The sequence below is a fragment of the Bradyrhizobium sp. LLZ17 genome, assembly GCF_041200145.1.
In the GTDB taxonomy this organism is placed as follows: domain Bacteria; phylum Pseudomonadota; class Alphaproteobacteria; order Rhizobiales; family Xanthobacteraceae; genus Bradyrhizobium.
Genome location: NZ_CP165734.1, coordinates 1 through 115343 on the forward strand (window position 1 = coordinate 1; position 115343 = coordinate 115343).

At 61.3% G+C, this 115343-nt stretch carries 94 protein-coding genes and 10 pseudogenes (1 of these 104 running past the window's edge); 56 read left to right on the plus strand and 48 right to left on the minus strand.

Annotated features, from left to right (window positions below):
* Positions 1-177 precede the first annotated feature (177 nt).
* Positions 178-478: pseudogene (locus AB8Z38_RS00005) on the minus strand (cytochrome c).
* Positions 479-629: 151 nt separating this feature from the next.
* On the opposite strand from AB8Z38_RS00005, the pseudogene AB8Z38_RS00010 reads away from it, so the two are divergent.
* Both AB8Z38_RS00010 and AB8Z38_RS00015 read left to right on the plus strand, forming a co-directional pair.
* A pseudogene (locus tag AB8Z38_RS00010) lies at positions 630-1347 on the plus strand (helix-turn-helix domain-containing protein).
* 516 nt (positions 1348-1863) lie between these two features.
* Positions 1864-2614, plus strand: a pseudogene (locus AB8Z38_RS00015) (Crp/Fnr family transcriptional regulator).
* Positions 2615-2624: 10 nt separating this feature from the next.
* Here AB8Z38_RS00015 and AB8Z38_RS00020 read toward each other — a convergent pair.
* From AB8Z38_RS00020 to AB8Z38_RS00040, 5 genes and pseudogenes are all read right to left on the minus strand, one after another.
* A complete protein-coding gene (locus AB8Z38_RS00020; RefSeq protein ID WP_369722468.1) occupies positions 2625-3401 on the minus strand; it encodes a cyclase family protein in 777 nt (258 codons plus the stop codon).
* Between the two features lie 111 nt (positions 3402-3512).
* Positions 3513-4793: pseudogene (locus AB8Z38_RS00025) on the minus strand (TRAP transporter large permease); the annotation flags it as partial.
* A gap of 16 nt (positions 4794-4809) precedes the next feature.
* Positions 4810-5325, minus strand: a complete 516-nt coding sequence (locus tag AB8Z38_RS00030) for a TRAP transporter small permease (protein WP_369722471.1) — start codon at positions 5323-5325, stop codon at positions 4810-4812.
* 80 nt (positions 5326-5405) lie between these two features.
* Positions 5406-6398, minus strand: a complete 993-nt coding sequence (gene dctP, locus AB8Z38_RS00035) for a TRAP transporter substrate-binding protein DctP (protein ID WP_369722472.1) — start codon at positions 6396-6398, stop codon at positions 5406-5408.
* A 53-nt stretch (positions 6399-6451) separates the two neighbouring features.
* Entirely contained in the window at positions 6452-7195 is a 744-nt protein-coding gene (locus tag AB8Z38_RS00040; protein WP_369722473.1) for a GntR family transcriptional regulator, read from the minus strand.
* A 364-nt stretch (positions 7196-7559) separates the two neighbouring features.
* Between AB8Z38_RS00040 and AB8Z38_RS00045 the strand changes: the two genes are divergently transcribed.
* Positions 7560-8366 (plus strand): SDR family NAD(P)-dependent oxidoreductase, encoded by an 807-nt coding sequence (locus AB8Z38_RS00045; protein WP_369722474.1) that lies wholly within the window; start codon positions 7560-7562, stop codon positions 8364-8366.
* Positions 8367-8378: 12 nt separating this feature from the next.
* On the opposite strand, the gene AB8Z38_RS00050 is transcribed toward AB8Z38_RS00045, so the two are convergent.
* Together AB8Z38_RS00050 and AB8Z38_RS00055 are read right to left on the minus strand one after the other, a co-directional pair.
* A complete protein-coding gene (locus AB8Z38_RS00050; RefSeq protein WP_369722482.1) occupies positions 8379-8534 on the minus strand; it encodes a hypothetical protein in 156 nt (51 codons plus the stop codon).
* Positions 8480-9076 carry a molybdate ABC transporter substrate-binding protein gene (locus AB8Z38_RS00055; RefSeq protein WP_369722483.1) on the minus strand — a complete coding sequence of 199 codons (597 nt, stop codon included), beginning with the start codon at positions 9074-9076 and terminating at the stop codon, positions 8480-8482. The genes AB8Z38_RS00050 and AB8Z38_RS00055 overlap by 55 nt, the downstream gene beginning before the upstream one ends.
* A gap of 235 nt (positions 9077-9311) precedes the next feature.
* On the opposite strand from AB8Z38_RS00055, the pseudogene AB8Z38_RS00060 reads away from it, so the two are divergent.
* Positions 9312-11403: pseudogene (locus tag AB8Z38_RS00060) on the plus strand (molybdopterin oxidoreductase family protein).
* Between the two features lie 126 nt (positions 11404-11529).
* Positions 11530-12312 carry an enoyl-CoA hydratase/isomerase family protein gene (locus AB8Z38_RS00065; RefSeq protein WP_369722478.1) on the plus strand — a complete coding sequence of 261 codons (783 nt, stop codon included), beginning with the start codon at positions 11530-11532 and terminating at the stop codon, positions 12310-12312.
* A gap of 174 nt (positions 12313-12486) precedes the next feature.
* On the opposite strand, the gene AB8Z38_RS00070 is transcribed toward AB8Z38_RS00065, so the two are convergent.
* Both AB8Z38_RS00070 and AB8Z38_RS00075 read right to left on the minus strand, forming a co-directional pair.
* On the minus strand, positions 12487-12915 hold the full coding sequence (locus tag AB8Z38_RS00070) for a heme-binding protein (RefSeq protein ID WP_369722484.1): 429 nt from the start codon (positions 12913-12915) through the stop codon (positions 12487-12489).
* Entirely contained in the window at positions 12908-15916 is a 3009-nt protein-coding gene (locus AB8Z38_RS00075; RefSeq protein WP_369722485.1) for an FAD-binding and (Fe-S)-binding domain-containing protein, read from the minus strand. The genes AB8Z38_RS00070 and AB8Z38_RS00075 overlap by 8 nt, the downstream gene beginning before the upstream one ends.
* Positions 15917-16148: 232 nt before the next feature.
* Between AB8Z38_RS00075 and AB8Z38_RS00080 the strand changes: the two genes are divergently transcribed.
* The 6 genes from AB8Z38_RS00080 to AB8Z38_RS00105 all read left to right on the plus strand — a co-directional run bounded on the left by AB8Z38_RS00080 (position 16149) and on the right by AB8Z38_RS00105 (position 22479).
* Positions 16149-17348, plus strand: a complete 1200-nt coding sequence (locus tag AB8Z38_RS00080; RefSeq protein WP_369722480.1) for an alanine--glyoxylate aminotransferase family protein — start codon at positions 16149-16151, stop codon at positions 17346-17348.
* A gap of 31 nt (positions 17349-17379) precedes the next feature.
* Positions 17380-18177 carry an enoyl-CoA hydratase/isomerase family protein gene (locus AB8Z38_RS00085; protein ID WP_369722487.1) on the plus strand — a complete coding sequence of 266 codons (798 nt, stop codon included), beginning with the start codon at positions 17380-17382 and terminating at the stop codon, positions 18175-18177.
* Positions 18178-18365: 188 nt separating this feature from the next.
* On the plus strand, positions 18366-19307 hold the full coding sequence (locus AB8Z38_RS00090) for a Bug family tripartite tricarboxylate transporter substrate binding protein (protein ID WP_369726708.1): 942 nt from the start codon (positions 18366-18368) through the stop codon (positions 19305-19307).
* A 70-nt stretch (positions 19308-19377) separates the two neighbouring features.
* Positions 19378-19920, plus strand: coding sequence for a tripartite tricarboxylate transporter TctB family protein (locus AB8Z38_RS00095; RefSeq protein ID WP_369722488.1), 543 nt, complete (start codon positions 19378-19380; stop codon positions 19918-19920).
* 11 nt (positions 19921-19931) lie between these two features.
* Positions 19932-21449, plus strand: coding sequence for a tripartite tricarboxylate transporter permease (locus AB8Z38_RS00100; RefSeq protein ID WP_369722489.1), 1518 nt, complete (start codon positions 19932-19934; stop codon positions 21447-21449).
* Between the two features lie 154 nt (positions 21450-21603).
* On the plus strand, positions 21604-22479 hold the full coding sequence (locus AB8Z38_RS00105; protein WP_369722490.1) for an outer membrane protein: 876 nt from the start codon (positions 21604-21606) through the stop codon (positions 22477-22479).
* A gap of 97 nt (positions 22480-22576) precedes the next feature.
* Here AB8Z38_RS00105 and AB8Z38_RS00110 read toward each other — a convergent pair.
* From AB8Z38_RS00110 to AB8Z38_RS00130, 5 genes and pseudogenes are all read right to left on the minus strand, one after another.
* A pseudogene (locus AB8Z38_RS00110) lies at positions 22577-22776 on the minus strand (CoA transferase); the annotation flags it as partial.
* 221 nt (positions 22777-22997) lie between these two features.
* Positions 22998-24245: a glycosyltransferase family 87 protein gene (locus AB8Z38_RS00115; RefSeq protein ID WP_369722491.1), complete on the minus strand. Its 1248-nt coding sequence runs from the start codon at positions 24243-24245 to the stop codon at positions 22998-23000.
* 194 nt (positions 24246-24439) lie between these two features.
* Positions 24440-25402, minus strand: a complete 963-nt coding sequence (locus tag AB8Z38_RS00120) for a UDP-glucuronic acid decarboxylase family protein (RefSeq protein ID WP_369722492.1) — start codon at positions 25400-25402, stop codon at positions 24440-24442.
* Between the two features lie 205 nt (positions 25403-25607).
* Positions 25608-25982: a hypothetical protein gene (locus AB8Z38_RS00125; protein WP_369722493.1), complete on the minus strand. Its 375-nt coding sequence runs from the start codon at positions 25980-25982 to the stop codon at positions 25608-25610.
* 602 nt (positions 25983-26584) lie between these two features.
* Positions 26585-27778: a CaiB/BaiF CoA transferase family protein gene (locus tag AB8Z38_RS00130; protein WP_369722494.1), complete on the minus strand. Its 1194-nt coding sequence runs from the start codon at positions 27776-27778 to the stop codon at positions 26585-26587.
* A 341-nt stretch (positions 27779-28119) separates the two neighbouring features.
* Here AB8Z38_RS00130 and AB8Z38_RS00135 point away from each other — a divergent pair, with 341 nt between their 5' ends.
* Positions 28120-29841, plus strand: coding sequence for an NF038122 family metalloprotease (locus AB8Z38_RS00135; RefSeq protein ID WP_369722495.1), 1722 nt, complete (start codon positions 28120-28122; stop codon positions 29839-29841).
* Between the two features lie 136 nt (positions 29842-29977).
* Here AB8Z38_RS00135 and AB8Z38_RS00140 read toward each other — a convergent pair whose 3' ends face one another.
* The 4 genes from AB8Z38_RS00140 to AB8Z38_RS00155 all read right to left on the minus strand — a co-directional run bounded on the left by AB8Z38_RS00140 (position 29978) and on the right by AB8Z38_RS00155 (position 32736).
* A complete protein-coding gene (locus AB8Z38_RS00140) occupies positions 29978-30271 on the minus strand; it encodes a hypothetical protein (RefSeq protein ID WP_369722496.1) in 294 nt (97 codons plus the stop codon).
* Complete coding sequence (locus AB8Z38_RS00145) at positions 30271-31926, minus strand: IS66 family transposase (protein ID WP_369722497.1); 1656 nt, start codon at positions 31924-31926, stop codon at positions 30271-30273. Before AB8Z38_RS00145 ends, AB8Z38_RS00140 begins: the two co-directional genes overlap by 1 nt.
* Before the next feature lie 73 nt (positions 31927-31999).
* Entirely contained in the window at positions 32000-32347 is a 348-nt protein-coding gene (gene tnpB, locus AB8Z38_RS00150) for an IS66 family insertion sequence element accessory protein TnpB (RefSeq protein WP_148756538.1), read from the minus strand.
* Positions 32344-32736 carry a transposase gene (locus tag AB8Z38_RS00155; protein ID WP_369722498.1) on the minus strand — a complete coding sequence of 131 codons (393 nt, stop codon included), beginning with the start codon at positions 32734-32736 and terminating at the stop codon, positions 32344-32346. Before AB8Z38_RS00155 ends, tnpB begins: the two co-directional genes overlap by 4 nt.
* Positions 32737-33494: 758 nt before the next feature.
* On the opposite strand from AB8Z38_RS00155, the gene AB8Z38_RS00160 reads away from it, so the two are divergent.
* Genes AB8Z38_RS00160 through AB8Z38_RS00180 form a run of 5 tightly spaced genes read left to right on the plus strand, consistent with a single transcriptional unit; the run spans position 33495 to position 36822 of the window.
* Positions 33495-34112 (plus strand): hypothetical protein, encoded by a 618-nt coding sequence (locus tag AB8Z38_RS00160; RefSeq protein ID WP_369722499.1) that lies wholly within the window; start codon positions 33495-33497, stop codon positions 34110-34112.
* Positions 34102-34842, plus strand: coding sequence for a hypothetical protein (locus AB8Z38_RS00165; RefSeq protein WP_369722500.1), 741 nt, complete (start codon positions 34102-34104; stop codon positions 34840-34842). The genes AB8Z38_RS00160 and AB8Z38_RS00165 overlap by 11 nt, the downstream gene beginning before the upstream one ends.
* Positions 34815-35288: a hypothetical protein gene (locus tag AB8Z38_RS00170; protein ID WP_369722501.1), complete on the plus strand. Its 474-nt coding sequence runs from the start codon at positions 34815-34817 to the stop codon at positions 35286-35288. Before AB8Z38_RS00165 ends, AB8Z38_RS00170 begins: the two co-directional genes overlap by 28 nt.
* Positions 35264-35728 carry an acyltransferase gene (locus tag AB8Z38_RS00175; RefSeq protein WP_369722502.1) on the plus strand — a complete coding sequence of 155 codons (465 nt, stop codon included), beginning with the start codon at positions 35264-35266 and terminating at the stop codon, positions 35726-35728. The genes AB8Z38_RS00170 and AB8Z38_RS00175 overlap by 25 nt, the downstream gene beginning before the upstream one ends.
* Complete coding sequence (locus AB8Z38_RS00180) at positions 35725-36822, plus strand: DegT/DnrJ/EryC1/StrS family aminotransferase (RefSeq protein WP_369722503.1); 1098 nt, start codon at positions 35725-35727, stop codon at positions 36820-36822. The genes AB8Z38_RS00175 and AB8Z38_RS00180 overlap by 4 nt, the downstream gene beginning before the upstream one ends.
* 104 nt (positions 36823-36926) lie before the next feature.
* Here AB8Z38_RS00180 and AB8Z38_RS00185 read toward each other — a convergent pair whose 3' ends face one another.
* The gene (locus tag AB8Z38_RS00185; protein WP_369722504.1) at positions 36927-37226 is read right to left on the minus strand and encodes a hypothetical protein; all 300 of its coding nucleotides are present in this window, start codon (positions 37224-37226) and stop codon (positions 36927-36929) included.
* A 214-nt stretch (positions 37227-37440) separates the two neighbouring features.
* Here AB8Z38_RS00185 and AB8Z38_RS00190 point away from each other — a divergent pair.
* Positions 37441-37667, plus strand: a pseudogene (locus tag AB8Z38_RS00190) (transposase domain-containing protein); the annotation flags it as partial.
* A 42-nt stretch (positions 37668-37709) separates the two neighbouring features.
* Here the strand turns inward: AB8Z38_RS00190 and AB8Z38_RS00195 are convergent.
* Complete coding sequence (locus AB8Z38_RS00195; RefSeq protein ID WP_369722505.1) at positions 37710-39752, minus strand: acyltransferase family protein; 2043 nt, start codon at positions 39750-39752, stop codon at positions 37710-37712.
* Positions 39753-39801: 49 nt separating this feature from the next.
* On the opposite strand from AB8Z38_RS00195, the gene AB8Z38_RS00200 reads away from it, so the two are divergent.
* From AB8Z38_RS00200 to AB8Z38_RS00280, 17 genes are all read left to right on the plus strand, one after another.
* Positions 39802-41823: an ABC transporter ATP-binding protein gene (locus AB8Z38_RS00200; RefSeq protein WP_369722506.1), complete on the plus strand. Its 2022-nt coding sequence runs from the start codon at positions 39802-39804 to the stop codon at positions 41821-41823.
* A 452-nt stretch (positions 41824-42275) separates the two neighbouring features.
* A complete protein-coding gene (locus tag AB8Z38_RS00205) occupies positions 42276-43343 on the plus strand; it encodes a phytanoyl-CoA dioxygenase family protein (protein WP_369722507.1) in 1068 nt (355 codons plus the stop codon).
* A 399-nt stretch (positions 43344-43742) separates the two neighbouring features.
* Entirely contained in the window at positions 43743-44756 is a 1014-nt protein-coding gene (locus AB8Z38_RS00210; RefSeq protein ID WP_369722508.1) for a Gfo/Idh/MocA family protein, read from the plus strand.
* A gap of 11 nt (positions 44757-44767) precedes the next feature.
* Positions 44768-45718 (plus strand): Gfo/Idh/MocA family protein, encoded by a 951-nt coding sequence (locus AB8Z38_RS00215; protein ID WP_369722509.1) that lies wholly within the window; start codon positions 44768-44770, stop codon positions 45716-45718.
* On the plus strand, positions 45719-47161 hold the full coding sequence (locus AB8Z38_RS00220; RefSeq protein ID WP_369722511.1) for a hypothetical protein: 1443 nt from the start codon (positions 45719-45721) through the stop codon (positions 47159-47161).
* On the plus strand, positions 47158-47775 hold the full coding sequence (gene hisH / locus AB8Z38_RS00225) for an imidazole glycerol phosphate synthase subunit HisH (protein WP_369722513.1): 618 nt from the start codon (positions 47158-47160) through the stop codon (positions 47773-47775). Before AB8Z38_RS00220 ends, hisH (AB8Z38_RS00225) begins: the two co-directional genes overlap by 4 nt.
* Positions 47769-48530, plus strand: coding sequence for an AglZ/HisF2 family acetamidino modification protein (locus tag AB8Z38_RS00230; protein WP_369722514.1), 762 nt, complete (start codon positions 47769-47771; stop codon positions 48528-48530). Before hisH (AB8Z38_RS00225) ends, AB8Z38_RS00230 begins: the two co-directional genes overlap by 7 nt.
* 139 nt (positions 48531-48669) lie before the next feature.
* Positions 48670-49776: an N-acetyl sugar amidotransferase gene (locus AB8Z38_RS00235; protein ID WP_369722515.1), complete on the plus strand. Its 1107-nt coding sequence runs from the start codon at positions 48670-48672 to the stop codon at positions 49774-49776.
* A gap of 105 nt (positions 49777-49881) precedes the next feature.
* Positions 49882-51093: a glycosyltransferase family 4 protein gene (locus AB8Z38_RS00240; protein WP_369722517.1), complete on the plus strand. Its 1212-nt coding sequence runs from the start codon at positions 49882-49884 to the stop codon at positions 51091-51093.
* Between the two features lie 236 nt (positions 51094-51329).
* Positions 51330-52646 carry an N-acetyl sugar amidotransferase gene (locus tag AB8Z38_RS00245; RefSeq protein ID WP_369722519.1) on the plus strand — a complete coding sequence of 439 codons (1317 nt, stop codon included), beginning with the start codon at positions 51330-51332 and terminating at the stop codon, positions 52644-52646.
* Between the two features lie 25 nt (positions 52647-52671).
* Positions 52672-53433, plus strand: a complete 762-nt coding sequence (hisF, locus tag AB8Z38_RS00250) for an imidazole glycerol phosphate synthase subunit HisF (protein ID WP_369722520.1) — start codon at positions 52672-52674, stop codon at positions 53431-53433.
* Positions 53433-54077, plus strand: coding sequence for an imidazole glycerol phosphate synthase subunit HisH (gene hisH / locus AB8Z38_RS00255; RefSeq protein ID WP_369722521.1), 645 nt, complete (start codon positions 53433-53435; stop codon positions 54075-54077). Before hisF ends, hisH (AB8Z38_RS00255) begins: the two co-directional genes overlap by 1 nt.
* Before the next feature lie 15 nt (positions 54078-54092).
* Positions 54093-54794, plus strand: a complete 702-nt coding sequence (locus tag AB8Z38_RS00260) for a cytidylyltransferase domain-containing protein (RefSeq protein ID WP_369722522.1) — start codon at positions 54093-54095, stop codon at positions 54792-54794.
* Complete coding sequence (gene neuB, locus AB8Z38_RS00265; protein WP_369722524.1) at positions 54791-55822, plus strand: N-acetylneuraminate synthase; 1032 nt, start codon at positions 54791-54793, stop codon at positions 55820-55822. Before AB8Z38_RS00260 ends, neuB begins: the two co-directional genes overlap by 4 nt.
* Positions 55819-56955, plus strand: a complete 1137-nt coding sequence (gene neuC / locus AB8Z38_RS00270; RefSeq protein ID WP_369722526.1) for a UDP-N-acetylglucosamine 2-epimerase — start codon at positions 55819-55821, stop codon at positions 56953-56955. The genes neuB and neuC overlap by 4 nt, the downstream gene beginning before the upstream one ends.
* Positions 56945-57568, plus strand: a complete 624-nt coding sequence (locus AB8Z38_RS00275) for an acetyltransferase (protein ID WP_369722527.1) — start codon at positions 56945-56947, stop codon at positions 57566-57568. The genes neuC and AB8Z38_RS00275 overlap by 11 nt, the downstream gene beginning before the upstream one ends.
* A 10-nt stretch (positions 57569-57578) precedes the next feature.
* The gene (locus AB8Z38_RS00280; RefSeq protein ID WP_369722529.1) at positions 57579-59051 is read left to right on the plus strand and encodes an aminotransferase class I/II-fold pyridoxal phosphate-dependent enzyme; all 1473 of its coding nucleotides are present in this window, start codon (positions 57579-57581) and stop codon (positions 59049-59051) included.
* A gap of 366 nt (positions 59052-59417) precedes the next feature.
* On the opposite strand, the pseudogene AB8Z38_RS00285 reads toward AB8Z38_RS00280, so the two are convergent.
* Positions 59418-60375 (minus strand): annotated as a pseudogene (locus AB8Z38_RS00285) (IS481 family transposase).
* A 390-nt stretch (positions 60376-60765) separates the two neighbouring features.
* Between AB8Z38_RS00285 and AB8Z38_RS00290 the strand changes: the two are divergent.
* Genes AB8Z38_RS00290 through AB8Z38_RS00300 form a run of 3 tightly spaced genes read left to right on the plus strand, consistent with a single transcriptional unit; the run spans position 60766 to position 64846 of the window.
* The gene (locus tag AB8Z38_RS00290) at positions 60766-62679 is read left to right on the plus strand and encodes an SDR family NAD(P)-dependent oxidoreductase (RefSeq protein WP_369722530.1); all 1914 of its coding nucleotides are present in this window, start codon (positions 60766-60768) and stop codon (positions 62677-62679) included.
* 2 nt (positions 62680-62681) lie between these two features.
* Positions 62682-63902, plus strand: coding sequence for a glycosyltransferase family 4 protein (locus tag AB8Z38_RS00295; RefSeq protein ID WP_369722531.1), 1221 nt, complete (start codon positions 62682-62684; stop codon positions 63900-63902).
* On the plus strand, positions 63899-64846 hold the full coding sequence (locus tag AB8Z38_RS00300) for an NAD-dependent epimerase/dehydratase family protein (RefSeq protein ID WP_369722532.1): 948 nt from the start codon (positions 63899-63901) through the stop codon (positions 64844-64846). The genes AB8Z38_RS00295 and AB8Z38_RS00300 overlap by 4 nt, the downstream gene beginning before the upstream one ends.
* A 190-nt stretch (positions 64847-65036) precedes the next feature.
* Here the strand turns inward: AB8Z38_RS00300 and AB8Z38_RS00305 are convergent, their stop codons facing one another.
* Both AB8Z38_RS00305 and AB8Z38_RS00310 read right to left on the minus strand, forming a co-directional pair.
* Complete coding sequence (locus tag AB8Z38_RS00305; protein ID WP_369722533.1) at positions 65037-66356, minus strand: hypothetical protein; 1320 nt, start codon at positions 66354-66356, stop codon at positions 65037-65039.
* Entirely contained in the window at positions 66353-68056 is a 1704-nt protein-coding gene (locus AB8Z38_RS00310) for an oligosaccharide flippase family protein (protein WP_369722534.1), read from the minus strand. Before AB8Z38_RS00310 ends, AB8Z38_RS00305 begins: the two co-directional genes overlap by 4 nt.
* Positions 68057-68381: 325 nt before the next feature.
* Here AB8Z38_RS00310 and AB8Z38_RS00315 point away from each other — a divergent pair, with 325 nt between their 5' ends.
* On the plus strand, positions 68382-68606 hold the full coding sequence (locus AB8Z38_RS00315; protein WP_369722535.1) for a hypothetical protein: 225 nt from the start codon (positions 68382-68384) through the stop codon (positions 68604-68606).
* Positions 68607-70377: 1771 nt separating this feature from the next.
* Complete coding sequence (locus AB8Z38_RS00320; protein WP_369722536.1) at positions 70378-71439, plus strand: Gfo/Idh/MocA family protein; 1062 nt, start codon at positions 70378-70380, stop codon at positions 71437-71439.
* Between the two features lie 77 nt (positions 71440-71516).
* Here AB8Z38_RS00320 and AB8Z38_RS00325 read toward each other — a convergent pair whose 3' ends face one another.
* From AB8Z38_RS00325 to AB8Z38_RS00335, 3 genes are read right to left on the minus strand one after another with little or no spacing between them, the layout of a single operon-like run.
* Positions 71517-72095 (minus strand): hypothetical protein, encoded by a 579-nt coding sequence (locus AB8Z38_RS00325; RefSeq protein WP_369722537.1) that lies wholly within the window; start codon positions 72093-72095, stop codon positions 71517-71519.
* Positions 72092-73273 carry an ERF family protein gene (locus tag AB8Z38_RS00330; RefSeq protein WP_369722538.1) on the minus strand — a complete coding sequence of 394 codons (1182 nt, stop codon included), beginning with the start codon at positions 73271-73273 and terminating at the stop codon, positions 72092-72094. Before AB8Z38_RS00330 ends, AB8Z38_RS00325 begins: the two co-directional genes overlap by 4 nt.
* A complete protein-coding gene (locus AB8Z38_RS00335) occupies positions 73257-74117 on the minus strand; it encodes a YqaJ viral recombinase family protein (RefSeq protein ID WP_369722539.1) in 861 nt (286 codons plus the stop codon). The genes AB8Z38_RS00330 and AB8Z38_RS00335 overlap by 17 nt, the downstream gene beginning before the upstream one ends.
* 370 nt (positions 74118-74487) lie before the next feature.
* Here AB8Z38_RS00335 and AB8Z38_RS00340 point away from each other — a divergent pair, with 370 nt between their 5' ends.
* Positions 74488-75069, plus strand: coding sequence for a D-glycero-alpha-D-manno-heptose-1,7-bisphosphate 7-phosphatase (locus AB8Z38_RS00340; RefSeq protein ID WP_369722540.1), 582 nt, complete (start codon positions 74488-74490; stop codon positions 75067-75069).
* Positions 75070-76241: 1172 nt separating this feature from the next.
* Here the strand turns inward: AB8Z38_RS00340 and AB8Z38_RS00345 are convergent.
* The 3 genes from AB8Z38_RS00345 to AB8Z38_RS00355 form a co-directional block, all read right to left on the minus strand.
* The gene (locus AB8Z38_RS00345; RefSeq protein WP_369722541.1) at positions 76242-76796 is read right to left on the minus strand and encodes a MarR family winged helix-turn-helix transcriptional regulator; all 555 of its coding nucleotides are present in this window, start codon (positions 76794-76796) and stop codon (positions 76242-76244) included.
* 350 nt (positions 76797-77146) lie between these two features.
* A protein-coding gene (locus tag AB8Z38_RS00350) for an IS3 family transposase (RefSeq protein WP_369722007.1) occupies positions 77147-78279 on the minus strand; the annotation gives its coding sequence in 2 pieces (ribosomal slippage) (positions 77147-78024 and positions 78024-78279; 1134 coding nt in all).
* 111 nt (positions 78280-78390) lie between these two features.
* Complete coding sequence (locus AB8Z38_RS00355; RefSeq protein WP_369722542.1) at positions 78391-79023, minus strand: DNA-binding protein; 633 nt, start codon at positions 79021-79023, stop codon at positions 78391-78393.
* Between the two features lie 103 nt (positions 79024-79126).
* Between AB8Z38_RS00355 and AB8Z38_RS00360 the strand changes: the two genes are divergently transcribed.
* Positions 79127-79969 carry an outer membrane protein gene (locus AB8Z38_RS00360; protein ID WP_369722543.1) on the plus strand — a complete coding sequence of 281 codons (843 nt, stop codon included), beginning with the start codon at positions 79127-79129 and terminating at the stop codon, positions 79967-79969.
* A 319-nt stretch (positions 79970-80288) separates the two neighbouring features.
* Entirely contained in the window at positions 80289-80618 is a 330-nt protein-coding gene (locus AB8Z38_RS00365; RefSeq protein WP_369722544.1) for a hypothetical protein, read from the plus strand.
* A 1483-nt stretch (positions 80619-82101) separates the two neighbouring features.
* Here the strand turns inward: AB8Z38_RS00365 and AB8Z38_RS00370 are convergent.
* The 9 genes from AB8Z38_RS00370 to AB8Z38_RS00410 form a co-directional block, all read right to left on the minus strand.
* A complete protein-coding gene (locus AB8Z38_RS00370) occupies positions 82102-82680 on the minus strand; it encodes a hypothetical protein (protein ID WP_369722547.1) in 579 nt (192 codons plus the stop codon).
* Positions 82677-83804: an ERF family protein gene (locus AB8Z38_RS00375; protein WP_369722548.1), complete on the minus strand. Its 1128-nt coding sequence runs from the start codon at positions 83802-83804 to the stop codon at positions 82677-82679. The genes AB8Z38_RS00370 and AB8Z38_RS00375 overlap by 4 nt, the downstream gene beginning before the upstream one ends.
* A 21-nt stretch (positions 83805-83825) precedes the next feature.
* The gene (locus AB8Z38_RS00380) at positions 83826-84053 is read right to left on the minus strand and encodes a hypothetical protein (RefSeq protein WP_369722549.1); all 228 of its coding nucleotides are present in this window, start codon (positions 84051-84053) and stop codon (positions 83826-83828) included.
* A 67-nt stretch (positions 84054-84120) separates the two neighbouring features.
* Entirely contained in the window at positions 84121-84939 is an 819-nt protein-coding gene (locus tag AB8Z38_RS00385) for a YqaJ viral recombinase family protein (protein WP_369726709.1), read from the minus strand.
* A 246-nt stretch (positions 84940-85185) separates the two neighbouring features.
* Positions 85186-85407, minus strand: coding sequence for a hypothetical protein (locus tag AB8Z38_RS00390; protein ID WP_369722550.1), 222 nt, complete (start codon positions 85405-85407; stop codon positions 85186-85188).
* Positions 85408-85600: 193 nt separating this feature from the next.
* On the minus strand, positions 85601-87031 hold the full coding sequence (gene terL / locus AB8Z38_RS00395) for a phage terminase large subunit (protein ID WP_369722551.1): 1431 nt from the start codon (positions 87029-87031) through the stop codon (positions 85601-85603).
* Positions 87028-87441, minus strand: a complete 414-nt coding sequence (locus tag AB8Z38_RS00400; protein ID WP_369722552.1) for a DUF5681 domain-containing protein — start codon at positions 87439-87441, stop codon at positions 87028-87030. The genes terL and AB8Z38_RS00400 overlap by 4 nt, the downstream gene beginning before the upstream one ends.
* A complete protein-coding gene (locus AB8Z38_RS00405; protein WP_369722553.1) occupies positions 87434-88849 on the minus strand; it encodes a site-specific DNA-methyltransferase in 1416 nt (471 codons plus the stop codon). Before AB8Z38_RS00405 ends, AB8Z38_RS00400 begins: the two co-directional genes overlap by 8 nt.
* Before the next feature lie 278 nt (positions 88850-89127).
* Positions 89128-90351 (minus strand): phenylacetate--CoA ligase family protein, encoded by a 1224-nt coding sequence (locus AB8Z38_RS00410; protein WP_369722554.1) that lies wholly within the window; start codon positions 90349-90351, stop codon positions 89128-89130.
* Between the two features lie 86 nt (positions 90352-90437).
* Between AB8Z38_RS00410 and AB8Z38_RS00415 the strand changes: the two genes are divergently transcribed.
* Complete coding sequence (locus AB8Z38_RS00415) at positions 90438-91592, plus strand: AGE family epimerase/isomerase (RefSeq protein WP_369722556.1); 1155 nt, start codon at positions 90438-90440, stop codon at positions 91590-91592.
* A gap of 60 nt (positions 91593-91652) precedes the next feature.
* Here AB8Z38_RS00415 and AB8Z38_RS00420 read toward each other — a convergent pair whose 3' ends face one another.
* The 6 genes and pseudogenes from AB8Z38_RS00420 to AB8Z38_RS00445 form a co-directional block, all read right to left on the minus strand.
* Complete coding sequence (locus AB8Z38_RS00420; RefSeq protein ID WP_369722557.1) at positions 91653-92492, minus strand: ABC transporter ATP-binding protein; 840 nt, start codon at positions 92490-92492, stop codon at positions 91653-91655.
* Positions 92493-92645: 153 nt separating this feature from the next.
* Entirely contained in the window at positions 92646-93929 is a 1284-nt protein-coding gene (locus tag AB8Z38_RS00425; protein ID WP_369722558.1) for an ABC transporter substrate-binding protein, read from the minus strand.
* A gap of 47 nt (positions 93930-93976) precedes the next feature.
* Positions 93977-95050 (minus strand): branched-chain amino acid ABC transporter permease, encoded by a 1074-nt coding sequence (locus tag AB8Z38_RS00430; protein ID WP_369722559.1) that lies wholly within the window; start codon positions 95048-95050, stop codon positions 93977-93979.
* 3 nt (positions 95051-95053) lie between these two features.
* Positions 95054-95947, minus strand: coding sequence for a branched-chain amino acid ABC transporter permease (locus tag AB8Z38_RS00435; RefSeq protein WP_369722560.1), 894 nt, complete (start codon positions 95945-95947; stop codon positions 95054-95056).
* A gap of 223 nt (positions 95948-96170) precedes the next feature.
* Positions 96171-98101, minus strand: a pseudogene (locus AB8Z38_RS00440) (long-chain fatty acid--CoA ligase).
* Entirely contained in the window at positions 98098-98919 is an 822-nt protein-coding gene (locus AB8Z38_RS00445; protein ID WP_369722561.1) for an ABC transporter ATP-binding protein, read from the minus strand. Before AB8Z38_RS00445 ends, AB8Z38_RS00440 begins: the two are co-directional and overlap by 4 nt.
* Positions 98920-99257: 338 nt before the next feature.
* On the opposite strand from AB8Z38_RS00445, the gene AB8Z38_RS00450 reads away from it, so the two are divergent.
* On the plus strand, positions 99258-99932 hold the full coding sequence (locus AB8Z38_RS00450) for a Crp/Fnr family transcriptional regulator (protein ID WP_369722562.1): 675 nt from the start codon (positions 99258-99260) through the stop codon (positions 99930-99932).
* A 140-nt stretch (positions 99933-100072) separates the two neighbouring features.
* On the opposite strand, the gene AB8Z38_RS00455 is transcribed toward AB8Z38_RS00450, so the two are convergent.
* Positions 100073-100912 carry a uroporphyrinogen-III synthase gene (locus tag AB8Z38_RS00455; protein WP_369722563.1) on the minus strand — a complete coding sequence of 280 codons (840 nt, stop codon included), beginning with the start codon at positions 100910-100912 and terminating at the stop codon, positions 100073-100075.
* Between the two features lie 157 nt (positions 100913-101069).
* Between AB8Z38_RS00455 and purU the strand changes: the two genes are divergently transcribed.
* Entirely contained in the window at positions 101070-101933 is an 864-nt protein-coding gene (purU, locus tag AB8Z38_RS00460; RefSeq protein ID WP_369722564.1) for a formyltetrahydrofolate deformylase, read from the plus strand.
* A gap of 117 nt (positions 101934-102050) precedes the next feature.
* Here purU and AB8Z38_RS00465 read toward each other — a convergent pair whose 3' ends face one another.
* Positions 102051-102344, minus strand: a complete 294-nt coding sequence (locus AB8Z38_RS00465; RefSeq protein WP_369722565.1) for a hypothetical protein — start codon at positions 102342-102344, stop codon at positions 102051-102053.
* A gap of 544 nt (positions 102345-102888) precedes the next feature.
* Here AB8Z38_RS00465 and AB8Z38_RS00470 point away from each other — a divergent pair.
* The 6 genes from AB8Z38_RS00470 (at position 102889) to AB8Z38_RS00495 (ending at position 108775) form a co-directional block, all read left to right on the plus strand.
* Positions 102889-104067 carry an ABC transporter substrate-binding protein gene (locus AB8Z38_RS00470; RefSeq protein WP_369722567.1) on the plus strand — a complete coding sequence of 393 codons (1179 nt, stop codon included), beginning with the start codon at positions 102889-102891 and terminating at the stop codon, positions 104065-104067.
* 202 nt (positions 104068-104269) lie between these two features.
* Positions 104270-105139: a branched-chain amino acid ABC transporter permease gene (locus AB8Z38_RS00475; protein WP_369722568.1), complete on the plus strand. Its 870-nt coding sequence runs from the start codon at positions 104270-104272 to the stop codon at positions 105137-105139.
* Positions 105140-105147: 8 nt separating this feature from the next.
* Entirely contained in the window at positions 105148-106176 is a 1029-nt protein-coding gene (locus AB8Z38_RS00480) for a branched-chain amino acid ABC transporter permease (protein ID WP_369722569.1), read from the plus strand.
* The gene (locus AB8Z38_RS00485; RefSeq protein ID WP_369722570.1) at positions 106173-106928 is read left to right on the plus strand and encodes an ABC transporter ATP-binding protein; all 756 of its coding nucleotides are present in this window, start codon (positions 106173-106175) and stop codon (positions 106926-106928) included. Before AB8Z38_RS00480 ends, AB8Z38_RS00485 begins: the two co-directional genes overlap by 4 nt.
* Positions 106921-107637, plus strand: a complete 717-nt coding sequence (locus AB8Z38_RS00490) for an ABC transporter ATP-binding protein (RefSeq protein ID WP_369722572.1) — start codon at positions 106921-106923, stop codon at positions 107635-107637. Before AB8Z38_RS00485 ends, AB8Z38_RS00490 begins: the two co-directional genes overlap by 8 nt.
* A 19-nt stretch (positions 107638-107656) precedes the next feature.
* Complete coding sequence (locus AB8Z38_RS00495) at positions 107657-108775, plus strand: cobalamin-independent methionine synthase II family protein (protein WP_369722573.1); 1119 nt, start codon at positions 107657-107659, stop codon at positions 108773-108775.
* Between the two features lie 175 nt (positions 108776-108950).
* On the opposite strand, the gene AB8Z38_RS00500 is transcribed toward AB8Z38_RS00495, so the two are convergent.
* Positions 108951-110669, minus strand: a complete 1719-nt coding sequence (locus AB8Z38_RS00500; RefSeq protein ID WP_369722574.1) for a caspase family protein — start codon at positions 110667-110669, stop codon at positions 108951-108953.
* A 172-nt stretch (positions 110670-110841) separates the two neighbouring features.
* Between AB8Z38_RS00500 and AB8Z38_RS00505 the strand changes: the two genes are divergently transcribed.
* From AB8Z38_RS00505 to AB8Z38_RS00520, 4 genes and pseudogenes are all read left to right on the plus strand, one after another.
* Positions 110842-112197 (plus strand): hypothetical protein, encoded by a 1356-nt coding sequence (locus AB8Z38_RS00505; RefSeq protein WP_369726710.1) that lies wholly within the window; start codon positions 110842-110844, stop codon positions 112195-112197.
* A 61-nt stretch (positions 112198-112258) separates the two neighbouring features.
* Positions 112259-113454 (plus strand): annotated as a pseudogene (gene metK / locus AB8Z38_RS00510) (methionine adenosyltransferase).
* Positions 113455-113658: 204 nt separating this feature from the next.
* Positions 113659-115080, plus strand: a complete 1422-nt coding sequence (gene ahcY / locus AB8Z38_RS00515) for an adenosylhomocysteinase (RefSeq protein WP_369722575.1) — start codon at positions 113659-113661, stop codon at positions 115078-115080.
* Positions 115081-115239: 159 nt separating this feature from the next.
* Positions 115240-115343, plus strand: partial view of a flavin-containing monooxygenase gene (locus AB8Z38_RS00520; protein WP_369722576.1) — the 5' end (the start) only. 1357 nt of this gene lie beyond the right edge of the window; the window shows 104 of its 1461 coding nt (coding positions 1-104); it begins with the start codon at positions 115240-115242; its stop codon lies beyond the right edge, outside the window.

Sequence of the window (115343 nt, forward strand, 5' to 3'; positions counted from 1 at the left end):
TGAGGCGCGGGTCGAGATCGGACTGTCGGCGAGGATCTCGTCAACAAGAACGCTTGATCGCCTCGCGCCTCGAAGGTAGCGGAAGATCGACAAGATGGAGCCGGCAGCGGTCGCGGCTTGATGTAGCAGATCGCGAAGGAGCTGATCGGCTGGACCGTGCAGGCGGTGTGACGCCTTCTATTCCAGCGTCTTCAGGTAGGACAACAGGTCGTGGATCTGGTCCGGATTGAGCTCGAACGCCGGCATCGGCATGGCCGGTGTAGATGCCTTCGGCCAGCGCCTCCTCGATCGGATAGCGCCGGTGCAGGGTGCGCGGTAGGTGCGAGCCCAGGCGGACTTGCGGAAACGCGGTCGATCGCACAGCGGGTGTGGTCCGCGCGAAGGCCTTGCCGCGTTGTTCGGCGGTCGGGGCGGCGGCGAACGCGGGCGTGATCAGAAGCGGGGAAATCAGGCCGTGACGGGGAGCGCGTTTCGGCATGGAAGGACACCCCATAAGGCTGTGGAGGCAGAATAAGGTGGGGAGCTGCGCCAAAATTTGATCTGGGTCAATCGGCTTTCGTGCGGTGCAGTAAAATGCAGACCGCGCGGTGGACAGCCCCGATCGAGGCAGCCGGCGCTTGGAGCGGTGGATGAAGGCTTCCGTGGTGACGATCGAGCCGAACGGGCATTTCTGCAGCGATTGTGCGGTCCGCGCATCGGCAGTTTGCTCGTCGCTGAATGCGGTTGAGCTCAGGGAATTCGAGCATCTCGGCCGCCATGTCCATTTCGGCAGCGGCGAGACGGTGGGGGGGGAGGAGGATATCGCGACGTCGTTCTTCAGCAAGCAACTGGGCGTAAACGGCTGTACAAGCTGCTGCCCGACGGCCGTCGCCAGATCGTCGGCTTTGCCTTGCCGAGCGATTTCCTGGGGATCGGGAGGTCGGCACAATTTTTCGGCCGATGCGATCGGCGCGGTGACCGTACACAGTTTGCGAAGGCGCCCTTCGGCCGTTTCATCGAGGGCCGGCCGCATCTCCTCAGGCGCATCAACGGGCTCGCCATTCGCGAGTTAGCCCAGGCCGGTGCCCACGATCAGCCGTTCCTGCTCGGCCGCCGTTCGGCCCATGAGAAGGTCGCAGCCTTTCTCCTCGGCTGGCGTGAGCGGTTGTTCTCGCTCAAGGGTCCCTCGGACACGGTGTGGCTTCCGGTGAACAGGCCGGCAGGATATCGCCGATTATCTCGGCCTGACCATCGAAACCGTCAGCCGCACCTTGACCAGGCTGGAGCGCCGCGGCGCGATCGAGATAAGGCACGGTGGCCTCCGGCCTGCTCGATCTCGCCAGGGTCGAAGCCTTGGCCGCCGCCTGACGGCCGTTCCAAAACGCTTCCCGATTTTGATCGATCAATGACGTCGGCCGGACGAAGTGATGCGAATACTGCCCGGAACAAAGTTTGGGAGGGGCGAACTGCGCATGCCGACCGAAGCGCTGCTCGTGATGAAAGCCGTCGTGGCCGTCTTTGTCGCATTCGCGCTGCGAAAGCTCTTGTGGCCTGCGGCGGGCCTACAGACCAGCGGCAGCGCAAGCGAGCCACGGTTCGGGTGCCAAGCGCAGAGCTTCCTGAAGAATAGTCCGGTTTGGACATGCCAAGCGCGGGCGCTGGGCCTGTCGCCTATACGGCAGCGCCTCAACGCAATCGCGGCTTGCCAGCCCTGCAACTCTGCATCGTCCGAAATGCATCGCCGCAGCTTGCGGGTGCGGCGTCTCGGCGCATTCGCGGCTTTAGCGGCACTTGCCTAAAACCGTGTCTGTGCTTTCCGGTTTAAAAGCCCGGCAACGTTGACTACGCAGGAACTCCACTGCCTCGCAGTCTTAGAGTCCCGGCGTGCCTCAGGATTAAGACCGGCGATCCCCGACAGCCGTCGGGCAACAAATTATCGGTGCTGCGCAAGCATCCGATATTCGCAGATCTGGAACCGGAGGCGCTCGACCAGCTCTGCCGCTACGCCAAGCAGAGCACGGTCAAACGCGGCGCGACGATCGCCGCAAAAGGCGATCCGCAACCCAATCCTGGCGCTTCGCGCCGTGAGGTAGTCGCGGGCACCGTGAAGATATCCTCGTCCCTCGCCCGACGGCCGAAACGCCATTCCCTAATCTGATCGGCCCCGGCGGAGATCTTTGGTGAGATCGCGGTCCTCGATGGTGCGCCGCGCTCGGCGGGACGCGACCGCCAACACCATTGCGAGCTCTACATCATCGACCGTCGCGACTTCCTGCCGTTCGTGAAGAGCCAGCCGGCGCTGGCGATGAAATTCATCTTTGCCGACTTTGCTCCCGGCTGCGCTGGACCAGCCAGCAGGTCGAGCAGGTAATCCCTGCAGAATCTGCCGGGCCGTTTGCGAGCGCGCTGCTCGGTCTCACCGAAGAGCGCAAATTCGACCCGGCAGCGGCACGCTCGCCATCACGCAGCAGGAGATCAGCCGAAATGGTGGGGATGACGCGCGAGAGCATCAACAAGCAATTGCGCGCGTAGTCCGGCCGCAACTGGGCAGGTTCGTCTCGAGCATGGTGCCATCGTTGTGCTCGACACCGAGGCATTGCGCGAGCTCGTCGAAAGCGGCCTCGACGGCAACTGACCGCGCGCACCTAATCGTCGATGATCGCGACCGCGCGGGTCCAGCCCGCGGAGGCGCGCGCGATTTTCACCGGGAAGCACGAGACCATAAAGCCCGTCGAGGGCAGCTTGTCCAGATCGTGCAGCTTCTCGAGGTGGCAATAGCCGATGTGCCGTCCCGCCTTGTGGCCCTCCCAGATCAGGCCCGCATCTTTCGTTTCGGCATATTTCCTTGCCGTGAAGACGAACGGTGCGTCCCAGCTCCAGCCATCGGTTCCGGTCAACCGTACGCCGCGGTCGAGCAGGTACATGGTCGCCTCATATCCCATGCCGCAGCCGGAATTGACGTAGTCCGGCCGGCCGAATTTCGCCCCGGCACTGGTGTTGACGACAACGATCTCGAGCGGCGAGAGCGTGTGGCCGATGCGCTTGAGTTCTTTTTCGACGTCGTCGGCGGTGGCGACGTAACCATCCGGCAGATGCCGGAAGTCGAGCTTCACGCCGGGCTGGAAACACCAGTCCAGCGGCACCTCGTCGATGGTCCACGATCGCTCGCCGCGATTCATAGTCGGATGAAAATGCCAGGGCGCGTCGAGATGCGTGCCGTTATGCGTCGACAGCGACACCTGTTCAACGGCCCAGCCCTGACCGTCCGGCAGATCCTCCGCCTTGAGACCGTCGAAGAACTGCAGCATGCGCGGCAGTCCCTGCTGATGGTCGATATACTGGATCGTCGGGTGATTGCCCGGCGGATCGGCCGGCACGTCGTTCTGCAACGGCACGGAGATGTCGATCAGCTTCCGCGACATGGACTGTTTCCTCGGGGCGTTTCCTCGAAATGTTCCATCATGTTCGGAGCATCTTGAGGGCGCCGCGCCGGCGACGTCAAGTGACGCGCCGGCGCAAGGAGTTTTAGCGCAAATGCGGCGCGGCAGCCAGAGCGAGATCTCGGGCAGGTAGGTCACGAGCATCAGCACGAACAGCATGACGCCGTAGAACGGCCAGATCTTGCGCATCACCTCTTCGAGCGAGACCTTGCCCACCGCGCAGCCGACGAACAGGATGGCGCCGACCGGCGGATGGCACAGGCCGATGCCGAGATTGAGCAGCATGATCATGCCGAAGTGCACGGGATCGACGCCGAAGTTCTGCATCACCGGCAGGAGGATCGGCGTCGCAATGAGGATCGACGGCGCCATGTCGAGCAGTGTCCCGAGCAGCAGCAGCAACACGTTGAGCAGCAGCAGGATGACGTATTTGTTGCTGGAGATCGACAGGAAGAACGCCGTCATCTTCGCCGGCATCTGCGTCAGCGCCATGATGTAGCCGACAGCGGACGCGCAGGCGATCAGCGTCATCACCATCGCGACGGTACGCAAGGTCCGATGCAGGAGCACCGGCAGGTCGCGCCATTTGTAATCGCGATAGACGAACATGGTGACGAAGAATGCCCAGATGCAGGCGACAGCGCCGGCCTCGATCGCGGTGAAGATGCCGCCCAAAATGCCGCCGAGAATGATCACCAGCGTGATCAGGCCCCAGGCCGCGTCGATCGTGATCTTGATCGCTTCCTTGGCCGGCACAGTGCGGCCCTGCGGATGACCTTCGCGATAGGCGATCGCGACGCACAGTACGATCAGCGAGAAGCCGAGCAAGAGGCCGGGGAAAACGCCCGCCATGAACAGCGCGCTGATCGAGATGGTGCCGCCGGTCGCGAGCGAATACAGCACCGCGTTGTGGCTCGGCGGCACCAGCAGGGCCTGCACCGAGGACGAGATGGTGAGATTGGTCGCGAACACGCGCGGATAGCCGTTCTTCTCCATCTGCGGGATCATCACCGAGCCGATCGCCGAGGTGTCGGCCACCGCCGAACCGGAGATGCCGCTGAGGAACGTCGTCGCCAGCACGTTGACGATGGAGAGACCGCCGCGCAACCGCGTCAGGCCGACCAGCACGTCGGCAAAGGCGACCAGCCGCCGCGCCATGCCGCCTTCGGCCATGATGGCGCCGGCGAGCACGAAGAACGGAATCGTCAGCATCGCAACCTTGCTGACGCCATCCGAGATCTTCAGCATCAAGGCTTCCAGCGGAATGCCGACCGAGAGCGCGCCGGCGATCGCCGCCATCGCCAGTGAATAGGCGATCGGCATGCCGATCAGGAAGCACGCGATCATCGTGCCGAGGAGGATGAAAATGTCCATTGCGATGACTCCCGGCTCACTCGAAGGGGGCGGTTTCGGAATGCTTGCCGATCGGGTCGGGCGGCACGCCGAGGAAAATCCGTTCGATCACGAACAGGAGCAGGCAGGCACCGCCGATCGGGATCGGCAAATAGGTGACGCCGACCGACAGCGACGGGAAGTCGGGGATGGTGTTGTACCAGGTGACCTCGACGAGACGTTCGCCCCAGATCACCATGAACAGCGCGATCAGCGCCATGAGCAGCTGAACCAGGATCTCTGTGGCCCGTTGCAGCGGGGGAGGGAGTTTGTTGGCGAAATAGGCGACGCTCATGTGCAGGTTGAGCCGGTAGCCGGCGGCGGCGCCGATGAAGGTCAGCACGATCGTCAGCAGCACCGCCGTCGGCTCGGGCCAGGAAGCCGCACTGTTGAGCACATAGCGCGTGAACACCGCCCACGGGATTACTGCGGAGATCGCGACCAGTGCGGTGCAGCCGACGATCACGCACAAGAGGTAGAGATAGTCCATCGCTCGGCGAAACAGTGCGGCCATCCGCGTTTCCTGCTCTGTCAGTGGTTCAGATTGTCGGGGCCAAAGCGCGACGAGCCGTCATCGCGCTTTGGCTTTGTCGTTCAGAGCGCCTGGATGCGCTGGATCATGGCCTGGTATTTCGGGCCATACTTGTCCCAGACAGGTTTGACCGCATCCTGGAATGGCTTCTTGTCGGCGATCTCCACGATCTCGCAGCCGGCGGCCTTGGCCTTCTCCATCGCCGTCGTTTCGTACTTCTTCCAGAGCTCGCGCTCCTCGAGCTGGGCTTCGCGCGCGAACTTCTTGATCAGCGCCTGATCGTCAGCCGACAGCGCGGTCCAGGACCGCTTGGAGAAGCAGAGGATCTCGGGAATGATCAGGTGCTCGGTCAGCGAGTAATATTTCGCCGCGGTGTAGTGGTTGCTGAAGACGTAGCTCGGCGGATTGTTCTCGGCTCCGTCGATCACGCCGGTCTGGAGCGAGGAGAACACCTGATCATAGCCCATGGCGATGCCGTTGCCGCCGAGCGCGTTGACCATGTCGATGAAGATCGGATTGCCGATGACGCGAAGCTTCAGCCCCTTGACGTCCGCGATCGATTTGATCGGATGCTTGGTGTTGTAGAAGCTGCGCGCGCCGGAATCCATCCAGCACAGGCCGACCAGATTGGCATTGGGGCTCGCCGTGATCTTCTCCAGCAGCTCCTGGCCGACGTCGCCATCCATCATCTTCCAGGATTGCGCCACGTTCTTGAACAGGAACGGCATGTTGACGACGTTGATGTCGTCGACGATCGGACCGACCGCGCCGGCGCTGACGCGCAGCATCTGGATGGCGCCGATCTGGGTCTGCTCGATCGTCTCCTTCTCGGCGCCAAGCTGCGCGGAGGGATAGGTCTGGATCGAGAGGCGGCCTTGGGTCGCTTCAGCCAGCTTCTTGCCCATGCTCTCGACGGCGGCGACCGTCGGATAACCGACCGGCTGCACGTCTGCGGCCTTGAACACGGCCTTGGTCTGGGCGTGGCCGGACGAGATCGGAGCCAGTGTTGCTGCTCCAAGTCCGGCGCTCAATTTGATGAAATCACGACGTCTCATTGTAGTCCTCCCTCATTGCTTTTGGTGTGTGTCGTTGTCGGGCCGTGGTCCGGTCATTCGGTGCTGGCGAAAAACTCCGGATTGGTGTGTTGCGTCTCAGAGATATCGAGCAGCAGCCGATCGAGATGCCGCTCCATGGCGATGCCCGCGCGTTGCGGATCGTGGGCCTCGATCGCCGCGAGGATCGGCTCGTGCTCGGCGATCACCTCGGTCATGCGCCCGGCCACCGGCAGGGTCAATTGGCGATAGCGATCAACGTGAACCTTCACATGCTGGATCAACGTCCAGATTCCCGGATGTCGCGCGATATCGGCGATGACGGCATGAAAAAGCTCGTCGGCCTGGTGGAATGCGACACGGTCGCCGGCCGCATCCGCCTCGCGCTGGCGTTCGACGATCGACCGCAATTGCAGGATCTGGCTTGCGGTGGCGCGTTCGGCGGCAAGCCGCGCGGTGGTCTCTTCCAGCGCCTTGCGGATGATGATGGCTTCGGGCAAGGCGGCGAGCGGAATGCGAGAGACGAAGATGCCCGATTGCGGGAAGACGTCGAGGAGGCCTTCGTCGGACAGTTTGAGGATCGCCTCGCGCACCGGCGTTCGGCTGACGCCATAGGTGACGGCGATCTCGGCTTCCGACACCACTTCACCCGGCCGGCGTCGCATCGACACCAGTTCGTTCCGCAGTTCGGTGTAAATCCGCGACGACGCCGTCGCCCGCTGCGGTGGCTTGCCGCGGCGTGGACTGATGGCGGCCGGCGTGGGCGCGGCCTGGGCTTTCCTCGTGGTGCGCGCGGGCATGCTTATGGTTATCGTTGAAAGTGATATATTAGTATACGAGAAAATCTCGGAGAAGATCAACTGGTTAAATCTGCTCGATGGTGCGCTGCGGCAGGATTGGCCAAGTCACGACGCGTGATGAGAGACCAGCCCTCGTCGCGTTCGGCGGATAGCTCCGCGTTCATGCGTTCCTCCTTGAATCCATTCCCCACCGCCTTCCTAGGGTCGCGCGGAGCGGCGAGTCCAAGTTGAAGGGGGTATCGATTGATGCTGATTTTGAATTGATCATCGGCCGCGACGGCACCAGCACGTCACTTGCTCCGTCTTCGCAGGCGAGGATGAGTGCGCTACCACGCAAGTTCGAAACCATGGGAAGGATGACAACGTGACCGACTATCGCAAGCTCTTCGATCTCACCGGCAAGAGCGCGGTCGTGCTCGGCGCCGCATCGGGCATCGGCAAATCGTCGGCGGAAGCGCTGGCCGGGCTCGGTGCCCGCGTCGTCTGCGCCGATCGTGCGCGCGACGCGGCCGAAGCGACCGCGGCCGGCATTCGCGAGAACGGCGGCTGGGCAGAAGCGGCTGCGTGCGACGCTGCGAGTGCCGCCGATGTCACGGCGCTGGCCGCAACCGTGATGCAGAAATTTTCCCGGCTCGACATCGCCGTGACGACGCCGGGGCTCAACATTCGCAAGACCATCCTCGACTACACCGAGGAGGATCTCGACCGCGTCGTCACGCTCAACGTCAAGGGCACCGTCTGGTTCTTCCAGGCCTTCGGCCGCATCATGGTCGAACAGAAGGGCGGCAGCATCATCGCCTGCTCCTCGGTGCGCGCAGTGACCATCGAGCCCGGGCTTGCGGTGTACGGCTCGACCAAGGCCGCGATCGGCCTGTTGGTGAAGGGCTTCGCCTCCGAGGTCGGCCGCTCCGGCGTCCGCGTCAACGCGATCGCGCCGAGCATCGCCGAGACGGCGCTGACCGGCCCGTTCAAGCAGCGCCCCGACATCTACAGTCTCTATGCCGGCCACACCGTGTTCAACCGCTGGAGCAGCGCCGACGAGGTCGCCACCGCCGTCGCCTATCTCGCCTCGGATGCCGCGAGCTATGTCAGCGGCAGCACGCTGTTCGTCGACGGCGGCTGGACCGCCGTCGATGGCCCGCCGACCGGGCTCACCCAGATGAGCAAGTAGGGCGATCCGGCTCTAGCCGGCGAAGCCCACGCGCTGGCGCAGCCCTCTCTGATCTGCGCCGGCCAGCAGCGCGACCAGCGCGGCCGCCTGCTTCGGATGCGCGGCGCGCTCGGTTATCCCGGCCGTGTACATCGTGACGAGTTCGTATCCGGGCGGCAGCGGCCCCAACAGTGCGATGCCCTCGGTGGCGACGATTTCGGTTGCTTGCGTGCAGCCGATCGGCCTTGCGCAGCGGATGCCGCCAGCTCCCGCATCGCGGCTGCGCCGTCCGAAAAGATCTTGAGCCGCGAAGCCAGCTCATAGGCGATGCCGAGCTGATCCAGGACTCTTGCAACGTGCCTGCCCGCGGTCGAAGCCTTGATATCAGGGACGAAGATCGCATCTGCGGCTCGCAGCACGTCGCGCAGATCGGATTCGGTCCTGACCGTCAGCCTGGGATCATTGCTGCGAACCGCCAGCGCGGTTTCGACCCGGCCGACATTCGCGATCGAGGCGGCCACGACCAGCTTCTCCTCGGCGAGCCTTGCGATCAGCGCTTGCGTCAGGATCATGAGATCGGCGGGCTCGCCCGCGCGCAACTTGTCCGCCATGGCGCCGACCGCGCTGAACTCGCCGTCGATCGCGAACCCGGTCTGGGCCCGGAAGGCCTCGGTGAGACCGCGGACGAGGCCTTGCGCTGCGCCGCCGCTGAGGATGTTCACCGTGTCCACGATGCGGCCTCCCTGATGTCGTTCTTGTCGCTCGGCACTGTAGCCACGCGGCGCGCGGGCTGTCGACGCCTCACGCTGTCAATCGGGGCTGGAATATCGGGCCGCTTGCGGTGTGGTTGTGCGGTGTTCGCGACCGCGGCAGGAACCGGCGGAGCGCGCGGCTTGAGCAAATCGCATGGGCATTGCCGGATAAATGCGCTCGGCCGGCTGGTATTTTGGTGTTACGAATCTGGCCATGAACCAGCACGCCAACATCGAGATCCGCCACTCCACCTGTCCGCATGATTGCCCCCTCGGCATGCGCCCTCGATATCGAGGTGGTCGAAGGCCGCAGCATCGGCCGCGTCCGTGGTTCGAAGCAGCAGACCTACACGGCCGGCGTGGTCTGCGCCAAGGTCGCCCGCTACGCTGAGCGTATCCATCACCCCGAACGGCTGATCTATCCGATGCGCCGCACCGGCCCGAAAGGCTCCGGCCAGTTCGCGCGCATCTCGTGGGACGAGGCGCTGGACGAGATCGGCCATCGTTTCAACCAGGCCGAGCGCGAGTTCGGCGCGGATCTGATCTGGCCCTATTACTACGCCGGCACGATGGGCCTGGTGATGCGCGATGGTCTCAATCGCCTCGCGCATGTGAAGAAATACTCGCGCTTCTATTCGACCATATGCGCCAACGTCGCGCGCGTCGGCTTTGCGATCGGCACCGGCAAGATCGCCGGCGTCGATCCGCGCGAGATGGCGGTCTCCGACCTCGTCGTGATCTGGGGCACCAACCCCGTCAACACGCAGGTCAACGTGATGACGCACGCCGCGCGTGCCCGCAAGGAGCGTGGCGCGAAAATCGCGGCGGTCGACATCTACGACAACGAGACCATGAAGCAGGCCGACATCAAGATCCTCCTGCGTCCCGGCACCGACGGCGCGTTCGCCTGCGGCGTCATGCATGTCCTGTTTCGCGACGGCTATGCCGATCGCGCCTATATGGACACATACACCGATTGCCCGGCCGAGCTCGAGGCGCATCTGAAGACGCGCACGCCGGAATGGGCCTCGGCGATATCTGGCGTGCCTGTGTCCGAGATCGAGGCCTTTGCCAGGCTGGTCGGCCAGACCAAACGGACCTTCTTCCGCCTCGGCTACGGTTTCACCCGCTCGCGCAACGGCGCGGCGCAGATGCATGCCGCGAACTGCATCCCCGCGGTGACCGGCGCCTGGCAATACGAAGGCGGCGGCGCCTTCTTCAACAATTACGCGCTGTGGCACTTCAACGAATCCATCATCGAAGGCCACGACGCGATCGACAAGAGCACGCGCGCGCTCGACCAGTCGCAGATCGGCCGCATCCTCACCGGCGATGCCGAGGCCTTGCACGGCAAGGGTCCGGTCAAGGCAATGCTGATCCAGAACACCAATCCGATGACGGTCGCGCCGGAGCAGGCGCTGGTGCGGCAGGGGTTTGCGCGCGAGGACCTGTTCGTCGCGGTGCATGAGCAATTCATGACCGAGACCGCGCAGATGGCCGACATCGTGCTGCCGGCGACCATGTTCATGGAGCACGACGATCTCTATTACGGTGGCGGCCACCAGCACATCTCGGTCGGCCCCAAGCTGATCGACCCGCCCGGCGAATGCCGCTCCAACCATCAGGTCCTGCAAGCGCTGGCGCCGCGGCTTGGCGCCATGCATCGGGGCTTCGAGATGACGCCGCGCGAATTGATCGACGCGACGCTGAAGCTGAGCAACCATGGCGACATCGCCAGCCTCGAGGCCGACCTCTGGCGCGACCTGCAACCGGATTTCCGCACCGCGCACTACCTCGACGGCTTCGCGCACGCCGACAAGAAATTCCATTTCAAGGCCGATTGGGCAAATCCGCCGTTCGGCTTGATGATGGGCGAGTTCGAAAAGATGCCGTCGCTGCCGGACCATTGGGCCGTGATCGAGCACGCCGACCAGGCCCATCCGTTCCGGCTTGCGACCAGCCCCTCGCGCAGCTTCCTCAACACCACCTTCAACGAGACGCCGTCCTCGCAGGCGCGCGAGGGCAAGGCGAGCGTGATGATCCATCCGATGGATGCTGCCGCGCTCGAGATCGCCGAGGGCGACGCCGTGACGCTCGGCAACATGCGTGGCGAGACCACGCTGATCGCACGGCTGTTCGAGGGCGTGCGGCGCGGGGTGCTGATCGCCGAATCCGTTCATCCGAACAAGGACCATATCGGTGGTCGCGGCATCAACATGCTGACCGGCGCCGAGGCCGTCGCGCCGATCGGCGGAGCCGCGTTCCACGACAACAAGGTCTGGATCAGGAAAGCGGTCGCGGCCTGAGCGCGCGCTTCGATCGCACCAAATTTGTGTCGAGGCGCTAAAGCGGCGTCTCGCCGCAGATTGCCCTTGCACCTCGCGCCGGAGCTGCCGCAAATGACGGCAAAACGGCAGCAAGGAAGCGACGTCATGACCGACACAGCGAGCGTCATCACCGAGAAGCGCGGGCAGGCGTTCTGGATCACCATCAACCGGCCCGAGAAGCGCAACGCGCTGAACGGCGACGTGATCGCCGGCATCAGCAAGGGCTATCGCGACGCGCACGAGGACAAGGACGTCCGAGTCATCGTGCTGACGGGCGCGGGCGACAAGGCGTTCTGCGCCGGCGCGGATCTGCAGAACTCCGGCGCGGCATTCGCGATGGATCATTCCAAACCAAACGTTGACTATGCCGACCTGCTGCGGTTGTCGCAGAACGCGACCAAGCCCGCGATCGCCCGGGTCGGCGGCGTCTGCATGGCCGGCGGCATGGGGCTGCTCTGCATGACCGACATGGCGCTCGCCGCCGATCACGTCGTGTTCGGACTGCCGGAGGTGAAGGTCGGCGTGTTTCCGATGCAGGTGCTGAGCCTGTTGCAGGCGATCGCGCCGCGACGGCTGGTCAATGAATGGGCGCTCACGGGCGAGCCGTTCGATGCAACAGCTGCGCAGGCCGCAGGCCTTCTGAATTACGTCGTGCCCAAGGCCGAGCTCGATGCCAAGGTCGACTGGCTGATCAGCCGCATCGTCGACAAGTCACCGACCGCGATCCGCCGCGGCAAATACGCGATGCGCGCCATCGCCGCGATGTCCTTCGACGAGAGCATCGCCTACACCGAAAGCCAGATCGCGCTGCTGGCGATGACGGAGGACGCCAAGGAGGGGCTGAAAGCGTTCAGCGAGAAGCGCAAGCCGGTCTGGACGGGTAGGTGAGGACTCGCTCTCTCCATCGTCATTGCGAGCGCAGCGAAGCAATCCAGAATCTTTCCGCGGGGGCAGTCTGGATTACTTCGCTTCGCTCGCAATGACGGGAGCAAGGAGCCAGTCGGCGCCTCCACGCGCAAACCCCGGATTTCGCTACGCTCCATCCGGGCTACGGAAGAGACCTCAGCCCGCGTTGGCCTTCAACCCCGCTGCCTGGATACCCGCAACCGCACACGCTTCGTCATTGTCGGAGGTGTCGCCGGAGACTCCGACGGCGCCGAGCAGGGTCGCGCCGTCCTGGATCAGCACGCCGCCGGGGACCGGCACCAGCGCGCCCTTTGCAATCGTGTTCACGGCGTCGATGAAATAGGCCTGCTCCTGCGCCCGCTGGTACAGCGCGCGCGAGCCCATGCCCATGGCGAGCGCGCCATAGGCCTTGCCGTGGGCGATCTCGGCGCGCATGAGGCTGGTGCCGTCTTGTGCGGCGGCGAGCTTGAGCACGCCGCGCGTGTCCAGAATAGTGACGACGAGCGGTTTGAGCTTCAACTCCGTGGCCTTTGCGAAGGCGGCATCGAGGATCTTGCGGGCGGTGTCGAGGGTCAGTTCAGCCATGGCTGGGTTCCTTTGCAACGGGAGTGGTGGAGTGGGTTTTGGCGCGATCGAGGCTCATCGCCAGCACGCGGGCGACGTGAAGGGCTTCGCGTTGCGCGCCGTCCTGGATCTGGTGCCGGCACGAGGTGCCGTCGGCAACGACCAGCGTCGCCGGGTCCGCGCCGCGCACGGCCGGTAGCAGCGACAGTTCGGCCATCTCGATCGAGGCATCGTAGGTCTCGGCACCATAGCCGAAGGCGCCGGCCATCCCGCAGCAGCTGGACTCGATGGTTTCGACCTTCAGGCCGGGCACGAGACGCAGCACCTGCTCGACCGGCTTGAACGCGCCAAAAGATTTTTGATGGCAATGGCCGTGTACCAAGGCCTTGTCGGCGACAGCTCCGAGCGGCAGTTGCAGCCGGCCGGCCTCGGCCTCCCGCATCAGCAACTCCTCGAAGGTCAGCGCATGGGCGCCGACCGCCTTGGCGTCGTCGTCCTTGCGCAGTGAAGCGAGCTCGTCGCGCAGCGTCAGTAAACAGCTCGGCTCCAGGCCGACGATCGGCACGCCGCGCGCGGCGAAGGGCGCGAAGGCGGCGACCAGCCGGTCAAGTTCGGCTCTGGCTTGGTCGACGAGACCGGCCGACAGGAATGTGCGGCCGCAGCAGAGCGGCCGGCCGCCGCTTGACGGCTTCGGCAGATGCACGCGATAGCCGCCCGCCGCGAGCACGCGCAGAGCAGCGTCGAGGTTCTCGCGCTCGTAGATGCGGTTGAAAGTGTCGGCGAACAGCACGACCTCGCGCCCGGCCTCCGGACCGACGGCATCCGCGGACGGCGCGAACACGTCGCTGCGGAAAGCGGGCAGCGCGCGGCGCGCGCTGATGCCGGCAAAGCGCTCGAACAGCTTCCGCAAAAGCGGGCTGCGGTTGCGCAAATTGGCCAGCGGCGCGAAGCGCGACGCGAGGCCTGCATAGCGCGGGAGATAGCCGACCATGCGGTCGCGCAGTGTCAGGCCATGGGAAGCCACGCGCGCGGCGAGCACCTCGATCTTCATCTTGGCCATGTCGACGCCAACAGGGCATTCATGGCGGCAGGCCTTGCAGGAGACGCAGAGTTTCAGCGTCTCCATCATCTCATCCGAAGACAAAGCATCCGGGCCGAGCTGACCGGAGATCGCCAGCCGCAGTGTGTTGGCACGGCCTCGCGTGACATCCTTCTCGTTGCGCGTCGCGCGATAGGACGGGCACATCACGCCGCCCTCGAGCTTGCGGCAGGCGCCGTTGTTGTTGCACATCTCGACCGCGCCCTGGAAGCCGGCGCCGGCGCCGGGATATGCGGACCAGTCGAGCTTGGTGTTCAGCTCGCCGACGCGATAGTCCGGCCGATAGCGGAACAGCGAGCGGTCGTCCATTTTGGGCGCATCGACGATCTTGCCGGGGTTGAGGACGCGGTCGGGATCGAAGCGCTGCTTCACTTCCCTGAAGTCGGCGACCAGACGCTCGCCGAACATCGCTTCATGGAATTCCGAGCGCACCAGGCCGTCGCCATGCTCGCCCGAATGCGAGCCCTTGTACTCGCGCACCATCGCGAAGGTTTCCTCGGCGATGGCCCGCATCGCCTTGACGTCCTTCTCCAGCTTCAAATTCAGCACGGGACGGACATGAAGGCAGCCCTCGGAGGCATGAGCATACATCGTGCCGCTGGTGCCATGCTTTGCGAACACCTCATTCAAGCGCGCGGTGTAGTCGGCGAGATGCGGCAGCGGCACCGCGCAGTCCTCGACAAAGGAGACCGGCTTGCCTGCCTGCTTCATCGACATCATGACGTTGAGGCCCGCGGCGCGGAAATCGGCGATGCCGCTCTGCAGCGCGGGCTGGGTGATCTCCACCACACCGCCCCATTTGCGCTTGTCGTTGCTCCAGCCGAAGCCGAGATCGCCCATCAATTCGCCCAGCTGCTTCAGGCGCGCGAGATTGTCCGCCTGGTCTTCCTCGGCGAACTCGACCACCAGCACGGCGTCCGGATCGCCCTTGATGGCGGTGGAGATGATCGGCCGGAACATCGCGATGTCGCGGCCGAGCGCGAGCATGGTGCGGTCGACCAGTTCGACAGCGATCGGCTTCAGCTTGACCAGATGCTGGGCCGCGTCCATCGCCTGGTAGAAGCTGCCGAAATGGCAGATGCCGAGCGCCTTGTTGCGGATCACCGGCCACAGCTTCAGCTCGACCTTGGTGGTGAAGGCCAGCGTCCCTTCGGAGCCGACCAGCAGATGCGCCATGTTGTTCGGCGCGTTGCGCGGCACCAGCGCGTCGAGATTGTAGCCGCCGACGCGGCGCTGCACCTTGGGAAAGCGCGCCGCGATCTCGTCGGCCTCGCGGGCGCCGAGATCGAGCATGTCGCGGAACAGCGCGCGGGCGCCGTTGCCCGCATCGACATCGGAAAGGTCGCGCGAGACCTCGCCATAGTGCGCGAGCGTGCCGTCGGCGAGCGCCGCCTCCATCGACAGGGTGTTGTCGCGCATGGTGCCGTAGCGCAAGCTGCGGCCACCGCAGGAATTGTTGCCGGCCATGCCGCCGATGGTGGCCCGCGACGCCGTGGAGACGTCGACCGGAAACGACAGGCCGTGCTTCCTGAGCTGGCGGTTGAGGTCGTCGAGCACGATGCCGGGCTCGACCACGCAAGTGCGGTTGTCGACGTCGAGCGACAGCATGCGGGTCAGGTGCTTCGAGAGGTCGACGACGAGGCCGTCATTGACGGTCTGGCCGCATTGCGAGGTGCCGCCGCCCCGCGGGGTGACCTTCAATCCCTCGTCCCGGGCGATCGCCAGCACTCGCAGCGCCTCGTCCATGGTCCTGGGCACCACCACGCCCGCCGGCATGATCTGGTAGAACGAGGCGTCAGTGGCATAGCGGCCGCGGCTGAAAGGGTCGAACAGGACGTCGCCGGTGATCTGTCGGGCCAGACGTGCCGCGATGCCGTCCGTTTTGGCCGATTCCTGTGATTTCCCGGGCACTTCCGCCGCCATGGTCCGCTCTTGCCTGTTCGCCGTCCCCGTCTTGCCTACGGTCACGGTCCTTGGCAAGGCGAGCCCTGCTTCTTGTGCATTGACGGACCCCGCCCGGCGAGGGACAAGCCCGGCGAATAGTGATATTCGAGCGGCTCGCGCAGCCCCCTTCAGGCCAGAAGGCTCGAAGTCAAGCTGGGCTCAAAGCCAAGACACACTCGAAAGACAGACTCAAAGACCGGGAAGGACGCCGATGACCGTGCACACTGGAAGGCATTTTCTCCAGATTCCAGGACCGACCAACGTGCCCGACCGGGTGCTGCGGGCGATGGATATGCCGACGCTGGATCATCGTGGTGCGGAGTTCGCGGAGCTTGGTTTCGCCGCGCTTGCCGCGATGCAGCGCGTGTTCCGCACCAAGCAGCCCGTGATTATCTTCCCGTCGTCCGGCACCGGCGCCTGGGAAGCAGCAATGGTCAACGTGCTCGCCCCCGGCGACAAGGTCTTGATGTGCGAGACCGGCCAGTTCGCCGTGCTGTGGCGCGGCATCGCCGACAAGTTCAAGCTCGACGTCGACTTCATTCCGAGTGACTGGCGCCATGGCGCCGACCTCGCCGAGATCGAGCAGCGCCTTGCCACCGACAAGCAGCACAAGATCAAGGCGGTCTGCGTCGTTCACAACGAGACATCGACCGGCTGCGTGACGCCGCCGCTCGAAGTGCGCAAGCTGCTCGACCGCGTCAAGCATCCGGCGCTGCTGATGGTCGACACCATCTCCGGCCTCGGCTCGATGGAATACGAGCACGATGCCTGGGGCATCGACGTTTCGGTCGCGGGCTCCCAGAAGGGCCTGATGCTGCCGCCCGGGCTCGGCTTCAACGCCGTCTCGGAGAAGGCGCTCGCCGTCGCCAAAGCCAATCCGGGCATGCGCTCCTATTGGGACTGGCAGGAAGTCATCAGCTTCAACAAGCTCGGCACCTTCCCCTATACACCCGCCACCAATTTGCTGATGGGCCTGCGCGAGGCCGTCAAGATGCTGGAGGAGGAAGGCCTCGAGAACGTGTGGGCCCGTCACAAGCGTCACAGCGCAGCGACGCGGGCCGCGGTCAAGGTCTGGGGCCTGGAGACGCAGTGCGCCGATCCGGCTGCGCATTCGCCGGCGTTGACCGGCGTCCGCGTGCCCGACGGCCACGACGCCGATCACTTCCGCAAGGTGGTGCTGGAGAATTTCGACATGTCGCTCGGCACCGGCCTGAACAAGGTCAAGGGCAAGGTGTTCCGCGTCGGCCATATCGGGCATTTCAACGATCTGATGCTGATGGGCACGCTCGCCGGTGTCGAGATGGGCCTGGACCTTGCCAAGATCCCGCACCGGAGCGGCGGCGTGTTGGCGGCCATGGACGTCCTGAAGGGACGCGACACGGTGCCGATGGCCAAGGCCCAGGTGGCCTGATCTATCCAACTGAAAAAGAAGTGAGCGCGCGATGAACGCACCGACGACGACCAACGAAGACCTGCTCTACTCCGTCACGGACGGCATCGCGCGGATCACCTTCAACCGCCCGCAGGCACGCAACGCGCTGACCTTCGCCATGTATGAGCGCATGGCGGAGATCTGCCAGGAGATCAACGCCGACCGATCGATCAAGGCGCTGATCCTGACCGGCGCCGGCGACAAGGCATTTGCCTCCGGCACCGACATTTCTCAGTTTCGTGCGTTCAAGACCGCGCAGGATGCGCTCGACTACGAGGCGCGGATCGACCGCGTGCTTGGAACCCTGGAGCACTGCCGCGTGCCCGTGATCGCGGCGATCGCCGGTGCCTGCACCGGCGGCGGCGCCGGCATCGCCGCCTGCTGCGACCTCCGCATCGGCACCGAAACAACCCGCATCGGCTTCCCGATCGCGCGCACGCTCGGCAACTGCCTGTCGATGTCGAACATCAGCCGCGTCGTCTCGCTGGTGGGACCTGCCCGCACCAAGGATTTGATCTTCAAGGCCCGCCTGGTCGAGGCGCCGGAAGCGCTCGCGCTCGGCCTGCTCAACGAGGTCGTGCCCGACGTCGAGGCGCTGCAGCGCCGTGCCGACGAGACCGCAAAGCTCGTCGCAAGCCATGCGCCGCTCACTTTGGAGGCGACCAAGGAAGCGGTGCGCCGCATCCGCCGCACGCTGTCGCGCGAGGAGGGCGAGGATCTGATCCTCAAAGCCTATATGAGCGAAGATTTTCGCGAAGGCATGGATGCCTTCCTCAACAAGCGTACGCCGAACTGGAAGGGCAAGTAGCCACCGCTCCGGCCCCGGCTTCGTCAGCCGAAAGTCATATGCGGCGGAACGCCCGCCTCCTTGAACTCGCCAGCACTACCCCGCACAATGCGCAGATGAATTCCCGGCAATACAACGCCAATAATAACAAGGGGACGAAGCGCGTGCGAATTCCAGTGAAAGCCGTCAGCGCGGCGGCGGCGCTGTTGATGTGTGCACCGGCGGTCGCCGGCTGGGAGCCGACCAAGCCCGTCGAGATCGTGGTGGCAGCGGGCGCGGGCGGCGCCTCCGATCAGATGGCGCGGATGATGCAAGCCGCAATCCAGAAGAACAATCTGATGAAGCAGCCGATCGTGGTCTCGCTCAAGGGCGGCGCCTCGGGGGCGGAAGCGCTGATGTACATGAAATCCAGCGAGGGCGATCCGAACAAGGTGCTGATCGCCTATTCGCTGATCTACATGCTGCCGCTGTCGGCCAAGATCCCGTTCAACTGGCGTGAGCTCACCCCGGTCTCGGTGATTGCGCTCGACCAGTTCGTGCTGTGGGACAACAGCGCCGGCCCCAAGACCGTGAAGGAATTCGTCGAGGCCGCCAAGGCGGCAGCCGCGCCGTTTAAGATGGGCGGCACCGGCTCCAAGCGCGAGGATCACGTGCTGACCGTCTTCCTCGAGCAGAAGACCGGCGCGAAATTCTCCTATCTGCCCTACAAGTCCGGCGGCGAGGCCGCGACCCAGCTCGTCGGCAACCACACCGAATCCAACGTCAACAATCCGAGCGAGAATCTCGAAGTCTGGCGCGCCGGCCAGGTGCGTCCGCTCTGCGTGTTCGACAAAGAGCGCATCTCCTACACCGGCAAGGTGACGGACACGCAGTCCTGGGCCGACATCCCGACCTGCAAGGAGGAGGGCGTCGACGTGCAATATCTGATGCTGCGCGCAACCTTCCTGCCCGGCAAGGTCACGGCTGAGCAGCAGGCGTTCTATGTCGAGCTGTTCCACAAGGTGACGCAGACCGCGGAGTACAAGGACTACATGGAAAAGCAGGCGTTGAAGCCGATCTTCCTTACCGGCAAGGACATGGTGCAATTCCTGGAAGAGGACGATGCAGTCAACAGGTCGCTGATGACGGAAGCCGGATTCGTCGCGAAGTAACCGTCGCTCTTCTCCCTCTCCCCATTCTTACGGGGAGAGGTGAACACGCTCCAGCTTTGCAGCAGAGCTCATGTCCCAAACCGATCTTGAAATCGTCGTCGAGGATCCGACCGCGCCTGAAGACGACTCGCCCGTTATGGCGCGTTCCGGCACGATGGAAATCATCGTCTGCCTCCTGCTGCTCGGGCTGGCCGCAATCCTCGGCTACGACAATTGGCGTACCGGCGTCTCCTGGGATTCGACCGGGCCCGAGCCCGGCTATTTCCCGTTCTATCTCTGCATCATTCTCGGCGGCGCCAGCCTCTATGGCCTGATCGCGGCATTGCTGGCGCGTGGTGCGGCGCGCCAGACTTTCGTCACGCGCGCGCAGGCGCGGCGTGTGATGGCGGTGTTCGTGCCGACGCTGCTGTTCTGCCTGGTAACGCAGCTCCTCGGCCTTTACGTCGCGAGCTTCCTCCTGATCGCGGCCTTCATGCGCCTGGTCGGCAAGATCGCGACCTGGAAGTCGCTGCTCACCGCGTTCCTGTTCACGGCGGTCATGTTCGTCACCTTCGACATTGCCTTCGACGTCATCATGCCGAAAGGGCCGCTTGAAGCGGCCTTCGGCTACTAGAGCGGATCGCGATGGAAGCCTTTGGCTTGTTGCTTCACGGTTTCGCGGTCCTGCTGACGTGGAAGACGCTCGCGCTGATGATGGTCGGGCTGGTGCTCGGCATCTTCGTCGGCGTGCTGCCGGGGCTGGGCGGCCCCAACGGGGTGGCGATCCTGCTGCCGCTGACCTTCACGATGGATCCGACCTCGGCGATCGTGATGCTGTCCTGCATCTATTGGGGCGCGCTGTTTGGCGGTGCCATCACCTCGATCCTGTTCAACATTCCCGGCGAAGCCTGGTCGGTTGCGACCACCTTTGACGGTTACCCGATGGCGCAGCAGGGCAGGGCGGCCGAGGCGCTGACGGCTGCCTTCACCTCCTCGTTCATCGGCTCGCTGGTCGCCGTGCTGCTGATCACCTTCCTGGCGCCGATGATCTCGTCCTTTGCGCTGAAGTTCGGCCCGCCCGAGTTCTTTGCCGTCTATCTCCTGACCTTCTGTTCCTTCGTCGGTCTCGGGCGTGAGGCGAAGCACAAGACGGTCATCTCGATGTCGCTGAGACTCCTGCTCGCGAGCGTCGGCATGGATACCGTGTCCGGTCAGCTGCGCATGACCTTCGGCTCGACCGAGCTGCTTCGCGGCATCAACTTCCTCGTTGCCGTCATCGGCCTGTTCGGCATCAGCGAGATCCTGCTGACGATGGAGGAGCGCCTGGCGCTGCGCGGCCACGCGGCGAGCATCTCGCTGCGGATCGTGCTGAATGTGTGGAAGGACCTGCCGAAATATTGGCTGACGCTGCTCCGCTCCTCCTTCATCGGCTGCTGGCTCGGCATCACCCCCGGCGGCGCCATCGCGGCGTCCTTCATGGGGTACAACCTCGCCAAGCGCTTCGCTAAGGATCCCGAGAGCTTTGGCAAGGGCCGCATCGAGGGCGTGTTCGCGCCGGAGACGGCGGCGCATGCCTCCGGCACCGCGGCGCTGCTGCCGATGCTGGCGCTCGGCATTCCCGGCTCCGGCACTGCCGCGATCCTGCTCGGCGGCCTGATGGTGTGGGGGCTCAATCCCGGACCGCTGCTGTTTGTCGAGCACAAGGATTTTGTCTGGGGCCTGATCGCCTCGATGTATCTCGGCAACGTCGTCGGTCTTGTGCTGGTGCTGACCACGGTGCCGATCTTCGCCTCGATCCTGCGCGTGCCGTTTGCCGCGGTGGCGCCGATGATCGTGGTGTCGTGCGCGATCGGCGCTTATGCGATCCAGAACGCGATGTTCGACATCTGGCTGATGCTGGGCTTTGGCGCCGTCGGCTACGTCTTCAAGAAGATCGGCATTCCCTTGGCGCCGTTTACCCTCGCTCTCGTGCTCGGCAGCCGCGCCGAGGATGCCTTCCGCCTGTCGATGATCGGCGCGGGTGGCGACCTCAAGGTGTTCTGGTCGAACGGCTTGGTCGGCTCGATCACGACGCTCGCGATCGTGCTGCTGTTCTGGCCGGTGATCGACCGCTTGCTGGGCCGCATCGCATGGCTGCGGCGGGCGAAGCCCGCGCCGGACTAGACCCCGGATAGATCTCTGCGGATCCTAAACCGTGGCGACGGTATTGTGGTGCTGGCGCGGGGAACCGAATGTTGCTGGCTGTTGCTGGTGCGTGACAGCCTTCCGGCCACCCTCAGCGTATGTTGGGCAGATATTCGGGGCTGGAGGGAATTTGATGAAACGGATTGTGATCGGAATGGCGGCGGCGATGACGCTGTTCGCAACGGGCGCGGTGGCTGCAGACTTGGCGGCAAGGCCGTACGTCAAGGCACCCGTCATGGTCGATCCGGGCTACAACTGGAGCGGCTTTTACGTTGGTGGCAATCTCGGCTACAGCTGGGGTCGTGAACGCGACGATGGCACGCTGACAGGCAGCCAGAGCGTACAAGTGTTTCGCACCGCCGGGCCCACTCCGGTCGGACCTCCGGTCGTGACGGCGCTGGCCGCGACTCCGATCTGGGGCCGCTCGAACGTCAATGGCATCCTCGGCGGCGGCCAATTCGGCTACAATTGGCAGCAGAGCAATTGGCTGTTCGGTCTCGAGGCCGACCTCCAGGCCGCGGACGAGAAGTCGACCGGCAATATCTGCGCGGCGGTCGGCTGTCCGGCCGGTTCAGCGCTGTTTCCGGCCGACTACAAGCTTGACTGGTTCGGCACCGTGCGCGGTCGCGTTGGCTGGCTCGCCACGCCGCGCATGCTGCTTTATGCGACGGGAGGCTTGGCCTATGGACATCTCGCCGCGAGTGCCCCCGCGGTTGGCATCGGCTGGGGTGGTACGAAAGCCGGCTGGACGGTAGGCGCCGGTGGCGAATACGCGATCGACCACAATTGGTCGGTGAAGGTCGAATATCTGTATGTGGATCTCGGCTCCTTCAACGGCGCTGCGGCCAGTGCGACCACCGTCGCGAATGCACTCAGCACGCCCGGCGTCGGTTTCAACACCGTGACCACGACAACGACAACGGCAAACTTCGGCACGCGCTTCACCGACAATATTGTTCGCGTCGGTGTGAACTATCGCTTTTCGGGACCGGTCGTCGCCAAGTACTGAGGCAAGGCCCGGGGGCCTCGCTCCGCACTCGTGGCAAAGCCCGGCAAGCGCCGGGCTTTGTCATGTCAGGACACGCGTCGGTCCGTTGCGAGTGGGCCTATATTACTTTGGCGTCTTTGAGCCGCGCAATCTCGTCCGCGCCGAAGCCGAACTCGCTCGGCACTCCTCCGTCTGCATGCCGAATTCTGGCGGGCGCGCCACCATCTCGCTTGGCGTGCGCGACAACGTGACGGGCTGGCCGACCAGGCGAATGCGACGGTCCTCGTCGTTCGGCACGTCCTGCGCAATGCCGAGATAACCGGAGCCAGGCTTTGGCCATCCCGACTGGGCGTTTGGCCCTTTGGGAAGGTTTAGGGGTGGTCAGCTATACCGCGTACTCGACGGCCACGCCGTCACAGATCGTTCTCATCAAGCCAAGCCTGCTCGGTCGCGAAGACCTTCATGTCCTCGCCCATCGCAAATCCAGACCGTCATTGATCCCTCTTCAGCTTGCGCCGACCCCAATGCACAGCGGCGGGTCAACTGGCCGTAAGGGTAAAACCTGTTCGACGCTGCTCCGCCGCGGCGGAAACGAGCAATTTCATGGGTGGGATCAAGAACAGCGGCCCGAACGCCAGCCCGCTGAAGTTGGCAAGTGCGGCGGCCAGCAGGGGCAGCAGCAGCACCAGTGCCGCCCCGGCTTCGAACCAGCGAGCGTCGATTTTTGAGTGCTGCTGGGCGTTCTTGAGCCACACCGCCACGAATGCGCCGATGACGAGGTCGTAGTCCTGAAGATAGGGCGTGGCGAGACAGGTCCCGACCACGACCATGGCGTTGCGAATATGCGGAGGATCGTTGCGGAGCCAACTCCAACCAACGAGTAGCGCAGCAGCGATCCCAACGGCCATCTGGAGCTCGTAGGACAATTCAACCCCGCCTCCCAGGCGCCGGACAAATACGAACACCGAAACCATGCGGTGCCAGACCCCGGAACCATCCTCGAGGATGACTGCGCGCAGCACCGAGAGATTGTGCTGATATTCGACCCAAACGGCAGGACCAAAGACCACGACGCTAGCCGCGATCAGCAGGAGGGCGGTGGCGCCGGCAGCACCGGTGACGCGCCAGCGTCGGCCCGCGATCATCGCAACAGGCAGCATCATTGCGAGGTGCGGTTTGTAGACGAGCAGCCCAAACAGAATTCCCGCCACAACCGGCCGGCGGTCAACCAGCAGCAGCCCCCCTCCCAGAAGCGCCGCCGTCAATGCCCCGTTTTGTCCGGTCGCCGCGTTGATAAATACCGCTGGCGCCGCGAGCGACAGCAGCAACGCCTTGTCACCGGCAGCGAGCTTCAGTGCACGATAGAAGCCGTACCAGGTCGACACGAGCCAAACCACGTTCGCCAGCACATAGGGAAGAACCGCGAGCGGTACAGTCAGCAGAAGAAGAACTGGCGGGTAGGAGTAGTGAAGGAAATCGATCTGAGGCCCGACCACGGAGCTTTCGAACTCATGAAAGGCGACGAAGTTGTAAACCTCGGCCGCCCGGCCATGCAGTGCGAGATATGCCCCCGACCAATAATTGATGAAGTCGCCGCCGAAAGGGGTGCGAATGCCATCGGTCAGGCCGACGCGCATTCGACCAAACAGACCAACTACATAGGCAATCGCCGCGACCACGATCCAGCATTGTGCGACAAGCCTCAGCCGCTCCGGATTGAGAAACTCGATGGCGGAGGCCTGCGACCGCGGGCCCAGAGGTCCTGCCGGCTCATCCACAGATGTCATGGGTTTCCCTGGCCGCTCACAAATTCGGATCGAACATGTAGCAAGGCCGTTAGAACCTCGTTAACAATCCACAATCTTCGGGGAACGATCGAGCGTGCAGGTCATCCTACTGCAAGAAAGGCCCTGGATCGCTCCAGGGCCCCGCGCCGAAGCCGAACTCGTTCAGCACCTCTCGTTAGGGCCGGCGGGCGTCATCACGCCAATTCGAGCGTGGCTTTGAAGTAGGCGATCGTCTCCTTTAGGCCGTCCTCAAGGGCGACCTTCGGCTCCCAATCCAAAACTGCCTTTGCGTTGCTTAGGTCGGGCTGGCGCTGCCGCGGATCGTCCTGCGGCAGCGGCTTGAATACCAGTTTGGAACGTGAGCCCGTGAGCTCGATGACCTTCTCGGCCAGTTCGCGGATCGTGAACTCGGAATTGTTGCCGAGGTTGATCGGGCCGGTGACATCTTCCGCGGATACCATCAGTCGCATGATGGCCTCGACGAGATCGTCGACATAGCAGAACGAGCGGGTCTGGCCGCCGTCGCCGAACACGGTGATCGGCTCGCCCTTGAGCGCCTGGACGATGAAGGACGACACCACACGGCCGTCCTCGGGCTGCATGCGCGGCCCGTAGGTGTTGAAGATGCGCGCGACTTTGATCGGGAGCCCGTGCTGGCGCCAATAGTCGAAGAACAGCGTCTCGGCGCAGCGCTTGCCCTCGTCGTAGCAGGAGCGGATGCCGATCGGATTGACGTTGCCCCAGTAATCCTCGGTCTGGGGATGAATCAGTGGATCGCCATAGACCTCGCTGGTCGAGGCCTGAAAGATGCGCGCCTTGAGCCGCTTGGCGAGGCCAAGCATGTTGATGGCGCCGTGCACGGAGGTCTTCGTGGTTTGCACGGGGTCGCGCTGGTAGTGGATCGGCGAGGCCGGGCAGGCCAGGTTGAAGATCGCGTCGACCTCGACGTAGAGCGGGAAGGTGATGTCGTGCCTGACCGCCTCGAACAGCGGGTTCGCGATCAGATGGGCGATGTTGCGCCGGCTGCCCGTGAAATAATTGTCTGCGGAGACTACCTCGGCCCCCGTCGCGAGCAGCCGCTCGCAGAGGTGGGATCCGATGAAGCCGGCGCCCCCTGTGACCAGGATGCGGCTGGTGCTGTAGCTGTCAAACGGCATAATCGGTTCCAGTGGGCTCGGAGAGGACCGGCAGAGTGGTGCCTGCCCAGGGGGCGGTAGCGCCAAACTCGGAAATAGGAGGTGAATGGCGATCAAGTGTTACAGGGCCAACTCCAATTGGGATGGAGCCCAAGGCTGTTCAGCTATTATCCCCTGGTTCTTCCGTGCCTTGCTCCGCAACTACTTCCGACCGCCAGGATCTATGTCACAGGTGAAAACCTGGCGCCAGCCACGCAGTGTCACAAGAGCAGAGATCAGCCAAGGTTGTAAATGTGCCACTTTTGTGCGCAATTGCTCGCGTCCATTTTGCAACGACCTTGTTGCTGAGCCAAGTCAGAGTTTCGGAAAAATGCGAGTAGAGCGCCTTCATCTGCTGCTTTTGGGAGGTATGTTCAAGCTGCTGGACCAATGGAAAGTCCGGCGGATGCCCCTTGCTTGTCCAAAGTGTCTGAAGCCCTCCTCTCAGCGCGCCTTCGCGCGAGGACGGTGGCTCGTGAGTGAAAAGAAACTGGGCTGCGACCGTTGCGGTGTTGCCAGTGACATTGCGGGATGGCGTCTCGCGGCGGACTATCAGGACCATGGTGATAAATTCCCGATATCTTAGCCAAACTGACGAGCGATATGGGTCTATCGCTTCGGCGGAGGCGCTACTTACTGGGAGCTAGAACGTCTGGTCGATAATACGGCGAGCGCGCGCGGATCTGGTTGGGCGCATTCCTTGTGGTTTCGCGCTGAGGCATTGTTGAGCTCGGCGCAAAGATCTGCGTGACCGTGACCGTGACTGCAGCGCCTTTCAATGCCAGTCCGTGTAACTCAGCCGGTCAGGCGTCGATATTCTTTCCCTTAGGCCACTGCGAACAACGCCAGAGCAAAGCTGGTTCTGGACCGATTGTATCGATAAGCACTTCGACATCTATCATTGGACGCTAGACTGGCTAGCCCAAGTGCTCTGAAGATTGAAGGAATCGTCGTGGAGAACGGCAGCGAAACCGCAGCGAATAGCAGCGACAATATCATTCTGCTACACGGCTCGAAAGAAGCGGGATGTCGCGCGTTTCTGACCAAGCCGCACGATTTGGCAGGTGTGCTGGACAAAAGAAACTTGCTTCGATCGTCCCTCAAGGGCGCGCATAGGAGCTGGCGCCCACGATGCGGTAAACCTAGTCGAATTGTGAGGCTGCCTCAAATCACTCGGGCGTCTCGCAGCATCGCAATCTCGTCCGCGCCAAAGTCGAATTCCTTCAGTACCTCGTCCGTCTGCTCGCCGAACTCCGGCGGCCGCGCCGCCATCCGACTCGGAGTCCGCGACAGCGTGACGGGCTGTCCGACCAGGCGAATGCGGCGGTCCTCCTCGTTCGGCACGTCCTGTGCAATGCCGACATGCTTGACCTGCGGGTCCTCGAACATCTGGTCGATGGCGTAGATCGGCCCGCAGGGCACGCCGGCATCGTTGAGCTCCCTGACCCAGGTCTCGGTGGACTTCGTCAGGGTGCGCTTCTCGATCTCGGCGTTGAGCGCGTCGCGGTTCTTGGAGCGGGCTGGCGCCGTCGCATAGTCGGGATGGCTGTAGAGCTCGGGTGCGCCGATCGCCTGCGCGCAGCGCTCCCAGATCCGGCCGCCTGTGGTGGCGATGTTGATGTAGCCGTCCGAGGTCTTGAACACGCCGGTCGGGATGCTGGTCGGGTGGTTGTTGCCGGCCTGCTTGGCGACCTCCTTCTCCATCAGCCAGCGCGCCGCCTGGAAGTCGAGCATGAAGATCTGCGCTTGCAGCAGCGAGGTCTGCACCCACTGGCCTTTACCCGAGACCTCCCGCTCGAGCAGCGCGGTGAGGATGCCGATCGCGCAGAACAGGCCCGCGGTGAGGTCGGCGACGGGAATGCCGACCCGCATCGGGCCTTCGCCCGGCGCGCCGGTGATTGACATCAGCCCGCCCATGCCCTGCGCGATCTGATCGAACCCGGGCCGCTTGTGATAGGGGCCGTCCTGGCCGAAGCCGGAGATGCTGCCATAGACGATGCGCGGGTTGATCTTGGCGAGACTGTCATAGTCGATGCCGAGCTTCTTCTTCACGTCAGGCCGGAAGTTCTCGACCACGACATCGGCCTTGGCGGCGAGGCGCTTGAAGACCGCAAGCCCGCGCTCGTCCTTCAGGTTCAGCGTGATCGCCCGCTTGTTGCGGTGTAAATTCTGGAAGTCGGCCCCGTGCCGCGGGCCGCCCGGCTGCTCGCCGCCGGCATCCTCGGTGAGCGCGTCGATCTTGATGACGTTGGCGCCCCAATCGGCGAACTGCCGCACGCAAGTGGGACCCGACCGGACGCGGGTCAGATCGAGCACGGTGAAGCGGGAGAGGGCCTGTGAGGCATGCGGCACTGGCATTCGGAGACTCCAGGAGGGCGGGGCTACTGCAATCTTTTGATCGGGCAAATTCAGCGCAAGTTCAATGGCCCTTGATGGCGAGGCTGACCGGGGAGCAGGAACGATGGTTCCGCACGCACCGGCAACGGCCCGGTAGTTGCCCGGATCGGCGAGCATTTTATGATTGATAAAGGGTTTGCGCCACCGGGCGCATTTGTTGGTTCCATCGAAACTGGAATTTAACGCCGCCAAGTCAATCCTTTTGGCTTGAGTCATGATATTTCCGGCGTCGAGCGTGGCGAGTCGTTTTTGGCCGGGCTTTCGCAAAGTCCGAGGGCCGCGACCGAAGTCGAGGTGAGAGAATGACAAGGGCATCTACCCAGGACGAACTCCTTTCCGACGATCCCTTCTACACGGTTGTCGGCGGCGACATTCAGGGAAGCTATTTCCCGGACACCGCGGGAGCCACTCCGAGTTCGACCACCACGACCGGCTCAGTCATGTCGGTCACCTCCGGTGGGATCACGATCAACTTGATCCTCGACGCCGCGGCGCAAGCTGCGCCGGCAAGCTTCAAGAACGGCCTGCAGCAGGCCGTCGCGATCCTGGCTGCCAACATCAGCGACAAGATCACCGTCAACATCAACATCGATTACAGCGGCATCGGCGGCGGCGCCGCGGCTGGCCCTGATAACGGCCTATATGAAACATACGCGTGGACCCGCTCGGAGCTGGCCACCAATGCGAGCGCCGGCGACACCACGTTCAACAGCCTGCCTACCGGCTCCACGATCCAGGGGCAGTCGAATGTTGCGGTGTGGAATGCACAGCTGAAGCTGTGGGGTGTGATTGGTGCCAACGACACCACGACGGACGACGCCAGCGCGAATTTCTCCACCGACATCAATCCCAATCTGCTGGTTGGCGTCGCGCTGCACGAACTGACCCATGCGATGGGCCGCGTGCCATATGGTTCGGCGCCGGACGTCTTTGACCTCTTCCGCTTTACGAGTCAAAACGTTCACCTGTTCCAGGGCGCCGCGACCGCGCCGGCGGCCTACTTCTCCCTCGACAACGGTGCGACCAAGATCGCGGATTACGGCCAGACATCCGATCCCAGCGACTTCCTCAACAGCGGCGTGCAGGGGCCGAACGACCCGTTCAATGAATACTACACGAGCAGCACAATTCAAGGATTGACGTCGGTCGACCTAAAGCAGCTTGATGTCCTTGGATTCCACCTAGCAGTCAATTCGCCTGTCACGATTGAGTCGTATGGGTCCACCTCCCTGGTGCAGGCCGGCACCAACTATTTTATGAATCCAACGACGGGCGGTGCTGGGCCATCGCTGAAGTATGGCGGCGTATCAATAGTCCCTGGTCAGTTCTCGCCGATGGTGCCCATTGCTGCGGAGCAGGTCGGAAGCGGTTACGATCTCGCCTGGAAGGCATCGGGTGTCGATCAGTACATGGTCTGGAGCGTTGATAGCAATGGCAACTTGGTCGCTAATCTAACCGGCACCATATCTGGCTCTAGCTACTCGCTGACTTCGCTTGAGGCTACCTTCCATCAAGATCTAAATGGTGATGGTGTGATCAGCGCTCCCGATCGGGAAGTCACTGTCTACGATACGCAAAACAACCAGAGTTGGTCGTATGAGATCTTAGGTTATGACGCCCAGAACCGGCTCAATCATCTGACTGCAAAGAACGATGATGGAACAACAACCTTGACCGACTACAATCCATCCCATCTTGAGAACTTCCAGTGGGCGGTGTCGCAGTACAACGCTGCCGCCCAATCGACCTCAGTTTCTATCTACCCGAACGATCCGAATCATTCACTCCTGGTCACGAGTTACGATCCTCAGCATCTTCAAAGTTGGAAAGACGCAATCTCCGGCTACAATGCCTCAGGGCAATTGGCGTACGTGACCGTCGAAAAATATGATGGAACCTCAGCATACACGGTCTACGATCATACCGGCAGTGGCATTGACTATACTGTGTACGACTACGCCGCAAACGGACACCTCACAAGCACTCACATCTATCACCATGATGGCACCATCGTATCTGCTTAGCGTTGAGTGGCTCGGTCGAGTAACTTCGCTAAGCGATTAGTAGCAGGCGCTTGCCAGGGATTTGCCGACCAGCGTTGCTGCTTCAGTGTAACCATGCGCTGTAGGCCGCAGGCGCGCTGGTCTATCCAGTTAGCGGTTAGATCTCGTCGGACTCTTCGATCTTCGGCTTCATCATCGCAGCGAGCGCTCGGCGGCGTTTTTCGATGATGCTGGGCGTGTCCTTGTGGATTGCGATCAGCTCTTTGAGATTCTCGATCCCGTCATCGGTGAACGCCATCACCCCGTCTTCACCGACGCCGACGACCCATAGCTGGCCATCCTCGGTGTCCATTTCTTCGGCGACCTCGAACAGCCATTCCTCGTCTTCACCGAGTATCTCAGCGACATGGCTGAGAGTGAACACGTGGCTGACTTTGTTGACGTGCCCCATCAAGCCGCCTGCGCCGCAAGGCCTTGCTGTTGCGCAGTCTTCCAGTTCCAGGGCAGCAGCTCATCGAGCCTGTGGGCGGGGTGGGTGGCGATGCGAGCGAGTACATCGGCGAGCCAGGCCTGAGGGTCAATTGCGTTCATCTTGGCAGAGACGATGAGGCTATACATGGCGGCGGCTCGGCGCCCTCCGCGGTCGGATCCACAGAATAACCACGACTTTCTGCCCAATGCGATGCCGCGCAGCGCTCTTTCGGCGGCATTGTTCGAGAGGCAGACGCGGCCATCGTCGAGGAAGCGCGTGAAGGAGGCCCAGCGCTTGAACATATAGTTCATGGCCTTGGCCAGATCGTGACCGCGGGAGAGCTTCGCGCACTGCTCGCGCATATAGGCTTCCAGATCGGCGACGAGCGGCGCGCTCTGCGCCTGGCGAACAGCCTTTCGTTGGTCGGCGTTTTGGCCATTGATAGAGCGCTCGATCTCGAACAGAGCGTCGATGCGGCGCACGATCTCCATGGCAACGGGCGAGATGACGATCTCCTTCTTTCCGGCCGCTTTGCGCCGCGCGTTCTCCTCAAGATCCGCCATGGCGAAGAACGGGCGTCGGGCATGGACCCAACAGGCCGCTTCCCTGATCAGCCCAGCACTTCGCGCGGGCTCGTAGAGCTTGATGTATCCGCCGAAGGCGTCGGCCTGGAGGATCCCGGTGTAGTTGGCCAGATGCGCCTGCGGATGCTCACCACTTCGATCGCGCGAGTAATAAAACATCGCCGCCGGCGGATCTGAGCCGCCGAAGGGGCGGTCGTCCTTCACATAGACCCAGCATCGAGCGACATCGCACTTGCCCAAGGCCAGCACGGGCACGGTGGTGTCGTCGCCATGGAGGCGTTCGGCTGCCATGACGTGGGCTTCCAAGAGCCGCGACAGCGGCTCCAACACCGTGCAGCACGCCCCTACGGCGTCTGCCATGGTCGACAGCGCGATTGGCACGCCTTCCAGAGCGTAGCGCTCGGCCTGACGGTTCAAGGGCTGATGCTGACCGAACTTCTCGAACACGATCATGGCCAAGAGGCTTGGGCCGGCCCACCCCCTGGCGATGGCGTGGAACGGCGCCGGTGGCTGGCTGATCTTCTCGCAGTCACGGCAGGAGAACTTCTCCCGCACCGTCTCGATCACCTTCCACTGGCGCGGCACCACTTCCAGCGTCCGCGTCACGTCCTCGCCGAGCTTGCGCAGACGGTTGCTGCCGCAGCATTCACAAGCTGTCGGCGGATCAATCACCACCCGCTCGCGTGGCAGATGCTCGGGGAAGGTCTGACGCTCGGGGCGCTTGCGCGTAAATCCGCGCACTGTCGTCGTCTTGGCCACGGCTCGTTCTGCCGCAAGCTCGTCCTCGGTGGCATCGGCCTCCAGCTCTTCGAATGTCAGCGCCAACTGCTCGATCAGGCGCGAAGAACGCTCCGACCGCTGTCCGTAGATCTGTTGCTTTAGCTTGGCGATCTGCAGCTTCTGCTGGGCAATCAGCGCCTCGTCTTCCGACGCTTTCGCGCGGGCGACCGCGAGTTCAGCGGCGATCTCCAAACCCTTCGCGCGCTCGACAGTCAGCGCCTCCTTCAGGGCGGCAATGTCATCCGGAGCAGCGTCGCGATTAGCATTCATGCGACGCAGTGAATCACAGATTGGACGCGATGTGACTCCCCAAAATGCAAAAAAAGGCTGCAGATTATTCTGCTCAGCCTGCGCTCTGCGGCCGCCAGCTTAGTTGGGGATTCCTCCAGTCGATGCCCTCAAGCATGTAAGCCATTTGCGCCGCTGAGATCGATATCGCGCCGGCCGATGCCGAGGGCCAGATGAACTTTCCGCGGTCTAGGCGCTTGGCGTAGAGCGACAGGCCCAACCCGTCATGCCAGAGAATCTTGACCAGATCACCGCGGCGGCCACGGAAGATGTAGAGATCGCCAGCGTGGGGATCGCGCTTCAGGCTCTCCTGAACTGTTAGAGCAAGGCTTCGCATGCCACGACGCATATCGGTATGGCCAGTGGCGATCCAAACCCTGACGCCGCTCGGAATCGGGATCATCGTCGCCGCAGGAGTTCAAGAACTCGCTGCAGCGCCTCAACGTCCACGTCGCGGTCAACGCGAACGCGACAGCCGCCAAGCTCGATCTCGATGATTCCAGTCCTTGCACGCTGCGCAGGCGGTGAAGACGGTGGTTGTGGCACGCCGTTCGAGATCGGAGCCGCCACGGGTATGATCTCGACGGGAACAAGAGCAGGCGCGGCATCTCCGCCCAGTCGACCCTGGCGCGCTTGTCGACGCCACGTAAACAGCAGGCTATGAGCCACCCCGTGCCGGCGCGCGACGCCGCAGACCGTCTCGCCAGCATGCAAGGTCTCTTCGACCAGGCGAACCTTCTCGTCGTAACTCCATCGCCGCCGACGCTCGGCGCCCAGCACATTGACCTGCATTCGCCACGTGACCTTAAAGCTAGACCTAAGGTCAAATCCTCGGCCCGCCTCTCAAACTACGCAAGGCGGCCGCCGCCGGAGGAATACGCTTCAGTGGCTCGCGATAAGCTAGCATCATAAGGGTATCGGTCAGTCGTGGTCCGGTATAAGGGTCTAAATCCTCGGACGTTATTTGTTGTCCGGCACGAGCGTCGGGATGACCGTCGGCACCCTGGTCCGATCGCCTGAGCCGCGGGGGGCGCACTGTCGTCCCGGGAGAGCCGAAGAGCGACGTGCTGGACTGGTTCTTTGGAGATGTTGCGCGCGTTCACGGGCGCGCAGCAATGGCCTTGGCGAGAACCGCAGCTGAAGACACGGCTGTGTCAACCTTAAGTTCCGCAACGGCGCTGCGTATCGAGGCCGCCACGGCTGCCCGTCAACCGATCTCGAGGGTTCTAGTCGATCCCGAGAGAGAAGGGGCTCAAATCAGGCATTGGAAGTCGTGAACGAGCTCCCTTTAGATGCTAAGGTGATGGAAAGTTTCCGTCAACCCGCGGACAGTCTATGGCTTCGGTCATTATCAGCACGTCATGGACTTGCCTGGTTAATCAACGCGCGGCCCTGGTAGACCGTCCCGAAGGTCGAAAGAATCTTGAGCTAATCTCGGCGCTTTGCGAGTCGATTGATACAGGAGAGGATGTCCCCTACGGTTCACGCCACGCTTAAGCCCGCTGGGCCAAATCAATAGTCCATTCGGCGAATGCGTTCTTGGAGCATATATGACGATTTCCGGCGATTTCCCTTCTCGCGACCAAGTGCGACGCCTCAGAATCCTCTTTTACATAGATTCTGGCGCGATGTGGGCTCATTGCGTGACTGCCGCCGAACTCATCAGAAAACAACTTAAAGTAGATGTCGTGTTCATGATCGTCAATGCGGGAAGCTATCTTGATGAAACGATGAAAAATTATCAGGTCTACGATTATTCCAGTCTATTTAAGGCTGGCTCTGAATTTGCACCGGTCTGGCCGACGGAAAAAACAAGCGGAGGTTTCGGAAGCCGTCTACGCAATCTGCTGAGAAGCCGATCCGTGCAGTCGGCCTCTGGAAAGATCGGGATCTCGATCAAAAATTGTTCAAGTCACCCTGTTGCCGGGCCTATTGGTATTGGTGATCGCTTTTCGAGTCCTGAGACTGGCGCGAAAGATGCGACGCCAACTGCATCTGGGATATCGTGTGAAGAAAGCATTGCGCACGCGCATTTTATCGTCGTCGGGCGCGTCCCTTGCCCACAACGCACTGCGCGCGGTGCTCGCTCCTCTCTTTCTGTTTTTTCGTGGAGGCCTGCGTTCTGCTCTGCGAGGCGTACGAACGAAGCTGCGGGAAGTGCTGTTTGACCTGCGGAAGACGCAGGCAGGACAGTTGCTTCAGCAACTAAAGCACCTGTTTCGGGGAGCGAGAGGCGTAGAAAAATTTCTCAGGGCCATACAACCAGATCTGATTATGCTGCCGGAGGACAATGTCGAAACGCTGTCGACGATCTTTGTGGCCAAAGGTCGTCGACTAAATATTCCCAGTATGGTCATTCCATTTACAATCCCGAACCCGCTTGAGCCAGCGCGCTATTATTATGACAATCCAATGTATCAAGCGCGTGGGGCCGTTGCACGGCGACTTGTTCACCGGCATCCCAAGTGGCGATTTAATCACGAGGGCAGGGATCTGCTTCGTCAGCCTGCCATCAAGGCATCATGCCAGGAATTTCTTGGACTATCCTCTCCTGCTCCATGGGTTCTGAATCGCGGTAGCGCGGTCAGCATAGCGCTCGATAGTGACGCGCAGCGTGACCTTTATATAAAATTGGGGTTTCCTGTCGAACAGTTGAAAGTCATCGGTGATTTAAACGGGGCGATGTTTCATCATGTTCGGAGTCACAAGCAGCGGTTCGTTGAAGAGATTTGCTCGAAGTACGGGTGGCAATCCGATCGGCCACTGATCCTTTGTGGTTTTCCCCCGATCAGTATCAAGGCACGGATACAAGCAGATTTGAATTTCCCGACTATGATGCACTCGTCGAGGCCTGGATGGCGAGCTTCAGAATGCTCGCCACACGGGCGAATACCCTGATCAGGCCGCATCCGCGTATTCCCCTCGAACGCCTCTCGGGCTTCGAGGGCCCGAATGTCAAAATCTCGCTTCAGCCCACCGCTGAATTAATTCCTCTCTGCGATCTCTATGTCGCCTCGATATCTGCGACGATCCGATGGGCCATCGCATGTGGGATTCCTGTTATAAACTACGATACATACCGCTACCGCTACGCCGACTACGAGTCCGCTGCGGGGGTTCTTAGTGTAGAAGAACTGGGAGATTTTCGGTCGCTGATGACACGATTTGTCGACGACGAGAAGTTTGCTGCCGCCTTAAAGGAGAGACAATGCAGTGTCATGAAATACTGGGGGCAACTGGATGACGGAGCCGGACGACGGCTGTCGGCCTTGGTGTTGGATGCCGTTAACGACCGCATTAATCCAGATGAGGAGAAGCAATGGATTTTGAAACCCGCCGAATAAGAATTGTGGATGTGGCATCCGGCGCGCGGGTCGTGGTAACCGAGCCTTGCAATCTTTATGGCTGCAAGCTTGGTGACGACGTTTTCGTCGGTCCCTTCGTGGAGATCCAGAAACAGGTGGTAATTGGCGCGCGCTCTCGTATTCAGTCACATTCGTTCGTATGTGAACTCGTCACCATCGGCGAGGATTGCTTCATTGGTCACGGCGTCATGTTCATCAACGACGAATTCAGTAACGGCGGTCCGGCTCGAGGCGACAGGTCGCTTTGGAAACAGACCAGCATCGGCAACAACGTCTCGATCGGTTCGAATGCCACCATCTTGCCGGTCAGGATTTGCGAGGGCGCCGTGATCGGCGCCGGCGCCGTTGTCACGCGCGACATTACCGAACGGGGAATCTATGCCGGAAACCCTGCTCGCAAAATCCGGAACATCTCGTGATCAAGTTTCTCGATCTTCAGGCGCAGTACCTTTACATCAAGGACGAGCTTGACGCCGCGGTTGCTGCGGTCATCCAGAGTTCGGCCTTCGTCGGAGGCCCGTTCGTCCCGGCATTCGAACAGGACTTTGCCAGATGGATCACGGCGTCATACTGCATCGGCGTTGGCAACGGCACCGATGCGTTGGAAATCGCGATCGAAGCCTTGGATTTGCCGGCAGCGTCTGACATTATCGTGCCGGGAAACAGTTTTATCGCGACCTCGGAGGCTGTTAGCCGCTGCGGTCACCGCGTGATCTTCGCCGATGTCGACCCGGATTGTTACACTCTCACTGCCGAAAACGTCCGTGCTAAGCTGACGGCGCGCACGGCGGCTATCATTCCCGTCCATCTGTATGGGCACCCCTGTGACATGGCCTCGCTGCAGCAGATCGCGCTGGAACGACGTTTGAGGATTGTCGAGGATTGCGCTCAGGCCCACGGAGCCGAGTTCAACGGCCGCCGGGTCGGCACGATCGGCGACGTCGGGACTTTCAGCTTTTATCCTGGAAAAAATCTTGGCGCCTACGGGGATGCCGGGGCCATCGTGACCAATGACGAGGTTCTGGCACGGAAGATGCGGATGATCGCCAATCACGGGCGGATCGCTAAATATGATCACGAATTCGAGGGGCGCAGTTCGCGCCTCGACGGACTGCAGGCTGCGATCCTGAGCGTCAAGCTGCGGCATCTTGACCGCTGGACGGAGCACCGGATCGCGATTGCAAATCGTTATCTCGACCTTCTACGCGACATTCCCGAGCTCACGCTCCCTGTGCGCAAGAATTGGGCGCGGCAGGTCTATCATTTATTCGTGGTGCGAACGAAAGCACGCGATGCGCTCGCGGCGCATTTGCGCGCGAAGGGAATCCAGACCGGCATTCACTATCCGATCGCGTTGCCAAAGCTCCAGGCTTACGCATCTTTTGGCCAGGCTGACGAGGACCTCTTTGTCAACCGCAGCGACGCGCAACTCCTGAGCCTTCCGATCGGAGAGCACATGACAATGGACGACGTAGATGTTGTCGTGGCGGCGACGCGTGACTTTTTCAAATGAGAGAGAGATTGCGTCCGTGTCGCTGGATGAATTCAATCTGCCGGCTAGATAGGTTGAAGCGAGGAAAGGCATGTCGGCTCACTGCGTTGGTACAGACGGCAGGATCAAACGTGACTCTTTGAAGCGAGCGAAGCTAACGCTCGAATCTCAAAAATCGGGATGCTCTGCAATGTTCCGGTACGAGCTTCGAAGTCGAAACGCTCAAGGATGTGCTGGGCGCCTTTCGGGCGCATACCGACGGCATCCTGGAAATCGGCTGTGGCGACGGTCGCAAGCTCGAAAAAATGGCCGCGTTCTTCCAGGTCGACTCTGCCGGAATAGATACTTTCGACAGAAGGGGTCGCGGCTGGTAGCGAGCGACTGAGCGATTCGGACTGGGCGACGGTCGCGCTGTCGGCGGCCACTGCTGACAATTTCCATTCGCGACCGCTGAGTTCGATTTGGTGGATTTTGGCTTCCCTTTGTATGTCGTGTCGCGAACGAATTTATGCTTAGGTGGCGCAGCCGGACGCGTGCTGGGGGCCGGTGGCTTTCATACGATGTTCGATTTGATCCGTCCGGAATGCATAGGCGAAGCGAAGTTTCTCACACGCATGCTGGGAGGGCTGACACCTTTTCGACGATGGGCGCGTCCAGATCGACAACAAAACCGTCGAACGCTCCATCGGGCCCATCACGCCCAATCGAAAATTGCATTGTTTGCAGGCTCCGATGGGCCGCCCAACACTGGGCCGCCCCCGCCTCGCTGATCGAGAAATGTAAGCTGAATGACATGGATCCGCTTGCCGATCTGGCTACTCCTGACCAGGATCGTCAATGGTCAACCGAATCGAGAGGTCGATTGATTGTCGCTGACCGGATGAAATCCGATCAAGTCCCGGCCGCCCTCAATCGTGAAACTTTATTATTTTCGCGGTAGCAGCGACCAATTTCTCTGCACCCTGCCGGCTGAGATGGTCGGTATCGGTGTAAAATATTTCGTCATTTTCATGGGTAGCGCATCGTCCCGAGACGGCACTGCAAAACGTTTTATGCGGATATATCGGGATGATTTTTGGATTATCTTTGAACTCGTTGAGGATGTCGAACACCTTTTCATTTCGCTTCAGATAAACCGCTAGGCTCGTCGTCAGTGGAAGGTGTCCCTGGGCAATTAGCTTCACCAAGGTCCGCGGAACATTCCAGCCGACTTCGGGTACCGGCAGCACATAGTACACGACAATATTGTTTTCGGCCAACCGCCGGAGCGTTTCACGCAATTGGCTTGCCACCGCCAGAGTCCTTGCGTGGTCGTCACCCCTAAATCCGACTGGTGCGACTGGGAATGGTAGTCCTGGTTCTATCCCACCTTCCTGGTTATCGAAGCGGGTACCCAGCATATACGCAGTGCTTCGGTCACTGATAATAACATCTGATACCTGATTGGCCTTTAATGCCTGAAACGCGTCATTGTTGTATTCATCGCAATGGCTATTACTATTCTGTTCGACAACACCGATGATAAATGGACATCCTGCGTCAGTGTATACATACGCCGATGCAGAATTCCTGTTAAGCAGGTCGGAGAGGGGACCGGTGAGTGTTTCGGCGTGGCTGTCGCCAAGCACCGCGAAATGCGGCTTTGTACCTGGCCTTCCGATGATGCAGGCATCGACAATTGCTCTCCTTGTGCAGGTTCTTCCCTCCACATACGCTATCCCGCGTTCGGGCGTGATTTCCAGCAGGTGTTGCTGAACCTGGGAATATCTCCCAGGAAAGCCGCCCGTGAGAAGTGAAGAGAGTCCCGCGGCAACGAGCATCACAACGGTCAGGATCGCGGACGCAGCCAGTTGCTCACGGTTGATTGCAGCATGCCGAAACGGCTGTTCAACGTAGCGCCAGCTTAAAAATGCCAATGCAAAGCTTGCCGACAGCAGCAATGTCAGTGTGGAGCCGCCTGGAGCATTGACCAGATATGATCTTCCGAGAGCCAGTATTGGCTGATGCCAAAGATAAAGCGAATAGGAAATAAGGCCGATCCAAACGAGAGGCCGCCGCGTGAGCAGCCAGAATGCGGGACCACGATCGCCAACAATGATAAGCGATGTTCCGATCACTACTGTTATGGAGCCCATTCCGATTGCACCTCGCGATCCAAGCAAGACGAGCGAACAGAGAACAAGCCCCAAACCAATGACAGGAAGCACTGCACCAAAAGGATGCCGTGAATCTCGATGGTCTGCGCGCATTTTAGCGAGAACAGCGCCTATCAGGAACTGCCATGCCCTGTAGTAAAGGAAATAAAACGTGCCCGCAGCATCAACTGCGCCGTTGTGAAAAGCCAACAGGATTGAACTTGCCGTCGCGACAATCATCAAGCAAAGAGTCGCTTGTCGCCCACACCGCCAGACCAGCAGCAACATTGGCGGGAACAGAAGATAAAATTGTTCTTCTACCGCAAGAGACCAGAGGTGCAGCAGGGGAGTCAGTTCGCCAGGCTCTGAAAAATAATCTATTCGCCACCAGAAGAAAATATTGGCAGCGAAAAAAATGCTGGCAACGAGACTGCGAGAAAAGTCAACAAGCGGTTGCGGTACGAGGATCAACAGTGCGAGACAAAGGGTGACGGTGAGAACCAGGAAGAGGGCTGGCAGTATTCGTCTTGCGCGGCGAATGTAGAAATCACGGAGCGAGAAGGTCTGGCGCCTGAGGTCAGTGAGCACCAGCACTCCGGTCAGGTACCCGGATATCACGAAAAATATGTCGACTCCTAGATAGCCACCTTGGAGGGCGTAGGCATTGGACGATCCGAAATTGGCGTGAAACAACACCACGGCGAGGACCGCGATCCCTCGCAGGCCATCGATTTCTGGTCTGTATCGCCGCTTCTCGGGCGCATGTTGATCAGTGCTGCTTTGTAAGCGGTCTTGTGACATCGGATTCAGCTGCATCGTTTCAGATTTTGCGTACCCTACTGCTGAACGTTAAGCCACAGTGGAGTTGAAGGTTGTCGCCAAGCCGCCTTGGGTGGCGAGAGCCACCCTGTTGATTCAGGGTAACAAGGTCGATTCGACAATGGTTGACCTGAAACGCCGGGTGGTCCAAATCTCAGCGGGTTGGGAGCAGGAGAATCGAGAAACGCTTGCTGTGCTGACGAAGCATCACTGGAGCACGCTGTTGGTTGCCATGTTTGGGCGTAAAATCAAAGGTTACAAGGCCGTTTTTTCGCTGGCTTGGCGCTACAGCCAAAGCCACCGGAAATTACTGTGGTTATTCGTGGGCCTCGCGGTATTCGGCACCGTGACAGAGAGCTTTGGTGTCTTCCTTCTGGTGCCGTTGTTGCAAACGATGGGTAACACGAATGTCTTTGCCAACGTTCCTCTGTTGGGTCGGATGTCCGTCCTTTTTAATGATCTCCCCGTTGACCGACGGCTGCTCTGGGCTGGCGCTCTTATGTTGGTCGTTGTCCTGCTGAGAGGGGCGTTGCAATTCGCCCAGGAGTTCGTGGGATATGCCATCCCGCACCGGATCGATCTTCATCTTCGGTTTCGGGCGTATTCTGCGTTTATTAAAACAAGCATGAAGTTTGTCGATACGATCGGCGCGGGCGAGATATCAAATATCACGGTCAATCAGCCGGCCCGCATCGGGATCGCCCTGAGATTCTTTGCTACTCTTGCCGCGAACGTCGCCGTCTTGTTCAGTTACATTGCCGTGTTGAGCTTCGTGGCACCGCTTCTATTTCTTGTTGCGTTCGTGTACGTGGTTCTCGTCTCGCTTGTTTTTAGGGCTATGACGACAAAGCTGGTTCACAGCGTTGGCCTGGAAGTGTCGCAGGCGAACTTGCAGTTTGGCCAGCTTTTTTATGAAACGCTCTACGGCGGAAGATTAATTCGCCTAGCCGGCGCCACTCAGGACGTTCAGCGCGATTTGAAGGCTTCGCTGAAGGACCTGGAGCGTGCGCGCGACAAGACCGTTGCCGTCGAAAACATGACGGTGCCATTTTTCAGCACGGTTGGTGGCATTCTGATTTGCGTCATCGTGATGCTTGCCGGCACTTTGGATCCTGATGTCGTGGGGCAGGCGGTTGGGGTTCTCGTGATTTTCTTTATCCTGCTGTTTCGAATTCTGCCCCCACTCAGCATCATCAACATTTCTCGAAACAACATCATCATTCATCTAGACGCATTCAGGGAATTTGATGCGTTTCTTGAAAAAGCCGAAGCAGCCAGAGAGCGGGATGGACACATTCGTGTAGACAACTTCACGAATGAAATTCGATTTGAAGATGTATGCTTCGCCTACGAGGAAGGCAGGCCGAACGTTCTCGACAAAGTCAGTTTCGTTGTACCAAGAGGTCACATGGTCGCTATTGTTGGCCCTTCTGGTGCGGGAAAGTCGACCATTATTAATTTGATAACTCGCTTGTACGCCCCCAACTCCGGTACCGTGTATGTGGACGGCGCAAGTCTTAAGGATATCGAGATCGCTTCCTGGTGGCGGCGCCTTGGCGTCGTTACTCAGGACATCGTGGTCATGGATGACACAATCAGGGCAAACCTTTGCTTTGGTCTCCGGAATGAAGTTTCACTGGACCAGATGCGTTCTGCAGCCAGGCTGGCTGCAATCGATGAATGGATCGAGAGTCTGCCCGACGGTTACGAGACGGTGATGGGTGACAGAGGGTCTCATCTTTCCGGCGGGCAACGCCAGCGTATTGCGCTCGCGCGCGCCTTTCTTCGTGATCCCGATGTCATGATACTTGACGAAGCGACGAGCGCGCTCGATACGCTGACCGAAAGAACGATCCAGAAGCAGCTGCTGGCACTGTCGCGCCGCAAAACCATGATTGTTATTGCCCACCGTCTATCCACCGTGAGGCGGGCGGACACCATAATGCTGATCGACCGTGGACATGTTGTCGAAGTCGGCTCTCACAATGAGCTAATAGCCCGGCGCGGAAGGTACTGGAACATGATCGAGTCCCAGTCATTGGACCTTGTGGAAGACGAAGAAAGCTGATGCTCCGGTATCCAGCCATTAGTCGGGACGTTGGAGTTTTGAGACCGCTGTCCTTGCAAGTACGGGCCGTTTTCGGACCAATCCCGTTCTACTCTCAAGCGATTCGATCTTTGCAGCCGATCTTGACCGAGCGCCAGCGCGAGGTGATGCCCCATGGTGGGGATCGTTGACGATCGACTGCCAGGGCGGTTCTCTGATTGGCGCTGGAATTGTCGGAACCGCAAGCGGGGGAGTGACTTCTACGCGACGGCTTCGGGCAAAAAAAGATGGAACTGTAGATACATAGGGCGTATCTGTTATACCAATGAGCTTGCTAGAATCTGTTATACCAATGAGCTTGCTAGAAAATCGTTGCTGGTTCTACTACAGCGTCTGCACCGCCTGTCGTAAATACCGGGGTGTGATAGCTTGGTTGGCAACCAGAATGGCGCGTCGGATGGGAGTCGCGAACAATGTTGCAGCAGATTTCAGATATTTCGTCCGAGATTGAGCGCAACGGATTTTACGTTTTTAAGAATAGCCTGGAACCACAACTCGTGGATAAGGCACGCGCCGAAATACAGGCTTGGTTGGACAGGGACATTCGGGAGAGGCAGGACGGGGGAGTGGAAGCCGCTTGGTTCACGGGTGACGCCGGCATTTCAATTCTCACCAAGCCGACCCAGATTTTGCTGGACGCCTACGCGAAGAGCCCCGCCCTCGATCTCTTGGTGGAGCAAGTTTTGTCCGACCCGCTGTCGTCGGGAGTGTTGAAGCAATTGGCCGGGGAGAATATCAAGTTTCGGGGCTATAACGTTCAAAGGATGACAGGTGAGCCCGATCCGAGACCAATGATCGGGATCTCTCCTAACCCGCACGAGTGGCATCGCGACAGCCCAGGAGAGTTCGGTATCGCTCTCTTCTTGGAAGATATCCCGGGCCCCGAAAATGGTGCGACGTCCCTCGTTCCAGGCTCCCACTACTTTCCGTATTGTCCACGTTGGAATTGTTTGTTCGGCCCTCCTTTCAAAACCAAAGAGGGAAGGGGGGGCCTGGACTTTTTCCTTCGTTTCAATATCGCGAACAGAATGCTCGGCCGTCGCATCAATGGTCGGGCGACTGGCGCGTATGGCAAACAGGGGGACTTTTATTTCTTTATCAATGACGTCTGGCATGGCCGCGAACCGAACATGAACGGGCGTGCCGGCATCAAATTCATGATCGGCGCTTTTCCGGCCGATGAACCATTTCCTGATAAAGTGGTGCCTCCCGACGAAGAGACACTCGCGAAGCTTCCTCCGTTGGTACGGAAGGCTGCGAGTCTAGCGTCGCCCGCGCCATCATCTGAGACGCCGAATACGATCCTTCAACGCGTTCGAGGACACCGAGCCGAGAATGCTCCAGCGAACATTTTCAAAATGGCCCAGTATGAACGGCAATTTGCCGAAAGCCTTTCTCGTTTGGCGTACAAGTTCAGTGAGGGAATGCGGACGCTAACCAGCCCGTTTGCTGGTCGCTTCCCCTGGTCAGCGAAATCCTGACTGATTAGAACTAAGCATAGGCGTCTTAGTTCTGACTTGATCGGATTCTCGCGGCCAGCTTACAACGAAGTGATTCAGACTAGGCGCAGATCAGCCGCCTCAATTGCAACTAATCGCGATCATTTTTGGAGCGATAGCGAGATGAAGCCACCGAACCTGGTCCCGCGAGAGTGGCGCTTGCATGCCAGGAGCCGAGAGTTTAGATCGGTCTCGCCTACTTAATTCTACTAAATTGAAATGGCGTTGGAGTTGGCCGGCTCATCCGAAAGCGGACTGGGGATGACCTGGCGTCGTTGCTTGGAAGGCATAATCGTCGTAGCAACAGGCCGAAATCATGAATGTTCGGCAGCCAGCTTTGATCTAGTCAGGGTAAGGTATGCGCTGCCATTGGAGACTTGGATGAAGCTTTGTGTGATCGGTGTCGGACGCATGGGGCGCCGGCATATTATCGCTGCCCGCAATGCCGGATTTGAGCTTGCCGGCATTTTCGACGTGTCGGTGGACGCGCTTGCGACGACGATGACCGAATGCCATGTAGACAAGGCATTGGCGTTTGACGATGCGGTCCGCATGCTGAAATCGATGCGACCTGATGCCGTGGTGATTTCGACAACGGCGCCCAGCCATTGTGAATTCGTTTGTGCGGCTGCTGGCGCCGGCGTGCGCTATATCCTGTGCGAGAAGCCGATGGCGTCCTCGTTGGAAGAGTGTGACCGCATGATCGCTGCGTGCCGCGCGGCCGGGGCAAGGCTGGCGGTTAATCACCAGATGCGATTCATGGAGCAATACACGGATATCAAGGCGCTTACAGAGACGCCGGAATTCGGTGGATTGCGGTCCATGGTCGTCACCGCAAGCAATTTCGGTCTCGCCATGAATGGTTGTCATTACTTCGAGGCATTTCGCTACCTAACCGACGAAGAGGTGGCTGAAATCTCCTGCTGGTTCGACCCGAACAACGTGCCCAATCCCAGAGGTCCGCAATACGTTGATCGATCGGGCCAGCTGCGCGGCATCACGGCCTCCGGCATACGGTTGATGATTGAACTCGGGGCCGATCTCGGGCACGGCATCGAGGTTATTTACGGATGCCGCAACGGGCAGATCCTCGTCGACGAACTGGCTGGACACGTTCGTGGCATTCATCGATTGCCCGAATACCGGGACCTCCCGACAACCAGGTACGGGATGCCGGCGACCGAATTTCAACGAAAGATCGCCCAGGCCGACGTGACCAAGCCGACAGAAGACCTTTGGCGCGCGATGCTTTCGGGTGGGGTATACCCCACCGGCCAGAACGGGCGGCATGCAGTCGGTGTGCTGGTAGCGGCAAACCTTTCAGGTGAAAACGCCGGCCGCACGGTCGCTCTCGGACATGGATTGCCGATCGAACGTAAATTCATGTGGGCGTGAGGAGATAGGATTTGGCTTGCGGATTGAAAGTCGCCTTCGTCGGCGCGGGCTATATGGCCGAAGAGCACATGCGGGCCTTCGCCAGTCTGCCCGACGTGATTATCGTCGGTGTCTACAGCCGTACCCGCGAGCGCGCCGAAAAGCTCGCGGCCGTCCATGGCACCAAGGTCTACGAGTCCGTTTCCGACCTGTACAGCAAGACGCAAGCGGACCTCGTCGTCGTGACCGTCATCGAGCTTTCGATGGCGGAAGTCGCCGCTGCCTGTTTCGAGCATCCATGGACCGTGTTGCTCGAGAAGCCCGCCGGCTACGATCTTGCCGATGCCACCCGCATCCGGGACGCGGCCGATCGCAACGGGCGGCGGGCATTCGTGGCCTTCAATCGCAGGGCCTATTCCAGCACGCGGCAGGCGTTGGAGCTGCTCAAGGGTAGCTCCTCGGAAAGGTTCATCAAGGTCATCGATCAGCAGGACCAGCAATCCGCGATCCTGGTGAACAAGCAGCCCGAACTCGTGGCGCGGAACTACATGTTCGCCAACTCGATCCACCTGATCGACTACTTCCGTGTTCTTGGCCGCGGCGAAGTCGCAAGCGTCGAGCCGATCGTGCCCTGGAAGCCGGAACGGCCCGGGCTGGTCTTGGCGAAGATCAACTTCAGCAGCGGCGACGTCGGGCTTTATGAAGGAATCTGGGACGGTCCCGGGCCCTGGATCGTCACCGTCAACACGCCTGAGCAGCGCATCGAACTGCGGCCGGTGGAGCGGGTTTCCGTGCAGCTGCGAGGTACCCGGGCCGTCACCGCGCCGGATATCGATGCCGACGACACCGCCTACAAGCCCGGACTGCGTTATCAGGCGGTGCAGGCCATAGCGGCGACGCGCGGCGAACCGGCCAATCTGGCCACCATTGGAGATTCTTGGCACTCCATGAAGCTGGTCGCGGATATCTTTGGCCTGACGTGAATGGCGTCATTCCCGTCACCCCGATCGGAAGCTGAAGTCAATGCCGTTCTGGAGGAGTTTGAGCGGCGTCATCGGGTATTTGAGCTGACGATCGGCGGGATGTCGCTCTGGCGGATTCTTCGGTTCGAGATTTCGTTTACCATGCAAAATCTCGGGCTCTCGCGCCCGATGGCTTCGAAACGCGAAATATTGGCGAGTATGTTTTCCGCCGCCAGACAGCTTTTCGTGGCGCCGGGCGGCACTCAATATCTCGGAGCCACCATGAGTTCGGCCCTGCGCACGTTCGATCAGCGTGGATGGCACGACATCTACTTTGATCCGATCATCGATGCCATCGGTGGTGGCGAAAAGATGCTGTATGTCGACGCGCCCGGATTTGAGCAGCATGCCAGGCACGCATTTCGTCAGCCGGTTTTCAACGACACCTCCGTGGTGGCGTTGAGCGCCGTTCTGGGGCGCATCTTCGGCATCCGCGGCCATGATGATGTATTCCAGGCGTTGTCACAAATCATCGCCAACGATCTCGGTCTCTCCGAATTCACGGCAGAACGAATTCGTCGCAAATACAGCGTTCTGATCTGGCGAAGCTGGCTCTATCGCATTGTTCTACGCCGGCTCCGGCCTGGGTGCGTCATGATACCGAACTCCGGACAGTTCGCGCTCTTTCTGGCTGCGCGCGCGCTGGGCATTCCCTTTGTCGAAATGCAACACGGCATTTTTAGCGAAAACCATCCGGATTCACTTCCGGCCGCAGCGCTCGAATTCGATCGAGACTCGATGCTACTGCCGGATATCCTGACAGTCTACGGCTCGTGGTGGGGCGACCTGTTGAAGGATTCGGCGCTGGGCCGGCTTGGCCGGATTCGCGAGGTGGGCGCTTCGTGGATAGAGTCTGCGCGGGCCTTGCGCTTGCGTCAGTTCTCGACCGATCCGGACCGCCCCGTAGTGACACTGACCTCACAGGGAACCGGCGCGGAGCAAGTGGCTGATTTTATAGCAGCGTTCCTGAAACTGTATTCGGGAGCCCTGCTATTCAATATCCGGCTGCATCCGGGCTATGAGATCGGTACAAACCACTACGACAGATTTTCCGACGATGAGCGGGTAAAGCTGTGGCCTGGGAATTCCAGGCCGGACACGTTCGAGATGATTGCCATGTCCGACCTGCATCTAAGCGTTTCCTCCGCGTGCCATTACGAAGCGCTTGGCATCGGCACGCCAACCGGTATTCTGGCGTTACCCGGACACGAGCTGGTGCTTGACCTTGCGAGGCGCAACAACGCCGCTCTGGTGGACAATCCCTCTGCGTTGGCCATGATGGTGAAGAAGCGTTCCTGGCCCCCCATATCGGACAGCATTTCGGATCAATATTTCCGTGGGGGCCATATTGACAATATACGGGCGCTTCTTTCCGAATGCCGCGATATGGAGAAGGTCAAGTGATTACGATCATCGATTATGGGACCAGCAACCTCGGATCGATGCAAAACATGCTCAAGAAGATCGGTGCACCGTCCAGGATTGCGGCATCGCCAAATGATCTTGACGGGGCCACCAAGATCATTGTGCCCGGGGTCGGTTCCTTCGATGCGGGCATGGGCAAATTGCGCGCATCCGGCATGATCCCGGTGCTGAATCAAAAGGCGCTTGTCGACAGGATTCCAACCCTCGGAGTCTGCCTCGGGATGCAATTGATGACAGAGCGCAGTGAGGAGGGAGTGCTGTCCGGTCTCGGCTGGATCGAGGCAGAAGCCGTCCGGTTCGATCAGAAGGCGGATCCCGGTCTCAAGGTCCCGCATATGGGCTGGAACGAAGTCGTTCCGGCCAAGGCGTCCGCACTCACCGCGAATTTCCCGGCCGAGACGCGGTTCTATTTTGCCCATTCGTATCATGTGAAGTGCAAGGTGGTGGACGACGTCCTGCTCGGAGTGTCGTATGGCGCCGGTACATTCACCGCGGCATTCGCGCGGGGTAACTTGTTCGGTGCTCAGTTTCACCCGGAAAAGAGCCACCGGTTCGGAATGGCATTCCTCAGGAATTTTGTAGAGCGATGCTGAAGACCCGCGTCATTCCCGCGCTGCTGCTGCGTGGTGCCGGACTTGTGAAGACAACCGCGTTCAAGAGTCCGGTCTACGTTGGGGATCCGATCAATGCGATCAGGATATTCAACGAAAAGGAAGTCGACGAACTCGTCCTGCTCGATATTGCGGCCTCGCGCACCGGCAGGGGACCCGCATTCAGCACCATCGAAAGCATCGCCAGCGAATGTTTCATGCCGGTCGCTTATGGCGGAGGAATAAGCTCCGTCGAGCAGGTGCGAAGAATATTGGGGTTAGGTGTCGAGAAAGTTGTCATCAATGCTGCCGCGCTGGCCGATCCGCAAATCGTGCGCGCAACAGCGGATGAATTCGGCAGTCAGGCGATCGTCGTTTCGATTGATGTCAAACGCAAGCTGCTGGGCCGCTACGAGGTTTATGGCGACAGCGGCACCAGGTCTACGGGGCACGAGCCGGCTGCGTACGCCAGGATGATGGCGGATCTTGGTGCCGGCGAAATTCTCCTGACCGCGATCGATCGCGACGGCACAATGAAAGGTTACGACATCGAGCTGGTGTCTAAGGTCGCTTCGGCGGTGAGCATTCCCGTCATAGCTTCCGGCGGCGCGGGCACGATCGCCGATTTCGGCGTTGCGTCGAAACATGGCGGCGCCGCGGCGGTGGCTGCGGGAGCGATGTTTGTGTTTCACGGCCCCCACCGCGCCGTGCTCATCACCTATCCCTCGCATGCCGAACTCTCCGCGGTCCTCAGTTGAAAGGGACGCGCGCAAGATTGCCGCGATGAGTTCGAGCTCCTCCAGATAGTCCAAATCGGTATTTCTCGAAGTGCCGGATTTGCTTTAAGCAGGGTGCGCCGCAATGAAGTCCGGCCATGTGTTCAAGAGGACCTAGAGAGTGACAGTCTGCACGAGATGCATCATGGATACGACCGATCCGGACATCTCTTTCGATGCGGCGGGTGTCTGTAATCATTGCCACCGCTATGAGGAGGTCGCCCGTCAGCGGATCATTCCGGCGGGACAGCGCCAGGAGCGTCTCGCGCAACTGGTTGCCGAAGTGAAAAGGGCGGGAGAAGGAAAGCCTTACGACTGCGTTATTGGGGTGAGTGGAGGCGTGGACAGCACCTATGTGGCGTGGGTAGTGAAGGATCTGGGATTGCGCCCGCTGGCGGTCCATCTTGACAATGGCTGGAATTCCGAACTTGCCGTCGCCAATATCGAGAAGACTCTCAACAAGCTTGGCATCGATCTCTATACCCATGTCATCGATTGGGAAGAGTTTCAGAATTTGCAGATTTCATTTCTTAAGGCGTCGACGCCCGACGGCGAGGTGCCAACAGATCATGCGATTTTCGCGCTGTTGTATAAGATCGCCGCGAAGCAGGGGCTGAAGCATGTCATCACCGGCACCAACGTGATCTCCGAAGCGATCCTTCCGGAGAAATGGGGGTACGGATATTTCGACTGGTCCTACGTGAAGGATGTTCACCGCCGTTTTGGTTCGGCGAGGCTTTCAACCTATCCTCATTTCTCTTTGCTACATTTGTTTTACTACGTATTTCTTCGCCGCATCCGCATGGTGTCGGTGCTCAATTTCATCGACTACAACAAGAACCAGGCGATGGACATCCTCAAGAACGAACTCGGCTGGGTGTATTACGGCGGCAAGCACTATGAATCGATCTACACCCGCTTTTACCAGGCTTATTTGCTGCCGCGTAAGTTCGACATTGACAAGCGCAAGGCGCACTATTCGAATCTCGTCCTGTCCGGCCAGATGACACGGCCCGACGCGCTCGATGCAATGAAAGCGCCGGTTTATCCCGCCAATCTTCTGGAGGAGGACCGTCAATACGTCATCAAGAAGCTCAATCTGGATGGGCAGCAGTTCGAAGAAATCATGAGCCTGCCACGTAAGACGTTTCTGGACTATAAAAACAACCGCAATGTGTTTGCCTTTGCGAAACGACTTGTGAATTCGTCGCGGCGGCTGATCGGGTAGCGTGAAAGACTTTCAGAACCAGCTTGGGTTCGCAAAACGCTGCGTTGGTCGGCTCCCGCACCGTTGGCGATCTGCGCGTGGGCTGGCGTTGGCGAAAATCGTGTCATGAGAGTCCTCTATATCCATATGACAGGAGCTTTTGCCGGTGGTTGTCGCAGCCTTTACGAGGTCGTGCGCGCGTTGCCAGCGGGCGCCGTTGAACCGGTGTTCGTCGCGCCAAGAGGCAGCATTCATGCCTTCCTATCCAGACTCGGGGAAATGATCGAGACGGCCGGGATCAGCCAGTTCGACAACACGCGGTACGGTTACTATCGCGGACTGCGCTGGCTGGTTCTGCTTCGCGAGATCGCTTTCGTTCCGTCGACGATCGCGGGGCTGCTGCGGGCCCGCCGTCAATGGAAATCCGTCGATCTGATCCACATCAATGAGATAACCGGCTTGCTGCCGTGGTTGCTTGCCAGGTGCCTGTTTGAGGTGCCGGTCGTCGTGCACGTTCGTTCGGTGGTCAGGGATGACCGGAAATCGCTTCGAACCAGCTGGATCTCACGAATGTTACGTGACCGGGCCAGCGCCGTCATTGCCATCGACGAAAATGTGCGAGCCAGTCTGCCGCCGGACCTGCAGGTCGATGTCATTCACAATTCGCTGTCGCTGGATCCTCCCGAGAAGTCGGCCGCCACGCTGGCATACCAGCTCAAGTTGAGGCCGGAAGCATTCAAGGTTGGATTCGTCGGCAATCTATTGCGTGTGAAAGGCATTTTCGAACTGATTGAGGCCGCGCGACTGACGCGGGATCGCGGCCTCAATCTCGAATTTCTCATCGTCGGTGGTGATGCGAGCGGCTCCGATTCGTTGATGGCCCGTATTCTGAACCGGCTGGGGATCGGACAGGACGTGGGCACCGAGGTAAAGGCCAAGATCGAGGAGTATGGGTTGGCCGATCGCGTTCACATGGTTGGCTTTATGGCAAACATTGCGCAGGCCTATGCCTGCATGGACGTTCTATGCTTTCCTTCGCACTATGACGCGCCTGGCCGCCCGATCTTCGAGGCCGCGTTTCTCGGGGTTCCCAGCATCGCCGCGGTCAGGAAGCCGCTGGCGGACACGTTGGTCCATGGCGTGACCGGGTTGGCGGTTCCGCCGCATGATGCCGAGGCCTTGGCGGATGCCATCGCCAAGGTCGCGTCCGACCGGGCGCTGGCGGCGCGGATGGGCGAGGCGGCCTATCAGATGGCGGTATCCAATTTCCAGGCCGTCAAGAACGCTGCCAAGCTCCTAGATGTCTACAAGCGGGTGACCGGGGCGTCTCGCGCCTAAAGGCGGGTTGCAAAGCCAGCGCTGCGGTCCCGCTTCTCACGCCTGCCCGTGGAAAAACCAGCTAAAGCCCTAGATCATTGAGCAAAATCGGCTATTTTGCTCCGCAATAATCATTGGTTTTTCCGTCTCCAATGGCTTAAGAAGCCGCTCAATCCCGAAATCTGGTGGAGCTTGCGACCGGATGGTTGTTGGCTGCGGACAGACGGCTTCGACGCTGGCGAGTTAGAGGTTCCCGCATGGACAAGATTCAGGCCCCCCAAAACGTAGACAAGTCGCTCTTTGCGCCGGACGCCACTAATCTGAGCACCCGGTTCGGCCTTCCAAAGAAGGTGGTGTTCTGCAAGCGTTGTGTCATTTCGAACCAGCGGCCGAATTCGGCGGTCGAGTACGCCCACACCAAGGAAACGCAGAAGAAGACCATCTTTTTTGACGCCGAAGGCATCTGCGACGCCTGCCGCTTTGCCGAGAAGAAGAACGCGACCATCGATTGGGACGAGCGGGAAAGCCAGTTGCGCGACCTGCTCGACCAACATCGCAGCCGCGACGGCAAGTATGATTGCATCCTGCCGGGATCGGGAGGCAAGGACAGCTTTTATGCCTCCCACATCCTACGCAACAAATACGGCATGCACCCGCTCACGGTCACCTGGGCGCCGCACATCTATACCGACTGGGGTTGGAAGAACTTCCAGAGCTGGATACACGCCGGCCACGACAACATGTTGATGACACCCAACGGACGCGTGCATCGGCTGCTGACTCGGCTCGCAGTCGATCTCTTGTTCCACCCGTTCCAGGCGTTCATGTTTGGACAGAAGTCGCTGGCGCCCAAGATGGCGCTCCTGCACAAAATACCTCTGGTGATCTACGGCGAGAACGAAGCCGAATACGGCAATCCGATCGGCGATACTGATACTGCCAAGCGCGACTGGTCCTACTTCACCTCTGATGACCAATCGAAAATCTATCTCGGCGGCGTTTCGATCTCCGACCTGAAGAACCAGTTCGGGGTGGAGCATCAGGACTTGCTGCCCTATCTGCCCGCCGATCCCAACGAGATCGAGCGGCAGAAGGTCGAGGTGCATTATCTCGGCTATTATTTGAAATGGCATCCGCAGAGCTGTTACTACTACGCGGTCGAGCACGGCGGGTTTCAAGCTTCGCCGGAGCGAACGCCGGGTACCTACAGCAAGTACAACAGCATCGACGATCGCATCGATGACTTCCACTACTACACCACCGGGGTCAAGTTCGGCATCGGTCGTGCGAGCTACGACGCCTCGCAGGAAATTCGATCCGGCGACATCAATCGCGAGGAGGGCGTCGCGCTAGTCAAGCGCTTCGATCACGAATACCCGTCACGCTTTGCCGACGAGATCTTCCGCTATCTGAGCATTCCCGAAAAGGAGTTCCCGGAGGCGAGTAAGATGTTCGAGAGCCCGATCATGACCGAGCAGTATTTTGCTCGCCTTGCCGACAGTTTTCGCTCCCCCAATCTGTGGAAGTGGGTCGGCAACAACTGGCAATTGCGTCATGCGGTGTGGGAAGAGTAGGGTCAGGTCTGGCAGGTCATCCGACGTGAGCAACCTCAGAATCATTCCTCGGCTGGACATCAAGGGGAAAAACCTCATCAAGGGTGTCCAGCTCGAGGGTCTGCGGGTCATGGGAGACCCGCAGGAGTTCGCGCTTGACTATTACCGCGCCGGCGCCGACGAACTGGTCTACATGGACATTGTCGCCAGCCTTTACGGGCGGAACAACCTGAGCGACATCATCCGGCGGGCCGCTGACCAGGTTTTCATTCCCATAACCGTCGGGGGTGGGATTCGCTCGGTCGATGATGCCAGGCACATCCTGAGGTCGGGGGCCGACAAGGTTGCCATCAACACGGCCGCCATCGCCCGTCCAGAGCTCATCGGTGAAGTTGCGCGCCATTTTGGCTCCCAGGCCATGGTTTTGTCGATTGAGGCCAAGCAGGTCGGCCAGGGCAAATGGGAGGCCTACACCGACAATGGAAGGGAACGGACGGGATTGGACGTCATGCAATGGGTCCGGCGCGGCGTGGAAATGGGGGCCGGCGAGATTCTGTTGACCTCGGTTGACAGGGAAGGCACCCGAAAGGGGTTCGACATCGATTTGGTTAGCCAGGTCAGCAAGCTCGCAACGGTTCCTGTCATCGCCAGCGGTGGTATGGGGAGCATCCAGGACTTCCTGAAGGTGGCCGAATCGGCCCGGCCCGACGCGATTTCTATGGCCGACACCTTGCACTATAAGCGCGTGCAATTGGGAGAGATCCGGGCTGCCGCGCTGAAGGCCGGATTGGCTGTCAGGCAGGTTTAATGGGCACGAAGATCACATTGCTCGACTACGGCATGTGCAACATGCTGAATGTTGCCCGCGCGCTGGAGCACGCGGGCGCCGACGTCCATGTCACCGAAGACCCGAAGGATGCCGTGGCGGCCGAACGGCTGGTGGTTCCCGGGGTCGGTGCGTTTTCCGAATGCATGCGAGCGGTCAACCGTCTTGGCCACGGCGAAGCCATCCACCAATTCGTCAGGTCCGGGCGTCCGATGCTAGGCATCTGCGTCGGCATGCAGATTCTGTTCGATGTGAGCGAGGAATTCGGCGAAACGCCTGGCCTCGGTATTCTGCCCGGACGCGTGCGGATGATTCCCAACACCAACACCGATGGCGTCTCGCAGCGCGTACCGCATATCGGCTGGAATCATCTGATCGAGCCGCAGGCAGGCCGCAGCTGGGAAAAAACCTTGCTTGAGCCCTTTGGCAATGAAGGCCCTGCAGTCTACTTTGTCCATTCGTTTGCCGCCCAGCCGGCGAATGACTATGACCGGCTTGCCGATTGCGACTACGGCGGTCACCGCATCAGTGCGATGGTCAAACGCGACAATGTCACCGCAACCCAATTCCATCCCGAGCGTAGCGGAACAGTGGGGTTGCGCATGCTGAAACAATTCCTCTCGTGATAGCGGGGTTCGCACGTGAAGACGCTGGCTATCATTCCGGCTCGCGGTGGTTCGAAACGCTTGCCGGGCAAGAACACGAAAAGCTTTCTCGGCGTTCCCTTGATTGCCTGGTCGATCCGCTTTGCCCAAAGGCAGCAGCGGTTCGACACGATTATCGTCTCCACCGACTCTGAAGCGATCGCTGATGCCAGCCGGGCCGAAGGGATCGACGTGTCATACCTGCGGCCGGTGGATCTTGCATCCGACACCGCGAGTTCGGCGGCGGTCGTGCTCGACGTCTTGGCGCGGGAGCGGCAGAGCGGAAACAGCTTCGATCTGGTCGCGTTGCTGCAGCCGACCTCGCCGGTCCGCGAGCCGTCACGCTGGAGTGATGCTTTCGCCCATATCGATACCGGCGCCGCCGATGCCGTGATCGGCGTCACGCCGGCCAATCCCCATCCGAATCATGCTTTCCATTGGGAGGAGGGCGGCAAATTGCGACCCTTCGCCGATGGGAAGCAAATCATCTTGCGGTCGCAGGACCTTCCGCCTGTGGTCCATGTCGCCGGCAACATGTACCTAATCCGCTCGACTGTGCTAGAAGCGCAGGGAAGTTTTTTTCCTCCTCGCACTGTCGGGGTTCTCTGCGACCAGCCTTGCGAGGCGGTCGATATCGATACCGAGGCAGACTGGGTTGCCGCCGAGGCCCTGGCAAAACATCACGGCAAATCGCCATGAAAACCTTCATCATCGCCGAGGCCGGCGTCAATCATAACGGCGACGAAAAAATGGCCCTGAAACTGGTCGAAGCCGCCGCCAAAAGCGGTGCCGATGCTGTCAAGTTCCAGACGTTTTCTGCCGACAAGCTGGCGCGTAAGGGCGCCGAAAAGGCCGAGTATCAGAAACAAGCCACCGGCGATGGCGACCAGCACGGCATGCTCAAGACTCTTGAAATGTCCCAGAGTCTACATCAGCGCCTTTTCGCACGTTGCACCGAACTCGGTATCGAGTTCATGTCCACGGCGTTCGATGACGAGTCGCTCGATTTTCTGGTCGCTCTCGGCATCAAGCGCATCAAAGTCCCTTCAGGCGAAATCACCAACGCGCCGCTGCTCCGGCACATGGCGTCTAAGGGGTTGCCGCTGATCGTTTCAACCGGGATGGCCGAGCTTGACGAAGTCGTCGCCGCCATCGGAATTATCCGCACGGAGCGGGAAAACCGTGGTTTCGCCGAGCCATTGAGCGACATCGTCACCATTCTTCATTGCACCTCGAACTATCCGGCAGAAAGCGCAGACGTCAATCTGCGGGCCATGAACACCATGGCGCGAACCACCGGCCTGCCGGTGGGCTACTCCGACCACACGTTGGGTCTGGCGGTCTCGACCGGCGCTGTCGCTCTGGGCGCAAGAGTGATCGAAAAGCATTTTACCCTTGATTCCGAGTTGCCGGGACCAGACCACAGGGCCTCCCTCGAACCCGATCAGCTTGCGGCATTGGTGTGGCAGATCCGCGATATCGAGCAAGCGCTGGGTTCCGATATCAAGGCTCCGACCTCCTCCGAATTGCCGGTGCGCGACCTGGTGCGGCGCAGCGTCACCGCGGTTCGTGCGATCAATGCGGGCGTCGCAATTGCGCGAGAAGACCTCGCCCTGATGCGCCCGGGGACCGGGATCCCGCCGGTCAACCTAGAGAATGTGATCGGCAGGAAATCGGCGCGCGCCATCGCCGCGGGCGAGACGCTGGTCTGGTCGGACCTCGCATGAGACCGCGCAGAGTGTGCTACATCTCGGGTGCCCGCGCGGATTTCGGCCTGATGCAGTCGACCCTGCAACGAATCCACGAGTCAGATGCATTTGAACTCTCAATTGTCGTCACCGGTATGCACCTCCTAGCGGAGCATGGCTTCACCCTTAGGTATATCGAGGAGGCAGGCCTGCCGATCGCGGCCCGTATAGCGGTCAAGGAAGGGCCGCCATCCGGCGCGCTGATGGCCAGCAATATAGGACGTATGCTCATGGGGTTCGTCGATGCACTAGAGGCGATCCAGCCGGACGTCGTTCTCGTGCTGGGCGACCGCGGCGAAATGTTGGCCGGCGCACTGGCCGCGATCCATCTCAACATTCCGGTCGCGCATATCCATGGCGGGGAGCGGTCCGGCACTGTTGACGAGCCGGTGCGGCACGCCATCTCGAAGCTTGCCCATTTTCATTTCGTGGCCACTGACGAAAGCAGGGAGCGGCTGGTTCGCATGGGCGAGGTGGCCGATCGCGTGTCGGTCGTCGGGGCGCCTGGATTGGACGACCTCGCCTATATCTCGCTGGCGAGCCGTGATGACCTCTGCCGGCGGATTGGTTTCGATCCGCGAGGGCTGATCGGCCTTTTCATCTACCACCCGGTGCTGCAGGAGACGGCGCTGTCCGAGGAGTACGCCAAGCGCGTTGTCGATGCGATGCTGGCCAAAGGCCTTCAGGTCATCGCGCTAAGACCCAATTCGGATGCGGGAAGCGCGGGGGTGAAGTGGATGCTGGAGGCGCGCGCCGCCGCAGGCGAGATTCATCTCGCGACCAATCTGCCCAGGGAGGAGTTCCTGTCATGGTTGGCCGCGACGGATCTAATGGCGGGCAACTCGAGCGCCGGCATCATCGAGGCCGCGAGTTTTGGCACGCCGGTTATTAATGTCGGATCACGGCAGAATTTGCGTCAACGCAACCCCAATGTCTTCGACTGCTCCACCGATCGCAGCGATCTGGATCGTGCAATCGAGACCGCGCTTTCATCATCGCGGGGCGACGGGACCAATGTCTATGGCGACGGCCGGGCCGGCGAACGTATAGTCAATCTACTCGCCGGAATCGATCTTGCCGGCGCTTCTTTGGCGAAGACCAATGTCTATTGAGCGGTATCTTCTGCTCGGCGCGGGTGGCCACGGTATGGTGGTGCTGGATGCGCTTCAGTCGTGCGGACCACAGATTGACATCTGCGTAGTCGACGAATCCGTCGACCTGATAGGCAAGAGGGTGCTGGGAACGATCGTGGAGCGTTTCGATCCGACCGTGAAGAGGACTGAGCAGCGTTTTCATGTGTCGATCGGTGGCAACGCCGTCCGGGCCAGAATATTCGAAGCGCTGAAGGTGCTCGGCGGATTACCGTCGACAATTGTCCATCCGATCGCGACGATCGCTCGAAGCGCCGTCATCGCAGACGGTACGTTCGTGGCCGCCCGGGCCATCATTGCACCAGCAGCAACGATCGGTGAAGGGGTGATAGTCAACCATGGTGCGATCGTTGATCATGAATGCGTGGTTCACAATCACTGCCATATTGCGCCAGGTGCAACACTGGCCGGCAATGTGCGGCTCGGATCGCGGGTTCTCATTGGCGCGGGAGCGAATATACTTCCGGGCATCACGATTGGCGACGACGCGACAATTGGCGCGGGTGCCGTCGTCACTGTCGATGTTCCACCTGGAATGACCTATGCGGGCGTGCCAGCCCGCAAGATCCGCTGAGGGCTGTCGCATGGATATTTCGAGAATCTGCATCACACGCCAGTCCACCCTGCGCGAAGCGCTCGACATGCTTGATCGCAGCGGTCTCGGCGTTCTGCTCCTAGTCGAGGGCGACCGCCAGTTCGAGCGGACGGTGACGGATGGCGATCTGCGTAGGCTACTGCTCGATGGCGCGTCGCTCGACCAGACTCTCGCGAGTGTATCGGAGCGCCGCTCGATCGTCGTGCCGGAAAACCGGACCAGACGAGATGCCCTCGGATTGATGCAGAAACACACGATCGATCATCTTCCAGTGGTCGATGCTTCGGGCCGGGTCGTCGATCTCATAGAACGCCGCGGCATCGACGAACAGATACTGCTCTCGACCCCGCACATGGGAGATGCCGAGCGAAATTTCGTGGAAGAGGCGTTCCGTACAAATTGGATTGCTCCTCTAGGTCCGAACGTTGACGCCTTTGAAGCCGAGCTTGCAGAGTTAGTGGGGGCGAATAGCGCTGTTGCGCTGAGTTCAGGCACCGCCGCGATCCATTTGGCCCTAGTGCTCTTGGGCGTTGGTTCAGGCGATTGTGTATTCTGTTCTTCGCTAACTTTTGCGGCGAGTGTAAATCCAATTGTTTATCAGAACGCCGAGCCCGTACTGATCGATTCCGAACCAAACAGTTGGAACATGTCTCCGATCGCGCTTGAACGAGCGCTGGAGAGTGCGCGCAAGAATGGACGCCTGCCAAAGGTAGTCATAGTGGTCAATCTATACGGCCAGAGCGCAGATATGGAGCCACTACTGGCGCTCTGCGATAGATATGGCGTGCCGATGTTAGAGGACGCGGCGGAGTCGCTAGGTGCCAAATATCGAGGGAGGCATTCCGGCACTTTTGGACGAATTGGTGTCTATTCATTCAATGGCAACAAGATCATTACGACCTCTGGCGGCGGTATGCTGGTTACTTCCGAGAAGGAGTTGGCTGATCGGGCCCGTTTTTTGGCAACGCAGGCCCGTGATCCCGCTCCGCACTACCAGCATAGTGTAATTGGCTACAACTATCGCATGAGCAATATTCTTGCCGGCGTCGGACGAGGGCAGCTAAAGGTGCTCGAAGAGCGCGTTCAAGCGCGTCGCAATATATTTCGGCGCTATGCCGAGGCATTCTCGAATGAGAGTTGGATCCAACTTATGCCTGAGCCCGAATGGAGTTTATCTACGCATTGGATTTCGGCAGCATGCCTCGTGCCAGACTCACGGATTACTGGCCAGCTACTTGTTCGGCATTTGTCAGATGAGTTTATTGAGGCACGTCCAGTTTGGAAACCGATGCATCTTCAACCCGTCTTTGCGCACTGTCCGTATTTTTCGCACGGGAATAGCTCCGTCTCAGACGACATCTTTGAGCGGGGGATTTGCCTTCCATCAGGTTCTAACCTCACCATGGAACAGGTTGACAGGGTCGCTGATGCTGTATTGAAGATTGGCAGACGTCTGGCGTAGCGCCTGTGCCTGCATGTTCTTCATTGCTCATCAGAGTGTGATTTTTCTCTGAGGATAGTGAACGGACAAGATTTGGAATTTTCCTACTTTGGTGGTTTGTAGTGCCTTGGTTTTGGGAATCTCTGACGAGAGGCCTTTAACTTACCCGTGGGCAAAGTCCTGATTGCGCTGGTTATTTGGTAAAACCGGAGGCGCATTCTTTGCATGTCGAGGGTCTTCAATCTGCAAACGACGAACCGCGTCAATGCCCTTGCTGAGCCCGAAGCGTCATTTCGTCCTGGTTGAGGGGCGCGCCGATCAATCTAGCAAGCTAGAACTGCTGTTGAGGGTGATGACAACCGAGCAGGGTTTCAGTGACGGTGTCCTCTAGTTGTGGAGCCTCAAAAGGTTGTTCCTGGTCAAACCAAGTCGGCTGATCGGGATTTGTGAGTCTCATACCACCATGGGGACGGTGCCAGTTGTATTGATGCAGCCAGATCGGCAGCTCTTGAGCGCGCCGATCTGATGTTGGGTAGGCTTTGGCGTAAGCCCATTCCCGAAGCGCGGTCTGGATGAAGCGCTCGGCTTTTCCGTTTGTTCGCGGCGTGTAGGGTTTGGTACGGATGTGCTTAATGCCCAGGTCCCGGCAGGCGTCGCGGAAGGCAAAGGACTGGTAGCAGCTGCCATTGTCGGTCATGACGCGCGTGACGGTGACGCCGAGGCTTTTGTAATACGCCACAGCTGCCTTAAGAAAGGGAACAGCGCTGTCGGCCGTCTCGTCGGGCTTGATCTCGGAGAAGGCGACGCGGGAATGGTCGTCGATGCAGACGTGGACGAACTCCCAACCAGCGCCGCGGCTCTTGTTCGGACCACTCGGATCGCCGGTGATGCGATGACCAATACGCGCGAAACGTCCGAGCTTTTTGATGTCGATGTGAATGATCTCGCCTGGGGTCTCGCGCTCATAGCGGCGTTCCGGTTCGGCCGGCTCCAGATCGCGTATCCGGTTGAGTCCCAAGCGGCGAAGGACGCGGCTGACGGTGGCAGGTGATACCTTGACCTCGGCTGCGATCTGCTTGCCGGTGTGGCGCTGCCGTCGCAACGCCTCGACGACTGTACACGTGGCTGGCGGGGTTTGGCTCGGCGATGAATGGGGCTTGGAGGAACGATCTCGCAACCCAGCAACACCTTCAGCGCGGAACCGCTTGACCCATTTGGCAACCGTCTTCGACGAGATGTTGAACAGGTCAGCCGCGGCGGCTTGCGTCAGCCCGCCCTCGACCACGCTTCGGACCATCGCCTCTCGACCTTTGGGCGTCAAAGGCGCATTCTTGTGGACGTTCATCTGGTCTCTCCTCGGAACACTGAAGCTTCGCAACCTCAGCTTCCTCGGTTCAGACCAGATGGACAACCTCCTGACAGACCACACCTAGGCCGTGGTCGGGACGGCTAGGCGGGTTGATCAATGACTTTAGCTCGACGGCTCTGACTCGTAGCGTGATCGGCGCTGGCGTGACGCGGGATGGTGATCCGGGCCGAGCTGGCCGAGGCGAAGGTGGGAGAAGCAGGTTCCTGAAAGGCCGCGCGGCTGGCAAGTCTCCTGCTGGCAAGTCTTTTGCCGGCAAGTCTTTTTCTGGCAAGCCTTGTGCTGGCAAGTCTTGTGCTGGCAACTCCCGTCGAGATGGGTTATCAGCGCGGTCAGGTTGCAACTCACGGGATATTCATCGGTCGGCGGATGAGGCGTCTTTCGCATCTTACCTCGCGCAATTATCTGATCGCGCTCCACGACCTGCTGGCGACCGCGGCGGCGCTGTTCGTAGCGTTTTATCTGCGTTTCGAGGGCGGTGAGGGCTTCTACGACCGCTTGCCGCTGCTGTTGCGGATCCTGCCCTACTTCCTCGCCTTCAGCGTGGTCGTGTTCTTCATCTTCAACCTGACCACGACGAAATGGCGCTTCATCTCGCTGCCGGACGCGCTGAACATCATCCGCGTCGCGAGCGTGCTGACGGTTGCGCTCCTCGCGCTCGACTACATCTTCGTTGCCCCCAACGTTCGCGGCGCCTTCTTCCTCGGCAAGGTCACGATCGTCCTCTACTGGTTCCTTGAGATCTCCTTTCTCAGCGCCTTGCGCATGACCTATCGCTACTTCCGCTATACGCGGGTGCGACGCCGTGCCAGGACCACGGATGCTGCGCCGACGCTGCTGATCGGCCGTGCCGCGGACGCCGAGGTGCTTCTGCGCGGCATCGAAAGCGGCGCGATCAAGCGCATCTGGCCGGTCGGGGTGCTGTCGCCGTCGAACGCCGATCGCGGCCAGTCGATCCGCAACGTGCCGGTGCTGGGCGGCATCGACGACATCGAGGACGTCATCGCCGACTTCGCCAAGCGCAACAAGGCGATCGCACGAGTCGTCATGACGCCGTCGGCGTTCGAGCCGGAGGCTCATCCGGAATCGATCCTGATGCGGGCGCGCAAGCTCGGGGTGATCGTCAATCGCATGCCCTCGCTCGAGAGCGGCGATACGCCGCGGCTGACGGCCGTAGCGGTCGAGGACCTGCTGCTGCGCCCGAGCGAGACCATCGACTATGCGCGCCTCGAAGCCCTGATCAAGGGCAAGGCGGTGATCGTCACCGGCGGCGGCGGCTCGATCGGCTCCGAGATTTGCGAGCGTGTCGTCGCCTTCGGCGCCGCGCGCCTCCTGATCGTGGAAAATTCCGAGCCGGCGCTGTACGCGGTCACCGAGGCGCTCGCGGCGCGTGGCGCGGCTGCCGCGATCGAAGGCCGGATCGCCGACATCCGCGATCGCGAGCGCATCATGCGCCTGACGGCCGAGTTCAAGCCGGATATCGTGTTTCATGCCGCCGCCCTCAAGCATGTGCCGATCCTGGAGCGCGACTGGAGCGAGGGCGTCAAGACCAACATCTTCGGCTCGATCAACGTGGCCGATGCCGCGCACAATGCCGGCGCCGAAGCCATGGTGATGATCTCCACCGACAAGGCGATCGAGCCGGTGTCGATGCTCGGCCTGACCAAGCGCTTCGCCGAGATGTATTGCCAGGCGCTCGACCACGATCTTGCGGCGGGTCACGGCGGCCCCAGGCCGCCGATGCGGCTGATCTCGGTCCGGTTCGGCAATGTGCTGGCCTCGAACGGCTCGGTGGTGCCAAAATTCAAGGCCCAGATCGACGCCGGCGGCCCGGTGACGGTGACGCATCCCGACATGGTCCGCTACTTCATGACGATCCGCGAGGCCTGCGATCTCGTCATCACGGCGGCAACACACGCGCTCGGTACGCAGCGTCCGGACGTCTCGGTCTACGTGCTCAATATGGGCCAGCCGGTGAAGATCGTCGATCTCGCCGAGCGCATGATCCGCCTCTCCGGCCTGCAGCCCGGCTACGACATCGAGATCGTGTTCACCGGCATGCGGCCGGGTGAGCGCCTGCACGAGATCCTGTTCGCGTCCGAGGAGCCGACCCGCGAGATCGGCGTTGCCGGCATCATGGCCGCGCAGCCGAACGAGCCGCCGATGCAGACCCTGCGCAAATGGATCACGGCGCTCGAGCAGGCGATCGCGCGGGACGATCGGGCGACCATCAGGACCATCCTGAAGGATGCGGTCCCCGAATTCGGGTCGACCGCGGCCTGATCATGCAGTCTCAAGGCAAGATCGTGGTCGCGAGCCAGCATTACCCGCCGGATCCGAGCACGACCGCCGCGATCATGGCCGAGATCGCCTGCCGCCTCGCCGCCGACCACGTGGTGGTGGTGCTGTCGGGCTCGCCCGGCGCGCTGCCGGTTGCGCAGACCGGTCCGGGCAAGCCGCGCGTCGTTGCGGTCAGGAACCGGATGGCGGAAAAGGCGGCACTGGTGCAACGCGGCCTGTCTGAACTGCTGTTCGTGCTGCGCACTTTCTTCGCGCTGATGCGGGAGCTTCGGCGAGGTGACGTCGTGCTCACCGTCACCGCGCCGTTCATGCTGCCTTACGCGATCGCGGCGGCGGCAAGGCTCAGGGGCGCGCGCTCGGCGCTGATCATGCACGATCTTTTTCCGGACGTGCTGGTGATGGCCGGGCTGCTGAAGCCCGGTTCGATCGTGGCGAGGACGATGCGCGCCGCCAACGGCCTGATGTTCCGTGCGCTCAACGCCGTCATCACCATCGGCCGCGATGCCGAGCGGCCGCTGCTGAGCTATTCCGGCATGACGCGGAACAAGATCCGCTTCATCCCGAACTGGGCGACGCTCGTGCCGGCGCCGCGGCCGGTGACGCCGGACAATCCGTTCCGCAAGTCGCTCGCGGCCCGCTTCATTGTCGGCCTGTCCGGCAATCTCGGCTTCACCCATGATCCGGGGATCGTGTTCGAGGCGGCGCGCCTGCTCAAGGACGAGCCGGATATTCACTTCCTGCTCTCCGGCTGGGGCATCGGCTTCGAGCGGCTGAAGCAGTTGCAGGCGGCTTTGAGCCTGCCGAACGTTTCCTTCGTGGCGCGGGTCGAGGATTCCGAGCTCGAGCGGTTTCTCGCTGCCGCCAACCTCTGGATCATTCCGTACCGGAAGGACGTCGCGGGGGTGTCGGTGCCGAGCCGGTTCTATAATGTGCTGGCGGTCGGCCGTCCGGTCGTGCTGGTGTCCGAGCCGCAGGCCGAAGCCGCCTTGACAGTGGTCGAGAACGGGCTCGGCTGGGTGGTGACGCCGGGCCGCGCCGATCAGCTCGCCGAGGCCATCCGTGCCGCGTCCCGCTCTGACGACACCGGCATTGCGGAGCGTGCCGTGAAGGCGGCATCGAAGTTCGATCGGGCCGTCGCGATGAACGCCTATGCCGCGCTGGCCGACGAACTGCTGCGCAACCCGGACCTCAGGGAGCAACGATGAGCGAGAACAAGCCGGTCGTGCTGGTGACGGGAGCGAGCGGCTTTGTCGGCCGTCACGTCGTGCCCGCGCTGATGCGTGCGGGATGGTCGGTGCGCCGCGCGGTCCGCAACCCGGAAGGCCTCGCCGACGAGGTCGTGATCGAGACGATCGGCCCCGACACCGATTGGCAGGCCGCGCTCGACGGCGTCGATGCCGTGGTCCATCTCGCCGCGCGCGTGCATCACAAGCATGAGGAGCATGCGGTCCAGCTCTACCGCGACGTCAACATCGCCGGCACGCTGCACCTGGCGCGCGGCGCCGCCGCGGCCGGCGCGCGCCAGTTCATCTTCATCAGCACGGTTCTCGTGCATGGCAGCAGCAATGAGGGCCGACCTCCCTGCACCGAGAACGACGTCCTCACGCCACGCGGGCTTTACGGCATGTCGAAGGCTGCGGCCGAGGCAGGGCTCAAAATGCTTGCGCGCGATTGCGCGATGAAGATTTCGGTGATTAGGCCGCCGCTCGTCTATGGTCCAGGTGCGAAGGGAAATTTTGCCTCGCTAAGGCGTGCGGTGGAGTTGGGTTTGCCACTCCCGTTCGCCGCAATCCGAAACCAGCGCGCCTTTCTGGCGGTGCAGAATCTCTCGTCATTCATGCTGCGCCGGCTTGCCGACCTCGACTCGGCGAGCAATTTCGAGATCTTTCTGGTGGCCGACGGGGAGCAGGTCTCGACCCCTGAATTCATCCAGCGGCTGGCCCGAGCCTCGGGCAAGACCCCGCGGCTCTTCAGCGTGCCGCCCGAACTGTTGGACTCGCTTCTTGGTCTCGCCGGACGGCAGGACTCGCGCGATAGCCTGATCGGCTCGCTTGAGCTCAACGTCTCAAAGGCGATCGCGACGGGATGGCGGCCCAAGGTATCGCTCGATGAAGGCTTGCGGCTCGCGCTGTCGGCTCAGGACGCCTGAGCGGAGTAGCAGCGCACGTCGATGTGGATCGCGTTCTCTACTCGCCAGCAATAGTGATGTTCTAGCCGCCGCACTTACTGAACTAGCAGCGTCGCAGCTGCTACTGTAAAGCCGTTTGCAATAATCACGAGCAGAGGCAGATCGCATCCTACTCGAGGCGCTTGCAGGATGAGCCAGCGGAAGCAGTTGGCTACACCTCCAGATCATTTTTGGCTGGCGGGAGCTGTGGGCAGCCGGCTGGGCCGGGCTCATTGACGAGGGCTCCATTTCCCTTGATCAACAAGAAAAATAGTACGAAAAAGACATTCGTTGGATGAAATACACTTCCCCAGTTCATCATTGTAAAGATTATAGCAGGGAAGCACGCGCACGTCCAAATGTTGCCGGAGCGCGCAGCGCGTGCAAGTTGGCCGAGGAGATAAACGACGAGAAGTAGGGCAGGAAGCCCGTAGGACGCTAAAAGACGCGTCGGAAAGCTTTCCGAACCTGAAGCTCCCAGCCCGGGCAGCAGGTTACTTGAAACATGGTCAAGAAGGTTGAAATTGCCTAGTCCCATCAGGTAGGGGCTCGAAATGAAAATCGAGGTGTGCTCTTTCCAAAGCCAGGGACGATAGAGCTGCTCATAGATCGCGAATGTACTAAGGCCCTCCTGTCCGCGCAAAAGAAGCCTGGAGACGAGAGGATTTCCCTGCAGTGTGTCCAGAACCGGAAGGATGAACCACTCGCAGCCGATACTCGCTGCTGTAATCAGAACGGTAAGAACAAATAGAACAGATGGCCGTTTGATCCGGGTTAGGCGGTAGATGACGTAAACGGCCAGGTAGAGCACTGACGCAACGAGGACTGTACGGACGAAGCTAAACAAGATGAAGTAGATGCAAAGAACCAGGGTAGCCCTGTAAGCTCGAAGTTCGTTGACGCTGCGTGTCAGGAACATCAGCAGTATCAACGAAAACACGGCTGAATTCGCAATATGCGGAAAGAATGATACTCGCCAGGCGCCATAGTCGACCCTAGTGTGCCCCGGAAAAAGCCCCCAAGGGTTGAGATCGGTCGACAGCGAGATGAGTGCGCCAAGAAAAATGGAAGCTATGAATATTGTGGCAATGTCATCGGTCGACAAACGTACATCTGCGCAGGCACACCATGCGATTACCCAAATTAGAAGACAGAGCTGGGCAACTGTCTGGAACTCACTTCGAGCAGCATGAAAACTGCCAGCGCATACCAAGAAGACTAGAAGTGCCATGCCCCGGCCAAGCAAAAATTCCGCGATCTGCCTCAAAGAGCTAAGGGGAATGATCAATGCAGGCAGGACCAGGGCCCAATAGATACCTGAAAAACGGGCAATCACATCATCCTGCCCAACAATCATCTGAATAACGATTGAGTTGCAGACGAAAAGCAGCAGCGGAGGATTGCTGGAGCTAGAAGAAGCCTGAAGCTGAAAGAGTGGTGAGGCGAGCGTTGCGCACCTACTCCACCACGCCGGCTTAATAGTCTTCTTCATCTAAGCCCGTCTCGTGAAATCAACAGATTTGCCAGTTCTCCGTTTGACTGGTTCTTTGCAAAATCGTAGGCGCTGTAACCTTCCTTCGTTCTCAAGAGAGGGTTTGCGCCATACGAAAGCAGCAATTCAACAGCGGCTCGGTGCGATGAAGATGATGCGGCTATGAGCGCAGTCACCCCTTCCTCGTTACTCGAATCGACATCGGCACCTTCAATCAAAAGTTTTGTAATCAGTTCGAGATTTCCTGCAAACGACGCGGCGACCAAGTAATGGGATTCGCTCTGCTTCACCGTCGTTGTCTTTGTCGAGAGCACCCACTTATTTGGCGCGATGAAAATTGACGCGTATGCAAACATTGCGAGCCCTGTTGTCGCTGCTTTAGCGTACGAAGTCGCGTCAAACGCAATTGCGCTGAACCACGGCATTGGTCGGCAGCGCTGCGCAAGGGCCCATGCACCGAAAAAGAAGAGAATCTGGGTTGTCAGGAACCCTTCAGCGGCGCCGATTAGCCCGTGAAGACTGATCATCCAATAGGTGATCACGAGGTTCAGGGTGCCGGCTATGATAGTTAAAATAGCAAGGTAGGCTGTTCGCTCGGCGTAGAAGATGTAAGTGGCAACCATCAGATACATACCGCTGAACGCTTGGCCGACAGCAATGAAGATGAATATCGAGCCGGCAGCCTGAAATTTCTGACCGACCAGAGTGGCTAATAGGGTAGGCACCACTGCCGCAAACAGGAGAGCGACAAAGATTAGAACTGCAAAGTAGACATAGGTGAGCCGAACGACATTTCTGTCGCGATGGAGGTCGTTGTGCTTGAGCGTCTCGATCAAAAGGGGAGAATAGGCGCGGTTAAGCGCGTCATTTGCGAGATATAGCACCATTCCCAACTGCGACGCGACCAAATAGATGCCGGTCAAAGAAACATTGAGAAGACTTGTAATTAGGAGGCGGTCAGAAAACATGATGAGCATTCCACCCGTTGCGTGTGGCAAGAGTGGCAATCCAAAGCGTAAAGCATTTCGCATATAGCTTGTGTCTCGGGGGAGACGTAGCCAGCGGCCGCGGAAGAGTGAAACTAAGGCGCAGGCTGAAGCTGCAAGGCCTCCAAGAACAATACCCGCAACACGGCCTTGCCAGCTCAATCCCAGCATGAAGACCAAAACAACGGACGACGACAATTCGACTGTCCCCTGGAACGCTCGGAGTGCCCCAAATTTGGCCGCGCTTTTGCTCGACTGCCAAATTGAGAGTTGAACTTGGACGATAAAGCACGATGCGGAAAAAATGACCGCAATGAATAGCCAAGTGCCGGGAAGTCTCGTGAGGCGCTCGAGGGGCTCGAGAATGATCCAGGTCGCGAGTAGCGTCAGAGCGGTGCTCGCTAGCAACAAGATCAGGCAAGATGAAACAAAGCGCGGGAAATCTATGATGTCGCGGTCGAAATATTTCATCGCAACTGCGCCGTGTGTGCTCAATCCCGTTGCGATGCCGAATAGCTGAACGGTGGCGGAAAACATTGCCAGCTTGCCGTATTCCTCTGGTGTCAATATGCGGGTGAGAAACGGTAATAAAACAATCGGAGCTCCGGCCGTGACAGCTGCAGTCAAAAGATAAATTACGGACGCTTTGATGACTGGGGCATTCCTCTCCAGATACCGGCAAGTGCGCGAACAAATGATTCCCGCATTTTCCATGCAGCCTCTCTTAATGCCAGCCGCTACTTACCGGACCACGGGATCTTTGCCACGATTCACGCAAGGTCTTCAAGATTGCCAGCCGGCCCATAATTCTGAGTTCCACCCTGTGAGTTCTGCGGTGATCAAGGGGAGGCCACGTGGACAGTGATTGCTCTCAACGTGAGAAGGGCGCCTCAAAATTCGTCGAGTTCCGGCGAAAGCCGCTCTACGTTGGCGAACATAGAGAATCGTAGCCGGGTGGGCTCCTAGTCCGCGCTGGATTCTGGCCCTCGCGTTTGACGCGTGGTACCCTGACGTTTGAACTGTTGCTGGGCGGGCGATTATGGGGCTTCTGACACTCAAACGAAAACTCCGCGAGAAAATGGCGCTTCGTGCAGCGGTGCGGCGGCGCCGCGTCGAACTGGAGGGCTGGAATCACATGCTCCGCGCTTGTCACAATTGGGCCGATGAGATTGGCCACGAACCATCGCGTGAGGCTCTTTTAGGAATCGCAGAGAATTATCGGAAGGCGCTAGAGAATGCGGAAAGCCTCGAATTGGAAAAGTAGATATCGCTAATCGCGTACCGAAGGGTTTGGCTGCTTGCCCGATCGGCCCTTCCGCCATCCGATGTGCCTCCCTGCTGCGGGATGCCTTGCGGCCGGAATGTTTGGACTACTCACGGCGAATCGGCAAGCCATTGAAGAGTTATGACATAGCCGTGGCTCAGGGTTCGCGGCCGGGCCGAATATCCTCCGAGTTCGCGCTGACGAGGCACGCCGGCGCAGGGTGTTGCTTCCCGTGACAACTTGCACTTGGCGCAGTTTGTACGCAGGCCGTACAGGGCCATACTAGCAGAGACCGCGCCCAATGAGCCTTTCCGGTATCATACGATTACGTCCGTGGGGACAAGTATGCTTGCTGCGCACACGACGGGCGCCTTGCAAGAGAGGCCATACACTCCAACATAGGGTCGAACTGGGCGCCAAAGTTAGGACTCTGCGCTGCCGAGCGGGATGCGACTAAGCAGCCCGCCGATGGATGCAGGGCACATCTACTTCAGCGGCTGCGCTTCCAATCTGCGCCTGCATTCCCATCGAGCGGACGCGTTGCACCGGTTCAGAGGCTCCAAGAGCACTCTCCGCCTTCATTCAGGTCGGGAAGAAATCTTAGCGCGCGTGGCAAAGTTCACTTAGAGAGACCCCACGGTTGCTGGTCCTCGGCTACATGGTAGTTCAAATAGAAGTCAGCAATCAGTATCGGGATCGACAAAGGCCGCCCTCGTAGTCAAAAGCTTCGGGACACACAGCTGAGCCACTGCGCGTCCATCGTGGTCGAACGACCTGACTGCCGCCGCGCCCATAACCCTGCCGATATCCTCCACGGGGCCAGCATGCGCCGCGAGAATAGTCGTGACCCTCAGGGCAGACAGCGGAACCGTCGTAGGTCCATTGTGGGCGCACTTGGGCGGATGCCGGGTGCATTCCGCCAACCCCAGCAATGGCCAGCAACGTCGCCCCGAGTATGGTTTTCATGATTGATCCTCCGCCTCACTAACTGTCGACCGCCCCCCGGGTTCCCCGTGCTGCTATGGCTTGTGTATCGCGGCTATCTTTCGCTGCGTTTCAATGCTGCCCCTGCGACGCGAGTAGCACATGGATAGGCTGGTCGGCTCCATCGTGCTAATACGCCCCTTCAGCTCGTAGAAAGATCCGGGTTCTGAGAGAGAGTCGGGACTACAAAGGGCTTAGGCATGCAGGGGGCTGTCAGTTGAGGTGGTGTGGCCTGGTAAACCAAACCGCACGGCCGCGAGGCGCCGACGGGCGGCATTGCGGGGTCACTGGCACCCGTCCGGCGGGGTCGAGTTGCCGCACGCCAACGCGAACGAGAAACCATCCAAGACGAAGACATAATTTACCTGCGCAAGCGCTGGTCTGTCCTGGGAGATGATCGGCCGCCCAGCGGCTTTCGGAACATGCGAGCTCTGGCGAATGATCGTCGACCGTCTAGCCAACGCAACGGCGACGGGATTTGGAAGAGCCGTGCCGGCGCGTCCGAGTTATCTCGTTCCGAACTCAAATTGCTAATCTCCTATCCATTTGGATGATATTAGCTGCAAAAGCGCAACCTCTAGCCAAGCCTTGGTCAGCGCCATGAGAGGTCCTGCGGACGGTACATGACACTGGAGACCGTCGGCATCCGGCGATGATCCCCGCCAGCGCTGAGTCTGGGGCAACATTGTGTTGATCAGCAACGAATTTTTCGAATATACGGTTTGGCGTCGGCGTAGTGGGTTGCGCGATAAGTCGGTTCCGCAAGGCCAGCCGAGAGGAAGATTGAATGATCAGATTTGGTCTGCTGGGTTGCGGGCGCATCGCCAAACGCCATTCCGAGCTCCTCGGTGGCAATCATATCGATAGAGCGAGCTTGGTTGCAGTTTGCGACAGCGTCAGGTCTCGGGCCGACGCACTCGCAGCCAAATTCGGGGTCCCCGCCTACGAGGATCTGGAGGCGTTTCTCGACCACAAGGACATGGATGCCGTAGCCGTCCTCACGCCCAGTGGCTTGCACCCGCAGCATGCGATTGCGTGCGCTCGCGCAGGAAAACATGTCGTTGTCGAGAAACCCATGGCGCTTCGACTGCAGGATGCAGATGACATGATTCGCGCCTGCGACGAAGTCGGTGTGAAACTGTTCGTTGTCAAGCAGAATCGCTTCAATGTTCCTGTTGTCAAGGCGCGCGAGGCGTTGGATGCGGGAAGGTTTGGCCGCCTCGTGCTCGGGACGGTGCGAGTCCGTTGGTGTCGGGACCAAGCCTATTATGACCAGGACGCATGGCGCGGCACCTGGGCCTATGACGGCGGTGTGCTGACGAACCAGGCGAGCCACCACATCGATATGCTGGAATGGTTCTTCGGTGATGTGGTAAGCGTCCACGCACGGGCAACGACAGCGCTGGTGAAGGTCGAGACAGAAGACACCGCCGTCGCGACATTGAAGTTCCGCAACGGGGCGTTGGGGATAATCGAAGCAACCACAGCGGTCCGGCCAAAGGATCTCGAAGGGTCTCTTTCGATCCTTGGAGAAAGGGGCGCAGTGGAGATCGCCGGCTTTGCGGTCAACCAGATCAGACACTGGCACTTTGTTGATGAGTTGCCGACCGACAAGGTGGTCGTCGAAAAGTTCTCGGTCAATCCGCCCAACGTCTACGGCTTCGGGCATCAGGCCTATTATCAGCATGTCGTCGATTGTTTATTGCATCAACGAGCCGCCTTAGTCGACGGTCTGCAGGGCCGCAAAAGTCTCGAACTGATTTCTGCACTATACGGATCCATTGAGACGGGAGAAGAGGTCGCGCTTCGCTTTGAGCCTCGTCGGAGCAAGCTTGGTTTGATCTCGTGAGATACCAATCTGCAAATGCATCGAGCCGGCGCGCCTGATCGGTCGCTAACGGCGAGCATTGCTCTGCTACATTGAGCTCAGGACGGCGGTAGAGACTTCGTCCCGATCGATCGTCGAAAGTTGTGGAGTTCTTTTAGCAAGAGGAGACGTCTAAGCTGCGCGCCGTTCAGCAATGACTCAAACAGAGACAGCACCTCGCGTGCCTGGACATAGACCTCCATGCTGACGGCATGCTGGTCAAACCCGTAAGCGGCGAGCCGGGATTCAATGTCGTTCGCCGCAATCGGATCGTGCTGCCAATCCCGGGCATTTTGTAAGGTGTAGAATTCGGCCATATCTTGCAAGTCTGGCGCGATGGCGACCATATCGATCCGACGAAGCGCCATCTCGATCGCTTTCTGTCGATAGGTGTTTAGGAGCCGATGTCGCAGCACTCGATAGCGTTGCATTTCCCAAGATAGTGCAGCGATATCGATTGCAAGGAGCCATTCGATCGCTGACCGTGGAGCGATGTCCTGAAAGATAACTGCTTGGAGCGCGCGGTACTGGTCAAGACTCTCTCCAGGCAGCAATTGAGGTGCGGGGCACAACGGTGCGAACTCAATTGGTACCAAGGTGAGGCTTTGTGGTTTGGCGCTGTCGAAGGGTCCGTTCATTGACGCGGCGCCTCCGAGCGTGGTGATCCAGCTTTCGGATCAATCGTGCTTGCATCGCCAGCCGCATGGACCGGACTTATTTCCCACAGCTCCTTCGCGATCGGGAGCGGCGAGATTTGCATGTTGGTCCACCATGCCTTCTCGTTCCCGTTTCGATGGAGACCTTGGTGGTGCGATCTGCAGAGCGGGACTGTGAATTCGTCGCTGACTTTGCGTCCGAGCGTTCGTGGTTGGGCAAACTTCAGGTGGTGGGCGTCAGCCGGAGTCTTTTTGCAGACCAGACAAGCTTGGCTACGGATAAACGCGAGATGCGCCTTGCTTCGTTTTCGTGGTAGCTCCTTCGGAAAAGCGAGGCCGACCCGCTGCGTCTCAGAGCGAGAGCCGCCATCGGCCCCGCCGACTCCTTTCGAGAGCCGTTGGTCTTCTCGGGCCTGATCGGCCGGTGGCGGCGAGCGTTGCTCTGCTACATTCACCTCAGGAACGGCGGGCTCGTGCAACTTCTCTTGGTAGGCAGCTTCGAGAATGCGAGCGTCCGCCGCCTGTAGAGTGTTCTTCAGGGGCAGGTTGACCTTAGCCCAGGAGAGCAGGGCATCGCCGTCGTGCTGGGCGGCAAGTTCACCAAGGAGCCGCTCCAATAGTTCAGCGGAGCGTTCAGGCGGCAGAACCGGGGGACGGTTCAGAACGCCCTTGGGCGGCTTTCCCCTCGGCCCTGGGGCGGCTTGTGGCTCGGTGGCTGCCAGGGGCCCGGCGGCCACGTCCGGTGCGTCCAAATCATCCTCTCCGGCGATCCCAACCAGGGCGAACAGGGCATAGCGCCGGGCGTAGGTCAGAGCCGCCCCCATCCGGTGCGGCGCCTCAACCTCCTTGGCGGCGCAGACCGGCCAGTCCGAGGAGATCCATTCGCCGGAGGCATGAGCAAGCAAGGTCGTGAGGTGGATTTGGCCCGCGGGCTGCTCAACCCGGGTGGTCTGGATGGTTGCGATCTCCTGCTGGCTTAACGTCTTGCGAACCATGTCTAGCCCGCTGGCAAGCGAAGCATAGCGGAAGGTCCGGTCATCCTCCCGCGGGAAGGGAGACCGGATGACCGCGGTCAGGGTCTTCTCCGGGTTCATCAAGTCAGCCTGGGCCCGGGCGAGCGCCGCGGCTATTGCCCCGATGCTTTCACTGGATTGGTGCACGGGACGCCTCCACCAGCTGAGCCTCGAAGCTGATCGCTCCGGACTTGGAGCGCTTGGCCTTGATGCCGTGGCCGGTTGCCTCTTTGGCATCCTCCGGCATCAGCTTCTTCAGGTCGGCCTTGGCGGTCTCATGCTCGCCATGCGCCTCGCGGGTGCGCAGATAGGTGGCCGCCAAATCCGCCCACTGATTGGAAGTCGACATGTCGACGACCTTGACCGCTTCCAACCTGGGTCGCGGGGTTTCGATATTGAACAGGACAGGCGGCTCGCCGCTCTGGACGCAGCGCCAGAACTTCTTCTCGGCCGTGAGCAGCAGATGCTGGTAGAGCGGATCGGCATGGATCTTGATCTCGACCCATTTACCGCCACCGGTGATGATTGAGAGCACCGAGCTGCGGGAAGCCGTAACCCACATGTTGTGCTGCAGCTGCGCCATGTGCTTGTCGGCCGCGGCCTCCTCGGTGAAGGCCCATGGCAACATGAACTTGGCCTCGAACACCGCGCCGGTCTGCTCGACGACGCCGTCGAGCGTCGCTCCCATCCATTTGTGCACGGGATGGCGCACGCGCTTCTGGATGTCCTTAATGGTTTGCCCGGAGGATCGTTGGTACCAGGCGCGGTTGAGGACCTCGGTTATGGTGCCGAGTTGGACTATCAAATTGTCCGAGAGGTCTTCTGGGTCGATCTCGCCGCGCTTCTCCCGCCAGAGGCGTAAAAGCGAGTCCTGATCGTCTCCCATGATGGTCCGCGCATCCGAGCCGCCGATGAAATGACGGCGGTCGTTAGGGTTAAACCGAACAATGTGATTGGGCGCATCAGCGCCGTTAGTTTGAACCGTTGTCACCGATATCTCCTACGCGAAAACAAGCGGCGCTCTTTCGCCGCACTGCCGCGAGCCCCGCGTCCGCGAGGCGAGATACCGGCGCTGCGATCAGCGTTCCCACCCGGTCGAATCAGTAACGCTCCGATTGCGGACGAATGCCAGTCCTTTCTGTAGCAAGAATGTTGCTCGTTTTGACGATCGAAGTAGCTCTTATTCTCGGGCGCCTGAGGGAAAAGAGCGAAGCAGGTTCAGGAGTGCAAAAAACGACAAAACGAAGCCAATCGGGTGAATGAGCACCGAACCAACAGGGGCAAGACCAGCGCTGTCGAGCCACGAGTCCTGCCCTAACGCGATGTATTGAAAAGAAGCGGTGATTATCGGAAGATGTTGTATGAGCTCGGTCGAATTTGGGGCAGTGCGAGTTATGCGTCCGGCAGTTTTTTTCGATCGTGATGGTGTCCTCAATGAGGACGACGGCTATGCCTCTGATCCGAATAAGATCCGCTGGGTGGAAGGGGCCCAGCAGGCTGTCAAGGCTGTCAATGATGCTGGGTATTTCGCATTTGTTGTGACGAACCAATCAGGAATCGCCAGGGGGCTCTATGAGGAGCGGCATGTTCGAAGTCTGCATGAATGGATGTCGCATCAACTCGCCATGATTGGCGCACATATCGATGCTTTCGAATTTTGCCCACACCATCCCGATGCCCAGATTGCGCGATACCGAGTCCTCTGCAGCTGCCGCAAGCCGCAACCTGGAATGATCAATGCGCTGCTTGCGCGGTATCCGGTCAGCATGAGCGATAGCTTCATGATAGGTGACAAGCAGAGCGATCTTGATGCTGCGAAAGCGGCTGGTATTAAGGCTTATCTGTTTGACGGGACAAACCTCCAATCCTTCATCACACCGCTTTTGACACCGCGCTGCCATCCTCATCTCACAACGAAAAAGAGGGAAGAGCGGAAGCAATAGCCGAGGATTGCCACCCCGCCTCTCAGCAAGTTTTTTTCTCGTTGGCGGAGGGGGATGACATCGGTGTCGCTAGGGGAGGCTGTGCAGTAGGATCGAGGAGGCCGCAATCGCATCAAAACGACAAATCGAAGCCGCCCGGGCGAACGCCGCGAAGAGTAGCGGCCCTCAGACAAGCGCCGGCAAAGCCGCGTCGAGCCGCAATGCTTATCGACACGGCTTGTCTCGTTGGGATGAAGCTGCTGGTCCGGCTTTCGAGGCGCTCAATGCAGTCCTTATGAGGGAATTCGACGGCTCCTCGATGGAGCTCGGGCTGCAAGACCTTACTCAAGCCAGAAATCGGCAGGGGCAGATCCGAACTCTTCGGCTAGATCTGATCCTCGCCCTTATTCCCTTATTGACTGTCCGGAACAAAGGCAGATGAGGGATTTGTTGGGTCTGGAACGGTACGAGAAGGCTGCGCGGTCGAGGCAGCGACGTGGGTTCAAACGCCTCAACCGCGACAAGAGATGACCATCCGAAGTGGCAGGGAGCGGTGCATGGATGCTCACAAACAGCCTGTCATCGCCCGGTCATCTGCGATCGTTAGGCTCTCGGTTGCGCGCCGACAGACCGCCGCCTCTGCCCCTTCGGACGGAGTGACATCTTCCGCAGCAACGGGCGGCGGTCCAGCTCGGGTTGTTGCCGGATCAATCGTTCGATCCGATGGAGGCCATCCGACATCCTTCGGCAAGCAAGATCGTGCCGGATACCTGGTCCGTAGCGTAGTTGGGCTAGCGCCCTCTGATCGAGCTCACACACTACAGTCGATTCTACCTACAAGAATGTGTCGAACATCCACTTCAGGTTTGGGCCGCCCAGCCTGTGATCTCTAACGATGTACCTCCGGTCGCCTCTTTCCAGAACTCCTCTCGGCAGGTCTGTTCTCGGAGCGTCCCGGGTTCGCCCATCGCTCTCAATTCATCGGCTCTGTTCGGCTGGCTGCCATGATGGTACGTTGGCGCATGATGATCGTCAGGGATCCACGAGCCGTATTGAGTTGATGGGCATCTGGGCCTGCTTCGGGCTGATGCTGTGGCTGCTTGCGAAGCTGTGGCCGGTTTTGCTTGTCCTGGGCGGTTGATCTCCTTCGCGGCCCGCCGGACTACGATCACGTGTTTTCGCGCGCGCTTCTTTCAGGGATCCCGCATCCGGTCCAGCGCCCGTTGCAATTCGCGGAACGAGCGCGGCCCAATGCTTTCCGCTAGTGCCTTTTCGCTTTCGACGATTGCGGGCCGCAAGTGCCCTAAGAGTGCGGCCCCGGTTTCCGTCAAAGAGAGCACATAGTAGCGGCGGTTGACGGCGGAGGCGGAGCGTTGCACCCAGCCGCGCCGCTCCAGATGATCCACCAGCCTGCCGAGCCCTGCGCGCTCAATCGACAACGATTGTGCGATCGCGAGCTGATTAAGGCCCGGATTGGCTTCGATCACCGACAGCGCGAACAGTTGCGACGGGCTGATCTGAAAGGCGGCTAGCCGCCGGCTGACATCTTTGAAGATCCAGAGCTGGGCCCGCCGGATGCGATAGATCAGCGAGTGGGACAGATCTGCTGAGACAAGCGGCGGCTGTGGCGGTGCGGCCTTTGCGACTGCCGCAGTTTCAGGCAAGGTGCGCGACGGCTTTGCGATCAGCCGTGTCTGCGACGCTCTTTTTACGCTCCGCCTGCTGCCACCTCCCTTGTCTGCCTTCATCCGCACTATCTTTCACAAGCCGGCGCGGAGGTGTCCGACCGGTTGTCCAAGTCGATTGCAGAGCCTACCGCAGCGTACGCGAATCGAGAAGTGAGCGGCGCACCAGGTGTCGAGATTCAAATATTTATGGCGGATGGGTGAGGAGTGGGTGCACGTATTGACAGAGCAAATCCGTCGGCACCGTCGGCCGGCTCTTCTTTGCTCATGCCAAATTGGCCGATGGTCCAAAGCATGCATCTCGTCGGCATGGCCCCTTGTTGCGCGTAGACGATTGCTGCGCCAGTTCCGGAGAGCTGGTCCCGGTTGTCTGAACAGATTTTCGGCGTCGATAAGTGGAGCCTCTGCCGGGGTTAGGCCGCCGCGCGGAGCGGCGGAAGGTTGAAGTAGGCTTGATCCGGGGTCATGTCGTCAAGACTCGAATGCGGACGTCGTCCGTTGTAAAAATCGAGATACCGGCCAATCGAATGTCGTGCCTCGCCGACGGTTTCGTAGGCTCGCAGATAGACCTCCTCGTATTTGATGCTGCGCCACAGCCGTTCGACGAACACATTGTCCCGCCATGCGCCCTTGCCGTCCATGCTGATTGCGATGCCGTTGTCGGCGAGCACGCCGGTGAAGGCCGCACCGGTGAACTGCGAGCCCTGGTCGGTGTTGAAGATGTCCGGCTTGCCGTGACGAGCCAAGGCATCCTCCAGCGTCTCGACGCAGAAGGCTGCTTCCATGGTGATCGACAGCCGCCAGGACAAAACCCGGCGCGTCGCCCAGTCGAGCACGACGGCGAGATAGACGAAGCCGCGCGCCATCGGGATGTAGGTGATGTCCATGGCCCAGACCTGGTTCGGCCGTGTGATCTCCATGCCGCGCAGCAGATACGGATGGACCTTGTGGCCGGGTTCCGGCTTCGTCGTGCGCGGACGGCGATAGAGCGCCTCTATCCCCATCCGCCGCATCAGCGTCTTGACATGCCGGCGGCCGATCTTGCACCCCTCGGCAGCCAGCAGGCCTCTCAACATTCGCGAACCGGCGAAGGGAAACTCCAGATGCAGCCGGTCGAGACGCCCCATGATCGCGAGATCGGCGTCCGGCACCGGACGCGGCAGGTAATAAACGCTGCCACGGCTGATCTGCAAAACCTCCGCCTGCCTAGTGATCGACAGATCGTGCTCACGGTCGATCATCGCTTTGCGCTCAGCAATCCCGCCTTGGTGAGCGCTCCTTCTAAAAAATCGTTCTCCAGCGTCAGTTCTCCGATCTTGGCGTGCAGCGACTTCACGTCGATCGCAGGCGCGGCGGGCGACATGCTGCCCGAGCCGAAAACCCCGGAAGCGCCGCCTTCCAATTGGGCCTTCCAGGCCGTGATCTGATTGGGATGGACATCAAAGTGTTCGGCCAGTTGGGCTATCGTCCGGTCGCCCTTGACCGCGGCAAGCGCCACCTTCGCCTTGAAGGCCGGTGTGTGGTTCCGGCGTGCTCGTCTGCTCATCGTCGCTCCTGATTCGCAGGCATCAGCGTGCCCGCTGTCAGGCAGAAACTCCACTTATCGACCCGTTCAGATTTGCGGAGCCGGCTCTCGGTCTTGAAGATCGGCGGCACTCTACTTAGAGGTTTTTGAAGCCTTTGAGGGTCGACCAAGTTTGGGTCGCGGTAGCTCCGACCTGTGTGGAAGCGCGACGATAAGGAGCCGAAGCTGCATCGCCGCGAGGACCTTCAAGATTCGGCTGAGATGTGGGTCCACGGCGCCGCCGAATGTCTTGTACATCGTTCTCCGCTCGATGCCTGCAGCCCGCGCAAGGGCGGAGACATTCTGCGAGAGCACGGCTTCTCTCAATGCGAGGAGTGCCTCCTCGAAGCTATTGCCGGCGAAGCCTTGCGTGAGTCGCTTTGCGAACGCTTCGGAAGCATCGAGCGCCGCCCAGCCGGGTGCAGTCTGCTTCTCGGAAGGATCCGCTAGCACCACGCCGGCTTGCACGTTGACCGCAACGAACAGCCTCAGGATTCGGCTGAGCTGAGGGTCGATTCGGCCACCAAATGTCCTGTACAGGGTATCCCGCCTTAGACCGGCATCTCGCGCTAACATCTGCACGTTTTGAGCCTGCATGACGAGGCTGAGACTCGTCCGCGCGGCATCAAAGTCATTTTTTTTCATGCTTTCAGTTAGATAGCTGGCGATTGCCGCTGGATTGTCGCGGAATAGTTCAGCCAGGACTGCCTTGTTGCTAGCCAGCATCGCCCATGATTGCCCATCAGTGTGGCCCTTGGGTTACAGCATTTTGGGCCGTTCGAGATAGATTACGCCGGACATCGACGCACACTGCTTGGGGATTTTTATCATGAAGAAGATTTTGCTGGCTATGACCGCGGTTGCGGCGATGACCGGTTCGGCCTCGGCGGCTGATCTCGGGGCGCGGCCCTATGTGAAGGCCCCGATGGCGGCACCGGTTGCCAACTGGACCGGCTTCTACATCTTCGGCGGCGGCGGCGGCGGTCTGTGGAATGCGGACAGCAATGTGAACAGCACTGGCGTGGTGGGGCCGTTCGGCAGCTTTGGTCCCGCTGGCACCGCCCTCACTCGCGATCAGCGCTTGGGCGGCAGCGGCTGGTTCGGAACGGTCGGCCTCGGCTATGACTGGCAGGTTAGCCCAAGTTGGGTCATCGGCGCCTTCGCCGACGGCCAGTTCGGCGACATCCGCGGTTCGCTCAGCGATCCCTTCTTGGGTACGGAAGGTCGCGAGAAGCTTCGCACCAGCTACGCCGCCGGCGCGCGTCTTGGCTATTTGGTTGCCCCCAATGTCCTCTCCTACGTGAATGCCGGTTACTCGGGTTCGGAGTGGTCTGGCACAACGCAGACCTCCATTTTCCTACCCGGGACCGGCGCTGCGCAGACCACCACCGGTTCTTTCCATCGTGATGGCTGGTTCATTGGCGGCGGCGTCGAGAACAACCTGAACATTTTCGGCATCTCCGCCCCAGGCTGGTTCATGAAGACCGAATACCGCTCGACCTTCTATAACCGTATTTCGCTGCCGACGACATTCGCTGCGGGCAATACCTTCCTTGCCCCCGCCGGCAGTCTTACGGGCGATGCGATCACCTTCAAGCCGTGGACCCAGACCATCAGCACCTCGCTGGTCTATCGCTTCAACTGGAGCGGCCCGGTCGTCGCGAAGTACTGATCCGAACGCAAGTTCAGACGGCAAAGCCCCGGCATCGCCCGGGGCTTTTTCGTTGTGGCGTGCATCTGCCTCGACTAAGCGCGAAGGTTACGATGCTGCCGGAGGCTCGGACCATTTGCACCGAACAGTACGGTACCTCAACCAAGCAGAGGCAGGCTTCTCGGCGCAAGCCCGAAGCCGAGGTGCTCGTCTATTTCTCATCTCGCGGCGGAACTTGCGCCGGCTCGCAAGGCCGATGGTTTCTTTTGGAAGCCAAGCTGACACAAGCCTTTTTCAGACGTAGGCTGCTCGACAGTCGCCCTTTCGGTCCGAGCAAAAGATGAAGAGACTGCTAGCCGTCGTCACCGTTCTGCTTCTGCCGATAACGTGCCTGAACGCTGGATCAACCATCGTCGGCGCTGGCTCTCAGTCTTGCAAAGCCTGGATAAGCAGGAAGAAGAACCCCGTCGTGAAGGAAGCGTTCGAATCCTGGGTCATGGGCTTCGTCAGCGGGCTCAATGTCAGCGGTGATAGAGAGATTGTCGGCGGCGGCGATTTCTCCGCGATTGTTGCCTGGATGGATCGGCGCTGCAGCTCCAATCCTTCAGATCAAATCGGGGTCGCAGCTCTGGATCTTGCCATGGAATTGGCCGGTAACGCGAAGCACTGATCTTATCGGGCCGCCGGTTCACGCTGGTGGTTGTTAACCGAAGCAGGCTATTTTCGGGGATCTGTAGGATCGATTTCGGCCATTGCCCCTGGCTCTCGACTCATTTCCTCTATCCGACGGGCCAACCCGGACTCAAAAAACCCGCCGACCTTGCGACCGGCGGGAATTAACTGAGATGCGATCACACGTGATCGCATGTAGCTGTTAGCAGGCGAAAGAGAAAAGGCCTACTTCTTCATGCAGAGGCCGACCGTCGGCGAGGTGCCGCATTTTGCGCCATCCGATGCTCCGCCGCTCGGGCAGAATACGGAAACCAACGTTTCGCTATTGTCGCAATTTACAGCGCCATCTGCCTGCACCACTCGGATGTTCGTAGTGGCCGGATCCCCCTTATCCCCCTTGTCGCCCTTCGGCCCCTGCGGGCCCTGGGGCCCTTGCGCGCCGGCAGGTCCTTGCGGGCCCGGAACACCCTGTACGCCTTGCGCGCCTTGCGGACCGGCCGGACCTTGTGGGCCAGGATCCCCCTTGGGACCAGGATCTCTTCCGCAGCCTGCAAGGGCGAGAGCGGCGACAAGCGCGAGAGCCGTTGTCAATTTGTGCATGTTTCTCTCCCTACAATCGCTTCATTAAATCCGTTGCAGTTAGATCCAGCAATAGCAGCCCGAAGGCGGGCCACCTCCGAACGGGCCTCCTAATTCCAGCCGCAGAGGCCAACATTCTCGACCGGCTGCCGACGCACTGACCGTTTGCAATCCACCTAGAGCCCGGAAATCAGCGTCTGGATCGTTTGCGGGGAGTACCTTTGGCAGCAAATCAGGCGAAATTTGAGAGCGGTACCTATTGGGCTTTGGCTCTTCTGCTTGGGTATCTTTAGCCCGCTTGTTTTCGCAGTCCAGTCTTCAGCTCGAGTTAGCAGCAGCTCGCTCGTCTCGCCGAATGTCATTGGAATCTCAGCCGGTAAGTGAGGGCGGAAAGTGCGGCCGTGACACTGAGGACGAACGCGAGTACCGGTACAAGCCAGCAAGAGCTTCCCTCCTTCCAGAGGCCGAACGGATCAAGCCCGCGCGCCTTGGCCAGGTAGACGGAATCGAAGACGGCAAAGTGCAGCAGATCGGCGCTATAGCTGACTTTTCCGAGCGAGCAGACGGCTCGAAAACGATGAACTGGGACCGCGCGAACGGAAGGTAGTGCGCCATCACGAGCCACTACATCACTACTCCAGTGTGACGCGAAACAGAGGCCGCACGAAGAATGCAGCGGCGCAGTCCTGTCGCGCATGCCACGACATCGTCAGCGTGAAAGCACTAGCCACACAAAACAGCTGCACGCCCCTCGCACCTTGCTCGATCAGGGTTTCAGTATCCTGCTGACGAACAGGATGCGCCTCGGCGGGGTGTAGGACGACCTATCAAGGGAAGGACGGCATGTTTCGGTTCGATCGCAGCATTCTCATGCACATGCGGACCGATGTTCATGTGTTCTCTTAGCGCCCAGGACGGATCGGTCCACCTGCGAGCCGCTGGCTCCTGATTTCGCGGAGCAGCAGCATACGCCTTGTTTGTGCGGCATTGAGCAGACCTTCGAACAGCACGAACATCTCGCGCGCCTGCACGTAGACTTCGGTGCTGATGGCAAGCTGGTCGAAGCCATGGGCGGCAAGGCGCGTGTCGATTTCGGTGGCAGCCATCGGATCGATCCGCCAGCTCAGGGCGTTTTGCAGCGTGTAATACTCGGCGCCATCTTGGCATTCGGGTGCGATACCAACCAAGTCGATGCGCCGTAGCGCGGCCTCGATCGCCTTGTGACGACAGCTCTCAAGAAGCTTGTGTCGTAACAGCCGATAGCGTTGGATCTCCCAGGACAGTTCAGCGATATCGATCGCGAGCAGCCATTCGATGGCGGATCGCGGCGCGAGGTCGGCGAAGATCGCATGTCGCAGCATCTGGTAGTGCTCGAGGCTCTCGCCCGGCAGCAGCAAAGGCGGCGCCGCCAAGGCCTCAAACTCGATGGGCAGCGCGGTCGCGGTGAGCGGGCGCGCGGTCGGGAATGGCCCGTTCATCATGGTGAGGCCTCCGAGCCGAGGTGCGTGGTGGGAGCCGCGCTGGCGATTGCGGTTTGATCGTGGACCGGGCTTGCCGCCCACAGCTGTTGCGCGCAGGGCAGGGGCGAGATCTGCAGGTTGGACCACCACGCACGCTCGTTGCCTTGGCGGTGCAGCTCCTGGTGATGCGCGCGGCACAACGGCACCGTGAACTCGTCGCTGACCTTGCGGCCGAGCGCCCGCGGCTGGGCAAACTTCAGATGGTGGGCATCGCACGGGGTTTGCTGGCAGACCAGGCAGGGCTGCCCGCAGACGAATAGCAGGTGCGCCTTGCTGCGCTTGCGGGGCGACTCCTTGGGATGAGCGATCCCGGCTTCGGGTGCGGCAGGCAGCGCTAGCTGCAACGCAGCCTCGTCGTCAGCCGCAGGGACCGGCGCTGCCGCCGCGGAAGGCGCGGCCTCCTCAAGCTTGGCCTGATAGGCCGCCTCGACGATCCGCGCGTCGGCTTCCGATAGCGTGTTTTTCAGCGGTAGGCTGGCCTTGCACCAAGTGAGCAGGTCTTCGCCGGCGGTCAAGGATGCGAGCTGGTTCACGAGCTGAGCCCGGAGCTCCGCGGACTGCGGCAGCTCCAGGACCGCGTCTCGATTGAGCCGGCGGTTGGCGGGCTTGGCTTTGGCGCCGCTTGCTGCGTGTGGCTGCGCGGCTGGCGCGTCGGCCACCACGTCGGGAGCATCCAGATCGTCCTCGCCAGCAATGCCGACGAGCGTGAACAGCGCATAGCGCCGGGCATACGTCAGCGCTGCGCCCATGCGGTGTGGCGCGGCAGTTTCAGTGACGCCGCACACCGGCCAGTCGGAGGCAATCCATTCGCCCGAGCTGTGCAGGAGGGTGGTCGTGAGCTTGATCAGCCCGGTCTCGGCATCGATCGTGGTGGCCTGTACGGTGGCGATCTCGTGTTTGGTGAGGCACTTGCGCACGATCTCGAGGCCGCTGGCGAGCGAGGCATAGCGGAAGGTGCGGCTCTCCTCGCGCGGGAAGGGCGATATGATGGTCGCGGTTAACAGCTTCTCCGGGTTTTCCAGCTCGGCCTGCGCCCTGGCGAGCGCGCTGGCGAGCTGGCTGAGGGTCTCACTGCAAGGCTGCATGGCGCTGTCCGCTGCTCAAAGTTAGCGATGGTTGAGGACGTCCAGCTGCATCGTCAGGACGAGCCCGGCGGCGACCAACTGGTGCTCCAGGTGACGGATCAGGACGAGAAGGACGGGGTCCTGCGCGCAGCTTGGCTCAAGCCCGCGCAGTTTGGCCCACAGTTCGCTGAACAGCTCGAAGACGGCTCGGTACGGCTCCGGGGGATCCAAGGACGGATCGAGATGGACGAAGTCAAAAGGCGACGGCATCGGCATATCCTGCGAAGCATCGGAGATGGAGCCGGACCAAAGCTGCGCGACCCGGCTGAGCTCGGCCTTATGCGGCGTCGATTACGTCGAAACTGATCGCACCCGCCTTGGAGCGCTTAGCACGCAAGCCGTGGCCCCTCGCCTCCTTGGCGTCTTCCGGCACCAGCGCCTTGAGCTCCGTCTTCGCCCGCTCGTGCTCGAGCGCCGCGCTGCGGGTTTTGCGATAGAGCACGGCAAATTCCGCCCAGGCGTTTGAGCCACTCATGTCCACGACCCGGATCGCCGCCAGCCGCGGCCGCGGCGGCTCGATGCCAAACAGCTGCGGTGCCTCGCCGCTCTGCACGCAGCGCCAGAACTTCTTCTCCGCGGTGAGCAACAGCGGGTCGGCATGGACCTTGATCTCCACCCACTTGCCGCCACCGGTGATGATCGACAGCACCGCCGAACGGGCGGCGATCACCCACATGTTGTGCTGCAGCTGCGCCATATGCTTGTCGGCCGCGGCCTCCTCGCTGAAGGCCCAGGGCAGCATGAACTTGGCCTCGAACACCGCGCCGGTTTCGGCGACGATGCCGTCGAGCGTGGCCGCCATCCAGCGGTGGACCGGATGCCGGACCCGTTTCTGAATATCCGTAACGGTGGCACCCGACGCGCGCTGGTACCAGGTCCGGTTGAGGTCTTCGGTCACGGAGCCGAGCTGCACGATCAGGTTTTGTGCAAAATCTTGCGGCGCGATCTCGCCGCGCTTTTCGCGCCACAGACGCGTGAGATCGTCCTGATCATGGCCCATGATGATGCGGGCATCGGAGCCGCCGATGAAGGCGCGCCGGTCACTCGGGTTGAATGTGATGATGGAACAGGGCGCCTCGGCGCCCTCGGTTGGAATGGTGGCCACCAGTATCTCCTCAGGTGTGACGCGGCCTGACGCCGCACCAGCAAAAGCCCCGCGATTGGGAGGGGAGATACCGGGGCCTTGGCGCGCCCGGTCCGACTCAGTAACGCTCCTTTTGCCGCGGAATGCCAGTGCTTTCTGCAGCAAGGTTCTTGCTCTTTTGGCCCGGTGCACGGCATCGTTAGCGGCTTTGAACCGGCGCGCTGCCGCCTTGATCTGGCAACGCCAAACTAGCTAGCTTCACCAGACGAGATCGAGCTGCACGCTGAGCACGAGGCCCGCAGCGACCAGTTGAGCTTCAAGGTGACCGGTCAGAGCCGTGAGAAACGGATCGTCGTTGCAATCGGCGCGAAACGCGCGCACGCGGCCCCAGACATCGGCCAGCAGCTCCGCCGCCGCTTGGTAGCGCTCCGGCGGATCACAGGCGGGATCGAGATGGGCAAATTCGAAGGGCGGCTCCATCGTTGTCTCCGGGACAAAGGCGGCTCAGACTTGGTCAGTAACGCTCCGTTGGCGCAGCAATGCCAGTGCTTTCTCCAGCAAGATTGTTGTTTTTTGACCGGCGGCCTGCTGCGTTGGTTCGGAGTGGCTCCGATGCGCTCGGTCCGCCATGTCAGGGCGAGGGCGGTTTGGCTCTCGGCCCCGTGGAGCGGGTCTAGCATCCGAACGGGTCTTTGCTGACGGAACTACAACCCATATCGGAATCGTTGACCATTGCACGCGTGGCCGCCCAGTTGAGGAATTGCGAGGTGCTATCGACCTGGTCATCGTGCCTTCCGTAGGGAAAGGCCAGAAGCTCCAACAAATAGTCATCGAGCCAAGGAGCATCGGACGGCAGGTGCACTTGTCCAGCCTCGATCCGGGAGGATGGCGCCGCCATTCGATCGATTTTGCTGCCCTGCGGCTTGATGCCGGTCGGACGCGGCATTCCATCCAGCAGATCGTGTTGCAGGTCTTGCAGCATCGCCATGCCAGGACCCGCGTCCTCGATCAAAACCGCTTCTACCTGATGTCTTGCGGCCAGCGCCGCCGCGGCGCGGCGCAGGTCGGGATATTGCTGTCGCACGCGGTAGACATCGATGAGATAATAGTCTCTGCCTATCAATCGCCAGGTGGTGCAAACCGAAAAGTCATTTCCGCTTCCGGTCATCACGGCGGTATCCCAGCTCTGCACGACACGGTCGCCGCTGCGAGCGGGTGGCAGCTGATCGTACCGCCGAAACCAGTCCCGCTTGATGAGATTGCCTTCGAGCGGCACCGGCCGTTGCTGGTATTGTGCCGAGAATTGCAGGCTGCCGATTTCGGCCTTGATCAGCTCCAGCACCGGCTTGCTCTCGCGCTGCGGGTGCAAAAGGTCGCCGGCGCGGCGGTGAAAGACGCGATCCTTGCCGATGGCGATGATGCTATCTTCGACGGCGATGGCCGGCAGATCAAGGTGATGCCAGCCGCCGGTTTGCAACAGATGACCGGCGAGATCATCTTCATGCAGGCGCTGCATCACCGCGACGATGCGGCCGGTTTCCTTATGGTTCAATCGCGACACCAGGGTGCTGCCATACCAGTCGATGACGCGCTGGCGCGCGGGCTCCGACATCGCCTCCTCCGCCTTGAGCGGATCATCGATGATGATGAGGTCCGCACCCCGCCCGGTCAGGGTCCCGCCGACGGAGGTTGCATATCGGCTGCCGCCCGCCGTGGTCACGAGTTCGGTGCCGGTATCCTTGGCTGCGCACATGGCCGGAAACAGCTCCTGGTACCAGGCCGATTCGACCAGCATTCTGAACTGGCGATGCAGCTCGGCGGACAGCTCGCTGGCGTAGCTGACGACGATGATGCGGCGGGCGGGATCGTGACCGAGCAGCCAAGCCACGAACGCGACCGAAACGGAGAGCGATTTCAGCGACCGCGGCGGCTGGTTGACGAGAAGCCGACGGCAATCGCCGGCGTGGACGCGCATGAGCTGGAAGACGATGGCGTCGATGTGCCAGCCATGAAGATACTCGGTGCCCGGAAAGACGGTGGCGAACACCCTTTGGATGAAATAACGCAAATCGGTTCGGAGCAGCGCCGCCAGGCGCGGCATCATGTGTCGTCGTCCTCGTCGTCGCGCTGGAGCGGAGCCGCAGCGCGCGCCAGGATGTCCCGCTCATAGGCATCGAGGATGGCCTGATCGTCGGCCGACAAGCTCTCCGGGGTCTCCTCCGCCGCGCTACCGTTTGCTGTCGCGGCCAAGGCGAGCAATTTGTCCAGCGCTCTGACGTCTTTACCCAGTGCTTTCTCCATGAGACAAAGCAATGCCGCCCGTTGCGTTGTGACACGTCGTGGCTTGCCACCCTGATTCAGAGTGACCATGATCCGAAGGGTGTTTTTCAGGTCGGTAGCAAAATTCGAGTGGCCCTTCGGACGGCCGCGGGGGTTTCCGGATTGCCCCGGCTTGAAACGGCTGTGAAGCGGCGGTCTGCCATAGCCGGCGTTCTTAGGCGATTTTTTAGCCATGCGTTTGCTCCAGGGTCGCGGTGCCAGTTGACGCGAACGGCTCGCCGGATTCGGCGTGCACCGCCACCTTGCCGGTCAGATGTTGCCAGCGCCGGATCGTGACATCGACATAGCCCGGGTCGAGTTCGAGCAGCCGGGCCCGGCGCCGGGTCCGCTCTGCGGCGATCAGAGTCGTGCCGGCGCCGCCGAACGGGTCGAGCACGATGTCGTGCTCGTTGGTGCAATCGCGGATCGCATCGGCAATGAGCGCGACCGGTTTGACGGTCGGATGCAGCGCAAGCTTGGATTTCGGCGAACCGGTCCAGCTGTTTTGGTGGTCCCACACGTTGCATCTGTTCCGACCGTTGCGGCCGAGCTCGACGTTGTTGAGGTGGGGCGCACGGCCCTTCTTGAAAACGAAGACGAGCTCATGCTTGGAGCGGTAGAAGCTGCCCAAGCCGGCGCGCGGCTTGTTCCAAACGCACAAATTGAGCTGTTGATCGTAGATAGGGCGGGTTGCGTTGAGCAGTTGGCCCATGCCGCGCCAATCCATGCAAATGAAGTGCAGTGAGCCATCGACCGCGTGCTCGCAGGCCAACGCACAGAATGCGGCCAGGAACGCCTCGAACTCGGCCAAGGACATTTCTCCCGAGGCCATCGCGAAGTCAGGGTGCTTGGTCCTGCCCTTCCCAGACGCATTTCCATCGATCGCGACGTTGTAGGGCGGATCGGCGAACATCATGCGGGCGTGCTCGCCCTGCATCAGCCGAGCATAGCTCTCCGCCTGGCGCGCATCGGCGCAGATGAGACGATGCTGATCCAAAAGCCAGAGGTCGCCGGGCTTGCTGACCGCGGGGCCACGATCGCGTGGCGGCAGCGCGTCCTCCAGATCGTCTGCGTCCGACAACAAAAGGTCGATTTGTCCGATCGAAAATCCGGTCAGTTGCAGCTCGACTTTTGGCTCGAGGGCAAGCAGCTCGGTCAACTCGACGCGCAACCCCGGCATGTCCCAGGTGGCGTCCTCGCTCAAGCGGTTGAGCGCTAGTCGCAGCATCCGGAGCTGCACCTCGTTGAGATCGTGCAGGGTGACGACCGGCACCTCATCGAGCCCGAGCTGCCGGGCGGCTGCGACCAGCGCCCAGCCGGATACCACCCGGCGCTTGGCATCGACGACAATCGGAAGAACGAATCCGAACTCCTGCAGGCTGGCCGCGAGCTTCCCAATCTGGCCCTTGGCGTGTCGGCGCGTTTGCTGGCCCAGCGGCTTGAGCTCGTCAATCCGCACACGAACGGGGGTGAGGTCATGGCGCAGCGGATAGCCATTGGTTCGTACATCGCGATGCTGCATCGGTTCGCCTTGGCAAGAGCTAAGCGAGTCACGCTGCCAATTAAATTCGGCGAGGGTTAACGATTCAGCCCAGCGCGCCAACGCCGACCTTGCATCAGCGGTTATCCACAGGACGATTGTGGGAGCGCGATGGGCGGGAGCCGCAGCCGATCCGTTGCCCGCGCATTTCCTTGTTTGTCCGGCTGCTTGCGTTGCAAATTACCTGTTCGCGCGCGAAGATTTCCCTGTTCCGATTTGGCGCAGCGCAGGTGCAACCGTCGGGATCGCTTCGCGATTCCAAGGTCTTGCCCAGTTTGGGACCGCGCCGGCGAGCTGCGGCAGTCGCGCATTTCCCTGCACAATTCCCTGTTCGCAGGGATTTACCGTTCATCCGCAATGATCTTGCCGTCGTTCGGCAGGGCGCCGGGGCCGACCAGCTCGACATTGCCGCCGAGCTTCGTCACCGCGCGCAAGCTGGCGGCGATCTCCTCGCGCAACACGTCGCTCGATGCATTTGTTTCGGCCTTCAATGTCATCGCATCGGTCTCGGCCTGGCGCGTGACGACCAGGCGCAATCTCCCGAGCGCGGGATGGCGCTTGCCGATCTCGGCGACCTGCTCGGGACGGACGAACATGCCTTTCACCTTGGTGGTCTGGTCGGCGCGGCCCATCCAGCCCTTGATGCGCATGTTGGTGCGCCCGCAACGGCTCGGGCCCGGCAGCGCCGCGGTGAGGTCGCCGAGCGCAAGCCGGATCCAGGGATGATGTGGATCGAGCGAGGTCACCACGATCTCGCCGACGTCGCCGGCAACGACGGGATCGCCGGTGCCGGGCTTGACGATCTCCATGATCAAATCCTCGTTCACGACCATGCCGTCGCGCGCCGCAGTCTCGAAGGCGACGAGGCCGAGATCGGCGGTGCCGAAGGCCTGGTACGCGTCGATGCCGCGCGCCTTGATCTCGGCCTGGAGCGAGGGCGGGAAGGCGGCACCCGAGACCAGCGCGCGTTTGATCGAGGAGACGTCGCGGCCCGTACTTGCGGCGGCATCGAGCAATATCTTCAAGAAGTCCGGCGTGCCGCTATAGCCGACCGGCCGGTAGGCCTCGATCAGCTCGAACTGCTGCTCGGTATTGCCGGGCCCGGCCGGGATCACGGCGCAGCCGAGCGCGCGCGCCGAGGAATCGAAGATGAAGCCGCCGGGGGTGAGATGATAGCTGAAGGTGTTGAGCACGACGTCGCCCTCCCGGAAACCGGCCGCGAACAGCGCCCGCGCGCCGCGCCACGGATCGGGCTGCCGTCCTTCCGGCTCGAAAATCGGGCCGGGCGAGGTGAACAGGCGGGCGAACGACCGCGGCGTCGCCGCCACGAAGCCGCCGAAGGGTGGGGACGCCCTGTGCAGGGCCGGCAGTTCCGACTTGCGCAGCACCGGCAGACCCGCCAGCGTCGCCCTGGAGGTCACGGCGGCCGGATCGACGCCGCTGAGCCGCTCGGCATAAGCGGGCGCGGCCATCGCGCTGCGCAGCACGTCCGGCAGGCGGGAGAACAGCTCGGCCTCGCGCGCGGCGTGCTCGCGCGTCTCGAGAGCGTCGTAATGGGCGGTCATGGCTGATCTTCCCGGGTTGGCATCCGTTGCACGCCGCCGCTGGCATCGGTATCAGACGGCCATTGTCGGGGATTGAAGAGGACGTGATGGCGGAGGAACGAATGGTTGCGGCGGACGAAACGGCTGACGTGGTCGCGCGCCTGAAGCGCCGCATGATCGGCGAGGCGCTGCCGCTGTGGTCGACCGTCGGCTGGGACGCCGCCTCGGGAGGGTTCATCGACCGGCTGCACCGCGACGGCACGGCGGATCCGGCCGCGCCGCGCCGCGTGTTCGTGCAGGCCCGGCAGATCTATTGCTACGCCAAGGCCGCGCAGATGGGCTGGTACCCGGAGGGCCGCGCCATCGCGCTGAAGGGGCTCGAGCACCTGCTCGCCAAGGCAAAGGCTCCCGACGGCCAACCCGGCTATGTGCACCGGCTGACGCCGGAGGGCGCGGTGCTGGATTCGCGGCGGGACGCCTATGACCACGCCTTCATCCTGTTTGCGCTCGCAACGGTTTATTCGCTCGACAAGGACGCCCAGATTCGCGCCGAGATCGACGCGCTGCTCGCCTTTCTCGACGGCCATCTGCGTTCGCCGCATGGCGGTGTCCACGAAGGTCTGCCGGTCTCGCTGCCGCGCCGGCAGAACCCGCACATGCACCTGTTCGAGGCGATGATCGCGTGTTTCGACGCGACCCACGATCTGTCGTTCCAGAACCGGGCCGGCGAGTTCTTCGCGCTGTTCCTCGCCAATCTCTACGACAAGCAGACGCGCGCGCTCGGCGAATATTTCGAGGAGGACTGGTCGAAGATCGAGCCTGTTAGCGTCGAGGCCGGCCATCAGGCGGAATGGGTCTGGCTGCTGAAGGGGTTTGAACGCATCACGGGCTGCCCGACCGGACAGCGGCGCAGCGAACTGCTGGCAACCGCGCTGCGCTACCGCGACACGGCTACCGGCTGCCTGGTCGACGAGGGCGACGACACCGGCAACATCCGCCGTAGTACGCGCCGGCTGTGGCCGCAGACCGAGATCGCGAAGGCGTGGATTGCGCAGGCTGAATCCGGCGAGGCGGGCGCGGCGGAGGAAGCGCGCGCGGCGCTGGTGCGGCTGGAACGGCATTATCTCAGCCATCCCGTGCGGGGCGGCTGGTACGATCAGTTCGATCGCGACGGCAAATCGCTGATCGACACCATTCCTGCGTCGTCGTTCTATCATGTTCTCTGCGCAGTCGCGGAAGCGGAGCAGGTGTTGGAAGGTTAGAGCTCTTTTGTTTCGACGCGTTTTCTTCACGCGAACGGGTTCCCACTTCGCTTGAAAACGCTATAGCCAGCGCTTGCGGCGCTTGAAGCTCTTGAGGTTCTTGAAGCTCTTGCGTTGGTCGCCGGCGCCGCCGAGATAGAACTCCTTGACGTCCTCGTTGTCCCGGAGTTCGTCGGCGGTGCCGTCGAGCACGACCTTGCCCTGCTCCATGATGTAGCCGTGACTCGCGACCGACAGTGCTGCGCGCGCGTTCTGCTCGACCAGCAGGATGGTGACGCCGAGGTCGCGGTTGATCTTCTGGATGATCGAGAACACCTCTTTCACCAGCAACGGCGACAGGCCCATCGACGGCTCGTCCATCAAAATCATCTTCGGGCGCGCCATCAGCGCGCGGCCGATCGCGAGCATCTGCTGCTCGCCGCCGGAGAGATAGCCGGCAAGGCCGGTGCGCTCCTTCAGGCGCGGAAAATAGTTGAAGACCATATCGAGATCGGCATCGACCTCGCCGTCTCGGCGCGTAAAGGCGCCGAGCTTGAGGTTCTCCAGCGATGTCATGTCCGCGACGATGCGCCGGCCCTCCATCACCTGGAAGATGCCGCGGCGGACGATCTTGTCGGGGTCGATGCCGTTGATCCGCTCGCCTTCGAACAGGATTTCGCCACGCGTGACCTCGCCATCCTCCGTCTTGAGCAGCCCCGAGATCGCCTTCAGCGTCGTCGACTTGCCGGCGCCGTTGGCACCCAACAGCGCCACGATCGCGCCCTTGGGCACGTCGAGGCTGAGGCCGCGCAGCACCAGGATGACGTCGTCATAGACGACCTCGATGTTGCGCACGCCGAGCAGCGGCGGCGCGGGCACGATGCTGGGCGAGGAGCGCTCGATGTGGGCCGTTTCACTCATGGTCAGATACTCTCTCGATGTCGTCGCAGCTTCCTCCAGTCATTCCGGGGCGGTCCGCAGGACCGAACCCGGAATCTCGAGGTTCTCAGGTGCGCAATTGCGCACCATAGTTCGATGCCGCGCATCGCCCCGGAAGACGAGCTGGTTACGTGCTCACCACCCCAGCAAGTCCGGCTTGCGCGGCAGCTCGACGGTCTTGACCTTCTCGAGCTTGATCGCGCCCTTGGCCATGAGATCATTGAGGTCGCCGTCGGTCGCGCCTGATATCTTGGTGCGGTAGAGATCGACTTTCAGCGTGCCGCGGTGGTCCTTGTCGGTCCAGGTCGACGGGTTGCAGACGCCTTCCAGGCCGGCCGGCACCCAATCCTTCTTCTGGTAGAATCCCTTCACGACGTTGTCGCCGCTGGCGCCGCCGTTCTTGGCGGCCCAATCGAGCGCCTCCTTCATGTACATCGCCGAGCAGACCGCGGCGACGTAATGCACGGGGCGATAGACCTTGCCGGTGGGATCGGACATCTTCGAGATTTCCATCACCGTCTTCATGCCCGGCGCATCGCCGCCCCAGCTCACCGCGGTGCGCAAGGGGAAGATCACGCCGTTGGCGGCATCGCCCGCGGTCTTGGCGGCGTTCTCGTCCATGCCCCAGACATTCCCGAGGAACTGGATGTCCACACCGGCGGTCTTGCAGGCCTTCATCACCGAGATGTTGGAGGCCGCGGTGTTGCCGAGATAAGCGTAGTTGGCGCCTGATGACTTCAGGCTCAGGCACTGCGCGCTGTAGTCACCCGGCGCCAGCGCGAACACCAGCGGCGGCAGCACTTCGAAGCCAAGCTCCTGCGCCATGGCTTCGCCGGCGGCCTTCGGCGCGTTCGGATAGGGATGGTTGGCGCCCATATGCACGAATTTCGGCTTGCCGGGCTTGCCTTTCGCCTTCCAGTCCTCGGCCGCCCAAATCAACATGGCGCGCAGCGAATCCGAATAGCTCGGGCCGTAGAAGAAATTGTAGGGCGCGGGCTTGGCCTTGCCGCTGACGCCTTCGGGATCGGTCAGCGCCGCGGCGTAGGAGCCGGACATGTCGGGGATCTTGTCCTGGGCAAGGAAGCCGGTCAGCGCCTCGGTGTCCGCCGTGCCCCAGCCCATGATCGCCGCGACCTTGGAGTCCGGCGCCGACCATTTCTTGTACAGCGCGATCGCCTTCGGCACCTGGTAGCCGTAATCGTTGGTATCGACGCTGAGCTGCTTGCCGCCGATGCCGCCATTCTTGTTGACCCACGCAAAGGTGTCGGCGACGGCCTGGCCATAGGGCGTGCCGACGTCGGAGGTGCCGCCGGAGTAATCGGCGAGATGCCCGATCGCGATCTGCGCCTGCGCGCTCGCCGAGAACGCGGCGATCGCCAGCACAAGCGATGCGGTGCTCAAAAGAGATTTTGTCTTCATGGGTTGCCTCCTCCTGTTTGTTTGTTGGTTGGCGAGTTTGCCCGCGCTCAATGCGAGAACGGGTAGAGTTTCCAGTAGGCCTTGATCTGCCGCCAGCGATGCGCGAGGCCGTCAGGCTCGAACATCAAAAACGCGATGATGATCACCCCGATCGCGATCTCGCGCAGGAAGGTGATGTTGTTGTTGAGCGAGAGCGCCTTGTCGATCGCGCCACCCTTCAGTGAGAGGCTGATGAACTCCATCGCTTCCGGCAGCAGCACCACGAAGGCGGTGCCCATCAGCGTGCCCATGATCGAGCCGGTGCCCCCGATGATGATCATGGCGAGGAACAGGATCGAACGCTCGATGCCGAAGCCTTCCTGCGAGACCACGAGCTGGTAATGCGCGTAGAGCGCGCCCGCGATGCCGGCGAAGAAGGCGGCGAGGCCAAACGACAGCGTGCGGTATTTGGTGAGATTGATGCCCATGATCTCGGCGGAGAGATAGTGGTCGCGAATTGCCACCAGTGCGCGGCCGTCGCGGGTGCGCATCAGATTGGTGACAAGGACGTAGCTCGCGATCACATAGGCCAGCACGACATAGAAATATTGCCTGTCGCCGCGCAGCGCGTAACCGAAGATCGAGAACGGGTTGGCGCTCGCCGGCACCGAGCCGCCGGTGAACCACTCCGCGCGGGAGAAGAAGTCGAGCAGGATGTATTGCGCGGCGAGCGTCGCGATCACGAGGTAGAGCCCCTTCAATCGTGCTGCCGGGATGCCGAAGACGAGGCCGACCAGCGCGGTGACGGCGCCGGCGAGCGGGATCGCGAAGAACACCGGGATCGGCGCGTTGTTGGAGATGTAGGCCGAGGTGAAGGCGCCGAGCAGGAAGAAGGCGGCGTGCCCGATCGATATCTGGCCGGTGAATCCGACCAGGATGTTCAGCCCAAGCGCCGCGATCGAGAAGATGCCGATCTGGATCAGGATGCTGAGCCAGTAGCCGCCAAGGATTTGCGGTACGAGGCAAAGCAGAAGCACGCCGACGATCGCGAAGTTGCGGCTGGTCGTGGTGGGGAAGATCGTGGTGTCCGCGGCATACGATGTGCGGAAATCACCAGCAGGGATGAGGGCAGGGCCGGCCATGGATCAGATCCGCTCGATGTCGTGGGTGCCGAACAGGCCATACGGCTTGATCATCAGCACGATGATGAGGACGTAGAACGGCGCGATCTCATAGAGATTGCCCCAGTGCAGATATTCGCTGTCGACATATTGGGCGATGTTCTCGAGCAGTCCGATGATGATGCCGCCGAGCACGGCGCCGCCGACGGAATCGAGCCCGCCGAGGATCGCCGCCGGAAACACCTTGATGCCATAACTCGCAAGGCCCGACGACACCCCGTTCACCACGGCGACCACGACGCCGGCCACCGCCGACACCGTCGCCGAGATCGCCCAGGCCATCGCAAAGACGCTCTTCACGGAGATGCCGAGCGATTGCGCCACCTGCTGGTTGAATGCGGTGGCGCGCATCGCAAGGCCGTATTTCGAGGCGCGGAAGAACCAGGCCATGCCGATCATCATGGCGATCGAGACCACGAGGCTCATGACATAGACGGTCTGGATCTGGAGGCCGAACAGGCTCACCGACTGGCTCTCGAACACACGCGGGAACGGCTGCGGATTGACGCCGAACATCCATTTCAGCGTGGCCTGGAGCACGGTCGAGAGACCGATCGTCACCATGATCACGGAGATGATGGGTTCGCCGATCATCGGCCGCAGGATCAGCACCTGGATCGCGATGCCGAACACGAACATGAACACCAGCGTCAAGGGCATGCCGACCCAGAACGGCACCTGGTATTTCGCCAGCAACGTCCAGCACACCCAGGCGCCGACCAGCAACAGCTCGCCCTGCGCGAAGTTGACAACCTGCGTGGCCTTGTAGATCAGCACAAACGACATCGCGACCACGCCATAGAGCGTGCCGACCACGAGGCCGTTGACCAGGAGCTGGATGAGGAAGGCGGTGTTCATGTCGCTGTCCGCGCAAAATGCCAAGACGATGACGGTGCACCCTCTCCCCCTGTGGGAGAGGGTGGCTTCGCGGAGCGAAGCCGGGGGAGGGGTTCTCTCGGCAGTGTCGGTGCGGGGAGAGCACCCCTCACCCGAGTGAGGTTGTGGCTGATGGCGGAGATGCCCTCTCCCACAAGGGGAGAGGGCGCATTAGCTCGCACCGCGCTGATTGCCAGGGAAGCGCTCACTCCGCAGCCTCCGCCAGATGCCCGTGTCCGCCGAGGTCGACCACCCGTAATGTCGTACGCACGCGCTGGGTAGTGCCGTCCTGAAACCGGATCGTCGTGTCGACGGGGATATCGGAGTCGCCGCGGTAGATCGCGTTGATGATGCCTTCGTATTTCTCGTTGATGACGCTGCGGCGTACTTTTCGGGTGCGGGTGAGCTCGCCGTCGTCGGCGTCAAGCTCCTTGTAGAGTAGCAGGAAGCGCGAAATGCGCTGCGCCGGCGGCAGGGTGGCATTGACGGTTTCGACCTCGTTGCGGAGCAGGGCGTAAACCTCCGGCCGTGAGGCGAGGTCGCTGTAGGTCGTGAAGGAGAGCCGGTTCTTCTCCGCCCATTTCGAGATGATGGAATAGCGGATGCAGATCATCGCCGCGAGCGCGTCACGGCCGGCGCCGAGCACCACCGCTTCCGCGATATAGGGCGAAAATTTCAGCTTGTTCTCGATGAACTGCGGCGAGAAGCGCTCGCCGCGCGAGGTTTCGGCGAGGTCCTTGATGCGGTCGATGACGACGAGCTGGCGGTTCGCGTTGAAGTATCCCGCGTCGCCCGACAGCATCCAGCCGTCCCTGATGTCGGCGGCGCTTGCTTCCGGGCTCTTGTAGTAGCCCAGGAACATATTGGGATGCCGCACCACGATCTCGCCGACGCCATGGACGTCGGCATTGTCGATGCGGATCTCGATGTTGTCAGCCATCGGCACGCCAGTGGTATCAGGGTCGACCTTGCCCTCGGGATGCAGGGTGTAGGCGCCGAGCAGTTCCGTCTGGCCGTAGAGCGTGCGCAGCGGCACGCCCATCGCCTGGAAGAATTTGATGGTATCGGGCCCGAGCGCCGCGCCGCCCGTTGCGGCCGAGCGCAGGCGGGTGAAGCCGAGGCGGTCGCGCAGCGCACGGAACAGGATTGCATCGGCAAAGCCGGAGCGCTTGCCGTGGCCGAGAGCGGCGAGGCCCGTTTTCATGCCCACGTCGAACAGGCGTTGCTTGAACGGCGTCGCGTCCATCACCTTGGCGCGGACGTCGGCCGCGATCGATTCCAGACGCGTGGCGCAAACAGCACGAATGTCGGCGCGATCTCGCGCAGATCGTTCATCATCGTGTCGGGCTCTTCGACGAAGTTGATCTTCATCCGGCACAACAGGCCTTTGCCGAGCACATAGACCTGCTCCATGATCCAGGGCAGCGGCAGCACGGAGACATATTCGTCGTCCGGTCCCTTCGGGTCGAAGGCGAGATAGGTCGCGCAATGGCGGAGCACGCGGCCGGCGGCGAGCATCGCGAGCTTCGGATGCGAGGTGGTACCCGACGTGGTGCAGAGGATCGCAACGTCCTCGCCCCTGGTCGCGTCCACCAGCCGGTCGTAAAGCTTGGGTTCCCGTACAGCGCGCGCCCGGCCGAGCTCGGCAAACGTGTCCGCCGACATCAGCCGCGGATCCTCATATTTCCGCATGCCGCGCGGATCGGAATAGATGATGTGCTTCAATCTTGGCACGCGGTCGGCAAGCATAAGCAGCTTGTCGACTTGCTCCTCGTCCTCGGCAAAGACGAGCTGCGCTTCGCCGTAGTTGAGGAGATAGGCGGCTTCTTCGTCCAGCACATCGCGATAGAGCCCGAGGCTCAATCCGCCGATCGCGTGGGTGGCGATTTCCGCCGCGACCCAGTCCGGCCGGTTGTCGCCGATGATGCCGATGACATTTTCGCGCCCGAGGCCCAGTTCGACGAGGCCGAGTGCGAAGTCGCGCACCCGCGCCTGGTAGTCGTTCCAGGTGAAGGGGCGCCACAGCCCAAGATCCTTCTCGCGCAGCGCGATCTCGTTGCCGTGCTCCTTCGCATTCAGCCGGAGCATCTTGGGATAGGTGTCGGCCTGCGCGACGCGGCCCGCATAGTCCATCATGCCGCGCTCTCCTGCGCGGCCGGCGTATCGTCGGGATCGACCAGCACCTCGTCCTCTTCGCCGAGATAAGCGCGCCTGACGTGAGGATCGGCGAGCACCGCGGCCGGATCGCCCTCGGCGATCTTGCGGCCGAAATCCAGCACCATGACGCGGTGGGAGATGTCCATCACCACGCCCATGTCGTGCTCGATCATCACCACCGTCATCCCGAACTCCTCGTTGAGATCGACGATGTAGCGGGCCATGTCCTCCTTCTCCTCGAAGTTCATACCGGCCATCGGCTCGTCGAGGAGAATCAAGCGTGGTTCCAGCGCCATGGCGCGCGCGAGCTCGACGCGCTTGCGCAGGCCATAGGAGAGAGTGCCGGCTTGCGCTTTGCGCACCGACTGGAGGTCGAGGAAGTCGATGATCTCCTCGACCTTGCGGCGGTGCGCGAGCTCTTCCTTGCGTGCGCCGGTGAGCCAGTACAGCGAACCCGTGAGAAAATTGTTGTTCAGGAGGTGATGGCGGCCGACCATGATGTTGTCGAGCACGCTCATGTGGTGGAACAGCGCCAGATTCTGGAACGTGCGGCCGATGCCGAGCGAGGCGCGGGCGTTCGGCGTCAGGCCGGTGATGTCGCGGCCCTGGTAGAACAGCTGGCCCTCGGTCGGCTTGTAGCGGCCGGAAATACAGTTCACGATCGAGGTCTTGCCGGCTCCGTTGGGCCCGATGATCGAGAACAACTCGCCGTCCTTGATGGCGAAGCCGACATCGGTCAGCGCGCGGACGCCGCCGAACCGCAAGGACACGCCGCGCACTTCAAGACTGCTAGCCACCAAACAAATTCCTCCCCGGTGATGGCGCGTTCAGTGGCGCTCTTCGTCCGTTCCCGTCGGTCGATCCTAGTACGGCCGTGCCGGTGAGGCCATGCAGCAGATGGTCTCGACCGGACCGCGCGGCTCTCGTTCCCGTTTCGGATCGAAAGCCGCATCGCCCAACGTGGCTCTCAATAGGGGAAAGCGCTATTTTGAAATGTCTCCGGCCTGACAATTCTGCGACAAAGTTTTTTCGGGCGGCAGCGGCCTTGATCTTTCGTCCGATGGCGGCCGAAGCGATTGTGCTGCACTGCAATAGAACGACGGAGCGACGAAACGGTGCGGCTGGCTGCAGGATCATGATTTCAGAGGACCAACTGAAGCGGGTTGCCGCGTGGTCGCGCGAGCTCACCCAAGCGGAGATCGAGGTGGCCCGCGCCGGGATCAACGAGCGGTCCTACGGCACCGGCGAGACGGTGTTCATGCGCGGCGACACGTTCGACTATTGGGCCGGCATGGTGCGCGGACTTGCCCGCATGGGCGGGGTCTCGCGCGACGGCAAGGAGACCAGTCTCGCAGGATTAACGGCAGGTGCCTGGTTCGGCGAGGGCAGCGTGCTCAAGAACGAGCCGCGCCGCTACGACGTGGTCGCGCTACGCGACAGCCGCGTCGCCCTCATGGAGCGATCTGCCTTCATGTGGCTGTTCGAGAACAGCGTCGGCTTCAACCGCTTCCTGGTGCGCCAGCTCAACGAGCGGCTCGGCCAGTTCATCGGCATGCTCGAGGTCAACCGCACGCTCGATGCCACCGCGCGGCTTGCCCGCAGCATCGCCTCGCTGTTCAACCCGATCCTCTATCCGGAATCGACTGCGCATCTGGAGATCACCCAGGAGGAGATCGGCGCGCTGTCCGGCATGTCCAGGCAGAACGCCAACCGCGCGCTGAACCGGCTGGAGAAGGAGGGCCTGCTGCGGCTCGAGTATGGCGGGGTCACCATTCTCCACGTCGAGAAGCTTCGCGGGTACGGGGATTAGCGATTGCTTTCTCCGCCGTCATTGCGAGCGCAGCGAAGCAATCCAGAGTCTTTCCGCAGTGACAGTCTGGATTGCTTCGCTGCGCTCGCAATGACGGCGATTGTTGAAGCATCTCCCTCTCCTGCGGGGAGGCGGCCTGTTTACTTCGCCGCTCTCGGCTTCCGCCCCGCCAGCGCCGCCGCCATTGCCGAGATCAGCGGGCGCATGAAATAGGCTTCGTCCGCCGGCGAGATATCCGTACGCAATCCATGCGCTGCGAGCTCGCCCGACACCGCCGGCCCTACCGATGCGATCAGCGTGCGCTCGAACCCTGCGCGCAATTTCGCTTCGCTGCCATCCGCCTTCGCGGCTTCGATCAGGCGGCGGACCTGGCCGAGATTGGTCAGCGCGATGGAATCGATCCGACCCTCCGCCATGCTGTTGATGGCTGTGACGATGTTGGCATCGGCCGCCCTGGAATCGTAGACGTAAGGCAGCACGGCATCGACCACGGCGCCTTGCGCCGAGAGCGCGCCGGTCAGTGCGCTGTGGTCCTTGTCCGGATAGAGCTGCAACCCGAGGCGCCTACCTCTGAGGTCGAGTTTCCCCAGCATCTCGATCACGCCCTCGGTCGTCGGCTTTTCGGTGGTCTGCTGCGCCTCGAGGGAGATCTCGCGCAGCGCCTTGCCGGGTTTCGGCCCGCGGGTGAATTTTCGCGATCTGGCGAGAGCTGCGACAAGCGGCTGGTCGAGGCCGCGTGCGCGCGCGAGCTTCATGATCCGCCGCAGGCCTTCGCCGGTCATCAGCACGAGATCGTCAAAGGGCTTGTCGATGGCGCGGCGAATCCAGGCTTCGACAGGGGCGGGGTCCGGCGCGTCATGGATGGCGAACATCGGGCACTGCACGACCTCGGCGCCCCGTTCGGCTAGAAGTTTCGAAAACTGCGCCTCCTCACGCGTTTCCAGGATCAGGATGCGGTAGCCGTTCAAGCGGTCGGCCATTGGTGTGCTCCGGTCAGTCGATCGCAATCGTCCGTTCATCCTGACTCGGTCGCCGGGATTGGCGCAAGGGTCGCGTCGGTGCTAGAGCAGGGGCGCAAATCGCGGGTGTTCCGCGGTCTTTGCCCAAACCTTCATCAAGAGCTATTTTTCAACAGCCATGCCTGATCATCAGTATGTCCTGACCCTGTCCTGTCCGGATCGCCCCGGCATCGTCTCGGCGGTCTCGACGTTTCTCGCCCACAATGGACAGAACATTCTCGACGCCCAGCAGTTCGATGACGTCGAGACCAAGAAGTTCTTCATGCGCGTGGTGTTCACGGCTGCCGATCTCGCGGTGGAGCTTGCAGCGCTTCAGACCGGCTTTGCCGCGATCGCCGAGCGTTTCGGCATGGAATGGCAGATGCGCGACCGCGCCGCGCATCGCAAGGTGATGCTGCTGGTGTCGAAGTCCGACCACTGCCTGGTCGATATTCTCTATCGCTGGCGCACCGGCGAATTGCCCATGACCTTGGCTGCGATCGTCTCCAACCATCCGCGCGAGGTCTATGCCGGGCTCGATTTCGGTGGCATCCCGTTCCACTATCTGCCGGTGACCAGGGAGACCAAGCGCGAGCAGGAGGGGCGGATCGTGGATCTGGTCGCCGAGACCGGCACCGATCTCGTGGTGCTCGCCCGCTATATGCAAATCCTGTCCGACGACCTGTCGGCAAAATTGTCCGGCCGCTGCATCAACATCCACCACTCGTTCCTGCCGGGTTTCAAAGGCGCAAAACCCTATCACCAGGCCCACGAGCGCGGGGTCAAGCTGATCGGCGCCACCGCCCATTACGTCACCCGCGACCTCGACGAGGGCCCGATCATCGACCAGGACGTTGAGCGCATCAGCCATCGCGACACGCCGGAAGATCTCGTGCGCAAGGGCCGCGACATCGAGCGCCGCGTGCTCGCCCGCGCGATCCGCTACCATCTCGACGACCGCGTCATTCCCAATGGCCGCAAGACCGTGGTGTTCATGGATTAGCCACCGTCATTCCGGCGCGATGCGTCAGCATCGAGCTATGGTGCGCAATTGCGCACCTGAGAATCTCGAGATTCCGGGTTCGCCTCTTCGAGGCGCTCTGGAATGACGGCGTGTGGCTCAGTGCACCGCGTCGCCTGACGTGGAGCCCGTCGAGCCCTTCTGCACCTGCTCTTCCTTCTCGCGATCGGCGGCCGGCAGCAGCCGCTTGCGCTCGCGCTCTCTCATGTAGGCGTCGTATTGCGGTGTGCCTGGTCTCGGCGGAGCGTCCGCCGGCAAGCCGCCGGCCCATTGCGGGACGTAGTCGCCCATGCCGGCCGAGAGTTTTTCGTTGACGGTGCCGCAGCCGGACAGCCCCACGGCGAGCGCGGGGAGGATCAGGAGGGAACGGAGGGAACGGAGGGACTTCGGCATTATGTCGGCACGCGGGTTCGGTCTGGTTAGACGCCAGAGGTCAGGCTGGTGCCGGGACAGTAGCTTTCAACAAGGTAAAATAGACTTATTCGAGGTAGGTAATATGTTACCGAGCTATGGTCAATGCGGCTTTTGCGATGTCCAAATTCTGCAAAAGAAAGACGGAATCCTCCATCCCCGCCGCCCATCGCGCTTCTAGACTGCGGCACCGACTTTTCGGCAAAGCCTCGCGACAAGATGGCTTGATCGGCGAGGGCTTTTTCGTTGACAGGTCCATTTCATTTGTACAATCGTACAAATGAAATGGCGAGGGTCGAGGACGAGGGCGCGGGTCACCTCGACACAACCGCGACATGGCTTCTTGCCGTTGGAAATCGGGACGCTCGGCTTGCGCCGAATGGTCGCCAAACGTCCGATTGACAAGGACGGCACCAAGGACGCCATGTGGCGCGCGACATCACTCGCGCGTGAGCTAGAGTGGGGTCAAGGATCGGGCACTCGGTCCGGCACACAAGAGGACAGGAATGAAGGGGAGGGACGTCTGATGTTCGAACGCAAGCCGCTTTCAATGATCGCAGCCGTTGCGGTTGTCGCGGGCCTCGCGGCCGCCGCGCCCGCCGGGGCTGAGGATACCGTCAAGGTCGGTCTGATCCTGCCGATGACCGGCGGCCAGGCCTCGACCGGCAAGCAGATCGAGAACGCGATCAAGCTCTATATGCAGCAGAAGGGCGACACTGTCGCGGGCAAGAAGGTCGAGATCATCCTCAAGGACGACGCGGCGATTCCGGACAAGACCAAGACCGCCGCGCAGGAACTGATCGTCAACGACAAAGTCAATTTCATCGCCGGTTTCGGCGTCACGCCGGCCGCGCTCGCGGCTGCTCCGCTCGCAACCCAGGCCAAGATTCCGGAAGTCGTGATGGCTGCCGGCACCTCCATCATCACCGAGCGCTCGCCCTATATCGTGCGCACCAGCTTCACGCTGGCGCAGTCCTCGACCATCATCGGCGACTGGGCGGTGAAGAACGGCATCAAAAAGGTCGCGACGCTGACCTCGGACTACGCGCCAGGCAATGACGCGCTCAACTTCTTCAAGGAGCATTTCACCGCTGGCGGCGGCGAGGTGGTCGAAGAGGTCAAGACGCCGCTCGCCAATCCGGACTTCGCGCCGTTCCTCCAGCGCATGAAGGATGCCAAGCCCGATGCGATCTTCGTGTTCGTGCCGGCCGGCCAGGGCGGTAATTTCATGAAGCAATACGCCGAGCGCGGTCTCGACAAGGCCGGCATCAAGGTGATCGGACCGGGCGACGTCACCGACGACGATCTCCTCAACAACATGGGCGACGCCGTGCTCGGCACCGTGACCGCGCACATCTACTCGGCGGCGCATCCCTCGCAGATGAACAAGGACTTCGTCGCCGCCTACAAGAAGGCGTTCGGCACGCGTCCCGGCTTCATGGCGGTGAGCGGCTATGACGGCATCCACCTGATCTACGAGGCGCTCAAGAAGACCAATGGCGACACCGACGGCACCAAGCTGGTCGAAGCCATGAAGGGCCAGAAGTGGGAGAGCCCGCGCGGCCCGATCTCGATCGATCCGGAGACGCGCGACATCATCCAGAACGTCTACATCCGCAAGGTCGAGAAGGTCGACGGCGAACTCTACAACGTCGAGTTCCAGACCTTCGAGGCCGTCAAGGATCTCGGCAAGACCAAGAAATGACGCCGAACGTGCGTCATCCCGGGAGCCGTCTCTGCTCACCTCTCCCGCTTGCGGGAGAGGTCGGCGCAAAGCGCCGGGTGAGGGCTCTCTCCTCTGGGGGAGTCTTCGTTGTTGAGGCACCCTCTCCCCAGCCCTCCCCCGCAAGCGGGGGAGGGAGCGCAGCATGATCCCTGGCCACACCTGAGATGATTTTCGATCCTCGATGACATCAATCCTCACCAACCTGTTCGATGGCGTTGCGTACGGCATGCTGCTGTTCGTGCTGGCCTGCGGGCTCGCGGTGACGCTCGGGCTGATGAACTTCGTCAATCTCGCCCATGGCGCCTTCGCCATGGCCGGCGGCTATGTCTGCATGGTCTTGGTCAACCGGATGGGCTGGCCGTTTTTCGCCGCGCTGCCGCTCGCCTTCGTCTCGGCAGCACTGATCGGCATCGTGCTCGAACGGCTGCTCTACCGTCATCTCTATGCGCGCAGCCATCTCGACCAGGTTCTGTTCACGATCGGCTTGACCTTCATGTCCGTCGCAGCCGTCGACTACATCCAGGGATCGTCGCGGGTCTTCATCAATCTGCCGGCCGCGCTTCAGGGCCAGTTCGACCTGTTCGGCGTCGGTATCGGCCGCTATCGGCTGATGATCATCGTGATCTGCGGCCTCCTCACCATCGCGCTCCAGATGGTGCTGGCCAAGACCCGTTTCGGCAGTCGCCTGCGCGCCGCGGTCGATGATCCCCGTGCCGCTAGCGGCCTCGGCATCAACGTGCCGCAGGTGTTCGCCTTCACATTCGCGTTTGGATGTGGGCTCGCCGGTCTCGGCGGTGCGCTCAGCGCCGAGATCCTCGGGCTGGATCCGTACTTCCCGCTGAAGTTCATGATCTACTTCCTGATCGTGGTCACGGTCGGCGGCTCGTCCTCGATCACCGGACCGTTCCTCGCCTCACTGCTGCTCGGCATCGGCGACGTCGCCGGCAAATATTACGTGCCGAAAATGGGCCCCTTCGTGATCTACACCATGATGATCGTGATCCTGATCTGGCGCCCGAACGGCCTTTTCGGCCGCACGGCCGCGCGTTGAGTTCGCCGATGAGCGCTGCTTCCGATGTCGGTTCTCACGCCCAGCGCCAGGCACGCTGGCACTATGGCGAGGCCGCCTTCTGGCTCATCGTGCTGGCCTGCGGTTTCGCATTTCCCACGCGCTACCTGATCATGACCGACATCCTGCGGCTGGCGCTGTTTGCGATGTCGCTCGATCTCATCCTCGGTTATGCCGGCATCGTCTCGCTCGGCCATGCCGCGTTCTTCGGCGTCGGGGCGTATGCCGCGGGCCTTCTCGCCTTGCACGGCATCGTCAACGAGCCCGTGCTGGCGCTGATCGTCGCCGGGCTGGCCGCGATGGTGCTCGGTTTCGCCACGAGCTTTCTGGTGATCCGCGGCGTCGACCTGACGCGGCTGATGGTGACGCTCGGCATCGCACTGCTGCTGGAGGCGCTCGCCGAGCGCTTCTCGGGTATCACCGGCGGCACCGACGGCCTGCAAGGCATCGAGATGCAGCCGATCTTCGGCCAAATTCCGTTCGACATGTTCGGCAAGGCCGGCTTCTTCTATTCGCTCGCCGTGCTGTTTGTCCTGTTCCTGCTCGCCCGCCGCATCGTGCACTCGCCGTTCGGCCTGTCGTTGCGCGCGATCAAGAACAATCCGCTGCGCGCCGCCGCGATCGGCATTCCCGTCAACCGCCGCCTGATCGCGATCTACACCCTGGCGGCCTTTTACGCCGGCATCGCCGGAGCGCTGTTCACTCAGACTACGGCAATCGCGTCGCTCGACGTGTTTGCCTTCGAGCGCTCCGCGGACTTGATGCTCGTGCTCGTCATCGGCGGCACCGGCTATCTCTATGGCGGGCTGATCGGCGCGGTGTTGTTCCGCATGCTGCAGGAATTGTTCTCCACGATCACGCCGCAATATTGGCAGTTCTGGATCGGCCTCGTGCTGGTCGTGATCGTGCTGGTCGGCCGCCAGCGCCTGCACCGCTGGGCGCTGTACCTACCCAACCTGGTCATCAGGCAGGTCGCTGGCCGCAGGGCCGTCGTCGCCGTGCCGGAGAGCGACGCATGACCATCGCGCTCGAAACCCAGAATCTCGAAAAGCAGTTCGGTGGGCTGCGCGTCACCCGCGACCTGTCGCTGAAGATCGAGCAGGGCGCACGTCATGCGCTCATCGGCCCGAACGGCGCCGGCAAGACCACCGTCATCAACCAGCTCACCGGCGTGCTCAAGCCGAATAGTGGGCGCATCCTGCTCGAAGGCCAGGACATCACTGACCTTCCCGTGCACAAGCGCGTGCTGCGCGGCCTGTCGCGCACCTTCCAGATCAACCAGCTCTATCCCGACCTGACCCCGCTCGAGACCATCGGTCTCGCGGTTTCCGAACGTCTCGGCCATGGCGGCGACTGGTGGCGGCGGATGGGCACGCGCGGCGACGTCAACGGCGAGATCGCCGATCTCCTCACGCGTTTCCATCTGCTCGACGTCATGAACGAGCAGACGGTGACGCTGCCTTACGGCAAGCAGCGCCTGCTCGAGATCGCGGTCGCGATCGCGGCCAAGCCGCGCGTGCTGCTGCTGGACGAGCCCGCCGCCGGCGTGCCCGAGAGCGAGCGCCACGATATTCTCGCCGTCGTAGGCAGCCTGCCGCGTGACGTCACCGTGCTGCTGATCGAGCACGACATGGACCTCGTGTTCTCGTTCGCCGATCGCATCTCGGTGCTGGTCTCCGGCGCGCTGCTCACGGAGGGCCCACCCGAGCAGGTCGCGCGCGATCCGCAGGTCAAGGCCGTCTATCTCGGCGAGGAGGCGGTCAATGTCTGACCTGCTCGCGATCGACGCGCTCCGCGCCGGCTATGGCGAGGCGGTGGTGCTGCCCAACATGTCCCTGCGTCTCGCCGAGGGACAGGTGCTGGCGCTGTTGGGGCGCAACGGCACCGGCAAGACCACGCTGATCAACTCGATTGTTGGCGTCACACGCCGCTTCTCGGGCTCGGTCGTGCTCGCCGGCACTGACGTCACGAGTCTGCGGCCCGACCAGCGGGCGCGCGCTGGCATCGGCTGGGTGCCGCAGGAGCGCAACATCTTCCGCTCCCTCACCGTCGAGGAGAACATGACCGCGGTGGCGCAAGCTGGGCCCTGGACGGTGGAGAGGGTCTACGAGATGTTCCCGCGGCTGAAGGAGCGGCGCAGCAACTTCGGCAACCAGCTCTCGGGCGGCGAGCAGCAGATGCTGGCGATCGGACGCGCGCTGACCCTCAATCCGAAGGTCCTGCTGCTGGACGAGCCGACTGAGGGCCTTGCGCCCATCATCGTGGAGGAATTGTTGAAGGCGATCGGCACTATCACCCGGGCCGGCGGCATCTGCTCCATCATCGTCGAGCAGAATGCCCAAAAGATTCTGGGGCTGGCCGACCGTGTTGTGATATTGGAGCGCGGAACGATCGTCCACGACGCCCCGAGCGCCGCGCTGAAGGCCGACCCGTCGGTCCTCGAGCGCCACCTCGGCGTCTCAGGGGCGGCGGCCCACTAGAACTTCGGGAGAGACAAGAATGCAGCGAACCAAAGCCCCCTTCCGCGCCGACGAGGTCGGCAGCCTCCTGCGTCCGGCCAAGATCAAGGAAGCCCGCAGCCGGCTCGAGAAGGGCGATATCTCGGCCGACGATCTGCGCAAGATCGAGGACATGGAGATCGAGAAGGTCGTGCACAAGCAGGCCTCGCTCGGGTTGAAGCTCGCGACCGACGGCGAATTCCGTCGCTCCTGGTGGCATTTCGATTTCCTGGCGAAGCTCACCGGCTGTGAGCTGTTCCACCCCGAGACCGGCATCCAGTTCGCGGGCGTGCAGACCCGTCACGATGCGGTGCGTGTGATCGGCAAGCTCGACTTCCCCGACGATCATCCGATGCTGGATCACTTCCGTTTCCTGAAAAAATGCGCCGACCAGGCCCACGTCACCGCCAAGATGACGATCCCCTCGCCGGCGGTGCTGCACTTCCGCGGCGGCCGCAAGGCGATCTCCAAGGACGTCTATCCCGATCTCGACGCCTTCTACGAAGACCTCGGCAAGACCTACCGGAAAGCCGTTAAGGCGTTCTACGATGCCGGCTGCCGCTATCTCCAGTTCGACGATACCGTGTGGGCCTATCTCTGCTCGCAGGACGAACTTCAGAAGGCGCGTGAGCGCGGCGACAATCCGGAAGGCCTCCAGCAGATCTACGCGCGCATCATCAACTATGCGCTCGCCGAGAAGCCTGCGGACATGGTCGTGACCACGCATGTCTGTCGCGGCAATTTCCGTTCGACCTGGATCTCCTCCGGCGGTTACGAGCCCGTGGCCGAGACCATGCTCGCGGGCACCAATTACGACGGTTACTTCCTGGAATACGACAGCGACCGCGCCGGTGGCTTCGAGCCGCTGCGTTTCCTGCCCAAGGGCAACAAGGTCGTCGTGGTCGGCGTCATCACCTCCAAGTTCGGCGAGCTCGAGAGCAAGGACGCCATCAAGCGCCGTCTGGAAGAAGCCGCCAAGTTCGTCCCGCTGCAGCAGCTCGCGCTGTCCCCGCAATGCGGCTTTGCGTCGACCGAAGAGGGCAACATCCTCTCCGAGGAAGAGCAGTGGGCCAAGCTGAGCCTGGCCGTCGAGATCGCGAAGGAAGTGTGGGGCCAGTAGGTCCCCGCTAGCTCGCTGTCATTCCCCGCGCAGGCGGGGAATCCAGTACGCCGCAGCTTCTCCGTACCTCTCGCCCTCTCTGGAATACTGGATCGCCCGGTCAAAGCCGGGCGATGACAGTTGAGTGTGTGGCGCGTCGAGCGACGCTTCTCATACGCAGCGCCCAAGCGCCCCCTCACTTCTCCGCCAGGTAAACCTCGCCCAGCAGCGACGAGTTCGACCACGGCACCTGCTTGTTCTTCGTCGTCGAGACCACTTCCGCTCGCACGCGCGTCAGCATCTGCTGCACTTCCAGGCCCGGCGTGCCGAGGTGGCGGGACAGCGCTGCGGAAAACGGGGAGTTGGCGCCTTCGCCGTCGAGCGCGACCTGGCCAGGCGCTGTGGCGAAGGCGATCAGCGTGCCGGCGCCCAGTGTCGCGCCGGAGCCCAGGCTCGAGGGCGCGGCGAGGCCTGATACGCCTTCGATGCCGCGACTGCTACTGGCAGCTGTGACCCGTTGTGCCATCGGATTGTTGCGGCAGGCGTCGAAGATCAGGATGTTGGTGCGGACCTGATCGTCGAGCCCCGCCATGATCGTGTCCATGTCGATCATCGACTCGGTCATGCCGGTGCCCGGCTTGAACTCGACGTCGACGGGGATGAGATAGTTGCGGCCGTCGACCTGAACACCGTGCCCGGCATAATACACCACGACGACCTGCGCTCGCGCCGCGCCAAGCAGGAAGTCGCGCGTCATCTTCTGCATCGTCGCGCGGTCGAGATCGACTCCCTCCGACACGGTGAAGCCGATGTCGCGCAAGCTCCTGGCAACGGCGCGCGCATCGTTCGGCGGATTGGGCAGCGCCTTGACATGCGCATAGGCCCCATTGCCGATCACCAGCGCCATGCGCGTCCCACGCGCAGTCGGAGCGGGCGAGGGCGCTGGTGCCGCGCCGGTCTGCTGCGGCGCTGATGCGGCCGTCTGCTGTGTCGGTGGTGAGGGAGCGTCACGCGGAATCGGCGTGCTCGCATCGGTCAGCAGCGACAGGCGCACCTTTGCGGTCGCCTGGTTGGACTTGCTGCCGGCATCCGAAGCCACGATCGCCAGTGCGGCCTTGTAGTCATCTCTCGCCCGCGCGTAGTCGCCTTTCGCCTCATAGGCCAGCGCGCGTTGGGTGTAGCCCGAGATCAGCACGCTGTTCGGCGGTGTCATGATATTGACCGGCGGCTTTTCCTTGGCAAGCCGGATCGCCTCGCCGCCGTCGGCAATGGCGCGATCGAGATCGCCCCTGGCGCGCCAGATCGCGGTGCGGTTGATCAGCGGTTGCGGCAGCGTCGGGTCGAGCCGGATCGCCTGGTTGATGTCGGCGAGCGCGCCGTCGAGATCGCCCAGCGCCTCCTTCGAGATGCCGCGGTTCTGGAACGAGAACGCCGATTTCGGATCCGCCTTGATCGACGTATCGTAATCGGCGATCGCCCTGGCATAGTCGCCCTTGCCGCGCCAGGCATTGCCGCGGTTGTGGAAGATGGTGCCGCTGGGCGGGCCGAGCTTCAGCGCATCGTCGAAATCGGCGATCGCAATGTCGTAGTCGCCCTTATCGTAATAGGCCGATCCCCTGAGATTGTAGACCGCCTGGCCCGGCTGGAGCCGGATCGCCTCGGTGGCATCAGCGATGACCTTTGCGTAATCGCCCTTCTTGTTCCAGCCGACTGCGCGCCAGAAATAGACCGTCGCAAGCTGCTCGCCCTTGAACACCTTCAGCGCGATGATCTTGGTGCAGGCGTCGACCATCTGGTCCGCAGCCGCCGTATCGCTGGTGCAGAGCGGCCCGAGCTGGTTGCGTGCCTGTGCCAGGGCCGGCGCGGTCGACAGGGTTGCGACGAGGAGCGAGAGCGCGACGAGCAGGCGGCGCATGGCAGGGGTCCGTGAGAGGGAGGAGCTCTTGTTGGTTGCCCCGGACAGAGCCACGGTTCATCGCTCCCGTTCCCGGGAACGCAGCGGGGAGGGATCTCGTCCCCTATTTCCCAGGTGGGCAGAATTTGCTAAGAGGCTGTCCCCACCCATTCTGCCCACTCCCGTCCCACTGATGAAAAACGACGAAATCCTCAGCCAAATCACCGAGTTCTGCCGTCAGGCGGACATGGCGGAATCGACGTTTGGCCGGCGCGCCGTGAACGATGGGAAACTGGTGCATCGCTTGCGCGAGGGCAAGCGGATCACCATCGACACGCTGGACCGGATCCAGGCCTATATGGCCGCGTCAACGACCGGCGGCCTGCCGCCGCCGCGGGGACTTCAGGTGCCGCCGGAGAAGCGTGATCCGCGCGGCAATTTCCGCTTTTTCGAGAACCGGCAGAAATATCTGTTGTTCGTGCACACCTGTAGCGAGAAGCGGGTGGTCGCCGAGCGCGTGGCGCTCGAACTCGCCAGCATCCATCCGCGGCCCCCGGCGCTGCGCGTGTTCGATGCCGGTGTCGGCGACGGCACGGTGCTGGCGCGGGTGCTGCGCTCGATGCACCAGCGCTTTCCGCACATGCCGTTCTATGTCGCCGGCAAGGAGCTCAGTCTCGAGGACGTGCGCCTGACCCTGGACAAGGTGCCGGACCGCCTGTTCGAGCATCCCGCCTCGGTGTTCGTCTTCACCAACATGCTCTATGCAGAGGCGCCCTGGCTCACGCCGGCCTCACCTGCGGCCGCTGCCGCCGCCGTCTGGCACGAGGTGCCGCTACGGGGAGACTCATCCGGTGATTTCGAGACCCAGATTGCCGAGCTGAAGCCGTTTCTGGAGCAGAATTGGCGCGCGGCCATCAGCCCACGTACCGGCATGCCATTATACGAGCGGCCGGTCGTGCTGGTGCTCTACCGCGAGGACCACAGATTTCTGCTGGATTCGACCATTCCCCGCCCCGGACAAGCCGAGGCCAATTTCGACCTCGTCATTGCATCCCAGCCATATCGGGCCCTGTCTTCGGTCAATTTCAGGGCAAAGCGGATCATTGCACCGCTGGCGCGGGCATTGCGGGCAGGGGGGCGTCTGATCGGAATCCACTCCCATGGCCAGGATCCCGGCATGGAAATGATCCAGGCCGTCTGGCCCGGAGAAAATCCTTTCGCCGTCAGCCGTCATGAGCTATTGCGCGCCGTTAAGTATGAGCTCGGATCGTTGGGCCGCGACCTAAACTTTAATGTTTATGCGGATAACCGCTCGATCTTCAGGTATGATATGGAAGCGCTGCCCAACGAGGTGACGGGTACCATCGGAACCTCGACGGCCTTTGCAGCGTGGAATGCGGCGGTGTATGTCGCCCAGATCGAGGACGACCGTTTGGCAGATATGACTCAAAACGGCCGTACTCTGGATGCCGCCAGGGACGTGCTGCGAAAGTACAACGGGCTCTGGTTTCTTGACGAATCCTACGTCATCTCGCGCCGGCGTGATTGACATCATCCGAGAGTAAACATCGCAAACGCCCGCCCTGATGTGGCGGAACAAGGGGTTACTGATGCGCGCGTCCTATCTCTTCACCAGCGAGTCCGTGTCCGAGGGCCATCCGGACAAGGTGTGCGACCGGATCTCCGATGAGATCGTGGATCTGTTCTATCGCGAAGGGCCCAAAGCTGGCATCGATCCCTGGGCCATCCGCGCCGCCTGCGAGACGCTCGCGACCACCAACAAGGTGGTGATCGCGGGTGAGACCCGCGGCCCCGCATCTGTCACCAACGAGCAGATCGAAGCTGTCGTTCGTGCCGCAATCAAGGACATCGGCTACGAGCAGGACGGTTTCCACTGGAACACCGCTGATATCGAGATCCTCCTGCATCCGCAGTCGGCCGACATCGCGCAGGGCGTCGATGCGCTTCAGCCGGGCGAGGTTAAGGAAGAAGGCGCGGGCGACCAGGGCATCATGTTCGGTTACGCCACCAACGAGACGCCGGATCTGATGCCGGCGCCGATCTTCTACGCCCACAAGATCCTACGCCTGATCTCCGAAGCGCGTCACTCCGGCCGCGAAAAGGTGCTCGGTCCGGACCCAAGAGCCAGGTCACCGTGCAGTACGAGAACGGCAAGCCAGTCGGCGTGCGCGAGATCGTGGTGTCGCACCAGCATCTGGTCGAGGACATCTCGTCCAAGCAGATCCGCGACATCGTCGAGCCGTATGTCCGCGAGGCGCTGCCGAAGGACTGGATCACGCCGAACACCATCTGGCACATCAACCCGACCGGCAAGTTTTACATCGGCGGTCCCGACGGCGACACCGGCCTGACCGGCCGCAAGATCATCGTCGACACCTATGGTGGCGCGGCTCCGCATGGCGGCGGTGCGTTCTCCGGCAAGGATCCGACCAAGGTTGACCGTTCCGCGGCCTATGCGGCGCGCTACGTCGCCAAGAACATCGTTGCCGCCGGTCTCGCCGACCGCTGCACGCTGCAGCTCGCCTACGCCATCGGCGTGGCGCGTCCGCTCTCGATCTATATCGACACCCACGGCACCGGCAAGGTGTCGGAGGACCAGCTCGAGAAGGCGGCGGCGCAGGCGATGGACCTCACTCCCCGCGGCATCCGCAGCCATCTCGACCTCAACCGCCCGATCTACGCGCGCACCTCGGCCTACGGCCATTTCGGCCGCACGCCCGACAACGAGGGCGGCTTCTCCTGGGAGAAGACCGATCTGGTCGAGCCGCTCAAGCGCGCGCTCTAAACGCTCTTACCTCGCCCCGCTTGCGGGGAGAGGTCGCCGCGAAGCGGCGGTGAGGGGACTCTCCACTGGCCGAGTTGCGCGGATGGAGCCCCTCACCCCCAGCCCCTCTCCCCATACGAATTGGGGAGAGGGAGAAGACTGTGCCGCAAGGCGCTTCGTTTGCTTCGTTACTGACACGCCAGACCCACCGACTAGGAAACAGACATGAACGCGAAGCCCGGCTTCACCGATTACATCGTCAAGGATATTTCGCTCGCCGATTTCGGCCGCAAGGAGCTCTCGCTGGCCGAGACCGAGATGCCCGGCCTGATGGCCACCCGCGAGGAGTATGGCCCGAAGCAGCCGCTGAAGGGCGCGCGCATCGCCGGCTCGCTGCACATGACGATCCAGACCGGCGTGCTGATCGAGACGCTGGCAGCGCTCGGCGCCGACATCCGCTGGGTCTCCTGCAACATCTATTCGACGCAGGATCACGCCGCCGCCGCGATCGCGGCCGCCGGGATTCCGGTGTTCGCCGTCAAGGGTGAGAGCCTTACCGAATACTGGGACTACACCGCCAAGCTGTTCGACTGGCACGGCGGCGGTCACCCCAACATGATCCTCGACGACGGCGGCGACGCCACCATGTACGTCCATCTCGGTCTGCGCGCCGAGAACGGCGACACCAAGTTCCTGGACAAGCCGGGTTCGGAAGAAGAGGAAGTCTTCTTCGCGCTTCTGAAGAAGCAGCTCAAGGAAAAGCCGAAGGGCTACTTCGCCGAGATCGCCAAGAGCATCAAGGGCGTTTCCGAAGAGACCACCACGGGCGTGCATCGTCTCTATGACATGCAGAAGGCCGGTACGCTGCTGTGGCCAGCCATCAACGTCAACGACAGCGTCACCAAGTCGAAGTTCGACAACCTCTATGGCTGCCGTGAATCGCTGGTCGACGGCATCCGCCGCGGCACCGACGTGATGATGTCGGGCAAGGTGGCGATGGTCGCGGGCTTCGGCGACGTCGGCAAGGGTTCGGCCGCCTCGCTGCGCCAGGCCGGCTGCCGCGTGATGGTTTCTGAAGTCGATCCGATCTGCGCGCTCCAGGCGGCGATGGAAGGCTACGAAGTCGTGACCATGGAAGACGCCGCGCCGCGCGCCGACATCTTCGTCACTGCGACCGGCAACAAGGACATCATCACCATCGAGCACATGCGTGCGATGAAGGATCGCGCCATCGTCTGCAACATCGGCCACTTCGACAACGAGATCCAGATCGCGGGTCTGCGTAACCTGAAGTGGACCAACATCAAGCCGCAGGTCGACGAGATCGAATTCCCCGACAAGCACCGTATCATCCTGCTGTCGGAAGGCCGCCTCGTGAACCTCGGCAACGCGATGGGCCATCCGTCCTTCGTGATGTCGGCCTCCTTCACCAACCAGACGCTGGCGCAGATCGAACTCTTCGCCAACAACAAGGACGGCAAATACAAGAAGGAAGTCTACGTGCTGCCGAAGTCGCTGGACGAGAAGGTGGCCCGGCTGCACCTCGCCAAGATCGGCGTCAAGCTCACCGAGCTGCGCAAGGACCAGGCCGACTACATCGGCGTGAAGCAGGAAGGTCCGTACAAGTCGGATCACTACCGCTATTGATCCGCTGATTACATGAATCATCGACGCGAGGCCCCGGAGCGATCCGGGGCTTCGTTGTTTGGCGGCGGCGCACACGTCTGCGTGCGCGTGTGGACGGAGCCGATTGCTAGTTGACGGGCGCTGCCGCCGGTCGGACAATCCTCGACGGCGGAGAAAATCATGTCCCAAGACCATTTCGACGTGCTGATCGTCGGTGCCGGCCTGTCCGGTATCGGCGCGGGTTATCACTTGCAGAGCAAGTGCCCGACGAAGAGCTACGTCAT

Coding starts and splice junctions, on each gene's coding strand:
- AB8Z38_RS00040 (WP_369722473.1), bottom strand. CDS start 7,195: ATGCCCGCGCGCACCACGAGGAAAGCCCAGGCCGCGCCCACGCCGGCC.
- AB8Z38_RS00280 (WP_369722529.1), top strand. CDS start 57,579: ATGGATATTTCGAGAATCTGCATCACACGCCAGTCCACCCTGCGCGAA.
- AB8Z38_RS00195 (WP_369722505.1), bottom strand. CDS start 39,752: ATGCAGCTGAATCCGATGTCACAAGACCGCTTACAAAGCAGCACTGAT.
- AB8Z38_RS00475 (WP_369722568.1), top strand. CDS start 104,270: ATGACATCAATCCTCACCAACCTGTTCGATGGCGTTGCGTACGGCATG.
- AB8Z38_RS00340 (WP_369722540.1), top strand. CDS start 74,488: ATGAGCTCGGTCGAATTTGGGGCAGTGCGAGTTATGCGTCCGGCAGTT.
- AB8Z38_RS00125 (WP_369722493.1), bottom strand. CDS start 25,982: ATGGTCCTGATAGTCCGCCGCGAGACGCCATCCCGCAATGTCACTGGC.
- AB8Z38_RS00400 (WP_369722552.1), bottom strand. CDS start 87,441: ATGGCTAAAAAATCGCCTAAGAACGCCGGCTATGGCAGACCGCCGCTT.
- AB8Z38_RS00145 (WP_369722497.1), bottom strand. CDS start 31,926: ATGAATGCTAATCGCGACGCTGCTCCGGATGACATTGCCGCCCTGAAG.
- AB8Z38_RS00070 (WP_369722484.1), bottom strand. CDS start 12,915: ATGGCTGAACTGACCCTCGACACCGCCCGCAAGATCCTCGATGCCGCC.
- AB8Z38_RS00470 (WP_369722567.1), top strand. CDS start 102,889: ATGTTCGAACGCAAGCCGCTTTCAATGATCGCAGCCGTTGCGGTTGTC.
- AB8Z38_RS00100 (WP_369722489.1), top strand. CDS start 19,932: ATGGAAGCCTTTGGCTTGTTGCTTCACGGTTTCGCGGTCCTGCTGACG.
- AB8Z38_RS00415 (WP_369722556.1), top strand. CDS start 90,438: ATGGCGGAGGAACGAATGGTTGCGGCGGACGAAACGGCTGACGTGGTC.
- AB8Z38_RS00160 (WP_369722499.1), top strand. CDS start 33,495: ATGACGATTTCCGGCGATTTCCCTTCTCGCGACCAAGTGCGACGCCTC.
- AB8Z38_RS00360 (WP_369722543.1), top strand. CDS start 79,127: ATGAAGAAGATTTTGCTGGCTATGACCGCGGTTGCGGCGATGACCGGT.
- AB8Z38_RS00315 (WP_369722535.1), top strand. CDS start 68,382: ATGGGGCTTCTGACACTCAAACGAAAACTCCGCGAGAAAATGGCGCTT.
- neuB (WP_369722524.1), top strand. CDS start 54,791: ATGAAAACCTTCATCATCGCCGAGGCCGGCGTCAATCATAACGGCGAC.
- purU (WP_369722564.1), top strand. CDS start 101,070: ATGCCTGATCATCAGTATGTCCTGACCCTGTCCTGTCCGGATCGCCCC.
- AB8Z38_RS00080 (WP_369722480.1), top strand. CDS start 16,149: ATGACCGTGCACACTGGAAGGCATTTTCTCCAGATTCCAGGACCGACC.
- AB8Z38_RS00090 (WP_369726708.1), top strand. CDS start 18,366: ATGTGTGCACCGGCGGTCGCCGGCTGGGAGCCGACCAAGCCCGTCGAG.
- AB8Z38_RS00105 (WP_369722490.1), top strand. CDS start 21,604: ATGAAACGGATTGTGATCGGAATGGCGGCGGCGATGACGCTGTTCGCA.
- AB8Z38_RS00480 (WP_369722569.1), top strand. CDS start 105,148: ATGAGCGCTGCTTCCGATGTCGGTTCTCACGCCCAGCGCCAGGCACGC.
- AB8Z38_RS00240 (WP_369722517.1), top strand. CDS start 49,882: ATGAGAGTCCTCTATATCCATATGACAGGAGCTTTTGCCGGTGGTTGT.
- AB8Z38_RS00495 (WP_369722573.1), top strand. CDS start 107,657: ATGCAGCGAACCAAAGCCCCCTTCCGCGCCGACGAGGTCGGCAGCCTC.
- AB8Z38_RS00355 (WP_369722542.1), bottom strand. CDS start 79,023: ATGCTGGCTAGCAACAAGGCAGTCCTGGCTGAACTATTCCGCGACAAT.
- AB8Z38_RS00205 (WP_369722507.1), top strand. CDS start 42,276: ATGTTGCAGCAGATTTCAGATATTTCGTCCGAGATTGAGCGCAACGGA.
- AB8Z38_RS00175 (WP_369722502.1), top strand. CDS start 35,264: ATGGATTTTGAAACCCGCCGAATAAGAATTGTGGATGTGGCATCCGGC.
- AB8Z38_RS00135 (WP_369722495.1), top strand. CDS start 28,120: ATGACAAGGGCATCTACCCAGGACGAACTCCTTTCCGACGATCCCTTC.
- AB8Z38_RS00020 (WP_369722468.1), bottom strand. CDS start 3,401: ATGTCGCGGAAGCTGATCGACATCTCCGTGCCGTTGCAGAACGACGTG.
- AB8Z38_RS00485 (WP_369722570.1), top strand. CDS start 106,173: ATGACCATCGCGCTCGAAACCCAGAATCTCGAAAAGCAGTTCGGTGGG.
- AB8Z38_RS00500 (WP_369722574.1), bottom strand. CDS start 110,669: ATGCGCCGCCTGCTCGTCGCGCTCTCGCTCCTCGTCGCAACCCTGTCG.
- dctP (WP_369722472.1), bottom strand. CDS start 6,398: ATGAGACGTCGTGATTTCATCAAATTGAGCGCCGGACTTGGAGCAGCA.
- terL (WP_369722551.1), bottom strand. CDS start 87,031: ATGATGCCGCGCCTGGCGGCGCTGCTCCGAACCGATTTGCGTTATTTC.
- tnpB (WP_148756538.1), bottom strand. CDS start 32,347: ATGATCCCGATTCCGAGCGGCGTCAGGGTTTGGATCGCCACTGGCCAT.
- AB8Z38_RS00390 (WP_369722550.1), bottom strand. CDS start 85,407: ATGGAGCCGCCCTTCGAATTTGCCCATCTCGATCCCGCCTGTGATCCG.
- AB8Z38_RS00065 (WP_369722478.1), top strand. CDS start 11,530: ATGACCGACACAGCGAGCGTCATCACCGAGAAGCGCGGGCAGGCGTTC.
- AB8Z38_RS00465 (WP_369722565.1), bottom strand. CDS start 102,344: ATGCCGAAGTCCCTCCGTTCCCTCCGTTCCCTCCTGATCCTCCCCGCG.
- AB8Z38_RS00030 (WP_369722471.1), bottom strand. CDS start 5,325: ATGGCCGCACTGTTTCGCCGAGCGATGGACTATCTCTACCTCTTGTGC.
- AB8Z38_RS00085 (WP_369722487.1), top strand. CDS start 17,380: ATGAACGCACCGACGACGACCAACGAAGACCTGCTCTACTCCGTCACG.
- AB8Z38_RS00410 (WP_369722554.1), bottom strand. CDS start 90,351: ATGACCGCCCATTACGACGCTCTCGAGACGCGCGAGCACGCCGCGCGC.
- AB8Z38_RS00425 (WP_369722558.1), bottom strand. CDS start 93,929: ATGAAGACAAAATCTCTTTTGAGCACCGCATCGCTTGTGCTGGCGATC.
- AB8Z38_RS00115 (WP_369722491.1), bottom strand. CDS start 24,245: ATGACATCTGTGGATGAGCCGGCAGGACCTCTGGGCCCGCGGTCGCAG.
- AB8Z38_RS00320 (WP_369722536.1), top strand. CDS start 70,378: ATGATCAGATTTGGTCTGCTGGGTTGCGGGCGCATCGCCAAACGCCAT.
- AB8Z38_RS00245 (WP_369722519.1), top strand. CDS start 51,330: ATGGACAAGATTCAGGCCCCCCAAAACGTAGACAAGTCGCTCTTTGCG.
- AB8Z38_RS00305 (WP_369722533.1), bottom strand. CDS start 66,356: ATGAAGAAGACTATTAAGCCGGCGTGGTGGAGTAGGTGCGCAACGCTC.
- ahcY (WP_369722575.1), top strand. CDS start 113,659: ATGAACGCGAAGCCCGGCTTCACCGATTACATCGTCAAGGATATTTCG.
- AB8Z38_RS00275 (WP_369722527.1), top strand. CDS start 56,945: ATGTCTATTGAGCGGTATCTTCTGCTCGGCGCGGGTGGCCACGGTATG.
- AB8Z38_RS00155 (WP_369722498.1), bottom strand. CDS start 32,736: ATGCAGGTCAATGTGCTGGGCGCCGAGCGTCGGCGGCGATGGAGTTAC.
- AB8Z38_RS00365 (WP_369722544.1), top strand. CDS start 80,289: ATGAAGAGACTGCTAGCCGTCGTCACCGTTCTGCTTCTGCCGATAACG.
- AB8Z38_RS00430 (WP_369722559.1), bottom strand. CDS start 95,050: ATGGCCGGCCCTGCCCTCATCCCTGCTGGTGATTTCCGCACATCGTAT.
- hisH (WP_369722521.1), top strand. CDS start 53,433: ATGGGCACGAAGATCACATTGCTCGACTACGGCATGTGCAACATGCTG.
- AB8Z38_RS00310 (WP_369722534.1), bottom strand. CDS start 68,056: ATGGAAAATGCGGGAATCATTTGTTCGCGCACTTGCCGGTATCTGGAG.
- AB8Z38_RS00345 (WP_369722541.1), bottom strand. CDS start 76,796: ATGAAGGCAGACAAGGGAGGTGGCAGCAGGCGGAGCGTAAAAAGAGCG.
- AB8Z38_RS00130 (WP_369722494.1), bottom strand. CDS start 27,778: ATGCCAGTGCCGCATGCCTCACAGGCCCTCTCCCGCTTCACCGTGCTC.
- AB8Z38_RS00420 (WP_369722557.1), bottom strand. CDS start 92,492: ATGAGTGAAACGGCCCACATCGAGCGCTCCTCGCCCAGCATCGTGCCC.
- AB8Z38_RS00230 (WP_369722514.1), top strand. CDS start 47,769: ATGCTGAAGACCCGCGTCATTCCCGCGCTGCTGCTGCGTGGTGCCGGA.
- AB8Z38_RS00505 (WP_369726710.1), top strand. CDS start 110,842: ATGAAAAACGACGAAATCCTCAGCCAAATCACCGAGTTCTGCCGTCAG.
- AB8Z38_RS00490 (WP_369722572.1), top strand. CDS start 106,921: ATGTCTGACCTGCTCGCGATCGACGCGCTCCGCGCCGGCTATGGCGAG.
- AB8Z38_RS00375 (WP_369722548.1), bottom strand. CDS start 83,804: ATGCAGCCTTGCAGTGAGACCCTCAGCCAGCTCGCCAGCGCGCTCGCC.
- AB8Z38_RS00325 (WP_369722537.1), bottom strand. CDS start 72,095: ATGAACGGACCCTTCGACAGCGCCAAACCACAAAGCCTCACCTTGGTA.
- AB8Z38_RS00380 (WP_369722549.1), bottom strand. CDS start 84,053: ATGCCGTCGCCTTTTGACTTCGTCCATCTCGATCCGTCCTTGGATCCC.
- AB8Z38_RS00120 (WP_369722492.1), bottom strand. CDS start 25,402: ATGCCGTTTGACAGCTACAGCACCAGCCGCATCCTGGTCACAGGGGGC.
- AB8Z38_RS00220 (WP_369722511.1), top strand. CDS start 45,719: ATGGCGTCATTCCCGTCACCCCGATCGGAAGCTGAAGTCAATGCCGTT.
- AB8Z38_RS00450 (WP_369722562.1), top strand. CDS start 99,258: ATGATTTCAGAGGACCAACTGAAGCGGGTTGCCGCGTGGTCGCGCGAG.
- AB8Z38_RS00295 (WP_369722531.1), top strand. CDS start 62,682: ATGCAGTCTCAAGGCAAGATCGTGGTCGCGAGCCAGCATTACCCGCCG.
- AB8Z38_RS00290 (WP_369722530.1), top strand. CDS start 60,766: ATGAGGCGTCTTTCGCATCTTACCTCGCGCAATTATCTGATCGCGCTC.
- AB8Z38_RS00210 (WP_369722508.1), top strand. CDS start 43,743: ATGAAGCTTTGTGTGATCGGTGTCGGACGCATGGGGCGCCGGCATATT.
- AB8Z38_RS00170 (WP_369722501.1), top strand. CDS start 34,815: ATGCTCGCCACACGGGCGAATACCCTGATCAGGCCGCATCCGCGTATT.
- AB8Z38_RS00075 (WP_369722485.1), bottom strand. CDS start 15,916: ATGGCGGCGGAAGTGCCCGGGAAATCACAGGAATCGGCCAAAACGGAC.
- AB8Z38_RS00300 (WP_369722532.1), top strand. CDS start 63,899: ATGAGCGAGAACAAGCCGGTCGTGCTGGTGACGGGAGCGAGCGGCTTT.
- AB8Z38_RS00435 (WP_369722560.1), bottom strand. CDS start 95,947: ATGAACACCGCCTTCCTCATCCAGCTCCTGGTCAACGGCCTCGTGGTC.
- AB8Z38_RS00140 (WP_369722496.1), bottom strand. CDS start 30,271: ATGGGGCACGTCAACAAAGTCAGCCACGTGTTCACTCTCAGCCATGTC.
- AB8Z38_RS00370 (WP_369722547.1), bottom strand. CDS start 82,680: ATGATGAACGGGCCATTCCCGACCGCGCGCCCGCTCACCGCGACCGCG.
- AB8Z38_RS00095 (WP_369722488.1), top strand. CDS start 19,378: ATGTCCCAAACCGATCTTGAAATCGTCGTCGAGGATCCGACCGCGCCT.
- AB8Z38_RS00455 (WP_369722563.1), bottom strand. CDS start 100,912: ATGGCCGACCGCTTGAACGGCTACCGCATCCTGATCCTGGAAACGCGT.
- neuC (WP_369722526.1), top strand. CDS start 55,819: ATGAGACCGCGCAGAGTGTGCTACATCTCGGGTGCCCGCGCGGATTTC.